The organism is Acuticoccus kalidii, assembly GCF_021556395.1.
GTDB classification, from domain to species: domain Bacteria; phylum Pseudomonadota; class Alphaproteobacteria; order Rhizobiales; family Amorphaceae; genus Acuticoccus; species Acuticoccus kalidii.
This window is the reverse complement of sequence record NZ_JAKGCS010000015.1, coordinates 400,080-488,385: the sequence shown is the minus strand read 5'-3', so window position 1 is coordinate 488,385 and position 88,306 is coordinate 400,080. Positions and strand designations below refer to the sequence as shown.

Annotated in this window: 80 protein-coding genes and 2 pseudogenes (1 of these 82 running past the window's edge); 35 read left to right on the top strand and 47 right to left on the bottom strand. The window is 67.8% G+C overall.

Annotation, left to right across the window (positions count from 1 at the left end):
• The 6 genes and pseudogenes from L1787_RS10240 to L1787_RS10215 form a co-directional block, all read right to left on the bottom strand.
• A pseudogene (locus L1787_RS10240) lies at nt 1-95 on the bottom strand (pirin family protein); the annotation flags it as partial.
• A 37-nt stretch (nt 96-132) separates the two neighbouring features.
• Nucleotides 133-1,896, bottom strand: coding sequence for a monovalent cation:proton antiporter-2 (CPA2) family protein (locus L1787_RS10235; RefSeq protein ID WP_235708705.1), 1,764 nt, complete (start codon nt 1,894-1,896; stop codon nt 133-135).
• Complete coding sequence (locus L1787_RS10230) at nt 1,896-2,966, bottom strand: LLM class flavin-dependent oxidoreductase (protein WP_235708704.1); 1,071 nt, start codon at nt 2,964-2,966, stop codon at nt 1,896-1,898. The genes L1787_RS10235 and L1787_RS10230 overlap by 1 nt, the downstream gene beginning before the upstream one ends.
• A 23-nt stretch (nt 2,967-2,989) precedes the next feature.
• Nucleotides 2,990-5,194: a xanthine dehydrogenase family protein molybdopterin-binding subunit gene (locus L1787_RS10225; protein WP_369415081.1), complete on the bottom strand. Its 2,205-nt coding sequence runs from the start codon at nt 5,192-5,194 to the stop codon at nt 2,990-2,992.
• On the bottom strand, nt 5,187-6,209 hold the full coding sequence (locus tag L1787_RS10220) for an FAD binding domain-containing protein (protein ID WP_235708703.1): 1,023 nt from the start codon (nt 6,207-6,209) through the stop codon (nt 5,187-5,189). The genes L1787_RS10225 and L1787_RS10220 overlap by 8 nt, the downstream gene beginning before the upstream one ends.
• Before the next feature lies 1 nt (nt 6,210).
• Nucleotides 6,211-6,831, bottom strand: coding sequence for a (2Fe-2S)-binding protein (locus L1787_RS10215; protein WP_439648271.1), 621 nt, complete (start codon nt 6,829-6,831; stop codon nt 6,211-6,213).
• Nucleotides 6,832-7,672: 841 nt separating this feature from the next.
• On the opposite strand from L1787_RS10215, the gene L1787_RS10210 reads away from it, so the two are divergent.
• Nucleotides 7,673-8,323 (top strand): L,D-transpeptidase, encoded by a 651-nt coding sequence (locus tag L1787_RS10210; RefSeq protein ID WP_439648275.1) that lies wholly within the window; start codon nt 7,673-7,675, stop codon nt 8,321-8,323.
• Nucleotides 8,324-8,410: 87 nt separating this feature from the next.
• Here L1787_RS10210 and secD read toward each other — a convergent pair whose 3' ends face one another.
• A complete protein-coding gene (gene secD, locus L1787_RS10205; protein ID WP_235708701.1) occupies nt 8,411-10,933 on the bottom strand; it encodes a protein translocase subunit SecD in 2,523 nt (840 codons plus the stop codon).
• A 78-nt stretch (nt 10,934-11,011) separates the two neighbouring features.
• Complete coding sequence (locus L1787_RS10200) at nt 11,012-11,338, bottom strand: hypothetical protein (RefSeq protein WP_235708700.1); 327 nt, start codon at nt 11,336-11,338, stop codon at nt 11,012-11,014.
• A gap of 306 nt (nt 11,339-11,644) precedes the next feature.
• Between L1787_RS10200 and L1787_RS10195 the strand changes: the two genes are divergently transcribed.
• Both L1787_RS10195 and L1787_RS10190 read left to right on the top strand, forming a co-directional pair.
• Nucleotides 11,645-12,244: a TetR/AcrR family transcriptional regulator gene (locus L1787_RS10195; RefSeq protein ID WP_235708699.1), complete on the top strand. Its 600-nt coding sequence runs from the start codon at nt 11,645-11,647 to the stop codon at nt 12,242-12,244.
• A 98-nt stretch (nt 12,245-12,342) separates the two neighbouring features.
• Nucleotides 12,343-13,563: an MFS transporter gene (locus L1787_RS10190; RefSeq protein WP_235708698.1), complete on the top strand. Its 1,221-nt coding sequence runs from the start codon at nt 12,343-12,345 to the stop codon at nt 13,561-13,563.
• Between the two features lie 224 nt (nt 13,564-13,787).
• Here the strand turns inward: L1787_RS10190 and L1787_RS10185 are convergent, their stop codons facing one another.
• From L1787_RS10185 to L1787_RS10155, 7 genes are all read right to left on the bottom strand, one after another.
• Nucleotides 13,788-14,753, bottom strand: coding sequence for a D-2-hydroxyacid dehydrogenase (locus L1787_RS10185; RefSeq protein WP_235708697.1), 966 nt, complete (start codon nt 14,751-14,753; stop codon nt 13,788-13,790).
• Nucleotides 14,750-15,814 (bottom strand): Ldh family oxidoreductase, encoded by a 1,065-nt coding sequence (locus tag L1787_RS10180; RefSeq protein ID WP_235708696.1) that lies wholly within the window; start codon nt 15,812-15,814, stop codon nt 14,750-14,752. Before L1787_RS10180 ends, L1787_RS10185 begins: the two co-directional genes overlap by 4 nt.
• Complete coding sequence (locus L1787_RS10175; protein ID WP_235708695.1) at nt 15,811-16,704, bottom strand: NAD(P)-dependent oxidoreductase; 894 nt, start codon at nt 16,702-16,704, stop codon at nt 15,811-15,813. The genes L1787_RS10180 and L1787_RS10175 overlap by 4 nt, the downstream gene beginning before the upstream one ends.
• The gene (locus L1787_RS10170) at nt 16,697-18,226 is read right to left on the bottom strand and encodes a tripartite tricarboxylate transporter permease (protein ID WP_235708694.1); all 1,530 of its coding nucleotides are present in this window, start codon (nt 18,224-18,226) and stop codon (nt 16,697-16,699) included. Before L1787_RS10170 ends, L1787_RS10175 begins: the two co-directional genes overlap by 8 nt.
• Before the next feature lie 35 nt (nt 18,227-18,261).
• The gene (locus L1787_RS10165; RefSeq protein WP_235708693.1) at nt 18,262-18,717 is read right to left on the bottom strand and encodes a tripartite tricarboxylate transporter TctB family protein; all 456 of its coding nucleotides are present in this window, start codon (nt 18,715-18,717) and stop codon (nt 18,262-18,264) included.
• The gene (locus L1787_RS10160; protein WP_235708692.1) at nt 18,714-19,706 is read right to left on the bottom strand and encodes a Bug family tripartite tricarboxylate transporter substrate binding protein; all 993 of its coding nucleotides are present in this window, start codon (nt 19,704-19,706) and stop codon (nt 18,714-18,716) included. Before L1787_RS10160 ends, L1787_RS10165 begins: the two co-directional genes overlap by 4 nt.
• Before the next feature lie 102 nt (nt 19,707-19,808).
• A complete protein-coding gene (locus L1787_RS10155; protein ID WP_235708691.1) occupies nt 19,809-20,495 on the bottom strand; it encodes an RraA family protein in 687 nt (228 codons plus the stop codon).
• 100 nt (nt 20,496-20,595) lie between these two features.
• Here L1787_RS10155 and L1787_RS10150 point away from each other — a divergent pair, with 100 nt between their 5' ends.
• The gene (locus L1787_RS10150; RefSeq protein ID WP_235708690.1) at nt 20,596-21,498 is read left to right on the top strand and encodes a LysR family transcriptional regulator; all 903 of its coding nucleotides are present in this window, start codon (nt 20,596-20,598) and stop codon (nt 21,496-21,498) included.
• Nucleotides 21,499-21,572: 74 nt separating this feature from the next.
• Here the strand turns inward: L1787_RS10150 and L1787_RS10145 are convergent, their stop codons facing one another.
• From L1787_RS10145 to L1787_RS10120, 6 genes are all read right to left on the bottom strand, one after another.
• The gene (locus L1787_RS10145; RefSeq protein WP_235708689.1) at nt 21,573-22,523 is read right to left on the bottom strand and encodes a threonine ammonia-lyase; all 951 of its coding nucleotides are present in this window, start codon (nt 22,521-22,523) and stop codon (nt 21,573-21,575) included.
• A complete protein-coding gene (locus L1787_RS10140; RefSeq protein WP_235708688.1) occupies nt 22,520-23,536 on the bottom strand; it encodes a succinylglutamate desuccinylase/aspartoacylase family protein in 1,017 nt (338 codons plus the stop codon). The genes L1787_RS10145 and L1787_RS10140 overlap by 4 nt, the downstream gene beginning before the upstream one ends.
• A gap of 127 nt (nt 23,537-23,663) precedes the next feature.
• Nucleotides 23,664-24,449, bottom strand: a complete 786-nt coding sequence (locus L1787_RS10135; protein WP_235708687.1) for a transporter substrate-binding domain-containing protein — start codon at nt 24,447-24,449, stop codon at nt 23,664-23,666.
• A 24-nt stretch (nt 24,450-24,473) separates the two neighbouring features.
• Nucleotides 24,474-25,205, bottom strand: coding sequence for an amino acid ABC transporter ATP-binding protein (locus L1787_RS10130; protein ID WP_235708686.1), 732 nt, complete (start codon nt 25,203-25,205; stop codon nt 24,474-24,476).
• A complete protein-coding gene (locus tag L1787_RS10125) occupies nt 25,192-25,842 on the bottom strand; it encodes an amino acid ABC transporter permease (protein ID WP_235708685.1) in 651 nt (216 codons plus the stop codon). The genes L1787_RS10130 and L1787_RS10125 overlap by 14 nt, the downstream gene beginning before the upstream one ends.
• Nucleotides 25,839-26,510 (bottom strand): amino acid ABC transporter permease, encoded by a 672-nt coding sequence (locus L1787_RS10120; RefSeq protein ID WP_235708684.1) that lies wholly within the window; start codon nt 26,508-26,510, stop codon nt 25,839-25,841. The genes L1787_RS10125 and L1787_RS10120 overlap by 4 nt, the downstream gene beginning before the upstream one ends.
• A 125-nt stretch (nt 26,511-26,635) precedes the next feature.
• On the opposite strand from L1787_RS10120, the gene L1787_RS10115 reads away from it, so the two are divergent.
• Complete coding sequence (locus L1787_RS10115) at nt 26,636-27,439, top strand: IclR family transcriptional regulator (protein WP_235708683.1); 804 nt, start codon at nt 26,636-26,638, stop codon at nt 27,437-27,439.
• 56 nt (nt 27,440-27,495) lie between these two features.
• Here the strand turns inward: L1787_RS10115 and L1787_RS10110 are convergent, their stop codons facing one another.
• The 9 genes and pseudogenes from L1787_RS10110 to L1787_RS10070 all read right to left on the bottom strand — a co-directional run bounded on the left by L1787_RS10110 (nt 27,496) and on the right by L1787_RS10070 (nt 36,592).
• On the bottom strand, nt 27,496-27,750 hold the full coding sequence (locus tag L1787_RS10110; protein ID WP_235708682.1) for a GlsB/YeaQ/YmgE family stress response membrane protein: 255 nt from the start codon (nt 27,748-27,750) through the stop codon (nt 27,496-27,498).
• Nucleotides 27,751-27,934: 184 nt separating this feature from the next.
• Nucleotides 27,935-28,180, bottom strand: coding sequence for a hypothetical protein (locus tag L1787_RS10105; RefSeq protein ID WP_235708681.1), 246 nt, complete (start codon nt 28,178-28,180; stop codon nt 27,935-27,937).
• A 232-nt stretch (nt 28,181-28,412) separates the two neighbouring features.
• Nucleotides 28,413-29,198 carry an enoyl-ACP reductase FabI gene (fabI, locus tag L1787_RS10100; protein WP_235708680.1) on the bottom strand — a complete coding sequence of 262 codons (786 nt, stop codon included), beginning with the start codon at nt 29,196-29,198 and terminating at the stop codon, nt 28,413-28,415.
• 21 nt (nt 29,199-29,219) lie between these two features.
• Nucleotides 29,220-30,176, bottom strand: a pseudogene (locus L1787_RS10095) (phosphate acetyltransferase).
• A gap of 75 nt (nt 30,177-30,251) precedes the next feature.
• Nucleotides 30,252-32,411, bottom strand: a complete 2,160-nt coding sequence (locus tag L1787_RS10090) for a DUF3141 domain-containing protein (RefSeq protein WP_439648274.1) — start codon at nt 32,409-32,411, stop codon at nt 30,252-30,254.
• Between the two features lie 190 nt (nt 32,412-32,601).
• Nucleotides 32,602-33,069: a histidine kinase gene (locus L1787_RS10085; RefSeq protein WP_235708678.1), complete on the bottom strand. Its 468-nt coding sequence runs from the start codon at nt 33,067-33,069 to the stop codon at nt 32,602-32,604.
• A gap of 56 nt (nt 33,070-33,125) precedes the next feature.
• Entirely contained in the window at nt 33,126-34,358 is a 1,233-nt protein-coding gene (locus L1787_RS10080; RefSeq protein WP_235708677.1) for an HlyD family secretion protein, read from the bottom strand.
• A 30-nt stretch (nt 34,359-34,388) separates the two neighbouring features.
• The gene (locus L1787_RS10075) at nt 34,389-34,838 is read right to left on the bottom strand and encodes a hypothetical protein (protein ID WP_235708676.1); all 450 of its coding nucleotides are present in this window, start codon (nt 34,836-34,838) and stop codon (nt 34,389-34,391) included.
• A 134-nt stretch (nt 34,839-34,972) separates the two neighbouring features.
• The gene (locus L1787_RS10070; RefSeq protein WP_235708675.1) at nt 34,973-36,592 is read right to left on the bottom strand and encodes a hypothetical protein; all 1,620 of its coding nucleotides are present in this window, start codon (nt 36,590-36,592) and stop codon (nt 34,973-34,975) included.
• A 200-nt stretch (nt 36,593-36,792) separates the two neighbouring features.
• On the opposite strand from L1787_RS10070, the gene L1787_RS10065 reads away from it, so the two are divergent.
• From L1787_RS10065 to L1787_RS10020, 10 genes are all read left to right on the top strand, one after another.
• Nucleotides 36,793-37,053, top strand: a complete 261-nt coding sequence (locus L1787_RS10065) for a hypothetical protein (protein WP_235708674.1) — start codon at nt 36,793-36,795, stop codon at nt 37,051-37,053.
• A 105-nt stretch (nt 37,054-37,158) separates the two neighbouring features.
• Nucleotides 37,159-38,007 (top strand): polyphosphate kinase 2, encoded by an 849-nt coding sequence (ppk2, locus tag L1787_RS10060; RefSeq protein ID WP_235708673.1) that lies wholly within the window; start codon nt 37,159-37,161, stop codon nt 38,005-38,007.
• Between the two features lie 519 nt (nt 38,008-38,526).
• On the top strand, nt 38,527-38,949 hold the full coding sequence (rnk, locus tag L1787_RS10055) for a nucleoside diphosphate kinase regulator (protein ID WP_235708672.1): 423 nt from the start codon (nt 38,527-38,529) through the stop codon (nt 38,947-38,949).
• Between the two features lie 787 nt (nt 38,950-39,736).
• Complete coding sequence (locus L1787_RS10050) at nt 39,737-42,685, top strand: xanthine dehydrogenase family protein molybdopterin-binding subunit (protein ID WP_235708671.1); 2,949 nt, start codon at nt 39,737-39,739, stop codon at nt 42,683-42,685.
• Nucleotides 42,682-43,224 carry a (2Fe-2S)-binding protein gene (locus L1787_RS10045; RefSeq protein WP_235708670.1) on the top strand — a complete coding sequence of 181 codons (543 nt, stop codon included), beginning with the start codon at nt 42,682-42,684 and terminating at the stop codon, nt 43,222-43,224. The genes L1787_RS10050 and L1787_RS10045 overlap by 4 nt, the downstream gene beginning before the upstream one ends.
• A gap of 10 nt (nt 43,225-43,234) precedes the next feature.
• Entirely contained in the window at nt 43,235-44,524 is a 1,290-nt protein-coding gene (locus tag L1787_RS10040; RefSeq protein WP_235708669.1) for a c-type cytochrome, read from the top strand.
• A 134-nt stretch (nt 44,525-44,658) separates the two neighbouring features.
• Nucleotides 44,659-46,131 carry a cytochrome ubiquinol oxidase subunit I gene (locus L1787_RS10035; protein ID WP_235708668.1) on the top strand — a complete coding sequence of 491 codons (1,473 nt, stop codon included), beginning with the start codon at nt 44,659-44,661 and terminating at the stop codon, nt 46,129-46,131.
• Between the two features lie 4 nt (nt 46,132-46,135).
• Nucleotides 46,136-47,137 (top strand): cytochrome d ubiquinol oxidase subunit II, encoded by a 1,002-nt coding sequence (gene cydB / locus L1787_RS10030; protein WP_235708667.1) that lies wholly within the window; start codon nt 46,136-46,138, stop codon nt 47,135-47,137.
• Between the two features lie 121 nt (nt 47,138-47,258).
• Nucleotides 47,259-47,747: a hypothetical protein gene (locus L1787_RS10025; RefSeq protein WP_235708666.1), complete on the top strand. Its 489-nt coding sequence runs from the start codon at nt 47,259-47,261 to the stop codon at nt 47,745-47,747.
• Between the two features lie 55 nt (nt 47,748-47,802).
• Nucleotides 47,803-49,695 carry a KUP/HAK/KT family potassium transporter gene (locus L1787_RS10020; RefSeq protein WP_235708665.1) on the top strand — a complete coding sequence of 631 codons (1,893 nt, stop codon included), beginning with the start codon at nt 47,803-47,805 and terminating at the stop codon, nt 49,693-49,695.
• A 22-nt stretch (nt 49,696-49,717) separates the two neighbouring features.
• Here the strand turns inward: L1787_RS10020 and L1787_RS10015 are convergent, their stop codons facing one another.
• The 11 genes from L1787_RS10015 to L1787_RS09965 form a co-directional block, all read right to left on the bottom strand.
• Entirely contained in the window at nt 49,718-50,644 is a 927-nt protein-coding gene (locus L1787_RS10015) for an alpha/beta fold hydrolase (RefSeq protein ID WP_235708664.1), read from the bottom strand.
• A 101-nt stretch (nt 50,645-50,745) separates the two neighbouring features.
• Entirely contained in the window at nt 50,746-52,488 is a 1,743-nt protein-coding gene (locus L1787_RS10010; protein WP_235708663.1) for a VTT domain-containing protein, read from the bottom strand.
• Nucleotides 52,489-52,554: 66 nt separating this feature from the next.
• The gene (mgtA, locus tag L1787_RS10005) at nt 52,555-55,107 is read right to left on the bottom strand and encodes a magnesium-translocating P-type ATPase (RefSeq protein WP_235708662.1); all 2,553 of its coding nucleotides are present in this window, start codon (nt 55,105-55,107) and stop codon (nt 52,555-52,557) included.
• Nucleotides 55,104-56,237, bottom strand: a complete 1,134-nt coding sequence (locus L1787_RS10000; RefSeq protein WP_235708661.1) for an ABC transporter permease — start codon at nt 56,235-56,237, stop codon at nt 55,104-55,106. The genes mgtA and L1787_RS10000 overlap by 4 nt, the downstream gene beginning before the upstream one ends.
• Before the next feature lie 5 nt (nt 56,238-56,242).
• Nucleotides 56,243-57,379, bottom strand: coding sequence for an ABC transporter permease (locus tag L1787_RS09995; protein WP_235708660.1), 1,137 nt, complete (start codon nt 57,377-57,379; stop codon nt 56,243-56,245).
• Nucleotides 57,376-58,335: an ABC transporter ATP-binding protein gene (locus L1787_RS09990; protein WP_235708659.1), complete on the bottom strand. Its 960-nt coding sequence runs from the start codon at nt 58,333-58,335 to the stop codon at nt 57,376-57,378. The genes L1787_RS09995 and L1787_RS09990 overlap by 4 nt, the downstream gene beginning before the upstream one ends.
• Entirely contained in the window at nt 58,332-59,273 is a 942-nt protein-coding gene (locus L1787_RS09985; RefSeq protein ID WP_235708658.1) for an ABC transporter ATP-binding protein, read from the bottom strand. Before L1787_RS09985 ends, L1787_RS09990 begins: the two co-directional genes overlap by 4 nt.
• Nucleotides 59,270-60,268 carry an HlyD family secretion protein gene (locus tag L1787_RS09980; protein ID WP_235708657.1) on the bottom strand — a complete coding sequence of 333 codons (999 nt, stop codon included), beginning with the start codon at nt 60,266-60,268 and terminating at the stop codon, nt 59,270-59,272. The genes L1787_RS09985 and L1787_RS09980 overlap by 4 nt, the downstream gene beginning before the upstream one ends.
• A gap of 35 nt (nt 60,269-60,303) precedes the next feature.
• Nucleotides 60,304-60,936 (bottom strand): hypothetical protein, encoded by a 633-nt coding sequence (locus tag L1787_RS09975; RefSeq protein ID WP_235708656.1) that lies wholly within the window; start codon nt 60,934-60,936, stop codon nt 60,304-60,306.
• 112 nt (nt 60,937-61,048) lie between these two features.
• A complete protein-coding gene (locus L1787_RS09970) occupies nt 61,049-61,300 on the bottom strand; it encodes a DUF1344 domain-containing protein (protein ID WP_235708655.1) in 252 nt (83 codons plus the stop codon).
• Nucleotides 61,301-61,904: 604 nt separating this feature from the next.
• Nucleotides 61,905-62,600: an LbetaH domain-containing protein gene (locus L1787_RS09965; RefSeq protein ID WP_235708654.1), complete on the bottom strand. Its 696-nt coding sequence runs from the start codon at nt 62,598-62,600 to the stop codon at nt 61,905-61,907.
• A 173-nt stretch (nt 62,601-62,773) separates the two neighbouring features.
• Here L1787_RS09965 and L1787_RS09960 point away from each other — a divergent pair, with 173 nt between their 5' ends.
• Nucleotides 62,774-63,535, top strand: a complete 762-nt coding sequence (locus L1787_RS09960) for an aspartate dehydrogenase (protein WP_235708722.1) — start codon at nt 62,774-62,776, stop codon at nt 63,533-63,535.
• A 50-nt stretch (nt 63,536-63,585) separates the two neighbouring features.
• On the opposite strand, the gene L1787_RS09955 is transcribed toward L1787_RS09960, so the two are convergent.
• Nucleotides 63,586-64,218, bottom strand: coding sequence for an FMN-binding negative transcriptional regulator (locus L1787_RS09955; RefSeq protein WP_235708653.1), 633 nt, complete (start codon nt 64,216-64,218; stop codon nt 63,586-63,588).
• Nucleotides 64,219-64,363: 145 nt separating this feature from the next.
• Here L1787_RS09955 and L1787_RS09950 point away from each other — a divergent pair, with 145 nt between their 5' ends.
• The 3 genes from L1787_RS09950 (at nt 64,364) to L1787_RS09940 (ending at nt 66,887) form a co-directional block, all read left to right on the top strand.
• Entirely contained in the window at nt 64,364-64,624 is a 261-nt protein-coding gene (locus L1787_RS09950; protein ID WP_235708652.1) for a metal-sensing transcriptional repressor, read from the top strand.
• Nucleotides 64,625-64,739: 115 nt separating this feature from the next.
• On the top strand, nt 64,740-66,113 hold the full coding sequence (locus L1787_RS09945) for an MFS transporter (RefSeq protein ID WP_235708651.1): 1,374 nt from the start codon (nt 64,740-64,742) through the stop codon (nt 66,111-66,113).
• 240 nt (nt 66,114-66,353) lie between these two features.
• Nucleotides 66,354-66,887 (top strand): HdeD family acid-resistance protein, encoded by a 534-nt coding sequence (locus L1787_RS09940; RefSeq protein ID WP_235708650.1) that lies wholly within the window; start codon nt 66,354-66,356, stop codon nt 66,885-66,887.
• A gap of 27 nt (nt 66,888-66,914) precedes the next feature.
• Here the strand turns inward: L1787_RS09940 and L1787_RS09935 are convergent, their stop codons facing one another.
• Nucleotides 66,915-67,658 carry an SDR family oxidoreductase gene (locus L1787_RS09935; protein ID WP_235708649.1) on the bottom strand — a complete coding sequence of 248 codons (744 nt, stop codon included), beginning with the start codon at nt 67,656-67,658 and terminating at the stop codon, nt 66,915-66,917.
• A gap of 93 nt (nt 67,659-67,751) precedes the next feature.
• Between L1787_RS09935 and L1787_RS09930 the strand changes: the two genes are divergently transcribed.
• The 10 genes from L1787_RS09930 (at nt 67,752) to leuB (ending at nt 78,572) form a co-directional block, all read left to right on the top strand.
• On the top strand, nt 67,752-68,798 hold the full coding sequence (locus tag L1787_RS09930) for a TAXI family TRAP transporter solute-binding subunit (protein WP_235708648.1): 1,047 nt from the start codon (nt 67,752-67,754) through the stop codon (nt 68,796-68,798).
• A gap of 65 nt (nt 68,799-68,863) precedes the next feature.
• On the top strand, nt 68,864-70,789 hold the full coding sequence (locus tag L1787_RS09925) for a TRAP transporter permease (RefSeq protein WP_235708647.1): 1,926 nt from the start codon (nt 68,864-68,866) through the stop codon (nt 70,787-70,789).
• Nucleotides 70,790-70,801: 12 nt separating this feature from the next.
• Entirely contained in the window at nt 70,802-71,938 is a 1,137-nt protein-coding gene (locus tag L1787_RS09920) for a CaiB/BaiF CoA transferase family protein (RefSeq protein WP_235708646.1), read from the top strand.
• 8 nt (nt 71,939-71,946) lie between these two features.
• On the top strand, nt 71,947-73,131 hold the full coding sequence (locus L1787_RS09915; RefSeq protein WP_235708645.1) for a CaiB/BaiF CoA transferase family protein: 1,185 nt from the start codon (nt 71,947-71,949) through the stop codon (nt 73,129-73,131).
• Nucleotides 73,128-74,288 carry a thiolase family protein gene (locus L1787_RS09910; RefSeq protein WP_235708644.1) on the top strand — a complete coding sequence of 387 codons (1,161 nt, stop codon included), beginning with the start codon at nt 73,128-73,130 and terminating at the stop codon, nt 74,286-74,288. The genes L1787_RS09915 and L1787_RS09910 overlap by 4 nt, the downstream gene beginning before the upstream one ends.
• Nucleotides 74,289-74,708 (top strand): Zn-ribbon domain-containing OB-fold protein, encoded by a 420-nt coding sequence (locus tag L1787_RS09905; RefSeq protein ID WP_235708643.1) that lies wholly within the window; start codon nt 74,289-74,291, stop codon nt 74,706-74,708.
• A gap of 82 nt (nt 74,709-74,790) precedes the next feature.
• The gene (locus L1787_RS09900) at nt 74,791-75,450 is read left to right on the top strand and encodes a GntR family transcriptional regulator (RefSeq protein WP_235708642.1); all 660 of its coding nucleotides are present in this window, start codon (nt 74,791-74,793) and stop codon (nt 75,448-75,450) included.
• 10 nt (nt 75,451-75,460) lie between these two features.
• Nucleotides 75,461-76,867, top strand: coding sequence for a 3-isopropylmalate dehydratase large subunit (leuC, locus tag L1787_RS09895; RefSeq protein WP_235708641.1), 1,407 nt, complete (start codon nt 75,461-75,463; stop codon nt 76,865-76,867).
• Nucleotides 76,868-76,875: 8 nt separating this feature from the next.
• Nucleotides 76,876-77,493, top strand: a complete 618-nt coding sequence (gene leuD / locus L1787_RS09890; protein WP_235708640.1) for a 3-isopropylmalate dehydratase small subunit — start codon at nt 76,876-76,878, stop codon at nt 77,491-77,493.
• Nucleotides 77,490-78,572, top strand: coding sequence for a 3-isopropylmalate dehydrogenase (leuB, locus tag L1787_RS09885; protein ID WP_235708639.1), 1,083 nt, complete (start codon nt 77,490-77,492; stop codon nt 78,570-78,572). Before leuD ends, leuB begins: the two co-directional genes overlap by 4 nt.
• Nucleotides 78,573-78,654: 82 nt before the next feature.
• On the opposite strand, the gene L1787_RS09880 is transcribed toward leuB, so the two are convergent.
• Nucleotides 78,655-79,560, bottom strand: coding sequence for a LysR family transcriptional regulator (locus L1787_RS09880; RefSeq protein WP_235708638.1), 906 nt, complete (start codon nt 79,558-79,560; stop codon nt 78,655-78,657).
• Nucleotides 79,561-79,719: 159 nt separating this feature from the next.
• Here L1787_RS09880 and L1787_RS09875 point away from each other — a divergent pair, with 159 nt between their 5' ends.
• The 5 genes from L1787_RS09875 to L1787_RS09855 all read left to right on the top strand — a co-directional run bounded on the left by L1787_RS09875 (nt 79,720) and on the right by L1787_RS09855 (nt 83,747).
• A complete protein-coding gene (locus L1787_RS09875) occupies nt 79,720-80,697 on the top strand; it encodes a TRAP transporter substrate-binding protein (RefSeq protein WP_235708637.1) in 978 nt (325 codons plus the stop codon).
• Between the two features lie 133 nt (nt 80,698-80,830).
• Nucleotides 80,831-81,289: a TRAP transporter small permease gene (locus tag L1787_RS09870; protein WP_235708636.1), complete on the top strand. Its 459-nt coding sequence runs from the start codon at nt 80,831-80,833 to the stop codon at nt 81,287-81,289.
• Nucleotides 81,286-82,563 carry a TRAP transporter large permease gene (locus L1787_RS09865; RefSeq protein WP_235708635.1) on the top strand — a complete coding sequence of 426 codons (1,278 nt, stop codon included), beginning with the start codon at nt 81,286-81,288 and terminating at the stop codon, nt 82,561-82,563. The genes L1787_RS09870 and L1787_RS09865 overlap by 4 nt, the downstream gene beginning before the upstream one ends.
• A 180-nt stretch (nt 82,564-82,743) precedes the next feature.
• The gene (locus L1787_RS09860) at nt 82,744-83,142 is read left to right on the top strand and encodes a RidA family protein (protein WP_235708634.1); all 399 of its coding nucleotides are present in this window, start codon (nt 82,744-82,746) and stop codon (nt 83,140-83,142) included.
• A complete protein-coding gene (locus L1787_RS09855; protein ID WP_235708633.1) occupies nt 83,139-83,747 on the top strand; it encodes an HD domain-containing protein in 609 nt (202 codons plus the stop codon). The genes L1787_RS09860 and L1787_RS09855 overlap by 4 nt, the downstream gene beginning before the upstream one ends.
• A gap of 55 nt (nt 83,748-83,802) precedes the next feature.
• Here the strand turns inward: L1787_RS09855 and L1787_RS09850 are convergent, their stop codons facing one another.
• Nucleotides 83,803-84,903 (bottom strand): AbrB family transcriptional regulator, encoded by a 1,101-nt coding sequence (locus L1787_RS09850; RefSeq protein WP_235708632.1) that lies wholly within the window; start codon nt 84,901-84,903, stop codon nt 83,803-83,805.
• 398 nt (nt 84,904-85,301) lie between these two features.
• Here L1787_RS09850 and L1787_RS09845 point away from each other — a divergent pair, with 398 nt between their 5' ends.
• The gene (locus L1787_RS09845; protein ID WP_235708631.1) at nt 85,302-87,185 is read left to right on the top strand and encodes a hypothetical protein; all 1,884 of its coding nucleotides are present in this window, start codon (nt 85,302-85,304) and stop codon (nt 87,183-87,185) included.
• A gap of 18 nt (nt 87,186-87,203) precedes the next feature.
• On the opposite strand, the gene L1787_RS09840 is transcribed toward L1787_RS09845, so the two are convergent.
• Together L1787_RS09840 and L1787_RS09835 are read right to left on the bottom strand one after the other, a co-directional pair.
• A complete protein-coding gene (locus L1787_RS09840) occupies nt 87,204-87,905 on the bottom strand; it encodes a response regulator (RefSeq protein WP_235708630.1) in 702 nt (233 codons plus the stop codon).
• Nucleotides 87,898-88,306 carry the 3' end of an ATP-binding protein gene (locus L1787_RS09835; RefSeq protein WP_235708629.1) on the bottom strand. The gene runs 2,252 nt beyond the window's last position, so the window shows 409 of its 2,661 coding nt (coding positions 2,253-2,661); the start codon falls outside the window, past its right edge — the gene reads right to left on this strand; the stop codon is at nt 87,898-87,900. Before L1787_RS09835 ends, L1787_RS09840 begins: the two co-directional genes overlap by 8 nt.

Sequence of the window (88,306 nt, the reverse complement as noted above, 5' to 3'; positions counted from 1 at the left end):
CCGAGATCGCGCGCCCGCGGCACGATCAGCGTCTCGATCGCATCCGCACCCACCGCATCCGGGCAACCGGGCTCGATCCCTGGATTCCAGCTCATTCGCCTCTTCCTTTCGTCGGCCTGCCCGCGCGCGGCTCTAATGCGACGCCGCCGCGCCGCTGAGCGGTTCCGGGACGGGTTGAAGGTGCAGCCGATCCCGTCCGGACATGACGCTTCCCTGCACCTGTTCCGACAACCGCTCCGCGTCCCGCTGCCGGATATCCTCGCTGGCTTCCTCGACATCGACCTCGGCATAGCCGATGGCCCGCAGGCCCTGCGCCCCCATCAGATAGGCCGATTCCACCGTCTCGCGGATCTGATAGTCGACGCCGGCATGGATCAGTTCGAGGGCGTGGCCCCGATCATAACTGCGCACCAGGAGCTTCAATTGCGGAAACTCGTGCTTCGCCAGCTCCACGATCTGCACCGCGGCCTTCGGATCGTCGATGCAGACCATCATCGCATCGGCTTCGCCGGCGCCGGACTGGCGCAGCGCATCGAGACGGGTGCCGTCGCCGAAGAACACCTTGAACCCCCAGCGTGCCGCATCGCGGATCCGATCCGGGTCGTTGTCGATGACGGACAGCTCGACGCCCTTCGACAGCAGCAGCTGCGAGGCGATCTGGCCGAACCGGCCGAAGCCGATGACCAGAATGCGCCCCTTGAGACCCTCGGCGATGTCGACGCCGTCCATCGACGCCTCGCTCCGCAGAAGCCGATCCGCGGCGATCATGAGGAGCGGGGTCACGGCCATGGACAGGATGACGACGGTCGCGAAAAGGGCGTTCTCCCGCCCGTCGATCACGCCGCCCGAGGTCGCCGCCGCATATAGGACGAAGGCGAACTCACCGCCCTGCAGGAACATGGACGTGCGGTGCAGCGCCTGCCCGTTCGCGCTGCCGAACAGGCGTGCGACGACGTAGACCACGATGCCCTTCGCGACGGTGAACGCGGCCAGCATCGCGAGCAGCAGCGGCCATTCGGCGGCGACGATGGACAGATCGAGCGACATGCCGACGGCGAGGAAGAACAGCCCCATCAGGAGGCCGCGAAACGGCTCGACGTCGCTTTCGATCTGATGGCGATAGCTCGAGCTCGACAGCATCACCCCCGCGAGGAACGCACCCATCGCCATCGAGAGGCCGGCGGCGTCCATCAAGAGGGCGGCGCCGAGGACGACGAGCAGCGCGCCCGCCGTCAGGACTTCGCGCGTTCGCGCCCGCGCCAGCAGCGCGAAGAACGGATTGAGGCCCCAGCGCGACACCGCCAGCAGCGCGAGCAGGGCGCCGAGGGCCATCAGCGCCTCGGACCAACCCGACTGTCCGCTGGAGAGCGGCGACATGAAGGCGACGATCGCGAGAAGCGGCACGATCATCAAGTCCTCGAACAGGAGGATCGCCACCGACCGCTGCCCCTCGGCACTCGAAATCTCACCCCTGTCCTGCAGCACCGACATGATGACCGCGGTGGAGGAGAGGACGAAGCCCGCGCCGGCGACGAAGGCAACGGGCCAGGAAAAACCGAAGATCATTGCGCCCGTCACCGTGAGGGCGGCGATCGCGCCGGCGACCTGGACGAGGCCCAGCCCGAAAATCTGACCGCGCATCGCCCACAGCTTGGGTGGTCGCAATTCCAGTCCGATCACGAACAGGAACATCACCACCCCGAGCTCGGAGAAATGCAGGATCGCTTCGGCATCCGTGAACAGCCCGAACACCGATGGCCCGACGAGGACGCCGGCGGCGAAATAGCCGAGGACCGAGCCGAGCCCGAGTCGTCGGAACAACGGCACGGCGACAACGGCCGCCCCCATGAGGACGACTGCGGGTCCGATGGTCTGCCCCAGGCTCGCTCCAGCCATCAATTCGCCTTTCGTGCTCGTTCGGGATTGGATCTTTCGGTCTCGCCCGCGCAGATGATCGGGGCGACTTCGGTGCCGAGGAGTTCGATCGATCGCTTCATCGCCGCCGTTTCGAGAGAAGCGGTGCTCATCTGGAAGGTGATGCGCGAGAGGCCGCCGAGCGCCTCGTCGGCACGGCGCATCTTGGCCGCGACCGTCTCCGGCGCGCCGATCAGGAACGCGCCGTCGGGGCTTGCCATGACCTCGAATTGTGGGCGGTTCGGCGGCGCCCAGCCGCGTTCGCGGCCGACCGTCGCCGTGAGGTGCGCCCAGCCCGGATAAAACGCATCCTTCGCGGCCTTGTCGGTCTCGCCGACGAAGCCCATCGCATGGACGCCGACCTTGAGTTGCTCGGGCGGATGTCCGGCGCTCATTCCGGCCTCGCGATAGAGATCGACGAGGGGGCGGAAGCGCTCGAAACTGCCCCCGATGATCGCGACCATCAGCGGAAGGCCGAGCATCCCGGCGCGCGCGAAGGATTGCGGCGTGCCGCCGACGCCGAGCCAGACCGGCAATTTCGGCTGATGGGGGCGGGGATAGACGCCTTGGCCGGTGAGGGGCGGACGGAAGCGGCCGGTCCAGGTGATGTTCGTCGTCTCGCCGAGCTTCAGGAAGAGCTCGAGCTTTTCGGCGAAAAGCTCGTCATAGGCTCGCGTGTCGAGGCCGAACAGCGGAAAGGCCTCGCCGAACGAGCCCCGGCCGACGACGAGCTCGGCACGGCCCTTGGCGATCAGGTCGAGGGTGGCGAACTCCTGGAAGACGCGCACGGGGTCGGCGGCGCTCAGCACCGTCACGGCGCTCGTCAGACGGATCCGGCTCGTACGGGCCGCGGCGGCGGCGAGAATGATCGCGGGGGCGGAATCGAGGAACTCCGCGCGATGGTGTTCGCCGATGCCGAAAACGTCGAGCCCGACACGGTCCGCGACCTCGACCTCCTCGATGAGTTCGGCCATGCGGTCGGTCGGCGACGGCAGCTTGCCGGTCGCCGGATCCGGGAGGATGGCCGCGAAACTGTCGACGCCGATTTCCATGTGAGACCTTTGCAACATTGGGGTCAGATGTCTTCCAGAATGTGCTCGATGCGCAGCGGCAGATCCCGCAAGCGCTTGCCGATCGCGTGATGGACCGCGTTCGAGATGGCCGCCGCCGTTCCCACCGTTCCAATTTCGCCGACGCCTTTCACGCCCGCCGGGCTGACGAGGTCGTCCACCTCCGGGACCATGATGGCTTGCACGGTCCCGATATCGGCGTTCACCGGCAGGAGATAATCGGCGAGGTTCGCGTTGATATAGCCGGCGTTCCGCGGATCGATATCGGTGTGCTCCATGAGCGCGGAGCTGATGCCCCAGATCATGCCGCCGACGAGTTGGCCATGGGCGGTCCGCGGGTTGATGATGCGGCCCGCGGCGAAGGCTCCGACCGCGCGCGGCACCCGGATTTCGCGCGTGCGGGCATGGATGCGGACCTCGACGAACTGGGCGCCCAGCGCGAACTGCACCCGGTCTTCGAGGTGGATGCCGCCGGACGGAGCCGCCTGCCCGCGATGGAGCCGTCGCATCGTGTCGGGCGCCTCGCCATGGGCGCGCGTCTCGGCATATTCCTCCACCATCCCCGTACCGGACGCGACCATCGCCGCGACGACGTCGCCCTGCGATCCCTCGTCGAGACCGAGCCGCCGGCGGATGGCGTCACAGGCGGCCATGATCGCCGGCGCGACGCTCGTCGTGGATGAGGAGCCGCCCGCGACGATGGCCGGCGGCAGGTCGGTGTCGCCGAGCGAGACCGAGACGCGGTCCATCGGCACGCCGAGGCGCTCGGCCGCGACCTGCGCCATCATCGTGTACATGCCCTGGCCGAGCTCATGCCCCCCGCTGGCGACATGGACGCGCCCATCGGCATGAAGGCGGACGCGGGCGGAGGAGCTGGCCGCATAGGCCGGGTAGAAGGCCGCGGCACAGCCCCATCCGACGCGCCAGTCGCCGTCCCGCATCGAACCGGGCTCCGCGGTGCGGTCGGGCCAGCCGAACGCGGCGCCCGCGGCGTCGAAGCATTGCATCAGAGAGCGGCTCGTATAGGGCAGGCCACCCACGGGCTCGACATCGGTGTCGTTGATGCGTCGCAGCTCGACGGGATCGAGACCGGCCGCATAGGCCAACTCGTCGAGCGCCGTCTCCAACGCGAAGGCATAGGGCACCTCGGCCGGCCCCCGCATGAATCCGGGGGTGGAGCGATCGACCCGCGCGACGTTCACGCGGCTTTCGATATTGGGACAGGCGTAGAGCCTGACAGTCATCCCATTGCCGCCGAACGCGAGGAGATCGGCGCGGGAGGTAAGCTCCCACCCCTCGTGCCGGTGGGCGAGAAGCCGGCCCTCCTGGTCGGCCGCGAGCTGAACGTGATGGCGCGTTTCGGCGCGGTAGGCGGACAGAAAGAAGCCCTGCTCGCGCGTCGCGACCAGCTTCACCGGTCGGCCGACCCGGCGGGCGGCGAGAGCGACGAGGGCCGTACGCTGGGTGAGGAATCCCTTCGCTCCGAAGGCGCCGCCGACATAGGCATTCACCACCCGGATCCGCTCCGGATCGATGCCGAGCTGCTCGGCGAGGCCATACTTGATGTTGTTGAGATATTGGCCCGGCTCGTAGACCGTCAGCCGGTCGCCATCCCAGACGCATTGCGTCGCGAACAGCTCCATTGCGTTGTGATGCTGGACCGGCGTCGAATAATGGGCGTCGATCTTGAACGGTGCCGCCGCGAAAGCGCCGTCGAAATCGCCGACGCGCAGAGCGTGCTGCTCCAGTTCCGAATGTTCGGCGCCGCCGGAATCGAAACTCGATGCGGCTTCGGCCACGGCATAGGCGACATCGATCTTCTGGGCCGCCTCGCGCGCCGCCTCATAGCTGTCGGCCACGACGAGGGCGACCGGCTGGCCCCAATAGGCGACGTCGGCGGAGCCCAGCGGACGCACGGAGTCCGCCGCATATCCGCCGGTATAGAGGGACGGGGTCTGGCGGATCTGCCCGCCGACGGTCTCATGGGTCAGAATGTCGACGACACCGGGCACGGCGAGCGCCGCGGTCAGATCGAACGCCTCGATGCGGCCCCGTCCGATCTTGCTGGCGAGGAGGTAGGCGTGGGCGGTCCCCGCCAATCTCACGTCGCTCGCATAGGTCGCCGTGCCGTTGACCTTCTCGTGCGCCTCATAGCGCCGATAGGGGCGGCCCATGGTGCCGGTCGGTTGGGGAAAGAGCGGTTCAGTCACGACGGACCTCCATCGCCGCGGTCTCGAGCAGCGCCCGCACGATGGCGGAGCGGCCGAGCGGGATCTTGAACGCGTTGTGGGTGTGGGAGACGGCGGAGGCGAAGGCGAGCTCCGCCGCGTCGGCCGCGGCCGCCTCGTCGAGGGATCGGCCGCGCAGCATGGTCTCGGCGTCATAGGCGCGCCAGGGGACGGTCGCCACGCCGCCCAAGGCGATGCGGACATCCCGCACGGTGTCACCTACGAGATCGAGCGCCACCGCGACGGAGGCGACGGCAAATTCGTAGGACTGCCGGTCGCGGATCTTCAGATAGCGCGAGCGCCGGGCCCACGGGCCGCCGTCCACGACGAACTCGGTGATGACCTCACCCGGCCGCAACGTGGTCTCGGCGTCGGGCGTGTCGCCGGGCTCCCGGTGCAGGGAGGCGAACGGGACCGACCGCGTGCCCTCGGCGCCGACGAGGATGACCGTCGCGTCGAGGGCCATCAACGCCTGCGCGAAGTCGCCGGGATAGGACGCGATGCAATGATCGCTCACGCCGAGGACCGCATGTTGACGATTGACGCCGTCGCGGGCAGCGCATCCGCTGCCGGGCGCGCGCTTGTTGCAGGCCGTCCACGCCGGATCCCCGTAGTAGGCGCAGCGCGTCCGTTGCAGGACGTTCCCGCCGAGACTGGCCATATTGCGAAGCTGCGCGCTGGCGGCCAGCGACAGGCTCTCTGCGATCACGGGAAAGCCGCCGATGACGGCGGGATGATCGGCGACGGCCGCCATCTTCGCGAAGGCGCCGAGCCTCAGGGTCGATCCGTCGAGCGTGATGGCGGAAAAGGCCGGCGCGATCGCGTTGAGGTCGACGACGCGATCCGGCTGCTCGACGTTCAGCTTCATCAGGTCGACGAGCGTCGTGCCGCCGGCGATATAGGCCGTCCGCGCGGCGGCGTCGCGGGAGCGCGCTTCCCGCTCGGCCATCACCATCTCGGCGAGTGATGCGGGGCGGATATATTGGAAAGGCTGCATGTTACCCACCCATCCGGCGGCTTGCGTCCGAAATGGCGGCCACGATGTTCGGATAGGCGGCGCATCGGCAGATGTTGCCGCTCATATATTCGCGGATCTCGTCGGCGCTGCCGGCATGTCCTTCGCGCACGCAGCCGACGGCGGACAGAATTTGCCCCGGCGTGCAATAGCCGCATTGGAAGGCGTCATGATCGATGAAGGCCTGCTTCATCGGGTGGAGTTCGTCGCCGGCGCCCTCCAGCCCCTCGATCGTGACGATGTCGCGCCCTTGCGCGGCGACGGCGAGCGTCAGGCACGACAGTTCCCGCCGCCCGTCGACCAGCACGGTGCATGCGCCGCACTGCCCATGGTCGCAGCCCTTCTTCGCGCCGGTGAGGCCGATCTCCTCGCGCAGCGCGTCGAGGAGCGTAACCCGGACATCGAGATCGAGCCGGTGGGTGCGCCCGTTCACGTCGAGCTGGACGGTGACCGGCTCCCGGACGGCCTGTGCCGCGGGCTGGTCCGCCGCCTCGGCCTCACCCCCTCGAACCATCAAAGGCGCGGCGCCGGTGACGACCGATCCGATCAGGAAGCGTCGTCGGCTCTCGGACGGTGGCGCGTTCGTGTCGTGGGTATCGGTCATGGGAGGTCCTTCCACTGAACCGGCGTTTCAGCAAACGCGGCGAAATGAAGTTCCGTCGATCGACGCGCCGGCAGCCTTCGATTCGGCGATCGGCAGCATCGTCGGGTGGGGGATGTCGAGGGATTGTCGGCGAAGGTCAGCTGGGCGGCAGCCACGCTCCGTGGGGCCTCACGTCGGGCGTTTGCCGAAACGCCCGCGATCGGCTCGAAATCGGGAAGGCGCGGCGCCGCACCGAGGCGAAGTGTGCCCGTATCCTCCGCCATGATCGCGGGGAGGATGCCCCGTTTGGAGATCGTCATTGCCGCTCTGCCCAATTTGCTGCAGCAACGCTCTCCGGCACACTGCTCTCGTGTCGTCGCCGGAAAGGTGGCTTGCCCGGGCCGTTCCAACCAGTCGGCGCATTTGGAACGCTCCGTCCCACCACGTGGACGCTGGCGGCCACACCGCTCTACGACGTCGACCCGGATCGGTGTGGCCATCGGCGAAAGACCTCGGCCGGATCATTCGATTATTTTGAAGATTTATACGTAATCGTGATGCGGTTTTGTTAGGAGATCGTCGAATTTAAGCGCGGAAACGGCCAAAGAGCGTGGATGCTTAAGCAATAATCATTCTAAGAATGTCTTGATGCGCTGTGAGCCGAAACGGCCTCTCGCGGTGGATTTATCGGATCCATCCGTGGAAAACCGCGCGTGTCCTTGACTCCGCCCGTGGTATCCGGCGCTCATTCCGATCGGTTATAGCGATCATCACCGTCCACCGTATCGACCTTTGGCAAGGCGATGCCGATTCTTGCCGTGATGCGGAACGGGAGACGGTGGCTTTGTTGAACAGGCGGACGATGGTGCTCGGCGTATCGGCGACCCTCGCGGGGTGTGTCGGCGAGCCAATGGGCGGACCCGCCCTCCAGACGCGGCGATTCGATCCCAGTCTCGTCGCCCATTACGGCCCCATCGACGATGAGCCGTTTCCGATTCCGGCCGTCGATCTCGCGACCGTGGAACCGCATGTCCTCCGCCGCGAGGTGCCCGATCCGACCGGGGAGAGGCCGGGCACGATCGTCGTCGATCCGACATCGCGGTTCGCCTTCCTCGTCATGGAAGACCGGCGCGCCCTTCGCTATGGCGTCGGGGTCGGGCGCGAGTCAGCGTTCAATTTCGTCGGCGAGGCGACGATCGCGCGCAAGGCGAAATGGCCGAGCTGGCGGCCCACTCCGGCGATGATCGCACGTGAGCCGGAGCGCTATGGCCCGCTCGCCGACGGGTTGCCCGGCGGCTTGGGGAACCCGCTCGGCCCCCGGGCGCTCTATTTCTATCGAAACGGCCGCGACACCTACTATCGGCTTCACGGTACGGTGGAGCCGCAGACCATCGGAACGACCGTCTCGTCCGGCTGCGTCCGCCTCTTCAATCAGGACATTATCGATCTCTATCGGCGCGTTCCGGTCGGAACGCGCGTCGTCGTCCTGCCGATCGGGCAGAGCCTCGTCTAGCCCGGCCCCGCCGCTCCGGCCTTTCGGATGGCGCGTTGCGGGCGGGTGGGCCGGCCGAACGGGTCGGCCGGCCCGGTGCTATCGTGGTCAGGTTGCCGCGGGCGCGTCGATGGCAGCCGGCTCGCGCACGGCGGCGCGCCTGCTGCGCCAGTCGCCCAGGAAGAGCAGAATCGGCGCGGCGATGAACACCGAGGACGACGCCGCGATGATGATCCCGAAGGCCATCGGCACGGCGAAGCTCTCCACCGCGCTGCCGCCCCAGATCGCCATCGGCAAGATCGCGAGGAAGGTGGTGATCGAGGTGTAGAGGCTCCGGGACAGCGTCTCGTTGATCGACAGGTCGATCAGGTCGCGCAGCGGCATCGTCTTGTAGCGCCGCATATTCTCGCGCATCCGGTCGTAGACGACCACCTTGTCGTTCACCGAGTAGCCGATCAGCGTCAGCAGTGCGGCGATGGCGGTGAGGTTGAAGTCGAGGCCGGTGAGGGCGAAGAAGCCCACCGTCTTCGTCACGTCGAGCATCAGCGTCACGATGGCGCCGACGGCGAACGGCCACTCGAAGCGGATCCAGATATAGACGAGCATCGCAAGGCTCGCGAGGACGACGGCGAGGACGCCGGCCGTCGCAAGCTCACCGGAGACCTTCGGCCCCACGACTTCCGTCCGAACGACCGTCGCCGACGGGTCGACTTCGGCGACCGCCGCCCGGATGCGGGTGGTGGCGGCGGTCTGCGCCTCTTCGCCGCCCGGCTGGCGCTCGACGCGGACGAGCATGTGGGACCGGTCGCCGAATTCCTGGAGCGCCACGTCGCCGAGGCCGAGCCCTTCGAGCGTGCCGCGGAAGGTGGACAGATCCGCCGGCCCGTCCGTCGCCACTTCCATCTGAATGCCGCCACGGAAATCGACGCCATAATTGAGGCCGGGCGAGATAAAGAGGCCGATCGAGGCCAGCGACAGCAAGGCGGACAGGCCGATGCCGAAAAAGCGCGCCCGCATGAAGCGGATGTGCGTTCCGTCCGGCACGAGCCGCATCGGCAGAAGCGGCTTGATCTCGAGCCGCTTCAGCTTCAGCCGCCGGACGATCGCGACCATCGAGATCCGCACGATCGCGACCGCCGTGAACATCGATATGGCGATGCCGAGCCCCATGGTGATCGCAAAGCCGCGCACCGGACCGCTGCCGAACCAGAAGAGCAGGACCGTTGCGATGAGGGTCGTGACGTTGCTGTCGACGATCGTCGCATAGGCGCGGCTGAACCCTGCGTCGAGCGCGGCGAGGGCGCTGCGGCCCTTGCGCGTCTCTTCCCGTATTCGCTCGTTGATGAGGACGTTGGCGTCGACCGCCAGTCCGATGCCGAGGACGATGCCGGCGATGCCGGGCAGGGTGAGCGTCGCACCGAGGAGGGTGAGGCCGGCGAAGGTCAGCGCGATATTGAGGCCGAGCGCGAGATTGGCGAGCAGCCCCCACGGCCCGTAGAGGAGCAGCATGAAGCCGACGACGAGCGCGAACCCGATCAGCCCGGTCACGACGCCCATGCGGATGGCGTCGGAGCCGAGATCGGCGCCCACGGTGCGCTCTTCGATCACGGTGAGTTTCGCGGGCAATGCGCCGGCGCGCAGGAGCGCGGCAAGGTCGGCCGCACTCTCGACCGTGAAACTGCCCGAGATCTGGCCCGATCCGCCCGTGATCGGCTCGCGGATGACCGGCGCGGAGAGCACCTTGCCGTCGAGGACGATGGCGAAGGGATGGCCGACATTCCGGTTGGTGATCTCGGCGAAACGGCTTGCGCCGGCCCTGTCGAAGCGGAAGTTGACGACCGGCTCGTTGGTGCGCTGGTCGAAGCCGGCGCGCGCGTCGCGCAGCCGGTCGCCGGAGAGCTCCACCTGGTCCATCACCGGGTAGGTTTGGCCGGCCTCGTCGTGGAGAAGGCTGACGCCGGGGGACGGAACGCCGCCGGTCCAGGTGCCGTCGAGCATGTGGAACGAGAGCTTGGCCGTCGAGCCGAGCAGCTCGCGGATCCGCGCCGGATCCTGCACGCCGGGGAGCTGCACGAGGATCCGATCGAGGCCGACGCGCTGGATCGTCGGCTCGGCGACGCCGACCTGGTCGATCCGTTGGCGGATGATCTCGAGGCTCTGCTCCGCCGCCGCGTTCATGCGCTCGGCGAGGCCAGCGTCGGTGGGGGTCAGCGTGACGGTCGTGCCGCTGCCGCCGAAGGCAAGGTCGGACGCGCCCGAGATGCCGACCGTGCCGACGAGCCCGTCGAGCGCCGCGAGGGCCGCCTCGCGCTGGTCTGCACCGGCGAGGCGGACGGTGACGTCATCGGCCGTGCGTTGGATGGAAACGCCGCGGAGCCCGGCGCCGCGCAGTGCGGATCGGGCATCACCGGCGAGGGTTTCGAGGCGTTCCTTGACGAGCGCCGCGCGGTCCACTTCGAGGACCAGATGAGAGCCGCCGCGCAGATCGAGCCCGAGCGCGACACGCGCATGAGGCAACCAGGACGGCAGGCGGTCGAGTGTGGTTTGGGGGATGATGTTCGGCAGTGCAATCAGCACGCCAAGCGCCACGATGACCACGTAGGTGGCCACGAGCCAGGGGGAGGTTCGCATATAAATGTCCGTGCATGCGCCGGCATCGCCGCTCGAAAGAGGGGCTCGTGCGGGCGCGCCATGATCCGGGTGGAACGATCAGGTTGCTGCGGACGGGGGAGCTCGGGGCCGATGCGCCTGACGGTGCTCGGCGGTGCGCACTGGCGGGGCGCGCGGGGCATTGGCCCTCAACGCGCGGGAGGTCGGGCGAGGAATGTCGCCGATATCGGGCTTGAGGGCGTGGGGGCCGGAGAGGAGCGGTGTGCGCGGGTCGGCCTTTTCGGCCGCGAGGGCGAGGCGCGCCTCGCTCCGGTTGGTGAAGAGACGCTGCGTCTCGGCCTCGGCCTGAAGGGCGGGCTGGCCATGCGCCAATGGCAGCAGCGGAGCCGGCGAGCCGAGGGCCACACCGAGATAGACGAGAGCCATCCCGAGCACCGTCGTGACCGCGCGGACATACGCGTGGCCGCCGGCGCAAGGCCGGTTTCCGACGGAACTGTTATGAACCCATGCGTGACGCATGGGCCCATATTATCAGGTCGGGATCGCGCGTGTCGTCAATTTATTCGCGCAAGACGCGAGGCGGGCAATCCCGCCTCGGCGGCGTCGAGGGCCGAGGCGCCCGCCCTCCGCGAGGGGATCCGTGCCGGGTTCGGCGCGACCTTACGAAAGGGCGTGCGCCGGGCGGCGTGGCTGGGATAGCTTCGGGCGGCTGGTCAACGAGACGGTGTGCGCATGGAACAGACGACCCGGTCCAAGATCATCGGCGCGGCGGACGCTCTGTTTTACGAGCATGGGCTGCGCAGTGTGAGCGTCGATGCGATCGCCGAGCGCGCCGGCGTCACGAAGCGGACGCTCTATTATCATTTCGAAAGCAAGGACGCGTTGATCGCCGCCTATCTCGCGGCGCGCGATCGGCCCACGGTAGAGCGTTATCGTGATTGGCTGGGGGACGACGGCCGGCCGCTGCCTGATCGCATCGTGGCGATGTTCGCGGCCTTGGCCTCGTTCGCCGAGCGGCCCAAATGGCGCGGTTGCGGTTTCACCCGTGCCGCGGTCGAGCTCGCCGGTCAGCCCGGCCACCCCGCGGTCGTGATGGCGGCAGATCACAAGGCCCGGTTCGAGAACTGGCTCGCCGGCGAACTGGCGAACGGCGGCGTCGCCGACGCGGCGGCGGTCGGGCGTCAGGTGATGATCCTGCTCGAAGGGGCAATCGCGCTCATGCTCGTCCATCGCGACACTTCGTATGCCGTGGCGGCGGGGGAGGCGGCCGCGGCGCTGGTATCGTCCGCCTTGCCCGAAACCTCGACCCGCGCCGTGGAGGCCGTGTCATAAAGCGGGCCGGCGGGCCTCGCGCCATGTATACCGACTAGTGAGTTTCCCCCGTTCGGCCCGTCTTTATCGTGACGGCGTTTCGGATGCGGAGGACGCCCTTGTCGGACCCCAGTGCCAAGCCGTGGACATCGGCTTTGATCCTGTCGCTTGTCGCGGCGGGGATCATCCTTTCCCTTTCCATGGGGCTGCGGCAGAGCCTCGGCCTGTTCGTCGAGCCGATGGTGCGTGACACCGGCGTCACGGTCGCGACCTTCGGGCTTGCGATGGCGGTGCAAAATCTCGCCTGGGGTGTCGGCCAGCCGTTCATGGGCGCCGTCTGCGATCGGTTCGGCGGCCGCCTCGTCGTGGTGAGCGCCGCCGCGCTCTATGCCGCCGGGCTCTGTCTCACCGCGACGGGCGGCACGTTCGCGCTCTATTTCGGCGGCGGCCTCCTGATCGGCCTCGCGGTCGCGGGGACGTCGCACGGGGTGCTCGTCGGCATCGTGTCCCGTCTTGCCTCGCCCACGGTCCGGGCGACGGCGATCGCCATTCTCGCCTCCGTCGGCTCGCTCGGCACGTTCGTCATCGCGCCGGTGGCGCAGGCGATGATCGGTGGCTGGTCCTGGCAGACGGCGCTGACGGTGCTCGCTTTTCTCGCCGCCTCGATGGCGGTGGTGACGCTGTTGTTCCGGCGCGGCTCGTCCCCGGCGCATCAGGCCGCGTCTGCGCAACGGGTCGACGCCCGCGGCGCGATCGCCGAGGCGCTCGCGAACCGGACCTTCGTCATCACCACGATCGCGTTCTTCGCCTGCGGCTTCCAGCTCATCTTCATCGCGACCCATCTGCCGAACTTCATCGGCATTTGCGGATTGCCGCCATCGGTCGGCGCCCAGGCGATCGCCCTGATCGGGATCTGCAACGCCGTCGGCACGATGGTCGCCGGGTATCTGTGCCAGCGTTGGGGCAATCGGAACGTGCTCGCGCTGATTTACCTGCTGCGAACCGCGGCGATCGCGATCTTCTTCGTGTTGCCGGTGAGCGTCGGGACGACGCTGGTGTTCGCCGCCGCCATGGGATTCTTGTGGCTGAGCGTCGTTCCGCCGGTGAGCGGACTCATCAACAGCCTGTTCGGTCCGACCAATTTCGGAACGCTGTTCGGCATCATGTTCTTCAGCCACCAGATCGGCGCCTTTCTCGGCGCGTGGCTCGGCGGCCTCAGCTACGAGTGGAGCGGGACCTATTCGATCGGATGGATGAGCCTCATCTTCGTCGGAACGCTGGCCGCGGCGCTCCAGCTCACCGCCGATGGCGGCGAGAGCCCGCGCCTTCAGCCTTCATAGCGGGCGGGTCTCGCGGCGAAGTTCGTCGATCAGCGGATGCGAATGCCGCGTCCGCGCAGCGTCCGCACCGCCGTCTCCAGGAGCTTCAACCGAAGACGAGGAGGGCCATGCGCGGCGGCGTGATCACGCCGCCGTTCGGGGCCGTCCTCGTCGACCTGGCGCGTATCCCCGGCCGGCCGTTCGCGACGATCGTGCGGTGGAGGGCCGGGGCCGACCGTCCCGGCTCAGGTGACGGCGTTCATCCTCTCACCGCGGCCGAAGCGCTCGATGATCTCCGTCACCTGATCGGCGACGGACTGGACCGCTTCGCGGCTCGCCCAGGCGACGTGCGGGGTGAGGATCACGTCGTCGCGTGTCGCGAGGCGCCGCATCACATGATCGGCGCCCGGCGGCTCGGTGGTGACGACGTCGAAGCCCGCGCCGGAGATCCGCCCGTTCTCCAGCGCCCGTTCGAGGGCCGCCTCGTCGACCAGCCCACCGCGGGCCGTGTTGACGAGGAGCGGGCGCCGCTCCATCAGCGCAAATTCGGCATCCGAGATCATGTGCCGCGTCGCCGGGATCAGCGGACAGTGGAGCGTGATCACGTCCGACACCCGCATCACCTCCTCGAACGGGGTGTAGAGCGGGCCCATGCCCTCGACGCCTTTATAGGCGCTGAAGAGGATCTTCATGCCGAACGCTTCGCCGAGCTTGGCGACCGAGCGGCCGAGCGATCCGTCGCCGACGATGCCGAGGGTCGATCCGGACAGGTCGGCGATCGGATAATCGAAATAGCAGAACTGGTCCGCCTCCTCCCAGCGCCCCGCGATCACGGATGCGCGGTAGGGAACGAGGCTGCGCCGCAGCGCGAGAATCAGCGCGAAGGTGTGCTCCGGCACCGTATTGACCGCGTACTCGCGCACGTTGGCGACGGTCACGCCCGCGGCGCGACAGGCGGCGAGGTCGATCTTGTCGTATCCCGTCGCGGCGACCGCGATGAGCTTGAGGTTGGGCGCGGCGGCGAGCTCGTCCGGGCCGATCGCGACCTTGTTGAGGATGACGATATCGGCCTCGGCGATACGGTCCGCCACCTCTCCCGGCTCGGTTCGGTCGTAGACCGTCAGCGTGTGGGGGACATCGGGCGGACGGAGCTCCGTCTCGACGGAGAGCGTATCGCGGTCGAGAAAGACGATGGAGAGCGGGGTGGTCATGCGACATCTCGCACGGCATCGAGCGCGGGGGCGCCCACCGTCTTCGCGATGGCGTCGAGATCGGCGACCACGTTCGCAGGCAAGCCGATGCCGGCTTCCCCACCGCGCGCTGCGCGCATCGTTTCGATTTCTCCGGGCATCAGCACCGCCTCGTGTCCGCTCGCGAGCGCGCTCGCCTTGAGCTCGCCGACGAGCGCCGCCACGCGCTCGGCATGGGCGGCGCCCGCCGCGCCGCGTGCGGCGTCGATGACAAGGAAGAAGTGACCATTGTCCTGAGTCAACTCGAAGTCCTTGTAGAGATTGCCCATCGATCCGGCGAAGCGGCCGCCGGCGAGAACGCCCGCAAGCACCTCCACCATAATCGCGAGCGCCGAGCCCTTGGGGCCGGACATCGGCAGGACGACGCCCTTTTCCGCGGCGACGCCGTCGGTGGTGGGCCGTCCGTCCCGGTCGAGCGCCCAGCCCTCGGGGATGGTCTCGCCGCGCTTTGCCGCCTCGACGATCTTGCCGCGCGCCACCACGGACGTCGCCATGTCGAGGAGGACCGGCGAATCGCCCATGACCGGGGTGCCGAAGGTGATGGGATTGGTCCCGATCACCGGATCGCGTCCACCGAAGACCGCCATCGAGGGCGGCGCGTTGGTCATCGCGATGGCGATGCAGTCCGCCGCGACGGCGCGCTCCACATAATACGAGCCGGGACCGTTATGGTTCGAGGCGCGGATCGAGGCGGCGGCGACGCCTTGCGTCTTGGCCGTGGCGATGGCCGCATCCATCGCCTTGAGGGAGACGACCGGGCCGGGACCATTGTCGCCGTCGACCGCCAGGAAAGAGGGCGCGGTGCGGGTGATCTTCACCTCAGGTCGCGCGTTGACGACGCCGCGATGAAGCCGCTCGGCATAGATCGGAATGCGGGTGAGGCCATGCGAAGCGTGGCCGCGCAGATCCGCGTGGATCAGGCAATCGGTGACGGTCGCCGCATCTTCGGTCGAAAGGCCGGCGGCGGTGAAGACGCCATTGGAGAAGGCGCGGAGCGTTTCGACGGGGAAGGTCTCGCTCACGCGGCATCCTCCTGGGGCTCGCCGTTCATCAGGTCGTAGAGGAGGCCGAGGGCGGCGCTGTCGAGCTTGGCGAAGCCGGCATTGCAGGCGGCGGTCATCATCTGGTGGGCGAGGTTGGTGGCCGGTTGGGTCCGGTGCTCGTGCGAGCCGACGGCGGCGGCGATGCCGAGATCCTTGCGCATCAGCTCGGCGCGGAAGCCGCCCTCGAGCGCCTTGTCGACATAGCGCTTGGCGTGCATCTCGAGCACGCCGGAACGGGCGGCGCCGGTGGACAGAACCTCGCGCATCACGTGCGGGTCGACGCCTGCGCTGCGGGCAAGCGCCACCGCCTCGCACGCGCCCATCAGGTTCACGGCGACCATGAGCTGATTGCACGCCTTCAGCGCCTGACCCGCGCCGAGCGGGCCGACATGGTGGATCGCCTTGCCCATCGCCTCGAGTGCGGGCCGCGCGCGGGCGACGTCGCCGTCGGCGCCGCCGACCATGATCGTGAGTGTGCCGTCATTGGCGCCCTTCGCGCCGCCGGAAACGGGGGCGTCGATCATCGCGCCGCCGCCGGCCTCGATCACGGCGGCGATCTCGCGCGCCTCGAACGGGGCGATGGTGGAGCAGTCGATCACGAGCCCGTCCCAGGGCGCGGCGGCGAGCCCGTTCTCGCCCGCGACGACGGCCGTCAGCGCGTCCGCATCAGGAACGCAGGTGACGATGATATTCGCCGCCGCGGCGACCTCGCGCGGCGTGGCGACCACGGTCGCCCCCGCGGCGCGAAAGGCCTCGGCCTTCTCCGGCGAGGAGGTGGTGACGACGAGGGGGAGGCCGGCGGCGGCGATGTTTTTCGCCATCCCGGCGCCCATCACGCCGAGGCCGATGAAGCCGATAGAGTCAGCCATGGTTGGTGCCTTCAGAGGACAGAGAGGACGCTGGCGTCTTGCGGCGCGACAGGTCGCGGCGCAGCGCCAGCACGAAGAAGACCGCGACGAGCGCCGCGAGGGTCAGCGTCACCGGATTGGTGAGGAACGGCATGAACGAGCCTTCCGAGCGCGTCAGCGCCTGGCGCAGCGCCTCCTCGAACGGTCGGGTGATGATGAAGGTGATGAGGAGCGGCGCCACCGGCACGCCCGTCCGGTTGAAGACGAAGCCGAGAAGGCCGGCGCCGAACATCACCCACACGTCGACGATGTTGTTGCGTGCGACATAGGCCCCGGCGATGCAGACGAGCGCGACGCACGGCATCAGGTAGATTTTCGGGATGCGCAGCGTCATCGCCAACGGACGCACGGCGATGAAGCCGATGATCGCCATCAGCAGCGTCGAGAACAGCAGCGTCAGATAGATCGTGTAGACGATGCCGGGATTCATCACGAAGATCAGCGGACCGGGCGTCACGCCCTGGAGGACGAGCGCCCCGAGGAGAATCGCCGTCACCGCGTCGCCGGGAATGCCGAGGGCGAGCGTCGGGATGAAGGTCGCGCCGACGACGGCGTTGTTGGCGCTCTCGGACGCCGCGACGCCGCGCAGGTCGCCCTTGCCGAAGCGGCTCGAGTCGCGGGCGGAGCGCTTGGCGTCGCCGTAGGCGAGGAACGAGGCGATCGTCGCGCCGATGCCGGGCAGGATGCCGATGGCCGAGCCGACCGCCGAGGCACGCACCATCGGGAAGGCGATGAACTTCATGTCCTTGCCGGTGATGCGGTTGGCCTCGCGATCCTCGCCCGAGAGGCTCACCTTGCCGATGCGCTGGGAAAAGCCCCGCGACGCCTCCTCCAGGATCTCGGCGAGGGCGAAGAGGCCGACGAGCAGCGGCACGTAGGTGAGGCCGTCCATCAGCGCCGTCTGGCCGAAGGTGAAGCGCGGGGTGCCGAGCATCGGATCGGACCCGACAGTGGCGAGCACCATGCCGACGGCGGCCGAGAGGAGCCCCTTTGCGAGCGATGCGCCGGATAGGATGCCGATGACGAAGAAGGTGAAGAGCAGCAGCGATGCGATCTCGACCGGCCCGAAGCCGAGCGCGAAATTGGCGAGCTCCGGCGCGACCAGGATGAGGAGCACGACCGAGAACACGGCGCCATAGAGCGAGGCGATCAGCGAAATCCGCAACGCTTTGGTGGCGAGGCCCTGCTGGGCCATCGGAAAGCCGTCGAAAATGGTCGCGGCGGAGGCCGGCGTGCCGGGGGCGTTGAGTAGGATCGCCGAGACTGAGCCGCCGAAGATGCCCGACCCGTAAAGGCCGATCAGCAGGACGAGCGCTTGCGTGGTCGGCATGAAGATCGTGAGCGGGACCGCGAGCGCGACCGCGATGTTGACCGACAGCCCCGGGATCGCGCCGATGACGAGACCGATGGCGACGGACAGCACCAGGGTCAGCATCGTCGCCGGCTGTCCGAGGTCCACGAGTGCCTGGAAAAGAGGATCCATTCAGTGTCTCTCGAAGATGGACCGGAGGGGCCGCGTCAGAACAGCGCCGCGCCGGGGAGCGGCACGGGGAAGACCTTGCGCAGGATCTGGTCGATCACGACCGGCAAGACGATGGTCAGGATGAGTGCGACCCACCATTTCGCGCGGAACAGCGCGAACACCACGGCCAGAAAGAGGACCGAGGCGGGCAGGAAGCCGATCCGCGGCAGCAAGACGGCGGCGGCGGCGACGGCGGCGGCGAAAATGAGACCGCCGCCGAGCCCTTGGGTGAAGGGAACCTCCGGCGCCGTGCGCCGTCCCATCAGGAGCACGGCAACGGCGAAGATCGCCATCATCGTCCCGGCGAATGTGGGCAGGGCCGTCGGCCCCACCGTGTAGAAATCACCGCTCCCGAGCGCGCTCTGCGCCCGCCCGACCTCCGGAACGAGGACGCCGAGATAGACGGCGGCCCCGAGGAGGAGGACCGCGGCGAGAACGCGGTCCGCGGTCACTGGGCGGAGCTCTCGCTCTCGTCCGCGCCGCCTTCGAGGGCGGCGGCGATCGAGTTGGACATGTCGCTCATCGCCTTGTCGAACTCGGGGCCGGACAGGTAGCTCGGCGTGATGTTGGCGCGCGAGGCGAGGGTCGCGAAGGTCTCCGAGTCGATCGCCTGCTTGAAGCGAGACCGGAGATATTCGGTCGCCTCGTCCGGCGTGCCGGCCGGTGCGACGAGCCCCTTCATGTTCTCGACATTGACGTCATAGCCGAGCTCGCTGAGCGACGGCACGTCGGGGATCTGCTCGGCCCGGTCGGACGTGGTCGCGACTGCGTTGACCGTTCCGGCGGCGACCTGCGCGGCGGCGTCACCGGGGGTGATGATCGTCATGTCGACATGGCCGCCGAGAAGAGCCGCCAAGGCCGGCGATCCGCCCTGATAGGGGATGTGCTTCAGATCGATGCCGGCCTCGTTGGCGAACACGAGAAACGCCGAATGAAGGACGCCGGCCGGACCGGAGGATCCATAAGCGAGCTCACCCGGATTCTCTTTGGCGCGTTCCACGATCGCCTCGATCGAATCGAGCCCGGAGCCTTTCTTGGTGACGATCACCATGTGCTCGCGGTTGACGCGCAGCACGCCCTTGAGCTGGTCGAGCGAGTAATTCGTCTCGCGGTGGTTCGGCACCGAGGTCGATTCCGAGCCGCCGGCGACGAGAAGCGTATGCCCGTCGGGCTCGGCTTTGGCGACGAGCTCGGCCGCGAGGGTGCCCGACGCGCCGGGGCGGTTCACCACCACCAGCGGCACGGGGAAGAATTCCTGCGCGGACGAGGCGATCAGGCGGGCGGTCTGGTCCGTGCCGCCGCCCGGCGCGAAGCCGACGATGATCTGAATCGGCTTCGAGGGCTCCCATCCCGCGTCTTGCGCGGTGGCGGGCCCTGCGGTGGCGGCGAGGCTACAAGCCAGAGCGCCCAAGACGGCGCGCTTCGTCATCGCAATTGTCATCGATTGGTCCTCCCAAGTGTTTCAGCGTCTCGGCCCGTTTGACGGGGTGTTATCGAAGTCCGTCCGTCCGGTGGACGGGTCGCCGCACGGGTGCGGCGTCGCTCAGACGCCCTCGCAACCGCGCGTGCGCAAGAGCTCGTCGACCCAGGCCCGGTCCCAGCCGTCGCCGGCGATGGCGGCCTGGATCTTCGCTTCTTTCTCCACCTGTGCCTCGGACAGGGCGAGTGTCTCCTTTGCCGCAGTCCGGGGGATCGAGACGACGCCGTCCTGATCGCCGACGATGATGTCGCCCGGCTCGATCACCATTCCGTCGAGCGCGATCGGGACGCCGATCTCACCCGGGCCGTCTTTGTACGGCCCGCGATGGCTGACGCCCGCGCCGAAAATGGGGAACGTGTCGGCGGCGATGACGTCCATGTCGCGCACGGCGCCGTCCACCACGAAGCCGACCACACCGCGGCTGCGCGCGTGGGAGACGATGAGCTCACCGATCAACGCATTGGTGAGATCGCCGCCGGCCTCCACGACGATCACGTCGCCGGGCTCGGCCATGTCGGCGGCCTTGTGAATCATGAGATTGTCGCCAGGCCGCGTCTTCACCGTCAGCGCGGTGCCCGCGAGGCGGCCCGTGCCGCCTTGGAAGCTGTGCATCGGCCGCACCGTGGGGCCGGCGGCGACCATGCGGCCCAGATTGTCGCTGATGATCGCGGTCGGAATGGCGCCCAGCGCATCAACGAGCGCCTTGTCGCTGCGGGTGAAGCCCGTCACCACGCGAAATCCTAATGCCACCATATCCTCCCGTTTCATCTTTACGGGCATGTTGGTGGAGCTTAACGATGCTGTCCAATACGAGTTCGGTGTCGGAACGATAACGAGAAAGCATCGAAGGATGATCGAGACACGCCTCTTGCGGTCCTTCGCCACCGTCGCCGACGAGCTGCATTTCGGCGCAGCCGCGCGGCGGCTCAACATCGCTCAGCCCGCCTTGAGCCGGCAGATCCAGCAGCTCGAAGCACGGCTCGGCGTCACGCTTCTCGACCGCACGGCGCGACGCGTCAGCCTGACGGCGGCGGGGCGCGCCTTTCTTGCCCGCGCGCGCCGCGTTCTCGCCGACCTCGACGAGGCGGCCGCCGAGGCCCGGCGCGTCGCGGAGGGGCAGGAGGGCGCGATCCGGGTCGGGTTCATCCACTCCTCGACCTATGGCATTGCGCCGCAGATCATCCGGCACTTTCGCGAGCACTATCCGCTGGTGGTGCTCGATCTGCACGAAATGCCGATCGATCAGCAGCTCGCGGCGCTGCTCGACGGGACCATCGACGTCGGGATCTTGCGGCCGCCGCTCGCCGATCCGCGGCTCGCGACGCGGGTGCTCGCCGAGGAGCGCTTCGTCATCGCCCTGCCGCGGGGGCATCCGCTCGCCGAGCGCGAGCGCGTCACGTTGCGTGCGCTGGCCGGGGAGCGGTTTATCCTCTTTACGCAGGAGCGCAGCCCGCTCTTTTACGAGCGCATCCAGTCGATGTGTCAGGCCGCGGGTTTCACGCCCGACGTGCAGCAGCATGCGACGCAGATTCACACGATGGTCGGTCTCGTTGCCGCCGGGATCGGCATCGCGATCCTTCCCGAGGTGGCGCGCAATCTCCACCTGCCCGGCGTCGCCTTCTGCGCGATCGAGGAGAACCCGGCGGCGGTCGAGGTCGCGCTCGGCTGGCGCACGAGCGACACCAATCCGGCGCTGGCGGCATTTCTGGCCGTGACCGACGCGGAGAGCGTGGGGCGCGACAAGGAGGCGTAGGTGTCGGCGGCAGCGGTGAGGCCGCGCGCCCGGCGTTTTCGCGCCGGGTGCCGCCTCTGCGCCGAGCGTGGTCGCTAGCGCGGCGGCATGACCCCGTCGGGGCCCGCGCCGCAGACGATGGCGCAGATCTTGGCCCCGGCCGCGACCTCGATCCGGCCGCATTGCAAGGCGGCGAGCGCGGCGGCGCCGCTGAGGTCGGCGGCGAGGCCCATTTCGAACCACAGCCACTCCGCCGCGTCCTGCATCTCGGCGTCCGACACGAGGACGATCTCGTCGACATTCTGCGCGACGAGATCATAGATGCGGTCGTCTGTGCGGCTGCAGGCAAGGGTCGGAACGGCGGTCGTCACCCGATCGAGCGTGACCGTGTGGCCGGCCTCCAACGAGCGCTTCAGCGTCGGCGAGCCTTCCGCCTCGACCCCGATGATCCGCACATGCGGGGCGAGCGCCTTGATCGCGGTCGACGCGCCGGAGATCAGCCCGCCGCCGCCGATCGCGATGATCACGGTTTCGATCTCCGGTAACTGGTCGAGAAGCTCGAGCCCCACGGTGCCTTGCCCCGCGACCACGAGGGGATCGGCGAACGGGTGGAAATAAGCGGCGCCGGTCTTTTCGACAAAGTCGAGCGCCGCGGCGTTCGCCTCGTCCCAGACGGAGCCGACTATGACCGTCTCCGCCCCCCAGCGATGCAGCTTCTCGACCTTCGCCGGGGACACGTTCCCCGGCAGGAAGATGGTCGCCTGGACCCCGGCCATGTGGCCGGCGCGCGCGGTCGCGAGGCCGTGATTGCCGCCCGACGCGGCGACGATGCCGTTGGCGAGAATGTCCGGCGGCGTCGCGAGGAGCCTGTTGGTCGCGCCGCGGGCCTTGAAGGAGCCCGTCACCTGGAGGAGTTCGAGCTTCAATGTCAGCGCGGCCCCGTCGGCGACCGGCGTCTTGAGCTCGCTCGCCTCGATGACCGGGGTGCGGCGCACGCGCCCGCCGATCCGATCTTGCGCGGCGCGGATGTCGTCGATGCCGATCATGGCAGTTGGCCCTCATAGGGGGCGGCGATGACGAGGCAGCAATTGCCGCTCACGACGCGGCCCGGTTGGCGCCGGCCATAGAGGATGCCGTCCGCGGCATAATGGAGGATCTCGGGAGGCCGGGAGGGGTCGCCGAGATGATGCACCCGGCCCGCTTCCTGTCCGGCGCGGACCTCGGTGCCGAGCGGGTGGAAGCCCTCGAACACGCCGTTGGCGCTCGCGAAGACGTAGCCGGGCGGGCCCGGGATCGTCAGCACCGGGCGATCGGCGGCGGCGGGCTGATTTGGGCTCGCCTCCAGGATGCCGAGATGGGCGAGTACGTTGCGCGCGCCGCGCCGGCAAATCTTGAGCGCTTCGAGCGACACCGTTCCGCCGCCGCCCATTTCGGTGCCGACGGTCGTGAGGCCCGCCGCGACGGAGGCCGCTGTCGAGGTGCGCCGCTCGCCGAGATTGTCGACGACGACGGTGAGCGGTGCACCGAAGGCGAGGACGGCGGCGGCGTTGCGCTTGTGATGGTCCGGGTCGGCCGCCGGCTCGATGATCGCGCTCGGCAGGATGTCGAGCGAGGAGCCGCCCGAATGGAGGTCGAGGAAGGCGTCGCCGATCGGATAGATCACGTCGTTGACGAATGCCGACGTCTGCTGCGTGATCGTGCCGCCGGGATCGCCGGGATAGGTCCGGTTCATGTTGAGCCCGTCGACCGGCGATGTTCTGCGGCCGGCCTCGACAGCCGCGACGTTGATCGCCGGCAGGAGAATGACCCGCCCCTGGACCGCGCCGGGATCGAGCTCGCGCACCATCTCGCCGAGGACGATTGGTCCTTCGTACTCGTCGCCGTGATTGCCGCCCTGCAGGATCGCGGTCGGCCCCTCGCCATTCTTGATCACCGCCACGGGGATCCGTGTCGTCCCCCAGGCATCGTCGTGCGGCGAATGGGGGATGTGGATGAAGCCGGATTGCTTGCCGGGCTTGTCAAAGTCGACGGTGACGAACGCGGTGGACTTGCGGGCCATGATTGAGCTTCTTGCCGTGAGGGCGATTTGAGGATGGGAGAGGCGCCGGCCGGCGCCTCTCGTGGGAAGCGGCGCCGGGGCGCCGCTTCTCGGACGGAGCTGCGCCGGGGCGCCGCTCGGGAGCCGGTTACATGCTCGGGAAACGCTCCGGCAGCGGCTGGCCGAGCCATTCCTCGGTCATCTCCGACAGGCGGCCATTGTTGAGATTGTAGAAGACGAACGTGTCGACCCACCGCAGAAGGTCGGGATTGCCCTTCGGCACGCCGACATGGGTCGGCGAGTAGCGGAAGATCTCGATCGGGGCGAGCGCGTTGTCCGGATCGCGCTTCGACAGATCGTTGGCGATGATATTGGCCGTCGCCAACAGCTCCACCTGGCCGGAAAGATAGGCCGAGGCGGCCGTCGCGTCGTCGTCATAGCGCTGAATGTTGGCGTCGGGCGCGCGTTCGGTCAGCTCGATGTCCTGCGTCGTTCCGCGGGCGACGCCGATCGTCTGGTCGCCGAGATCGGCAAGGCTCGACAGCTCGGAGTCCTCCGGCCCGAACAGGCCGATGGAAAGCGCCGAATAGGGCGAGGAGAAGTCGATCTGCAGCGCCCGCTCCGGCGTCGCGCCCATCGCCGCGACGGTGAGGTCGATGCGGTTGGTGGCGAGATAGGAGATGCGGTTGGCGCTTGTGACGGTGGTGAGCTCAAGGTCGACGCCGAGCGCTTCGGCGATCAGCTTGGCGACTTCGATGTCGAGCCCGACCTGCTGGTTGCTCCCGTCGAGGAAGCCGAAGGGCGGCACGTCGGCCGGCACCCCGATGCGGACCGTTCCGGCGTCGAGGATATCCTGAAGATCGGCCTTCGCCGGTGCGGTGACCGCGAGAGAGACGAGCGCCGCGCAGGCGATCGTCGACAGGTGCTTCATCATTTCGTTCCCCTCCTTTGTTGGCCGTCAGTGAAGGACGGCATTCAAAAAGCTGGTCAGCTCCGGTGTGCGCGGCTGTTCCAGCGTCTCGCGCGCATCTCCCGCCTCATGGACCCGGCCGTGGTGCATGAAGACGACCCGGTTGCCGACCGTTTTGGCGAATTTCATTTCGTGGGTGACGAGCAGCATCGTCATGCCGTCGGCGGCCAGCGCTTCCAGCACGCGAAGCACTTCGCCGACGAGCTCGGGATCGAGCGCCGAGGTGATCTCGTCGAACAGCATCACCTTCGGCCCCATGGCGAGGGACCGGGCGATGGCGACGCGCTGTTGCTGGCCGCCGGACAGTTCGTCGGGATAGGCGTTGAGCTTGTCCGCGAGGCCGACCTTGGCGATCGTCTCCCGCGCGATGTCGCGGGCCTCCGCGAGCGGTGTCTTGCGGACCACCTTGAGGGCGAGCGTGACGTTCCGCTCCACCGACAGGTGCGGGAAGAGGTTGTAGCTCTGGAACACCATGCCGACGCGCTGGCGCAGATCGTTGAGGTCCGCCTTCGCCGTGGTGACTTCGGTCCCGTCGACGGTGATGCGCCCCTGCTGGACCGGCTCGAGGCCGTTGATACAGCGCAGCATCGTCGACTTGCCCGAGCCGGACCGCCCGATGATCGCGACGATCTCCCCCTCTTCGACCGAGAGATTGACGTCCGACAGAACCTCGAGATTGCCGAAGCGCTTGTGCACCCCGTCGAGCTCAACGAGCGACATGGATTCTCCCTTCAAGTCTCTGACTGGCGCGTGACAGGCTGAAGCAGATGACGAAGTAGATCGCCGCGACGGTGAGGTAGACCGCCATCGGGGCGAAGGTCGCATTGTTCAGCATCTGCCCGGCCCGGCTCAGCTCCACGAAGCCGATGACCGAGGCGAGCGAGGTGTTTTTGACGAGCTGGACGAGGAAACCGACGGTCGGCGGGATGTTGATCCGCACCGCTTGCGGAATGATGACGTACCGCAGCCGTTGCAGGTAGTTGAGGCCCAGCGCCGCCGACGATTCCCATTGTGTTTTCGGGACAGACTGCAAGCCGCCGCGCCAGATCTCGGCGAGATAGGCGCTCGCATAGATCGAGAAGGTGGTGACGGCCGCGGTCCACGCGCCGACATTCCAGCCGAACACGCTGAACCCGAAAAAGAAGATGAAGAGCTGGCCCAGGATCGGCGTACCCTGGACCAGGTTGATGTAGCCGATCGCCAGCCAATTCGCCGGTCGGAACGGCACGATCCGCAAGATCGCGACGACCAGCGCCACCGCACCGCCGATCGCCATCGCGGCGAGCGTCAGTAGGATCGTCCAGCGGGCCGCGAGCAGCAGGAAGAGGACGTCGTCGAAACCGAATTCGCGGATCATCGTGCGGGCCTCCTGACGAAGACGCACCAGTAGATCGCCGCGAAGACGCCGCGGAACAGCAGCGTCAGGCCGAGATAGATCAGCGTGATCGCCGTATAGACCTCGAACGAACGGAAGGTGCGGGAGTCGATGAAGGACGCCTGATGGAAGAGCTCGTTGGCGCCGATCGTGGAAACGATACTCGTCATCAACATGAGAAGGATGAATTGGCTCGTCAGTGCCGGATAGATCGCCTTCAGCGCCTGGAACAGCACGACGTGTCGGAACACCTGATAGCCGTTGAGCCCCAGCGCGTGGCCGGCCTCGATCTGACTCTTGCGGACCGATTCGATGCCGGCGCGGATGATTTCCGCGCTATAGGCGCCGAGATTGATCGAAAGCCCGATCAAAGCGGCCTCGTTGGCGGTGAAGCGGAGGCCGAGGCTCGGCAATCCGAAGAAGATGATAAAGAGTTGCACCAGCAGCGGGGTGTTGCGGATCGTCTCGACATAGACCGTCGCGATCGACCGGAGTGGACCGGGTCCACCCGTGCGCAACGCCGCGATCACGACGCCGATGACGAGGCCGATGAGGATCGTGGCAGCGGAGAGCTGCAGCGTCAGGAGGAGACCTTCGATGATCTCATCCCGATACGCCAGGAGCGAACTAAACCTGAAACTATAGTTCATGAACGCGGCGGCTCCGGTTGTCGTCACCCTGACCGAACCGCCAAGGCGCTTTATAGGAACACGAGAAATGCTATCGTCGTTTCAAATGTGACGTCAAGGCTCGTATATAAAACGAGATGTGTGTGATGGTGAATGACCAGACCAGCTACTCCGCCCCGGCTTTGGAAAAGGGGCTCGATATTTTGGAGCTCCTTGCCGCCGAGGGCACGGCGCTCACCACGCGGCACATCGGCGAGCGGCTCGGCCGCTCCAAGAACGAAATCTTCCGAATGGTCCATGTCCTCATCCGGCGCGGCTACATCGCGCGCGCGCCGGACGGCGAAGGGCTGACGCTCACCAACAAGCTCTTCGCGCTCGGAATGCAGACGGCGCGGATGCGCGACTTGATCGCCGTCGCCGGCCCCATCGTGGAGCGTCTCGCGGACGAGATCCGTCAGTCGGTCCACCTCGTCGTCGCCAACCGCGGCGAGACGGTCGTGATCGGGGCAGCGTCCGGCGGTTCGGAAATGACGTTCAGCTTGAAGCTCGGCTATCGCCGCCCGCTGGTCGACGCGCACTCCGGCCTGCTGCTGATCGCGTTTCAGCCGCCCGAAGCCGGCCGACGCATGATCGAGGAAAGCGTCGTGCTGATGCAGGAGAAGGTCGACAGAGCGGCGCTCGATGCCGAATTGGAGACGCTACGGCGCGACGGATCGATCGTCCGCGAGAGTCGGGACATTGTCGGCATCACCGACATCGCCGCGCCGATCGTGCTCGGCAACGGACAGGCGATCGCCTGCATCATCGTCGCCCATTTGAACCGGAAACAGACCGTCCCCGATTACGAAGCGGCGCGGGGAAAGCTGGTGGACGCGTGCTCGGAGATCGCGGCGCGGATGGAGGAGTATCGGCCGCCGGTTCATGCGGGGGCCGCGTCGCAGCGCGGCTGATGCGCGGACAGCCGGTCGAGGGCGGGCATTGGCTTGCCCGCCCCGTGTGCGGAACGTCAGTGCCCGCGGATCATCCGGGCGCCGCCGACGAGGATACAGGCGCCGATGACACCGGCGACGAGATAACCGACCCATCCGCCGAAGCTGACGCCGAGCAACCCGAACAGAAAGCTCGCCACCGCGGCACCGATGATGCCGAGAATGATATTCATGAAGATTCCGGTGTCGCTCTTCATCAGGGCCGAGGCGATCCAGCCTGCGAACCCACCGATGATGATCGCGGCAATCCAGCCGATTCCAGCGTCGTCCATCACTCGTTCCTCCTGATGCCAACGGATGTCGTCCGACGGGAGACGTTCACGCGTCTTGGCAACTTTTGCAAATGTCCGAAGCCGCATCCGTCACGGTTCACACCGCGACAGATGGGGCCCACGAAGGACGCACGACCACGGCGGTAAGTTCCCGGCAGGATGCCGATCGTTTCGCCCCGGCCGTTCATCGGCCCGGCCCCGACATGCGGGCGGTCCGGCAGATCAGCCGGATGATCGCGAGATTGACGCCGGGGGCGAGCGCCGTCGCGATCACTCGGACGGGATCGTCGAGCCGGTCGAGCATCCGGTTCCATGGCAGACCGAGCGGCACGAGATAGACCGCCGCGAGCGGGTCGCGCGGCTCGCCGAAGAGGCCGAACGTGCCGATCGCCAGCACGGCCAAGGCGAAGAGCCAGGCTAGCGCGAACAAGACCGTCGTGATCCGGCATATCCGCATGACGTCGCCTTTCGCACCCGAGTGTGTTGCAGGGTGCAGCGCCCACGTTAATCGTTGCCCTTATCGGAGACGCGCACGATGTCGTCTCCGCTTGCGTCGCACGCCCAAGATCCGATGCACGTCAATATGAGCACTGCGAAATCTTGATCGAAGGGTCAGTGAGCTTGCGGCGTGATCTGCGATACTTCAAGTGGACCTGCCGGCATCAGTCGATAATGTGATAGCCGCCATCGACATAGAGCACTTGGCCGGTGATGAGCTTCGCGGCGCGATGGGCGAGGAAGGCCGTCGCCGCGCCGACATCGTCGATCGACACCAGCGCGCGCCGGGGCGCCTTGGCGGCAGCCTTTGCGAGCAGCGCGTCGAATTCGGGGATGCCCGAGGCCGCGCGGGTCGCGAGCGGACCGGGCGAGATCGCGTGGACGCGGATGCCGCTCGGCCCCAGCTCGGCCGCCATATAGCGGACCGCGCTCTCGAGAGCCGCCTTGGCGATGCCCATGATGTTATAATTCTCGACCACCATCTGCGAGCCATAATAGGTCATCGTGAACAGCGTGCCGCCGTTCTTCATCAGGGGCTCGGCGAGGTGGCCCATGCGCATGAAGGACCACACGGACACCTCCATCGTCTTCAGGAAACCGTCGAGCGGGGCATCCGTCACCCGTCCGGCGAGCGTGTCGCGGGGCGAGAAGGCGATCGAGTGGATCACGAAGTCGAGCGCGCCCCATTCCTCGCCGATGCGCGCGAACACGGCCTCCATCTGCCCCGGCACGGCAACGTCGAGGGGCATCAGAATCGGGGCGGCGACGTCCTCGGCGAGAGGGGCGACATGCGGGCGGGCCTTGTCGTTCAGATAGGTCACGGCGAGCTCGGCGCCGAGCGCGCGAAAGGCTCGGGCGCAGCCCCATGCGATCGATTGATCGTTGGCGATGCCGACGACGAGGCCGCGATATCCGTCGAGGAGTTTCGCCTTGGTGTCGGGTAACGTCATACGGGCTCTCCTCCGCCCCGTTCAGGCCGCGATCGGGCTCGCCGACGCGCGCCGCGCCGCCGCGTAGAGGGACGCCACCGCGCACGAAGCGAGGCGGGTGCGCACCGTGTCGGCCCGCGAGGTCAGCACGATCGGCACCCGCGCGCCGAGCACGATGCCGGCGGCGTCGGCATGACTGAGAAAGGTGAGATTCTTCGCCAGCATGTTGCCGGCCTCGAGATCCGGGACCACCAGAATCTGTGCGTGTCCGGCGACCGGCGAGACAATGCCTTTGATACGCGCGGCGTCGGGATCGATCGCGTTGTCGAAGGCGAGGGGCCCGTCGAGCGTGCCGCCGGTGATCTGGCCCCGATCGGCCATCTTGCAGAGCGCGGCCGCATCCAACGTGGACGGGATCTTCGGCGTCACCGTCTCGACGGCGGACAGGATCGCGACGCGGGGCGCACCGAGCCCGACCGCGGTCCAGAGATCGATGGCGTTCTGAACGATGTCGCGCTTCGCTTCGAGGTCGGGGAAGATGTTGATCGCCGCATCGGTGATGAAGAGCGTGTCGGCATGACCGGGCACGTCCATCACGAAGACGTGGCTGATCCGCCGATGGGTGCGCAGCCCGGTGGCGGAGGCCGTCACCTCGCGCATCAACGTGTCGGTGTGGAGGCTTCATTTCATGAGAAGCTCGCCGCGTCCCTCGCGGATCAGGCGGACGGCGAGGGCGGCGGCGTCACTGTGCTCTGCGTCGACGATCTCGATGCCGGACAGGTCGAGGCCATGCGCGTCGGCGATCGATCGCATTCGATCACGCGGCCCGACGAGAGTCGGGGCGATCAGCCGGGCGCGCGCCGCTTCGAGCACGCCGCGCAACGCGGTCTCGTCGCCGGGGTCTGCGACGATCGTTGGAGCCGGGCTCTCCTGCTTCGCCCGTGCGATCAGGCGATCATATTTGGAGATGGTCGCGCCGTCGTTCACGCTCGCCGTCATGGCGGAAGCTCCCAGTTTCGTTGCGACGCCGATTTCGGAGCGCTGCGACGCCGATGATCCGGCGATGCGGCGCGCTCAGGCCTCTCCGTCAGGCCGGGTTGCCACGGCCTCGGCGAGGTCGGGGGCGGGCGGTGCTATCGGCCCGTCATGGGGCCCCGGGACGGGCATGTCGGACACGTGCGGTGTGGTGAAGAGGGCGGCGATCCTGTCGAAGCGGGCGGCGGCCTCTCCGGTCAGCGCGCCGGATGCGCCGAGGACGGAGGCGAGCCTGTCGAGCGCGCTGTTCCGCGCGGCGGTGTCGGCCGGCAGGAGCTGCGGAATAGCGGCGAGCGCGGCCTCCTCGTCGATCCACAGCATGTAGGATTGGTCTCGCACCATGGCCTTGAACGCGGCGAGGGACAGCGCGCGGGCATCCTCCCGCCCTTCGCGCAGACGCCGGATCGCCGCGAAGCCGCGTTCGTCGACGCGGCCGCGGGCCATGCCCACATAAACGAGCGCGCGCACCAGCGCCTCGGGCAGGCCGCCATCGCCCATGCCGGCCCGCAGTGCGGCGATCCGGTGCTCGATGAGGCGCGTATGGAGAAGGCTCCGCGCCGGCTTGCGCGGGCGCCGGTCGGAGTTCGCGTCGATTCCCAAAGCGGCCTGGAGCGCGGGCGATCCATAAAGGGCGCGAAACGTATCCTCCGCGGCGGTCTCCGCCATCACCCGGACCGAATCGAGCGTCGCCGCGATCTGGCGAGAGGCCTGATCCTGGAGGGAAAGCCACGGATTGTCCGCCGCGACGCGCCGGCGGCCCTTGCGGGTCGCGGCCGCCGCCTCCGCGACCCAGCCGAGCCACGGATTGGACGCGCCGAAGCTCTCATAACCGAGGCGCAAAGGGTGCAGACGGCGCATCGTCTCGGCGACGGCCGGGCCGATGCTCGCCCGGACGAATGGCTGCACGAACGCCCGATAGAAAGCGAGATTGATGTCCGACATGCGCGCAGCCGCCGCGAAGCGCCGCTCGTCGGCGAGATCGTTGCCGCCGAGCGCACGGATATCGTCGAGTGTGCGCGCCTCGCAGCGCATCGCCCAGTCGCCCGTCACGAGCTCGGGATGGTCGGCGACCGCCGCCCGCGGCTCGAACACGGCCTCGTAGAGGCCGGGCGGGAGCAGATCGATGAGGTCGATATTGGAGGCGAACTCGTCGTGCTCTTTGCGCGCGATCCCGGCCGAGACGAAGATGCCGAGATGACCGATCGTGTCGTGGATCGTGTAGACGATGGTCTGCCCGAAGGCGCGGATCTCGTCGACGCTGTTATAAAGGTCGAGGAGCCAGTCGAGCGCCTGTTGCGGCGGGGTGATGTTGTCCCCGCGCGAGCAGAACACGACGATGGGCGAGCGGATATTGCGCAGGTCCACCACCGTGTCGTCCAGGGTGATCCCGCCCGCGGTGAGCCTGTTGCCGATGAACAGCGCGTCGACGATGAACTGGATTTCCTCGGCATTGAGGCTGACATGGCCGCCCCACCACCGCTCGAAGCCGAGATAGCGCTCGGCCTCGGTGTCGACCTTGGCGTAAAGATTGTACGGCTTGGTCCAAAGGGTGTTGGCCGGGTTCTGGTTCTCGAAATTCTGGACGAGCCATGCGCCGTCGAAGACACCCGCGCCGAGATCGCTCGCGAGGGCGGTGAGCCAGCTTCCGCCGAGCAGGCCGCCGAGATAGCGCATCGGATACCGCCCCTTGACGCCGGCCCAATAAGACAGCGGCGCGCCGGCGACGATGATCGGGCCGAAGAGTTCGGGACGGACCGCCGCCAGCATCATCACCGCCCATCCGGCCTGGCAATTGCCGATGACGCACGGCCGGCCATCGGCCTCGGCATGGCGTCGGCCGACCTCCTCGAGGAAGGCGGCCTCGGCGAGGGCGACGTCCTCGATCGTCTGTCCCGGCACCGGATCAGGCAGGAAGCCGATGAAATAGCAGGGGTGTCCGGCCTTCATCGCGACGCCGATCTCGCTGTCGGCCTTGAAGCCGCCGATGCCGGGTCCGTGGCCCGCACGCGGATCGACCACCACGAACGGCCGTCGGGACGGGTCGAGCGTCGTGCCCTCGGGCGGTCGGATGCGCGCCAGTAGATAGTTGACCGGGCGCGGCAGGCTGCGCCCATCGAGAACGAGTTCCGCCGCATAGTCGAGCACATGGGGCACCGGCAGCGCGGCGTGCCGGCGATAGGCGTCGCTGCGGCGGCGCATCACGTCGAGGAACAGGACCGCGCGTTGCAAAGCATCCTGCTGGTACGCATGCCACGAGGACAGACCGGGGATCGCCGTCCCCTCCCTCGGCCTCGCGGGCCTCGTTTGCGTCACGTCCGTCACGCCTTGCAAGGTCGAGCCTCCCATATCCTGCCGGGCCCGCGTGGCGGGTGGCCGGTGAGGTGATCGCTCAGAACGTTTTCGGCTCCCAGTTGAGGAGGAAGCCGACATTGCCGGGCATGCCGCCCGGAAAGTCGACGATCATCGCCTTGAGGCGATAGCCCTTCGGCTGAAGGTTGGCCTTGAAGCCGTCATAGAGCTCGCGGGCTTTGCCCTGCAGGGTGTCCGGCCAGGCCGGGTCGAGATTGTTGATCGCGCGCCCGGCGTCGGTGCAGAGGGAGGAGGGGAAGGTGTAGACGAGCGCTTCATACTTGCCCTCGTTGACGGTGTTCGTGACGATCGTGCGGATCATGTCGCGCTCGCGATCGCTCACATGGTCGGACAGGAACTCGTTGGCGATCGCGTCGAGCCGCGCCTTCTCGGCTTCCTTCTCCTTCAGCCGCCGGTCGATCTCCTTCATCTGCCGGTCGAGGATCGCCATGCGGAGATCGTCCGCCGTCGGGATCGCGGGTTTGGTTGCGCTGTCTTCGCTCGTCATCTGTCGTCGTCTCCTTGCGTTGATGTCGGCGCGTCGATCGGGGCCGGCGCCGTCCGTCAATGGCCGCGCAGAACGAGGGTCTGCACCGGCATGAGGAGGGCCTGCAGGCGCAGGATCAGGGCGTGAACGATGCCCACCGTGTCGACCATGTGGAGGTAGAAGCGCCGCAGCGGTCCGAGGTCGTCGGACTGAAGCGCGTCGTGGTTGCTGGTGTAGGCGTTGGCGATGCAACTGCTGCCCGGCGGCAGGTGATCGAGCCCCCCGGCATAAAGCGGCTCCAGATAGACCGTGAGCGTGCCCGGCGCGCCGATCGCCCCGGTCTCGACGAGCTGCTCCGACGGACGGAGTGCGCCGGCCGCCACGACGTCCTGAACCTTGGTGACGACGAGGGGGATGACCGTGAACGGCACCGCCGTACACGCCGCCTCGGCGATCATACCGACGCGCATCACCTGTGCCTCGATCTGGCCGAAGCCGGCGATGATCGCGCGGCGCCCGGCATCGGAGGGAACGAGGATGCCGGCCGAGCGCATCATCGGATTGACGAGATCGCCGACGCGGAGTGTGAACTGCTCGACGGTGCCGTCGACGCCGGCGCGCACCACCGTCTTGTCGAGCGCGACCTCGGCTTCTGCGTGCTCGGCCTCTGCGCTCGCCCGCTGGGCGGGCAGGCTCGTCGACAGCTCGGTCTCGATCGCGCTCTTGTCCGCGATCGCGGCGGACAGCGTTCCCTGGCGACCGGCGAGCGCCTGTTCGAGACGCTGGATCTCGCGCTCGGCGACGGTCTGGGAATTGCGTCTGAAAAGCTCCCGCTTGGTCTCGAGCTCGTCGCGCACCTGATCGTAGGCGCTTTGCGCTTCGGCGATCCGCCCATCCGCGCCGGCGAGGTTCTGGCGCGCGAGCGCTGTCGCCGCATCGACCTCGGCGACCTTCCGCCGGGCGGTTTCGACGGCCGCTTCCTCCTTGCTGCTGTCGAGCTTGAAGATCGGATCGCCCGCGCGCACCGTGTCGCGCACGTCGACATAGACGTCGGAGACCCGGCCGATGGTCTCGGGCACCAGCGGGACGGTGCGGAAGAGAGAGACGGCGTTCTGCGTCGACGGGTGATAATAGAAAATCATCGTGACGAGCGTCAGCGTCAGCACCACGCAGGCGGTGATGCCCCATCTCAGCTCGAACCAGACCGAATAGAGCGTGATCTCTTGGCCGATCCGCTTGCCTTGAGCGTAGCGGCGGTAAAGGTAGTCGGGAAAGATCGTCAGCATCGAGCAGAGCAAGATTTCAAACATCGAAGCGTTTCCTGCGCGCCGTCGCGTGTCTCAAGCGGGGGTCGCCCGCGCGCCCGCCGGTTCGGACGTCACCATCGCCGGGGGCGCGGTCTCGGAAGTCGGGCGTGGGATCGCCGGCGCCGCGCCCGCGTGACCGGCCGCGATGGCCGCCATTCGCTCCAATGAGTCGGCGATCCGGGCGACGGGTGTGGCGAGGTCGGGGATCGGCACGAGTGCGAGGAGGAGCGCCGCGATCCAGAAGCCGGTCTGATGCGTCAGCAGCGCGATCAGCGCCAGAACGGCGACGACGTGGAATTGGACCATGTTCGACCGATGCGCCATCCGCTCCGGCAGCGCATGCAGCCGCAGATAAAGATTGCCCACGAGGAGGATCAGGACGACGAAGAACACGCCGACCGCGACGAACATCATGTCCGTCTGACCCGGCGGTGTGATGAAGGGCGGTAGATCGTGCGGCGCCAACGGATGAAGACTGGCCATCTTCCGTCTCTCTTCTGGGGTGAGGATGTCCGACCCCGCGATGGGCGCGAGGCGCCGCGGGGGAGAAGGGTAGCCGGCGCGCGCGGGGTCGCCAGCACGTGCGGGTGAGTTACGGGTGACGTTCGGGAGAGCGATCAGCCGCGGATCGGCCGCAACGTGGCGGTCCGGTGGGTCGCCCCCGGGCCGATTGGTAGGCCCGCGTCGGCGAGCGCGCTCAAGATGGCGGCCGCAAGGTCCGGGTCGACATTGCGCCTCGCGAGGTCGGCGGCAGCGTGTGCGCCATAGTCCGGGTCGATGGCCGCCACCGTGCGGAGCGCCGAATGCGCCTCGGGCTCGCGACCCAGCCGGACGGCGGAGGCGGCGACCATGAGAGCGCCATAGACGACGCCGCTCACGTCGACCTTGTGCGCTTCGGCGAGGGCCTCGGCGAAGCGCCCATGCGCGAAATGATAAAGGGCGAAGCCGATGCGGTAGCTCGACGGAAGGCCCGGATTGCGGGCATAGGCCGTCTCCAGCAGCGCGATCGCCTCGTCCCAATGCGCCATGACGGCATGTTGTTGTCCGAGGTCGGCGAGAATGGCGGTGTCGTTGGGATTGAGCGCCCGCGCCACCGCGAGCTCTTCAAAGCTGCCCGCGACGTCGCCGGCGAACCAGTAGGCGCGGGACAGGGCGTGGTGGCTGCGGCTGGCGTTCGGCGCGAGGTCGATGGCGCGGCGGGCGAGATCGAGGGCCCGCCGGGCGAGCTCGGCCCGCGCCGCATTCTGATCGCTGCCGAAGCGGAGCATGTCGGTGTGGATCTGCGACAGGCAGCCATAGAGTTCCGCGTTGTCCGGGTCTCGCTCGCGCGCCGCCTCGAGGGCGCGGCGCACCGTCTCCCTGAGGCTCCGGTCGAAGGTGCGGGCATAGCGGCGGAACAGCATGACGCTCGCCGCCGATGAGCCTGCGCTCACCGTCGCCGCGTCGACGTCCTGCGTTTGGGCGACGAAGATCGCGCCATAAGGCTGCGCGAGTGCGCGGACCACCGCGCTCGCCAGCTCGCCGAGAGCGCCCGCCCATCCGCCCGGATCGAGCGGGCACTCGAACACTTCACCCCAGAGGCAGCGGCCCGTCCGCACCTCGATCAACAGGACTTCCGCGCCGAAATGCGTCGCCGAGATGGTCGTCCCGCCGGTCAGCAGATAGTCGACCCGCGCCTCGCCCGGCTCGCTTTGGAGGACGGACGTGTCGGGGCCGAAGACCGCGAGCTCGGTGAATCGCGTCAGCCCGGCGATGACGTGGCGCGTGAAGCCGCGGGTGAGGTTGGGATAGAGCGATTGATCACCCTCCTCCTCGAAACCCGGAACGAGGATCGACGGTCCACGGCACTCGCGCGGAGGGCGGTTGTCGCTTCGAGGCGGGTCGGGCGCGGGTGCGTTGAGCGCGAATTCGGGAACGTAGCATCCTTTGGGAATCGAGATGATGACGGGATCGGCGCGCCCGGCGGTCAGATAATAGCGCTCCAGCATCCGGCGCAGGCGGCCGGCCTCGATCCGCACGATCGAATCGATCTGCGGGTCGAAGTCCGCGCCGCGCCCGAAAACGCAGGTGGCGATCGTGTACGCCTTGATGTGGTTCTGATGACCGCCGAGAGTTTCGGTAACGATGTATTCCAGAAAGCGGCGGTTGCGATTGGACGCTCCGAAGTCGGGCGATGCAACAATCCGAGCGAGTTGCTCTCGAACGGCCGTGGGGTCAGGGGTGCCGATGTCTTCCATGGTGGGCCCCGTGCATCGGTCTAATCTTACTACGGTCGCCCGCCCATGGGTAGATTCGGCGTTTCAATTCATGGCCGTCGCGATGCGATCTTGACCGTAACGTACTGGCGTCGGGCGCCGCGTGCGGGCGAGTGAGGCGTCGGTTCCGTTCGTTCGGTGCTTCGATGCCGCGATCTCCGTCGTGCGATCCTGCGACCATCATGAAGCGGTTTCCGCAGGATGCGGAGCGTATCGGCCGCCTGCTCCTCAGCCATCGAGAGTTTCGCAGCATCTGCGAGGACCATGCCGCCGCGGAGGCGACGCTCGCGCGCATCAGGGCGCGAGCCGATGCCGACCAGCGGCCCGAGATCGGCGAATACGGCGACATCATCCGCGAGCTCGAGGCCGAGCTCGAAGCCATCTTGCGGGCCGAGCGGGAGAAGGAGGAGGCCGACGCGGGGCCGCGGGAGGGGCCCGAATGACGATGCGACGACGTCCGCCGCCATGCCGCCGCGTCCCGAGCGCGGGCCGGGCGGGCGCACATCCCGTCATGCGCGGACCGTTTGGCGGCGAGGCAAGGGGAGGAGATGGTGGGGCAGAAACAGAAGCGCAAACGGCATAAAGCGCAGGCCGCCGAGGTCTATACGCCGGCGCCCTTGTCGAAGAAGGAGCGCAACAAGGCCTATGCGCGGGAGCTCGAACGCCTCCAGGTGGAGATCGCCTACCTGCAGGCCTGGGTGACGGCGACAGGGGCGCGGGTCGTCATCCTGTTCGAGGGGCGCGACGCGGCGGGCAAAGGCGGGATCATCAAGCGACTGGTCGAGCGCGTCAGTCCGCGCGTCTTCCGGGTCGTGGCGCTTCCGGCCCCGAGCGACCGGGAGAAGAGCCAGCTTTATTTCCAGCGATATATCGACCACTTTCCGGCTGCGGGCGAGGTCGTGATCTTCGATCGCTCCTGGTACACGCGGCCGAGCGTCGAGCGGGTGATGGGCTTCACGCCGGAAGATACGGTGAAGCGTTTCTTGGAAATCCTGCCGCCTCTCGAAGGCTTGCTGGTCGAAAGCGGGATCATTCTTCTCAAATACTTTCTCGATGTCAGCATGGACGAGCAGGAGCGGCGCTTTCAGCAGCGGATCGCGGATCCGCTGCGCCAGTGGAAGCTGAGCCCCATGGACCTCGAAAGCTACCGGCGCTGGTGGGACTACACGTTCGCCTATGACGCGATGATCGCGGCGACCGACACGCCGGTCGCGCCCTGGTGGATCGTCGATTCCGACGACAAGAAAGCCGCGCGCATCAACTGCATCACGCACCTTCTGAGCGCGATTCCCTATGAACGCGTCCCGTTCGACGTGCCGGAGCTCGGCAAGCGGCGCAAGCGTCCCGAGGGGGCGGTCGCCGCGACGCCGCGCCATCTCGTTCCGTCCGTCTTCTGAAGGCGGTGGGGGCGATTGACTTTTGCGGGGCGAGATCACACATCTCGCTCATCATGATCAGCCTCGCATCGTTGCATAGGGGCCTGCGCTGTGCAGGCGATTTCATCGCGGGCATTTAGCCCCGCCGGCCCGTGCCGTTCCGCCCGATTTTCGGGCTGACGACATGGCCGACCGAAGGTGTGTCTTCGGGTGCGGCGGGGCGGACATGGGCGGCGCGCCTCGCAATTCTCCTCGATATCGCAACGGGCCACGGGATCGCGGCGCCATCGACGTCGACGCCTGAAGCGCTGGCCGATCATCCATCAGATTTTGTCGAAGGGGCATGGGCGTCGCCGCGCGCGGCGAAGGCTTTGGTTTGAACCGAGCTCCATCGACGCGAAACGGTCGCGACGGGCGGCATTGCCGCCAACCCGTCGACGGACCGTCCGAAATCATCACGAAAATCTTTGACGAAATCGTCAAAACGCCAAGCAACATGGCCGTTGGGCCTGTTGGTATGAAGAGGAATTCACAATGGCGATGAACCAGAATACGGGCGGCTCGACCGCCCAGACGAACAGCCCGCACATCACGCTGACGGCCCGTGACTATGAGCAGCTCGCGGTGCTGGCGCGTGCCGCGGCGAACCGGATCCCGGACGTCTCTGCGATCCTCACCGAGGAGCTGGAGCGCGCCGACATCGTTGCCGACGGCCGTCCTGAACAAAATGTGTACATGGGCGCGACGGTCGTCTTCCAGGACGATACGGTGGGGAAGGTGCAGACCGTTTCGCTGGTCTATCCGGCCGAAGCCGATATCGCGCAGGGCAAGATCTCGATCCTCACCCCGATCGGGGCGGCGTTGATCGGCGTCCGCGTCGGCGACTCGATCACGTGGGAGACGCGCGCCGGAGCGGAGCGCCGTCTGACCGTGCTCGAGGTGCGGGAGCCGCGTGCCGACTGAAGCTGAACGACGTCCGTCGGCGTCGCCGACGAACCTCGATCGGCGGCGCCGAAGCCCGCCCGCCGCCGTGGCCTAAGCGATTGGCCAAATATCGATGTCGCGGCGTATGCGCGGCGACCCGTGCGCGGGGCGCTTCGGGCGCGAGGGGCGCATATCCCATTTGGGATATGTCTTATTAAGAAGAACTCACAGTAGTACTGAAATTTCGCTCGGAATTCCTGAGTTTGGGTGCGTCTTCCCAAGAAAGGTTCAATTCTTGCTTGACGGGCCTGTTCGAGCTGACATATTTCCAAAGTAACGTTGTTTCGGCTTTTGGGCATGGGGCGCGGGCTCGTTCCGTCGTGCATCGACCCAGCCAGACCTGTCTCGTTGGACGCGATCCGGCCACGGTCGGGCCTCTACGGCTCGTGCCGCGCGGGTTCGCGGCCCGATCGCCGGTCGCGGGGCAGGGTGAGACGCCGGCGAAGGGATTTCTCGGCGTGGGATGATGAGACTTGGCCAATTCTTCTGTTTTTCTACGTAAAGTTCACCCGTCCACCCCCACGCCAATGTTTGCGACGACAGGTGATGCGGTCGTTCGCGCGCCGGTCGACGCCCCATCTGACGCGCCCATCCCAGTAAAACCTCGCCGCGGAACCGACGCGGGACGTGTCGCGGGTGCCTCGCCGTGCGGGGCGACGTCGACCGCCGTTCGCCACGCATCCGCCGCGACGCGACACGCCGACGGGTGCGGCCCGCATTTCTACGAGTCGCCGAACACGTCGGCGAAAATTCTAAAGGCTCTGCAATGACCGACCGGCGCACCGAAATGCCGATTGTCCGGCCCGACGACGACCTGCCCAGGCGCACCGGCCTCTCGCGCCGTTCCTTCATCCGCCTCGGCGTCTTTTCGGGGATCGCCGTGACGCTGTCGCGCGTCGTCCCGGCCCAGGCGATCGAAGTCGATTCGACGAAGCCCGCCGGCGACTGGATGGGGCCGGACGGCCGTCCTCGCTATCGGTGGGACGCGATCAGCAAGGTCACCGGCGACAAGGTCTTCGCCCGTGATTTCCGTGCGCGCGACCTCGCCGGTTGGCCGCAGACCCAGGCGCACGCCTTCTTCGTGAAGGCAACGCGCGCGGATCGCGTGTTCGAAGACATCGACCTCTCCGCATTGGGCCCGGATCTCCAGCCGGACCGCGTCGTCCTGCACGAGGATCTCGCGAACGACCGCATCACCGTTCCGCAAAAGGTGATGGGGCACGGCTTTTACGGCTACGACTTCCTCACCCCGAAAGGGCAGACCCCGCGGATGCTCGGCCACCCGGTCGCGCTCCTCGTCTATAGCGACTTCGATCGGTTCGTCGCGGCGAAGCGGACGCTCGCCTTCAGGACCGACACCGTGCGCTATGGCGAGGACACCGGGCCGAAGCCGCCGGCGAATTACGGCGTCGATCGCTGGGTCCGCGTCGGCAGTGACGATCCGTTCGCCGAGCCGCTCTTCTCCGGCCTCAAAGACGGCCCGATCCGCGGCGGGTTCGACGGCAACACGCCCGTCTGGCCACCGACGCTGACCGAGCCGCTCGAGCCGCCCACCCAACGATTGCGCGACCGATCCGTGCCGCTGGAGCGTCCGCCCCGCAGCGCGGACGAGCAGCAGCGTCACGAGGAGGCCGGCATGGGCTATGCCGCCGACATCGCCGCTGAGATCGACGCGGCGAAGAGCGCGGCCGGCAAGCTGGTGCTGGAACGGTCGGGCTTCTCGCAGTCGATCGACCCGTCGGCGATGGAGCCGGACAACGGCAATGCCTGGTACGACGCTGAGACGCGGACCCTGCACATCCTCGCGGCCACCCAGTCGCCCTACGGCGTCGCGCAGGCGGCGGCCGAGATGGTCAAGGATTGCGCCTTCCCGGTCGATACGATCGATCTCTTGACGGGAACGACGGTCGGCTACGGCTCGAAGGACTATTCGATCTTCCCCCTCTACACCGTGATGGCCGCCTTCTATGGCGACGGTCTGCCGGTGCGGCTCGCGAACAACCGTTACGAGCAGTTCCAGATGGGGATGAAGCGCCACTCCTTCGACATCGACATCACCTTGGTCGCCGACCGCGAGAGCGGCCATTTCGAGATCCTCAAGGGCAGCTATGCCTGCAATGGCGGCGGCCGTGCGAATCTGTCGGTCGCCGTGTCGCACGAGGCCATTCGCGGCGCTCAGTCGATGTACTATTTCCCGAAATCCGACCTGACGGCGGTGGCCCTCGCGAGCCCGGCAGTCGAGGCGGGGTCGATGCGCGGCTTCGGTGCCCTCCAGGCGCAGACGATCCTGGAGCTGATGGTCGACGAGGCCGCCGAGGCGCTCGACATCGACGCGATCGAATTGCGCCGCAGGAACGCGCTCGCGGAAGGCTATGCCAACACGCAAGGCGGCCCTCAGGGCGGTGCGATGCGCAATGTGGACATGCTGGACCGTGCGGCGGCGCATCCGCTCTGGCGCGATCGGGCGGCGCGGAAGGCGGCTTACGAGGCCGCCAATCCCGGCCAGCGCTACGGCGTCGGCTACGCGCAGGTCAACAAGGTCTACGGCGCCGGCGGTGACGTCAGCGCGCTCGCATTGGAGTTCGAGCCGGACGGCCGTCTGGTGCTGCGCCATTGCTGCCAGGAGATCGGCACCGGCGCGACCACGGCCCAGCAGGTCATGATCTGGCAGGCGATCGGCAAGGCGCCCGACGCCGTCACCTTCGGCATCACCGACTTCCCCGAACTTCCCTTGACGACCGACGGTTCGGCTGCCGACGGGGTGAAGAACCCCTTCTGGACGCCGTCTTATCTGCCGGACATGAGCTCCTCGGCGAGCGTCTATTATCTCGGCTTCGCGACGCGGCAGGTCGGCCGGTTCCTGTTCGAGCACACTTTGTGGCCGGCGGCGCGGTCGATCTGGAGCCGCGGTGTCGGCGGCGGCGGTATCTCGCCATTGTGGGTCACGCTGGCGGATCTGCGGATCACCGAGGACGGCGTTGCCGGTGGCGGAATGCGGCCGATCCCGTTCGACGAGCTGGCTGCGGAGGCGCACCGCCTCGGCCTCATCACCGGCGTCGCAATGCACACTTATAGCCTGTGGCAATGGGCGACGGCCGAGTTCGACGTTCCGACCGTGGGCCCTGTCACGATCCCCGCCGACGCACTTTCGGTGCGCTATGGCAACGGCGCATCCGACGCGCTGAAGGCGCGGATGACGACCGGCGGCTATGACTTCATCAAGCGCTCGAGCGTCACCTACCCGCCGAACGGGCGCGGCAATGGTGATCCGATGACCAACGCCGCCTCCGGCTGTCTCGTCGCCGTCAGCGTGACGGAGGGCACGGGCGCCGTCGAGGTCGTGGGCCTCCACAGCCTTCTCGATGCCGGCCGGCCGATCGTTCCCGAACTCGTGTCCGGCCAACAGCAGGGCGGGCTCGCCATGGGCCTCGGCCACGCGCTGATGGAAGAGCTGCCCCTTTACGAAGACGGCCCCGGAGACGGGACATGGAACTTCAACCGCTACAAGCTGCCGCGTGCGGCGGACGTGGCGGTCTGGGCGCAGACGTCCGAATACCTCCCGCCGCTCGCGGACACCGATCCCCCGAAAGGCATCGCCGAGGCGGTGATGGTCCCCGTGATCGCCGCAACCGGCAACGCGATCGCCCACGCCACGGGCCAGCGTTTCTACGAACTGCCATTCACGTCCGATAAGATTGCGAAGGCCCTGCCATGAGCGAGTCGCTCCCTCTGTCGCTCACGATCAACGGTCGCGCGGTCGGCCCGGTGGACGTCCCGCTCGGGATGCCGATGATCGATTTCCTGCACGAGCATCTCAACCTGACCGGCACGCGGTTCGGCTGCGGGCAGGGGATCTGCCACGCCTGCACGGTCGTCATCGAGGCGGCCGACGGCACGACCAGCGAGAGCCGGACCTGCATTTTCGACGCCCATTATTTCAATGGAAAGTCGATCGTCACGATCGAGGGGCAGGCGCCCCGCGACGCCGACGGCAACGTCATCGAGCTGACGCCGGTGCAGAAGGCGTTCATCGACAATTTCGCCTTCCAATGCGGCTACTGCACGCCGGGTTTCGTCACCGGCGCGACCGTCTTCATGGACAGCCTGAAGCGCAAGCCCGTCCGCCGCGCCGATCTCGAGCAGGCGATCGAGGACGCGCTCAACGTCCACCTGTGCCGTTGCACGGGTTATGTCCGCTACTACGAAGCCATTCGAGACCTCGCGCTTGCCACGCCCGGCTACGTGATCGACTGAGGATATTGGTGTGCGCAAGATCATCCTCATCGTCCTCGCCATCATCATCCTTCCGTCGCTGGCGATCCTGTCCGGCGCATTTCGGACGACGCAGCTGTCGCCGGACATCTATCAGCCTTTGTCCGCGGAGCGGATGGAGGCGCTGAAGCCCCGCGGGCGCGAGCTCACCCTCGCCGGCGACTGTTTCGGCTGCCACTCCCTCGCCAAGGGGCCGATGGGCGCGGGCGGCCTGCCGATCGACACGCCGATGGGCACGATCTATTCGTCGAACATCACGCCCGATCCGACCTACGGGATCGGCCGCTATTCGCGCGCCGACTTCCACCGCGCGGTGCGTGAAGGCATCAACGCCAGCGACCGGAATCTCTATCCGGCGATGCCCTACGTCTACACCCAGATCACGACCCCGGAGGACGTGGACGCGATCTACTCGTACATCATGTCCATTCCGCCGGTCGCCAAAGAGGTGCCCGCCAACACCGGCGTGTTCCAGTTCCCGCTGCGCTCGTTCATGAACTTCTGGACCCTTCTCAACGTCCCCGCACGGCAGGCGCCCAACGAGCCGAGCCGTCCGCCCGCCTGGAATCGCGGCGCCTATCTCGTCGAGGGGCTCGGCCACTGCGGAAGCTGCCACACGCCGATGAACGTGATGATGGGGCCGGACTTCGCGCGGTCCTTGGACGGCGCGATCATCGACGGTCAGGAGGCGCCCTCGCTGAAGGCGGACGTGCTCGCCGCCCAAGGGTTCGACGTTGCGAGCCTGACCAACTTCCTCGCCACCGGCATTTCGCCTCAGGGCACATCCTTCGGACAGATGCACACGGTGACGCATTTCTCGACGAGCGCCATGGAGCGGTCCGACGTCGAGGCGATCGCGACCTATCTCATGACGTCGGCGGACGGCACGATTCCGGCGCCGGCCAACCCGCCCGACCCGCAGCCGGAGAGCTTCCAGCCGGCCGCCGATGGCAGCGATCCGGGCCGGGTCGTCTTCGTGGAGGCCTGCGCGGGCTGTCACGGCATGACGGGCGAGGGGATCCCGAACGTCGCCCCGCCGATGCGCGGCAATGCGACGATCACCCTGGCCAATCCGTTGAATCTGCTCTCGGTCATCGTCAACGGCGTGCCGGATCAGACGTTCGCCGGCAATCAGCGCATGTATGCGATGCCGCCCTTCGCGCACTCGCTGTCGGACGAACAGATCGCCGAGCTCGCCACCTGGATGCGGACCCAATGGGGCGGGCATTCCGAGCCCGTGGCCGTCGCCGAGGTCAACAAACTCCCCCGGCCGGTCGACTGATCTGCCGGATGGAGGGCCGGCCACCGGCCCTCCACCGTCTCGCGTCACCGATGCCGCATCATCGAGGCGCCCCGCCCCCGAGCGCGATGCTCCCGAACGACACGCCGGACCGCGCCGGCTACGGAGACTGATCGATGGATCTCGATCCCCTACTGCTCTCGCGAATCCAGTTCGCCTTCGTCATCACCTTTCACATCATCTTTCCGGCGTTCACGATCGGTCTCGCTGCCTGGCTCGCCGTCATCGAAGCCATGTCGATGGCGACGAAGAAGCCCATTTATCGACGCATCTTCGACTTCTGGCGCAAGATCTTCGCGGTCTCGTTCGGCATGGGCGTCGTCAGCGGGATCGTGATGGCCTTCCAGTTCGGCACGAACTGGAGCGTGCTCTCGGAGCGGACCGGCGCGATTCAAGGGCCGCTGCTCGGCTATGAGGCGTTCACGGCCTTCATCCTCGAGGCGACCTTCTTCGGCGTCCTGATGTTCGGCCGGACGCGCGTGCCGCCCGCATTCTACCTCCTGTCCTGCGTGATGGTCGCGTTCGGCACGACGCTGTCGTCGTTCTGGATCATGGCCAACAACAGTTGGATGCAGGTGCCCGTCGGCTACGAGATCATCGACGACAAGATCATCCCGGTCGACTGGGTCGCGATCATGGGCAGCTACGTGTTCCACATTCGCTGGGTCCACATGATCCTCGCCGCCTACCTCACAACGGCGACCGTCGTCGCGGCGACGGGCGCGTGGTATCTGCTGCGCGGCGTCTACGAGGCGGAAGGCCGGCTGCAATTGCGCTGGGGCCTTGCGCTGATGGCCGCCGTCATCCCGGTGCAGCTCCTGTTCGGGCACCTCAACGGCGAATATACCGAGAAGTACCAACCGGCGAAGTTCACGGCGATCGAGGGACGCTGGCAGACCGAGCAGCCCGCGCGGCTGATCCTCTTCGCCTGGCCCGATCCGCAGAACGAGCGCAATCTCTTCGAGATCGGCATACCGAAGCTCGGCAGCTTCTTCGATGACGGCACGCTCACCGCCGAGGAGCCGGGCATCGTGACCATCGCGCCGGAGGATCGGCCGCCGCTCGCGATCCCGTTCTTCGGCTTCCGCATCATGGTCGGCATGGGCGTCGTGATGCTGCTGATCGGCTGGGGCGGCGTCCTGCTGTGGGCGACGGGGCGGCTCTATCGGTCGACCTGGTTCCTCGTCGGCACGTTCCTGTCCTTTCCGACGGGGTTCGTGGCGGTCGTCGCGGGTTGGTACACGGCGGAGGTGGGGCGGCAGCCCTGGGTGGTCTACGGCTTGTTACGCACCGCCGACGCGCACACCCCATCGATCACCGGCTCTGAGGTGCTGACCTCGCTGCTCATCTACGCGGTGGTCTATGTCTGCGTCTTCTCCTTCGGCATCTACTATATTTACCACCTTTTGCGGGAAGGCCCCGAGGACGTGACGGTGGAGGACATCCCGAACGCGACCGGCAACAGGCCGCTCGCGGGCGCGGGCGATGCCGAGTCGGCCACCGGCAGCGGGGAGGACATCGCGCGCGCCGGCCCGGCCGGTGCCGCAGCCCAATCTTTCGTCGGCGCCGCCGGCCCCGCCAAGGAGTGATCCCGTGGACGCGACATCCCTTCCTGATTTCTGGGCGCTGCTGATCGCGTTTTCGATCATCGCCTATGTCGTGCTCGACGGCTTCGATCTCGGCGTCGGCACCCTGTTCGGCTTCACCCGCGACGAGACGGACCGGCGGACCCTCATGCACGCGATCGCCCCGGTCTGGGACGGCAACGAGACGTGGCTCGTCCTCGTGGGCGCCAGCCTCTTCGGAGCGTTCCCGATCGTCTATGCGATCTTCCTGCCGGCCTTCTATCTGCCGGTGGTCCTGCTCCTCATCGCGCTGGTGTTTCGCGGGGTCGCTTTCGAGTTTCGCTATCGCGCCAAGACGCTGCGCCCGATCTGGGATTTCGGCTTCTGTGCGGGGTCGATCCTGGTCGGATTCGTCCAGGGCGCGGCCATCGGCACGATGGCGCAGCAATTGACGGTGGTCGACGGGCAATATGCCGGCGGGGCGTTCGAGTGGCTCAACATCTTCCCGGTGCTGTGCGGGATCGGACTCGTCCTCACCTACACGCTGTTCGGGACGACGTGGGTCATCCTGAAGTGTGAGGGGCGGCTCCGCGAGCGGGCCTATGACCGGCTGAGCTGGCTGGTGCCGCTGGTGGTCTATTTCGTGGTGGTCGCGTTCCTCTTCTCCTTCAACCGGGACGCGCGCGTTTCGGCGCGGTGGCTCGGCAATCTGGAGCTGTTCGTCATTCCGTTCGTCGGCCTCGTGGCGGCGTGGATCCTCCTTCGGGCGGGCCGTCGCCGCACGGCCGACTGGGTTCCGTTCCTGTCGACGATCGTCTTCGTCGTGGCGAGCTATGTGATGCTGGTGGCGAGCTATTGGCCGTACATGATCCCGTTCACGCTCACGGTCGAGGAGGCGGCCGCACCGCACGAATCGCTGTCGTTCATGTTCTGGGGCGCTGGCCTGGTGATCTTCCCGATCATCTTGATCTACACGATCACGGTCTATCTCGTGTTCCGCGGCAAGGTCGTCACCTCGAACGAGACCTGAGCCCGGCTCGACAACCCCGCGGCGGTGCGCCCGCCGCGGGAACCACCGTGCGTTGATCTTCGTCAATGGCGCGGTGAATCCGGCATGTTCACTCCGGCGGTCGAAATCCACGCTGGAGAGAATGATGCGAGCCACTGTCGTCGTCAGCTTCGGTCAGATCGAACGCTCCCGGCCGCTCGAAGAGGAAATCGAGCGGCGCGTGCGGCGGATCGAGCAACTTTGCGGGCGCCTTCTCAGCCTACGCGCCTCCCTCGACGCGACGCACCGACGCCGATCGACCTCGCGCCGCTACATGGTTCGACTGGAGGCGCACCATCCGGCGCTGACCTTCATGGTCGGCCACGCGCCGCGCGACGACCTCGCCCACCGGAGCATCGAGGTCGTGCTCGGCGAGGCGTTCGACGCACTCGAGCATCAGATCAAGCGCTGGCGTTGGCGCCATTCGGAGGCGGTCGGCGCTCACGCCCACGCTCACGGCCAACCTCAAGCCAACGCTCACCCCAACGCGGCGTCGTTGTGCGCGCCGTCGGCCGCCGATCACCCGATCGCGGACCCTCGCACCGTCGATCCGACCGCAACGACAGAGGCGGCCGTGCAACCTCTCGTGTAGATTGCCGAGCGGGTCGCGACGCGGCCCGCAGGCAGCCGGGGCGGGGAGGGGGCCCGTGAACATCGAGAGATCCCAGGGCGTGCACATGATGGCCGCTGCCGGACCGATGCGCCGAGGCATCGCGCTCGCGGCGCTCGGTATCGTCTTCGGCGATATCGGGACGAGTCCGCTTTACGCTTTCCGCGAAACGGTCACGGCGGCCGGCGGGGCGACGGTGGTCGAGGTGATGGGATCGCTGTCGCTGATCGCCTGGGCGCTCGTGCTCTCGGTGTCGGTCAAATACGTCTCGATCCTGCTGCGCCTCGACAATGGCGGGGAGGGCGGCATCATCGCGCTCGCCGCCCTGCTCGATCTTCACCGTTCGCGCGGCGGTCGTCGTGCGGCGATGCTCAGCGTCGCCCTCGCCGGCGCCGCGATGCTATTCGGCGACGCGCTGATCACGCCGGCGATCTCGGTGCTCGCCGCGGTCGAGGGGCTCGAGATCGCGCTGCCGCGGCTCGATCCGCTCGTCCTTCCGATCGCGTGCGCCATCCTGATCACCCTTTTCGCCATCCAGGGGGCCGGGACCGAGGTGATCGGGCGCTGGTTCGGCCCGGTCATGCTGGTCTGGTTCGCCGCGATCGGCCTCCTCGGCGCGGCGGCGATCGTGGCGCGGCCCGAGGTTCTCGCCGCGCTCGATCCGCGCCACGCGGTCAGGCTCCTTGCCGCCGATCCACTGCGCGGGGCGACCATCGTCACCGCGGTCTTCCTCGCCGTCACCGGCGGGGAGGCGCTTTATGCGGACCTCGGCCAGTTCGGCCGGCGGGCGATCACGCGGGCCTGGTACGCAGTCGTGCTGCCGGGCCTTCTCCTCTGCTATTTCGGGCAGGGCGCGCTCGTCCTCGCGGAGCCCCATGCGCTCGACAACCCGTTTTATCGCCTCGTCCCGGACGCGCTGCGATTGCCGATGGTCGCGCTCGCGACGCTGGCGACGATCATCGCCTCGCAAGCGGTCATCTCCGGGATTTTCAGCCTGGCGCGTCAGGCGATGGAGCTTCATCTGCTCGTGCCGATGCGCGTGCGGCACACGAGCCGGATCAACGAGCACCATGTCTATCTGCCGGTCCTGAACGCCATGATCGGCACGGGGACGTTGCTCATCGCGGTGGGGTTCGGCTCGTCAGCGGCGCTCGCGGGCGCCTATGGCCTCTCGGTCGCCGGCGCGATGATCGCGACGACGATCCTCGCGATCGCGGAGATGCGACAGCGACATCGCCGGCGGGCGGCGCTCGTCGTCGCGCTCTTCCTGCCGCTGCTCGCGATCGACATCGTGTTCTTCGGATCGAGCCTCGGGAAGGTCGCGAACGGCGGCTGGTTGCCCTTGTCGCTGACGGCGTTGGCGCTCGCCATCATGCTGAGCTGGCATCTCGGCCGGGTGCGGCTCGTCGAAGTGGGTGGGACGACCGGCACCCCGATCGCCCGGCTCGCCCGGGAGATGGGCCGGCGCGAGACCAAGATCGCGATCCCGATCGTCGCCTTGATGCGGCCGGGCGAAGGGTCCGTCTCGTCGATCGATCAATTGCTGCGCGTCCTCGAGATCAATCCGGGGCGCGTCGTGATCGTCTCGCTCTGGGTCGGGTCGAAACCGCGTGTGCGGCAGGCGGACCGGGTCACAGTGGTCTGTCTCGACGAGCAGGTCTGCCGCATCGACCTCACGGTCGGCTATCTGCAACAGATCGACCTGCCCTCGCTCCTCGCGCCGGAGTTGGCGCGGCTCGGCATCGAGCCGGACGAGGCGGTCTATCTCGTCAGTCATGACCGGCTCGTGCCGCCGCCCCGCATCCGCAGTGTCGGCGACGTTTCGATCGTGCTCTTCGTCGTGCTGTTCCGTCTCGCCGAGCGGGCGACGGATCGATTCCGCCTGCCGCCGAAGCGCACGCTCGAGGTCGGGGTGATCAAGCAGCTTTGAGGCGGGAGTCGCCGCCGGCGCGTCAGGCGGCGTGCGCCTCGGCCAGCAATTCGGCGAGCGCGCTCTCGACGATCTCCGGCCGCAGGATATGGAGGAAATGGCCGGCCCGCTCCACCAGCACGAGGCGCTTGGCGATCGAGCCGGTCAGCCGTTCGAGGAGATAGGCCGCGTTCTCCGGTGGCACCAGCGTGTCGCGCGCGCCTTGCAGGATCGTCACCGGAGCGCGGATCCGGGCGAGGCGGTGTTCCAGCGATTTCAACTCGTCGCGCAGCGCGATCAGCTCGGCATTCGCATGGTTGAGCGCGCGGGGGAGAAGATTCGCGACGAGCCGCGTCGCACCGAGCCTCTGGAGGGGGTGGAGGCGTTCGCGCTCCGGGTCCGCCGCCGCACCCACGAGGAGGACGCCGGCGACCCTGTCCGGGTGATCGGCGGCCAGCCGCAGCGCGACGGGGCCGCCATAGGAGGAGCCGACGACCACCGCCGGCGCGCTTCGGCCGAGAAGGGCCGCGACGGCCTGCGCCTGGTCGGAGAGGCGGACGACCGGCCCGCCGGGGCCGCTTTCGCCGAATCCGGGCCGATCGAGCGCGATCCGCTCCTGTCCCTCCGGCGCGTTCGCAAGCAGCGGCGTCCAGTCCGAGGCCTCGCCGGGCGTGCCGTGGATGAAGACGACCCGCCGGCCGCCCGGATCGCCGGTCGACAACAGGCTGAGCGGCGGCACCCGATCGTCACCGGGACGCCGGGTGCGGCGCGGGGAGGTCCGTCCCCTCGCGCCGGGTGACAGGCCGAACCCGGTGGTCGCCTGGAATTGCTCGCGGACCGCGCGGCCGAACCGCACGACGGGACCGCCATCATGGCGGGCCGCGGTCGGCGGCAGCGTATCGGTAACGCCGCCGGCGGCTGCCGTGGTCCGGCCGGATGAGCCCGCAAGTCCGCCCGTCGCGGAAGGCATCGGGTCGTGTCTCCATGTGCCGTGAACAGGGTGGACGCCGTCCCGCATCCACGCATCCTTAGATAGGCCGTCCGCCGGATCGGCGGAAGCGCCTGCGTCATTCAGGACGAAGGCGGATAACGGCCGACGAGGCGGTTCTGATGCCGCGCCGCGCGCGCGATCGCCAGCGGCCCGGCCGGCCGCCAGCCCCGCGCGCGGTTCGCCGCACCGATCTCGAAGAGGAGCCGTTGATGGGCGAAGAGGCGGGCATAGACCCGGCGCAGCGGGGTTCCCGGATCCCAGACATTGATCGCCTCGGCCCCGGCGCCGTTGATCTCGATGATGCGGAAGTCTTCCGCCGCCTCCAGCCGTTCGAGCGAGGCGAAGCGGATATCGTAGCGGCCATAATAGAAATCCGGCATCGCGCGCGAGATGGCGTCGAAGCGGGCCGTGAGGGCCGGCGTGATGTGGTCGCTCGCATCGCGATAGTGGCCGCCGACGCGGATCGATCCGATAAAGGCGAGGCGAACGACCTCGCCGCGTGCCGGCACGCGGTCGAGCGTCTCGCGGGGAAGGCCGCCATGGGCGCCCTGCAGGCCGAAATGCGCGCCAGCCTTCCACGACGCGCGCCGATCCTCGAGGATGAGATCGCGAACCGGGCGCGTCCCGTCGCCGACGACGTGGGGGAAATAACGCAGCGTGAGGGACAGGACGATGCTGGTCGGTGCGCCGGGGCGGCGGGCGTAGAAGACGCCGGCTTCGCCGTCCCAGTCGACGAGCGCCTGCACCATCAGTGTCGCCTCCTCCGGGAAGGCGGCGACATAGGCGCGGAGCGCCTCCGCGTCGTCGATACGGCGCACCCCATAACCCTGCCAGCCGATGTCCGGCTTGGCGACGAGCGGGAATGCGAGCCCCGCCGCGTGCGCGAGGTCGACGGCCCGCTGCCCGTCCTCCGCCGCGTCCCCCTCCAAGCGACGCGTGAGCGAGGCATAGGGGGCGAGCCAGTGCCGCGCGTCACCGGACACCATGTCGAGATAGGCGGTCTTCGATTCGCCCCAGAGACCGCCGACCTCGATGCGCGGGTTTGCGATGGTCGGCAATGAGGCGCTGCGGAAGCGGAGCGAGAGCCAGATCCATTGCACCGCGAGGGGGGCGTAGAACATCAGGGTCGGGATGCGCTCGGCCGTCGCGATGGAGGCGACGCGGGCACGAAGAGGCGGCATCCCGCCGTGGCTGACGGTGTCGCCGAACGTTGCCCGGCCGCGGGCGACCAGTCCGCCGATCCCCGACCGGCCGACCCGCAGGAGAACGCCCCATGGCGGCGTCCGAAGCCATCCGAGCGACACCACGAGGAGGAGGATCGCCACGATCCACGACCAGTAGCCGATCCGCGACAGAACCCCGTCGCCGAACCGCGTCGCGAGCCAGAAGAACACGAGGAGATAGATCGCCGCTGTGGTGAACGAGATGGCGGCGAAGAACGCGAAGCGCACGCCCGAGAGCCCGCAACCGATATAGACCGGCGACATCAGCCCCGGCAGGAGCCGCGACACGATCATCGCCGGAACGGTATGGGCGCGCAGGAAGGCGCCGAGCCGTTCGATGCCGGGACGCGCGACGAGGTGCCGGACCCGGCCGCTCCGCCGCGCGAGACGACCGAGGCCGAAGAGGAGGCAGTCGCTCGCGACGATGCCGGCATAAAGGCTGACGAGCGCGAGCCAGGACGGCATCCGATGCTCGACGACGAGGAGGCTCCCGGTGACGATCGCCACCTCCTCGCGAACGAAGGGCATGGCAAAGAGGAGGGCGACCTCGGACAGCCGCGAGGTCGCGATTTCGAGCGGATGCCGGAAGAACTCGAACATGCGAAGCCCCTCGCCGCGTGCGCCGGCCCGCGCGGTGACGCGCGCGATGGGAGGCGCGTCCCGCGCTCAACGCATCATATCGGCAAACCACCATTTCGCCATTTCCGAAGCGGCGACATAGAGCGCCGTGACGGCGAGAAGTGACATGACCAGCGGCCACGGAAGCGGCACGAAGCCCATGAGATCGGCCCCCGGCAGATAGGGGATCGCAAGGGCGAAGGCGGCGACCGCAGCGGTCGAGGCCGACAGGAGGCGCCCAGGTTGGCTCGCCCATGCCGGTCGCCACGTGCGAATGACGTAGACGATGAGCAGCGCCGTCAGCGTCGATTCCACGAACCAGCCGGTGCGGAAGAGCGCCGCATCCGCCTCGAACGGGCCGAGCAACAGCCAGAAGGTCAGGACGTCGAACGCCGAGCTGACGAGGCCGAAGACGAGCATCACCCGTGTCACCTTCCCCATGTCCCACCGATGCGGCGCGGCGAGCACTTCGGGGTCCACCCGGTCGCTGGCGATCGCCATGCCGGGAAAGTCCGACAGGAAGTTGTTGAGGAGGATCTGCTTGACGAGCAGCGGCAGGAAGGGCAGCACCAGCGAGGCGAGGGCCATCGACACCATGTTGCCGAGATTGGCGCTGGTGGTGATCGAGATATATTTCAACGTGTTGCCGAACGTGCGGCGGCCTTCCGCGATGCCCTCCGCGAGGACGGCGAGGTCGGGCTGGAGGAGGACGAAATCGGCCGCCTCGCGCGCGACGTCCACCGCGCTATCGACCGAGATGCCGACGTCCGCCGCGTGAAGCGCGGGGGCGTCGTTGATGCCGTCCCCGAGATAGCCGACCACGTGGCCGCCTCGGCGCAAAGCGAGGATGATGCGCTCCTTCTGCGCCGGGTCGATCTCGGCGAAGACGTCGACGTCCTCGGCGACGCGCCAGAGCGCCTCCTCGCGCAGCGCGGCGAGGTCCCGCCCGGTCACGACACGGTGGACCGACAGGCCGACCGCCTCGGCGATGTGGCGGGCGACGAGGCGATTGTCGCCCGTGATCACCTTGGTGGCGACGCCCCGCGCGGCGAGGGCCGCGAGCGTCTCGCGTGCGCCCGTTTTCGGCGGATCGAGGAAGGTGAGAAAGCCTTCGAAGGTCATCATGGTCTCGTCGGTGCGATGGACGCGTGCCGCGGCGGGCAGCGGACGGCTCGCGACCCCGAGGACGCGCAGACCCGCCGCGCTACGGTCCGCGAACAGCGCCTCGATCGCGCCACGGCGCGCGGCGTCGATCGGGACGCATCCGTCCGCCGTGCGCAGCGTCGCGCAGACATCGAGGACTTCGCGCAGCGCGCCCTTCGTCAGCATCACCGTCTCATGGGTGCCGTCGGTCACCACCACGCTGAGCCGCCGCCGGGTGAAGTCGTAGGGCACTTCGTCGACCTTCTCATAACCGGAGATGTCGATACCGGCCGTCCGTCCGCGCTCGACCAGCGCGTCGTCGAGGGGGTTCGCGAGGCCGGCCTGAAGGCTCGCATTGAGGATGGCGAGCCGCAGAACCCGGTCCGAAGGCGCGCCGTCCGGGTCGAGCGCCGCCTCGACCGCCATGACCCCACGCGTCAGCGTTCCCGTCTTGTCGGTGCACAGGATCTCCATGGAGCCGAGATTCTCGATCGCGTCGAGCCGGCGCACGATGACCCCGCGCGCCGCCATCCGCCGCGCGCCGCTCGCGAGCGTCACGCTGACGACCGCCGGCAGCAGCTCCGGCGACATGCCGACCGCGAGGGCGATGGCGAAGAGGAGCGAATCGATCGGCGGCCGCTCCAGGAAGACGTTGGCCGCGAACACGACGAGGACCATCACCAGCATCACGCGGGTGAGGAGGTCGCCATAGCGCCGCAGCCCGCGGGCGAACTCGGTTTCCGGCGCGGCGAGCCGGAGACGGCCCGCGATGGCGGCATATTCGGTCGCTTCGCCGGTGGCGACGGCGAGAAAGCGCCCCGTGCCGGAGCGGACCGAGGTGCCGGTGAACACGGCGTCGGTCCGTTCCGCGAGCCCGGCGGTCGCCGCCACGGGACCGGGATATTTACGCGCCGCCTCCGGCTCGCCGGTGAGGGCCGACTGGATCACGAAGAGATCCGCCGCCTCGAGGATCAGCCCGTCGGCCGGCACGAGGCTTCCGGCCGAGAGGAGGACGACGTCGCCGGGCACGATCGCGCTGCTTGCGATCTCCGCGACGCGGCCGTCGCGCATGACGCTCGCCTTGAGGGCGAGACGGGCCTTCAGCCGCGCGACGGCGCGCGAGGCGCGGTGCTCCTGAACGAGGCCGAGAAGCGCGCTGCCGATCACGATGGTGAGGATGATTGCGGCGTCGATCCATTGGCGCAGGGCGCTCGACACCAGAGCGGCGCCGACGAGGACGAGCATCACCGGGTTCGCCACCTGGCGCAGCGCGAGGCCGAGGAGGCCGGTGCCGCTCCCCGGCCGCAGCGCGTTCGCCCCGGTCCGCGCGAGCCGCGCGGCGGCCTCGGTCGCGGTCAGTCCGTCCGGCCCGCTGCCGAGACGCGACATCGCGTCCTCGGCGGTGAGGGCCCACCATGCGGCGTCCGTCCCGGCCGCGTCGTGTGGCGCCGGCGTCATTCGAGCGCCTTTCGGAAGCGCAGGATGCTCGCCGTGAGGAGCACCGCCGCGATGGCGCCCATCGCGAGGAATTGCGGCCAGAGGACATCGAGACCGACGCCCTTGAGGAACGTGCCGCGGATCACCACCAGGAAATGGCGCAGCGGGTTCAGATAAGTGAGCCATTGCAGCACCTTCGGCATACTCGCGATCGGGAAGGCGAAGCCGGACAGCACGAAGATCGGGTTGAGCACGATGAAGTTGGTGGCGAAGGCCTGTTGCTGGGTCGTGCACGTCGTCGAGATCAACAGCCCGAGCGCGAGGGTGCTGAGGAGGAAAAGCAGCGTCCCCCCGGCGAGGACGAGCGGATTGCCGACGAACGGCACGCCGAACCAGAGCGTCCCCACCGCGACGACGAGCGCCACCTGGACGAACCCCACGACGAGGAAGGGCAGCGTCTTGCCGGCGATGAGTTCGGCCGGCCGGATCGGCGTCACCATGAGCTGCTCCAGCGTGCCCACCTCGCGCTCGCGCACCACCGCGAAGGCGGTGAGGTTGACGATCAGGACGAGCGTCACGGTGCCGATGACGCCGGGAATGAAGAACCAGCGATCGTTGAGGCCAGGATTGAACCAGGGCCGCTGTTCGAGCGTGACGGTCACCGGGCGCGCGGCCGCGGCGCCGCCGAGGCGGCCGGCGAAATCGTCCGCCTCGTCCTGCGAATAGCGGGCGACGATCGTGCCGATATAGCCGAGCGCGATCAGCGCCGAGTTGGAGTTGGTCCCGTCGACGATCACCTGGATCCGCGCGCCGTGCCCCGAGCGCAGATCGCGCGCGAACCCCGCGCGGATCACGAGGCCGACGGTCGCCAGGCCGGCGTTCGCGGCCGCCACGATGTCCGCCTCCTGCGTGGCGATGGCGACGACGTCGAGGCGTTGGCTCGCGGTGAAGCGGGCGACGAGGTCGCGGCTTTCCTGGCTGGCGTCGGTGTCGAGCACGATCGTGGAGACATGGGCGACGTCGAAGGTCGCCGCATAGCCGAACGCCAGCATCTGAAGGACCGGGATCAGGACGAGGCGGATCCGGCCGCTTTTGTCGCGCCAGAGCTCGATGAACTCCTTGACCATGATCGCGGTGATGCGGCCCAGCATGTCCGTCACCTGAGGCGCTTGCGGAAGGCGAGGGCGGCGAGCGCGAGCACCGCGGCGGCATAGACCGCGAGGAAGACGACCGGCAAAGCGAGCGCCGCGAGGCCGGAGCCTTTGAGGAACACCGCTTTGACGATCTCGACGTAATAGCGGGTGTAGACGAGGTAGGTGATCGCCTGCACCGCGGCCGGCATCTGGTCGATCGGGAAGATATAACCCGACAGGAGATTGGCCGGGAGGATCGTGGCGATCAGCGCGACCTGGCTCGCGCCGAGCTGGTCGCGGATCAGCGCCGAGACGAGATAACCGATCCCGATCACCACGAGGAGGAACAGCGTCGTCGTGACGAAGATCGTGCCGATGGTGCCACGGAACGGCACGGCGAACCAAAAGACGGCAAGGAGCAGGCAAAGCACCGAAACCGCCCAGCCGAGAACGAGATAAGGGGCGAGTTTGCCCACCATCAGCTCGGTCGCGGTGACCGGCGTCGAGATCAAGAGCTCCATCGTGCCGCGCTCCCACTCCCGCGCGATGGTGAGCGCGGTGAGCTGCGCGCCGACGAGTGCGAGGATCACCGCGACGAGGCCGGGAATGATGAAATTGCGGCTTTCGAGGTCTTCATTGAACCAGACGCGCGAATCGACCTCGACCGGGACGAAGAGGGAGGCCGTCTCACCCTGTCGCGCGCGCTCGGTCTCGCCGATCTCGGCCGAATAACGCGCGAGGACGTTGGCGGCATAGCCGTAGGCGATCGTCGCCGTGTTCGTGTCGGTCGCGTCGAGGATCGCCTGGACGGGCGCCGTTCCGTCGGCCGCGAGACGCTCGCTGAAATCGGGCGGGATCACCAGCGCGAGGACGCAAGCGCGCCGGTCGATCGCGTCGGTGAGCTCGGCATATTGGGAAAGCCTGCGGGTGACGGCGAAATAGGCGGAGGCCTCGAAGCGGGCGACGAGATCCTCGCTCGTCTGGCTTCGCTCCCGGTCGAAGACGCAGACCGGAACGTGTTTCAGATCGAGGGAGATGCCGTAACCGAGGAGGAACATCTGGAGGAACGGCATCAGCAGCGCGATCATCAGGCTGCGCGGATCGCGCACGATCTGCAGCACCTCCTTGCGCGCGATCGCGAGGAGGCGCTTCGCCCTCATGCCGCGCGGCCTCCCGTCCGGGTGTCGCTGGCGACGAGGTCGACGAAGACGTCTTCGAGCGACGGAGCGGTCGGCTCGATCCGGCCCGGCTCGACGCCCCGCTCCGCGAAGAGGGCTGCGAGATCGGCCGCGTCATAGTGCGGATCGGCCGCCGCAACGTGCAGCGTGCCGCCATAGACGGAGGCGCTCGCGATCCCCGCCGCGCCGGCGAGTGCGGCGAGGGCCGCGCCGAGGTCGGCCGGCTCGATCACGAAGAGGGGGCGGCCGCCGCCGGCGCGCTTCAATGCGCCGGGCGTGTCGACCGCGACGAGCCGGCCGTGATTGATCAGCGCCACGCGGTCGCAATATTCCGCCTCGTCCATATAGTGGGTCGAAACGAGGACGCTGACGCCATCCTCGGCGAGCGCATGGATGAGATCCCAGAAGCGCCGCCGCGCCATCGGCTCGACCCCCGAAGTCGGCTCGTCGAGGAAGAGGATGCGCGGGCGGTGGAGGATGGCGCAGCCGAGGGCGAGACGCTGCTGCCAGCCGCCCGACAGCGTCGCGACGCGTTGCCCCTCGCGCCCGCCGAGCCCGGCCATCTCCACGGCGTAACCGATCCGCTCGGCCCGCGCCCGTCGCCGCACGCCATAGATGCCGGCAAAAAAGGTCAGGTTTTCGAGAACCGTCAGGTCGCGATAGAGCGAAAATTTCTGCGACATGTAGCCGATCCGCGCCCGGACGCCCTCCGGGTCCGTCGCGACGTCGATGCCGGAGACGCGCACGTGCCCTTCCGTGGGCGCAAAGAGCCCGCACAGGATGCGGATGATCGTCGATTTGCCGGCTCCGTTGGGCCCGAGAAAGCCCATGATCTCGCCTGGCGCCACGGCGAAGCTCACATGATCAACCGCGACGAAGGCACCGAATCGCTTCACGAGCCCGTCGACGACGATCGCGTCCGGCTCCCCCGTGCTCATCGTGGGCTCGCGTCGGCGACCAGCGCCATGAACACGTCCTCGACGCCGGGCGCGATCGCGGCGATGTCGCCGACCGGCACGCTCCGCTCGGCGAGCGACGCCCGGATTTGCGGAATGCGGCGCGCCGGATCGTCCACCACCACATGGAGCCCGCCGCCGACGAGAAGCGCCCGGCCGACGCCCTCTTGCCCATCGAGGGCGGCGCGGGCCGCGCGGCCGCTCCCCGTCATGATCGCGAGGACGGCGCCCGGCATGCGGGCCTTGAGCGCCGCCGGCGTGTCGCAATGGAGGACGCGGCCGGCCGACAGAAGCGCGAGCCGGTCGCAGCGTTCCGCCTCGTCGAGATAGGCGGTGGAGAGGAGGATGGTCACGCCCTCAGCGCGCAGGCGATAGAGGATCGCCCAGAATTCGCGCCGCGAGACGGGATCGACGCCGGTGGTCGGCTCGTCGAGGAGGACGATGTCCGGGGTGTGGACGAGGGCGCAGGTGAGGCCGAGTTTCTGCTTCATGCCGCCCGACAGTTTGCCGGCGCGGAAGGCGCGAAACGCCGTCATTCCCGAGGCGGCGAGCAGACGGTCGGTCCGCTCCTCCCGCACGCGGCGCGGCACCTCGAAGAGGTCGGCATAGAAGCGGATATTCTCCGCGACGGTCAGCTCCTCGTAGAGGCCGAAACGTTGCGGCATATAACTGATGCGCGCCTTGACGGCCTCTGGCGCGGCGACGACGTCGGTGTCGGCGACGCGGATCGTTCCCGCGTCGGGCGGCAGGAGACCCGCGAGCATCCGCAAGGTCGTGGTCTTGCCGGCGCCGTCCGGGCCGACGAGGCCGAAAATCTCCCCCGGCGCGACCGCGAAGGCGAGCCCGTCCACGGCGACACGCTCGCCGAAACGCTTGACGACGCCGTCGAGGGCGACGACCGGAGGCGCGTCCGGGCTCATGGGGCGGCCGGGGGCAGCGCGTCGAGCCGCGCGTCGGCGGGCATGCCGGGCAGCAGCGCGTGGCTCGCGTTGGCGATGTCGATCCGCACGCGGTAGACGAGCGTGACGCGCTCGGCATGCGTTTCGACCGTCTTCGGCGTGAACTCGGCGACGGGCGAGATGAAGGCGACGCGTCCCGCATAGGTCGTGTTCGGGTAGGTGTCGGTGGTCACTGTGGCGGATTGGCCGAGGCGCACCTTCCCGATATCGGGCTCGTTGATGTAGGCCCGCAGCCAGACATGATCGAGATCGGCGATGGTGAGAACCGGCGTACCCGGCACCACGATCTCGCCGAGCTCGGCCTCGCGGACGGTGATCACCCCGTCGATCGGAGCGGTCAGCGTGGTGTAGCCGAGCGTGATCTGCGCGAGCTTCAATTGCTCTTCGGCGGTGGCGATGTTCGCCTCGGCAAGGTCCACCTGCCGGGAGGCGACCTCCCGCAGCGCGTCGTCCCGGTCGCGGGCGGCGGTGGCGACGAGGAGGGCGGCCTGGGTTCGGTCGCGTGCCTCGATGGTGCCGACGCCCTTTTCCATCAGCGTCTTCGCGCGGTCATATTCGGACTGGGCGAAGGCGAGGTTCGCGGTATCGCTCTCGACGAGCTTGGCGGCGGCGGCGAGGTCTTGCTGGGTGGCGGCGAGCTGGCGCCGTTGACCCTCGAGGGTCGCGGCGGCGATCGCGACCTGTTGGCGATAATCGGCGTCGTCGACCCGCGCGACCAGCGTGCCGGCCGTGACCGCCTGCCCCTCGTCGAACGGGAGTTCGGTGATCCGCGACTGCACGGTCTTGAAGCCGATCACGCTCTGATGCGCCTCGATATTGCCCGACAGGACGATCGTCGCCATACCGTCCGGGCGGCCGAGATAGCGCCGAAGAGCGTCACGCTCGTGGTAGGCGACTCCCGCAAGGGCGCCGAGCATCGCGAGGGCGAGCAAGACGATGCCACGATGCGCTCGCATGGGCGCGGCTCACGGTTCGCGACGCACGACAGGTCTCAATAGCGGCATACGGCGCCGTGATAATACGGGGTCCAATGGCACCGCGGATAAAGCGTGGCGGGCGGCACCGCGACGACGGGGTCGCGCCACACGCGGCGCGGTCCGACCCAGACCCACGGGTCGATCATCACCGTCACGCCCTCGTGGCTGTCCGGAAGTTTGCCCTCCAGGATCTTCACGTCGAAGACGATGTCGCCTTTGTCCATGCGCGGGGCCGACAGCTCCACCACGGCGGGCTCCTCGTCCGAACCCGACAGGACGACCATCGCGTTGGGCGCGTCCTTGCCGCCGGCCGGGGCGAGTTCGGCGAACATCGCGACGAAGGCGGGATTGTTCATTACGCCGAGGGTGGTTTCCCGACCCTCGGCGGCGATGATCGTCTCTCCGGCCGGGTCGGTGAGGCGCAGCGTCTTGCCGTCGAAGCGCATCTCTTCGGCTTGCGTGATGAACTGCATGGGGGTGGGCGCGCCGGGGGTCTGTGCGCCGGGAGTCTGTGCGGTTGTGGGGGGGGCTGCGGTCGCGGCTGCGGCGGTGGGGGTGGGCTTGGCCGCAGGCGGCGTGTCCTTCGCGAGCACCGGGCCCGACGCGACGGACGTGATGAGGATCGCAGCGATCAGGACGCTCTTCATGGCTATTCCTCCTCCGAAGACGTGCGAACGGAAATCGCGCGCGATCGACCCGACGACGCGCGAGAATGCGGGCGGGTGGCAGCTGTCCGCCCGTCCGCACCTGCGACTGCCGTTATTTCGCGACGGTCACGTGCTCGGCCTGGCGCACCTTGCCTTCCATGACGTAATCCACCTTGACCTTCTCACCGGCCTTGAGCGTCGTCATTTGGCCGCTCGGAAGGTGGTAGGTCATGCCGTTGTCGAGAGTGATCGTTCTCGCCGTCGTATCCATCGACTTGATGGTGCCCATCGCCGACTCGGCCGCGAGGGCGGGAGCGGCGGCCATGGCGGTCGCGATCAGAGCAGACAGTACGATCTTACGCATTGACATGTGTCCTTGCTTTGAACGTGGCACGAAGGTCGTGACACGGAAGAGGTGATCGGGCCGTCTGGCGGTCAGACGTGCCGCGAGCACCGGCAGGACGAAATCATCGCGTTCGCGCCGCTTGATTGACGGATGTCAACCGTCTTCGCTTCATTACGAAAGATATAGTTTATTTATTTGGACAATATACTTGAATGTCATCGTCGGATTTTCGATCTATCTGGTGCTTTTCTTTCCATTGAAAGGAGCGGCGCGACGGCGGAACGCGCTCTCGGCCCCGCGATCGCCTGCGCCTTGTCGGCGCGCCCTAAGGTCCAACTCTGACTTGCGTCGCAGGCGACGAACGGCCGTCTCGCGGCCGTTTCCGGTCGGGTCCGCCCGGCTCGGGGCAGGATCGCGGCCCGGACGGTCTCCCCATCACGGCGCCTCCGTCCAGCGAAGATTCGACACCGCTCGCGTGGCGGATCGTGAATGCTTCACCTTTATTGCGAAGAATATTTCTAATGTAATTCGTAAGTTTTGGAAGCTTATTTCGATTTTAGGTCCCGCTTATGAAGCAAAGATGATGTAATCGTTACGCGCGCAAAAAGCGGCGTGCGCCGCGTCAGCTTTGCCGGCCGGGCAGCGCGTTGCGGGCCGATGCGGGGCGGTGGCCGATCACGCAAGCGGGGTTGCCGGCCGCCACCTCGCGCGGCGCGAGCGACCGCATCACCACGGCACGCGCGCCGACCACGGCCCCCTCGGCCAGGCGGACGCCGGGGCCGATGAAGGCGTCCGCCGCGATCCAGACGTCGGCCTCCACCGCGATCGGGGCCGCGACGAGGTCGAATGTCGGCACGGTGTGATCATGCGAGGCGGTGCACAGGTGGGCGCCTTGGCTGACGATCGCGTTCGCCCCGATCTCGATCGGCGCGACGTTGTAGAGTCTCGCGCCCGGTCCCACCGTGGCGCCGGGGCCGAGGACGAGATTCCACGGCGCCCACACCTTCGCCGACGGATAGACCGCGGCGCGCGGCCCGATGCGCGCGCCGAAGCGGCGAAGCCAGAAACGCCGCCATCCGTGCAACGGGGGCGGCGTGGGGCGCACGAGGACGAGCGCCACCGTTTCCCAAAGCGCGCGCCGCAGCCGGTCGCGGTGCGATGGCGGCGCGCGTCGCGCCGGGGGCGTGTAAGGCGCGGGCGTATGCGTCTCCATATCGTCGCCCGCCTCCTCGCGCGGTCGCTCGCCGGGTGTCCGGTGCGCCATGGCGGCGCGTTCACCGCCATCTTTCCCCGGCATGGCGGGAGTGGCAATGCGCATCCTCGATGGGCTCCACCCGCCGCGCCCGCCTCGTCGGGCCGCAGGATCCGCCCGCGCGATCTGCTAGGGTCGCCGACGTCGAACAAATTGGGACGGAGAGGCGTGTGACGACGCATGGAATCGGAAGGCCGGAAACGGTGCGGGTGGCCGTCGCCGGTGTCGGGGCGGTCGGCATGGCGGTGATCGAGGCGCTCGATGCCGGGATACCCGGATGCGAGCTCGCCGCCGTCTCGATGCGCGACACCGCCAGCGCCGCCGAGCGCCTCGCGCATCTGTCGGCGCCGGTGCCCGTGGTGGAGGTAGCGGCGCTGGAGCCGCTCGCTGATATCGTGGTGGAATGCGCCCCCGCCGCGATTTTCGCGGCCATCGCCGAGCCCGTTTTGCGCGCCGGGAAAACGGTCGTGGCGCTCAGCGCCGGGGCGATCCTCAGCAATGAGCACCTCGTCGCGATCGCGCGCGAGAATGGCGGCCAGATCATCGTTCCGACCGGGGCGCTCCTCGGGCTCGATGCGGTGACGGCGGCCGCCGAAGGCGAAATCCACGCGGTGCGGATGGTCACGCGCAAGCCGCCCGCCGGCCTCGTCGGCGCGCCCTATCTCGTGGAGAACGGCATCGCGATCGAGGGGGCGCGCGAGCCGATCCGGGTCTTTCGCGGCACGCCGCGCGAGGCGGCGAAGGGCTTCCCCGCCAATCTCAACGTGGCGGTCGCGCTGTCGCTCGCCGGCATCGGACCGGACCGCACGACGCTCGAGATCTGGGCCGATCCGAGCGTCGAGCGCAATTGCCATGAGATCGAGGTCGAGGCCGACTCGGCCCGCTTCTCGATGCGGATCGAGAACATCCCGTCCGAAAACCCCAAGACCGGGCGCATCACCGCCCTTTCGGTGATCGCCTGCCTGCGCAAGCTCGGCGCGCCGATGCGGGTCGGCACCTGAGAGGGCGCGGCGACGCGATGTGACGCGGCGGCGCTCTGCCGCCGCGTCGATCAGACGGGCTCGATCGGGATGAGCGGGGCGACTGCCCGGTCGGACGGGTGCTCGCTCTGCGCGAGCCCCGCCGCCACGCCGGCGCGATCTGCCGGCACCCGGTTCTGGCTCATCTTCCGCTTGCCCTCGATGCGCGTCACCGTCATGCGCAGGCCGATGATGCCGCGAAGCTGCCCGGCGATGAACGGATCCGGCGCGTCGCCGACCGCCCAAGGCTCGGCCCGCTCGCCTTCTTGCAGCTCCGTGAGGCGGGTGACGACCGTGCGGAGCCGCTCGGGATCGTCGAAGAACTCGACCGGACCGTGGGCGTGGACGGCGACATAATTCCACGTCGGCACGACCTTCCCGCTTTCGGCCTTCGTCGCGTACCAGGATGGCGTGATGTAGGCGTCCGGCCCCATGAAGACGGCGACGGCCTCGCCGATCGGCGGGGTGTGGGCCTGCGGATTGGCCTTCGCGAGGTGGCCGTAGATCACGCCGTGCTCGCCCTCGCTCGCGTCGAGGAAGAGCGGCAGCGGCGTCACCAGCGGGCCGTCGGCGGTGGCCGTCACGAAATTCGCAAGGCGCGCCGCGCGGATCGTCTCGCGCAGACTGTCTCGATCGTCATCGCGAAAAGCGGGCGGCGTGTACATCGGATGCTCCTTCTGGCGCGCGAAACGGGCTTCGTGCGGGCCCGCCTCGGTTCAGCCTCCGATTGCCGATCGGGTCAAGCGCTCATTTGAACGGGCGGCGGTCCGGCGGCTTGTCATATCCCCCCCGGGGGGATACGATCCGCGCATGTCGACGCCCCACATCCATGCGAGTCATCCGGCGGTGATCGCGCGCCTCAAGCGGGCCGACGGCCACCTCCGCGCGGTGATCGAGATGATCGAGACGGCGCGGCCGTGCCTGGAGGTCGCCCAGCAGCTCCTCGCCGTCGAAAAGGCCATCGCGAACGCCAAGCGAACCTTGATTCACGACCATATGGACCATTGCCTCGACGACGATGGGGCGGAGGCGGACCGCGCCGAGTTGAAGGCGATCGCGCGCTATCTCTAGCGCGACCGCGACCCGGTCACGGCCATTCGGACGGCGCGACACCGCGTCGGAAGCGAGAAACGAGCACGCCGGCGTCCGACCGACTGCGGACGGATCGTGCTCCAAGGGGTGAGGCATGCTCTCGATCCTCGGCAACACGACCTATCGCCATCTGTTCGCGGCGCAGGTTCTGTCCCTCATCGGCACGGGGTTGACCACCGTCGCGCTCGGTCTCCTCGCCTACGATCTCGCCGAGGGTGACGCGGGGCAGGTGCTCGGCACGGCGCTCGCGCTCAAGATGGTCGCCTATGTCGGGATCGCGCCGATCGCCGGGGCACTCGCCGAGCGCGTTCCGCGGCGGATCTTCCTCGTGGCGCTCGATCTGGCGCGCGCGTCGATGGTGCTGCTCCTGCCGTTCGTCACGGCGACGTGGCAGGTCTATGTCCTCGTCTTCGCCTTTCAGGCGTGCTCGGCCGCGTTCACACCGACTTTCCAGGCGACGATCCCCGACATCCTGGAATCGGAGGCCGATTATACGCGCGCTCTGTCCCTCTCCCGCCTCGCTTACGACCTCGAATCGCTTGTCTCGCCGATGCTCGCCGGGGCGCTCCTCACGGTGATCAGCTTTCACTGGCTCTTCGTCGGCAACGCGCTCGGCTTTCTCGCCTCGGCGGCGCTGGTGGTGAGTGTCACGCTGCCGATGGTGCGCCAGTCGGTGGTGCGGCCGTTCCGGGAGCGCGTGACCCGCGGCGTCTGGATCTACCTGGCGACGCCGCGCCTGCGGGGGCTTCTCGCGCTGTCCTTCGCCGTGGCCTCGGCCGGGGCCATGGTCATCGTCAACACGGTCGTCCTCGTGAAGGAGGCGTTCGGCGGGAGCGACCGGGAGGTGGCGCTCGCCTTCGCCGCCTACGGTCTCGGCTCGATGATCGTCGCGCTGGCGCTGCCGCGGCTCGTCGCGCCGGACGAGGCGGGGGCGGCGCGGATCCCGGCGCGGACGGCGATGCTGTTCGGCGCGATGATTTTGCCGGCGGGCCTCGTCCTCGCCGGTCTGTCACCGAGTTTCGGGATGATGCTGGCGGTCTGGGCGCTGCTCGGCGCCGGGGCGTCGCTGGTCCAGACGCCGGCGGGGCTGCTCCTGCGCCGCTCCTCCCACGCGGAAGACCGGCCGGCCCTCTACGCGGCGCAGTTCGCGCTGAGCCATGCCTGTTGGCTCGCCGCCTATCCGGCGGCCGGGTGGCTCGGCGCCGCGATCGGCCTCGGACCGACATTCTTCGTGTTGGCCGTCGGGGCGGGGGTCGGCGCGGCGGCCGCCCTCGTGCTCTGGCCGCGGCACGACCCGGAGATCGTCGAGCACGAGCATTTGCCGATCGCCCACAGTCACGCGGTGGCGCGCGACGGCCATCACCGGGCGGACCCGGCCGCCGCCGGGTCGTTTCATCGCCACGCTCCGACCCGCCATGCGCACGCCTTCGTCATCGACGATCATCATCCGGTGTGGCCGCGCCGCTGAGCGCCGCCGCGCGGTCTCCGCGCCACGACCATCGCGCCGTTGATGGATGTCAAATCGGCGTTTCGGTTTTTCCCGATCGTTCCGAGGGCGACGTGCGGTCGGCGCGGCATCGCGCTCGATCGCAAGCTCCGGGCGACGTTGAGGCGGCCCGGTGCCGACATCGCATCCTGACGGACAGGTGGACCTTAATCGGAGCGCACGGCAATGTCACAGCAAACGGTATCCCGTTCCGCAGTCCCCATGGTGGAGAGCGCCGTTGCGGCGCACCGCACATGGTTCGTCACGCTGGGGCTCGTCCTCATCGTGTTGGGCGTGGTCGCGTTGATCTTTCCGTTCGTGACCACCATCGCGACGAAGATCTTCATCGGCTGGCTCTTCCTCGTCGGCGGCATCGTCCAGGTCGTCCACGCCTTCTCGACGCAGAAATGGAGCGCGTTCTTTCTCGATCTCCTCGTCGGCGTGCTCTACGTCCTCGCGGGTGTCTGGCTCGCCTTCTTTCCGCTGGCCGGCCTCATCACGCTGACGCTCTTCATCTGTGCGACGTTCATCGTCCAGGGCGTGTTGGAAGGCGCCATGGCGATCCGCCTGCGGCCGGTCGACGGGTGGGGGTGGCTGTTGGCGTCCGGCATCGTCTCGGTCGCGGCCGGGATCCTGATCGCGGCCCATCTGCCGAGCTCGGCGGCGTGGGCGATCGGCCTCCTCGTCGGGATCAACATGATCACGTCGGGATGGGCCTATTTCTTCCTCGGCCTCACGGCGGACAAGGCCGTTTGAGCCCGCGCTGGCGATCTCCGGCGCGCCTTAGCGCCCGCCGGACATCGTGAGGTTCGCGCCCACGCAATAGCTCGCCTCGTCCGACAACAGCCAGACGATGCCGGCGGCGATCTCCTCCGGCTGCGCGGCCCGGCCGATCGGAACCGTGTGCTCAATCGCCTCGAGGCGGCCGGGCGGGTTCATGTCGGTCCATGTCAGCCCCGGCGAGACGGTGTTCACGTTGATGCCCTCACCGGCGACCTCCTTGGCGAGGCCGAGGGTGAAGGCGTTCACCGCGCCCTTCGAGGCCGCATAATGAGTGCGCTGGCCCGATCCCCCGTTCATCCCGGCGACCGATGAGACGGTGACGATCCGCCCGCCGGCGCCGCCCGAGCGCGTCGACATGCGGCGGACCGCTTCGCGGGCGCAGATCATGAGCCCGAGCACGTTGGTCTCCAGCATCTGGCGCATTTCGGCGACCGGAAGGTCGGCAACGCGGCGGGCGGTGCCGTATGTGCCGGCATTCGCGACGAGGGCGTCGATCCGGCCATAGCGCTCGGCCACGGTGTCGAACATGGCGATGACGGCGGCCTCGTCGGCGGTGTCGGCGCGCACCTCGAACGCGTCGCCGCCATCGTCGCGGATCGCGGCGACCACGCGCTCGGCCGCCGCCGCGTCGGTGCGATAGTTGACGCATACGCGCCAGCCGCGTGCGGCCGCCCGCCGTGCGGTGGCCGCGCCGATCCCCCGCGATGCACCCGTCACCACGAGAACGCCGTTCGTTCGATCCATCACGAAACCCCTCTTGCTAACATTATATATTATACCTAATATCGAATCTCCACAAAGACGACCGCAGATTGAATTGCGGCGAGGGAGGAAACGATGCGTAGGATCCGAGGACTCGCGTTCGCGCTGTTGATGGGCACCTCGATCGCGGGGGCCAACGCGCAATCCGTCGAGCAGATGAAATCCGGCGACAACTGGGAGCTCGTGTTCGGCTCGGCCAGTGCGACCGGCACCTATTTCGCCGGCATGTCGGCGCTGGCGGCGATGATCAGCCAGGAAATGCCGAACGTCCGCGCCACCGCGACGGTCAGCCCCGGCTCGGCAATGGAAGTGTTCCCGCAGATGATGCGCGGCGAACGGGCCGGCGGCATGCACGTCAGCTACGACCTGCAGACCGGCTATGAGGGGACCGGCTCGTTCACCGGCCGAAAGATCCCTGTGCGGACATGGTTCTTCGCGCAGGAAGCCGCCTACAACGTCTTCGTTCTCGAACGGCACGGCATCACCTCGGTCGAGGGTCTGAAGGATTCCGGCCTCGCGATCGGCGGGCCGGTCGTGACCGTGTCGCCGGACCGGCCGGAGCGTTGGGACCAGGCGTTCGCCTTCCTCCACGCGCTCCTCGACGCCCACGGTGTCGACGCCTTCGAGGATATCGACGTGAAACCCTACAACACGTCCCAGTCGATCGAGCAGCTCGGCAACGGGACGATCGACGGGCTGTCCGCCAGCCGCGCGCTCGGCAGCGGCGCCGTCACCGAACTCTCCACCCGGCAGAACATCGTCCTCCTTCAGCCCGATCCCGAGAAGATCGAGGCGGTCGAAGCGGTCTTTCCCGTCTATGCGCAGGAATTTCCCAAGGACGCGTATCCGAACATCACCGTGCCGGAGCCGGGAGTCGCCTTCTTCCACGGCGTCTACGCGACGCTGCACGAAGATCTTCCCGACGACCTCGCCTACGACCTGACGAAGACCGTCTGGGAGAATATCGACATCCTGCGCAACGCGCACCCGGCGTTCCGGGTCGCCAAGTTGGAGGATGCCTTGAAGGGCGCAACGGTGCCGCCGCATCCGGGTGCGCTTCGCTACTACCTCGAGCACGACGTGCCTGGCGCGAAAGAGTGGGCCGAACGCATCGGCGACTGACCATCGAGCCGAGGCGCCATTCCGTGGCGCCTCCTTTCCGCCCGTTCTGCTGAGGAGTGTCGCCCATGCACGCGCCAGCGACAGCGCAGCCGTTACACCTGTTCGTTCAACGCATCGCCGTCGTGGTCATCGGCGCGGTGGTGCTCGGTACAGCGCTTTATTCCGCCTTTTTCGGTGCCTTCAACGCCTACGTCCACCGGCCGCTTTTCCTGTTCGCGGCGGTGGCGTGCGTCATTCTCGTCTATCCGTCCGGCATCTTTCGCGAGCGCTCGCGGGCCGAGACGATATTCAACGTCGCGGTCATCGCGCTGATGGCGGTCCCGACGATCTATCTGGCGACGCAGTGGGAGGACATGCTGTTCTTCTCCTATCTGTCGCCGAAAGAGCGATTCCTCGCCGTTCTCCTGGTGCTCTGCGTCTTCGAGGCGGCCCGCCGGACGACGGCACTGCCGCTCATCTTCGTCGTCACCGTCTTCGTCCTTTATGCGGTCTACGGCAACTACATCCCCGGTATCCTGAACCATGCGGGGGTGAGCTGGGAAAACGCGCTCAAGGTCACGGTGCTGGGCTTTGACGGGATATTCGGCACGCCGCTCGGCTTCGCGGCGGGGTTCGTCACCGTCTTCGTGTTCTTTACGGCGCTGCTCACCGTCTCCGGGGTCGGCAACTATCTCCTCAACCTCACCTTCGCGCTGTGCGGCAATGCGAGGGGCGGGCCGGGCAAGGTCTCCGTCGTCGGCAGCGCCCTCATGGGCATGGTGACGGGCAGCGGGATCACCAACGTCCTCACGACCGGGACGATCACCATTCCCCTGATGCGGCGCGCGGGCTACTCGCCGTCTTTTGCGGCCGGCGTCGAGGCCGTCGCCTCGACCGGCAGTCAGTTCGTGCCGCCGCTTCTCGGCGCGTCGGCGTTCCTGATGGCGGAGTACACCAACACGCCGTTCATCCTGATCGCGGCCTACTGCCTCGTTCCGGCGCTCCTTTATTATGGCAGCCTCTTCGCGCAGGTGCATTTCCGCTCCTGCCGCGTGCCGATCAAGTCGGAGGTTCCGCCGGACGAGGGCGAGGAGCGGCTGACGGTCGCCGGTAACGCGCTGCGCAGCCTTCTGCTCTTCGTGCCGATCGTGGTGCTGGTGACGCTCCTCGTCCTCAAATTCTCGATCGATTACGCGATCTCCGTCGCCTTCATCATCATGTTGATCGGGACGCAGCTCTATCCCCGGACCCGGTTGGCGACGATGCCGCGGGTCGAGGCGTTCGCCCGCGAATCGGCGTCGACCCTCGGCGCGATCGCGGTGGCGCTTGCCCTCGCCGGCATCGTCGTCGGGATGCTCCTCCTCACCGGGCTCGGTGCGCGGCTCGCGACGCTGATCACCGCCGTCGCCGGCGGCTCGATGTTCCTGACGCTCGTCATGTGTGCCGTCATCGCGATCATCGTCGGTATGGGCGTCGTGACGGTCGGGGCCTATGTCATCGTCGCGTCGCTGGTGGCGCCGGTGCTAATCGACTTCGGCATTCCCGTCGTCGTCGCGCACCTGTTCATCTTCTACTACGCGGTGCTGTCCGGCCTCTCGCCACCCGTGGCGGTCGTGATCTTCGCCGCCGCGGGGGTCGCGAAGGCGCCGGCGCTGCGCGTCGCCTGGATCGCGATGCGGCTCGGCTTCGTCGCCTGGCTGGTGCCGTTCATGTTCGCCTACTACCCGAACCTGATCGGCCTCAACGGCATCAACGGGACGTTCCTCCTCTATGTGAGCACCGCGCTCGTCGGCGTCGTCGCCTTCTCCGCGGCACTCGAAGGATGGGCGGTCACCCGGACGAGCCCCTTACAGCGCGTGCTCTTCGCCGTCGGCGGGGCCGCCTTGCTCTACCCCCACCTCATCCTCAGCGTCGGCGGCGCGGTGATCCTCGTGGTCGCCTACGCCCTCAATCTCGCCGACCACCGCAAATCCACGGTCCACTTCGGCGTGCAGCGCGCGGCCGAGACCTAAACCGGAGTGAACATGGCACAGACACGCCCCTATACCGGCGTCCGCATCCTCGACATGGCGCATGATTACGCACGCTACGCCACGCGGTTGTTTGCGGACCTCGGCGCGGAGGTGATCCGCGTCGAGCCGCCCGGCGGCCTCGCGGATCGGCACGAGAGCGGGCCGGGCGCGGCCGAGCGCTTCGCCTTCTTCAACGCCAGCAAGCGCAGCGTCGAGATCGACTTCGACGATGCGGCCGGACGGCGGGCCTTCGAGGCGCTGGCCCGCGATGCGTCCGTCATCCTGGTGGAGCGCGACGGGCCGATGTTCGACGCGCTCCACGAGCTCGTGACCCTCGCGCCGCAGGCGGTCATCACCGCGGTGTCGCCCTTCGGTCTCGGCGGGCCGCTGGCGGACGCACCCGCCACCGACCTCACCCTCCAGGCGGCGGGCGGCATGACGTGGATGTCCGGACGACCGGGTGAGCCGCCGCTTCGCCTGCCCGGCGGACAGGCGACGATGATGGCCTCCGTCTACACCGCCACCGTGACGGCGATCGCCCTCGTCGACGCGGAGGCCACCGGCCGCGGCCATGTGATCGACGTCGCGGTCAACGAATGCATCGCCCATTCGCTTCAGAACGCGATCCAGGTCTGGGATCTCGAACGGCGGATCTCGATGCGCGGCGGCGAAGGCACGCGCGACGCCACGGAGGACATCTTCCGCTGCCAAGACGGCATGGTGTTCCTCGCTTCGCCGCTCTCGCTGGGCACCTCGTGGAAATCCCTCGTCGCCATGCTGGCCGAAGAGGGCCACCCCTCGGCCGTCACCCTCTCCGAAGAGCGTTGGCAGGATCGCGCCTGGCGCACCACTAGCGAGGCGCGGCAGGCCTTTCGCGAGGCGTTCGAGGCGTTCACCGCCGGGCACACCAAGCAGCACCTCACCGAGCAGGCGATCGCCCGGCGGATCGTTCTCGGGCCGGTGAGCCGCATCGGTGAGCTCGTCGACGACGAGCAGCTCGCTTTCCGCGACTTCTTCCAGACCCTCGCCCGCCCGGACGGTGAGGCGGCCCGCTTTCCGGGCCCGCCCTATCGCTTCTCGGGGGACCATTGGCACGTCTCGCCCGCGCCGGCGCTCGGCGAGGCGAACGCGGCCCACGGCAACGCATGATGGACACGATGGACTATCTGAAAGGCATTCGCTTCGCAGACTTCACCTGGGCCGGCGCCGGCCCGTTCTCGACCAAGCTGTTCTCCGATTTCGGTGCCGAGATCATCAAGGTCGAGAGCGCGACGCGGCTCGATCCCGTCCGCGCCGGCGGGCCGTTCAAGGACGGCAAGCCGGGCGTCAACCGGAGCGGCTATTTCGCCTCCCGCAACACCGGCAAGCGCAGCCTGTCGCTCGACCTGAAGTCGGAGGAGGGGCACGCCACCGCGCTCGAGCTGATCGCCCGTTCGGATGTCGTGACCAGCAATTTCGGTCCCGGCGCGATGGAGCGCCTCGGCCTCGGTTATGACGCCTGCCGGGCGGTCGCGCCGAACATCATCTATCTGCAGATGCCGATGTACGGGGCCGAGGGGCCGCGGGCGAACCTTCTCGGCGTCGGCATGACGATCAGCGCCGTGTCCGGCTTCATCTGGCACACCGCTTATAAGCCGGGCGACCCCATCGGGCCGGGCACCCATTATCCCGACCACGCGGCGAACTGCTATCACGCCGCCTTCGCCGTGCTCGCCGCGCTGCGGCAGCGGCGGCAGACGGGCGAGGGCACGCGGATCGAGCTCGCACAGGTGGAATCGACGATCAACTTCCACGGCCCGACCTTCGTCGAATGGGCCTGGAGCGGCGAGGAGCCGGCGCAGATCGGCAACCGTTCGCCCTCCGCCTGTCCGCACAATGTGTTCCCGAGCGACGGCGAGGATGCGTGGATCGCGATCGCCGTCGAGAGCGACGCGGCGTGGCGGACGCTCGCCGGCATTCTGGGTGGCGCCGCCACTGACGAGAGCCTCGCCACGTCGTCCGCGCGCCTTGCCCGGATCGACGAGGTCGAGCGCATGGTCGCGGCATGGACCGCCGCGCGCGGCGCCGAGGACGCGGCCGAGACCCTGCGCGCCGCCGGCGTGCCGGCCGCCGCGGTCGCCCATGCCCGCAGACTGATCGAAGAGGATCCACAGCTTGCCGCCCGCCACTATTGGCAGAGCATCGAGCATCCCGAACTCGGGTCCACGATCTACAACTCGCCCCCCTACACGGTGGACGGCGAGCGAGTCGCGCTGAAGCGCCCGCCGCTGCTCGGCGAGCACAATGACGCGATCCTCGCCGAGTTGCGCGGAGCGAATCCCACCTGGAGAGCGTCGGAATGAGCCGGACGAATCGGAAAGCGGCGGTCGTCGGCGTCGGCCACACCGACTGGGTCGGCGACTGGGCGCGCGTCCGCGCCGGCGAAAACCCGACCGACATCAACGGTTATGCGGCCTTCGCCTTCATCGATGCGCTGAAGGACGCCGGCCTCAAGCGCGACGATATCGACGGTCTGATCTGCGGACCCTGGAACCCTTATGAGCGGATGGGCGAGCTTCTGAAGCTCAATGTCCGCTGGGGCGACAACGCGGACGCCGTGCTCGCGGTCCTTTCCGCCGTGCAGGCGATCGAGACCGGGATGGCGGAGGTCGTCGCCCTCGTCTACGGCAACGATCAGCGTTCCGTCGGCACCCAATATGGCGGTCCGCAGGCGATGGGCGGCGACGCCTTCCTCTCTTACGTCTATCACGCGCCGTGGGGGCTCACCTCGCAAGGCGCGCTCTACGCGCTGATGTTCCAGCGTTTCCGCGCCCTTTACGGCTTCGAGGAGAGCGATCTCGGCCATGTCGCCGTGGCGCAGCGCGCGTCGGCGCAGCACAATCCCAACGCGATCATGCAGGGTCGGCCGATCTCGCTCGAGGACTATCTCGGCTCGCGCTATATCTGCGAGCCGCTGCATCTCTTCGACTATTGCCTGATCAACGATGGCGGCGTCGCGCTGATCATCGCCGAGGCGGAGCGGGCGCGCGCGATCACCGACCGCCCCGTCTATATCGATGCCGTCGGCCGCTACGACCTCAACGAGAATGCCACGACATTGGAGCCCCGGCTGACCGAATTCTATCGGCCGGCGCAGCAGAAGGTGGCCGAACAGGTCTTCAACCGGGCCGGGATCGGCCCGGACGATGTCGACGTGTTCCAGGTCTATGACAGCTTCTCGGTCCACGTGCCGCTGGCGCTCGAAGGGTACGGCTATTGCCCGGTCGGCGGCGCCGGGAAATTCCTGCGCGAATCCGGCATCGGCCTCGACGGCAAATTGCCGACCAACACGTCCGGCGGGCACCTGTCCGAGACGTACATGCAGGGCTGGAACCATCAGGTCGAAGCCGTGCGCCAGCTTCGCGGCGGATGCGGGAGCCGGCAGGTCGAGGGGGCCCGCTACGTCCACTATTCCTCCGACGTCGCGGGCAAGGCGATGTCGATCATCTACGGAAATTGAATGGCGATGACGAGCGAGACGAGCCAAACCATTCCGAACCGCGTCCTCGGGCTCTACGACAAGCCGTTCTGGCAGCTCCTCGCGGAGACCCGTGCGTTGCACCTTCAGCGCTGCGGGTCATGCGGCGCGTTCCGCTATCCGCCGGGCCCGGTGTGCCACGAGTGCCTGTCGCCGGACTATGCGTGGACGGCCGTCTCGGGCGGCGGGTCGATCATGTCCTGGGTGATCTTCCACCGGCAGTATCTCGACCTTTATCCGGCCCCCTACAACGTCGTCGCCGTCCGGCTCGACGAGGGGCCGATCATCATCTCGAACCTCACCGGCGCCGAGCCGGAGGGCTCGTGGATCGATCGCCGTGTCGAGATGGTGCCCGTGCCGATCGGCGCGGAGATCCTGCCGCGCTTCGCGTTGGTCCGATGAGCGAAGCGGCGGCCCGCACCGCGCCATTGCCGGGGGGTGATCCGTCCGCTATCGGCAGCGCTTTCACACGCGGAGCGGGTAGATGATCAAGTCGGTTGAGGAGAGGAGCGTCGGCCTCAAGGTCCAGCGAATCCAGGATCAGATCGCGGATATGATCCGGGAGCGGATCATCGTCGGGGAATATGATCGCGGGCAGCGCTTGAAGCAGATGGAGGTCGCCAAGGAGTTCGGCGTCTCGGCGACTCCGGTGCGCGAGGCCTTCGGCATCCTCGAGGCCGAGGGCTATCTCCTCGGATCGTCCCACAAAGGGGCGATGGTGCCGAAGCTCGACAAGACGCAGGTCGTCGAGATCCGCGACCTCCGCCTCCTCCTCGAGCGTGAGTTGACCCGCCACGCGCTCGCCCATCTCGATGACGCGACGCTGGCGGCCGCGCGCGACGTCCACGAGCGATGCGCTGAGGCCATCGCCAGCGGCGACCGGATCGGTGTCCGCCGGCTGAATTACCGCTTTCACTTCAACTTCTACCAGATCGCCAAGCGGCCGCAGACGCTCGAATTCGTCCGCGTCCTCTGGGCCAAATATCCCTTCCACGACCTCGACGCGATCGAGCAGCGCCAAAGCCGGATGCAGCAGGAGCACGAGAATTTTCTCACGTGCGTCGAAAGCGGCGACCGCGAGGCGGCTCTCGAAGCGATGCAGCAGCACATCACGAAAGGCTGGCACGAGGTCTTCGACGACTGAAGGAATCAGGATGAGATCGCGAACGCTCTACGAGAAGATATTCGACGCCCATGTCGTGACCGAACTCGGTGACGATCGCGCTCTGCTCTTCGTGGACCGCCACCTGGTGCACGAGGGTGTCGCAACGTATGCCCGCACGCGCCTCGCGGAGAAGAAGCGGCCGGTGCGTCGGCCCGATCTCACCCTCGGCGTCGCCGATCATACGGTGCCGACCGCCGACCGCAGCGGCGCGATCGATTATGCCGACGACGATGCCCGCGCCATGGTCGAGGATATCGAGGCGTTCGGCGCGGAGGCGGGCTTCGAGGTCTTCTCGGTGCGCGATCGCCGGCAGGGGATCGTCCATGTCGTCGGGCCGGAGCAAGGCTTCGTGCTGCCGGGCGCCCTCGTCGTCTGCGGGGACAGCCACACCTCCACGCATGGCGCGTTCGGCGCGTATGCGTTCGGCATCGGGATCAGCGATGTCGAGCACGTCCTCGCCACCCAGACCATCGTCCAGCGCCGCCTGAAATCGATGCGCGTGCGCGTCGATGGCCGCCTGCCCGCCGGGACGACGGCGAAGGATCTCGTTCTCACGGTGCTCTCCCGCATCGGCGTCGCCGGTGGGACGGGCCACGTTATCGAATATGCCGGCGAGGCGATCGAGGCGCTGTCGATGGAAGGGCGCATGACGCTCTGCAACATGTCCATCGAGGCCGGGGCTGGGGCCGGTATGATCGCCCCGGACGAGACAACATTCGCCTATCTGAAAGGCCGCAGGCTCGCCCCCTCCGGCGCGGCATGGGATGCGGCGCTGGCCTTCTGGACGACCCTCCGAAGCGACCCCGACGCGACGTTCGACACCGACATCGCGATCGATGCGGCGGACGTCGTGCCGACGGTCACCTGGGGCACCGATCCGGGGCAGTCGCTGCCGGTCGACGGTGTGCTGCCCGACCCCGCCGCGGCGGCCCCTGAGGCGGCGGCCGGCATCGCCGCCGCGCTCTCTTATATGGGCCTTTCCCCCGGCGAGCGGATCGCCACCGTTCCGGTCGACCGCGTGTTCATCGGATCGTGCACCAACGGCCGGCTCGAGGACCTGCGTCTCGCCGCGAGCGTGGTGCGGGGCCGCCGGGTCGCGCAGGGCGTCGAGGCTTGGGTGGTGCCGGGGTCGGGCCTCGTGAAGGCGGCGGCCGAGGCCGAGGGGCTCGATACGGTCTTCCGCGAGGCGGGCTTTGCGTGGCGGGAGGCCGGCTGCTCGATGTGCCTTGCGATGAACGGCGAGGCGCTGAAGCCCGGAGAGCGCTGCGCCTCCACCTCGAACCGCAATTTCGAGGGACGCCAGGGCGAGGGCGGCCGCACCCACCTGATGGCGCCCGCCATGGCCGCCGCGGCCGCGATCGCCGGCCGCATCACCGACGTGCGCGACTATCTGTGAGGCAACCCATGACATGGCCCTTCAAAGGGATCGCCGCGGCCTTCCCCCGCAGCGATCTCAACACCGACGTCATCTATCCGCAGTCCTTTCTCCGGCGGACCGACATCGCGTCGATGGACCGCCACCTCTTCCACAGTCTGCGCTTCCGCGCCGACGGGTCGGCGGAACCGGATTTCGTCCTCAACCGCGATCCCTGGACCGGCGCGAGCATCCTGATCGCCGGCCGCAATGTCGGCTGCGGATCGTCACGCGAGCATGCGGTGTGGGCGTTGAAGGCGTTCGGCATCCGCTGCGTCGTCTCCTCGCTCTTCGCCGACATCTTCAAAGCCAACTGCCTCAACAATGGAGTCGCGCCCGTGACCATAACGGAGACGGACCTCAACGCTTGCCTCGCGGCGGCGCATGATCCGACACGCTGTGTCTTTGTCGTCGACGTCGCCAATGCGGCGCTCGTCCACGACGATCTCGGATCGATCGCGTTCGATCTCGCCCCGGCCGACCGCCAGCGTATCCTCGAAGCGCGCGACTCGATCGACGGCACCCTCGAGCACGAGAGCGCGATCGCCGCGCATGAGCAGCGCTCGGCGGCGGCGATGCCGTGGCTGTCGCTCGGAGGTGCGTCGTGAGCGGCGGGCACGTCCTCGTCGTCCCGGGGGACGGCATCGGGCCGGAGGTCGTCGCCGTCGCGCGGCGTGTGCTCGACTGGTGCGTCGCCAAGGATCTCGTGGGGTTGACCTTCGAGGAGGCGGCCGTCGGCGGCGCCGCGATCGAGACGATCGGCCGTCCCATCGCCGACGAGACGGTGGCGCGCGCCAAGGCGTCGGACGCCGTGCTCTTCGGCAGTGTCGGCGGGCCGGGATGGGACGAAGGTCCGCCGGGCACCCGCGCCGGCGACGGGCTGTTCCGCCTGCGCCGCGAGCTTGGCCTCTTCGCCAATCTGCGGCCCATCCGGGTCTCCCCGGCGCTCGAACACCACACGAGCCTGAAGCCGGAGACGGTGCGCGGCGTCGATTTCGTCATCGTGCGCGAGCTGACCGGCGGCATCTATTTCGGCGAGCCGCGCGGCGTCGAGCCCGCGGAGGGCGGCGAGCGTGGCTTCAACACGATGACCTACACCTCCGCCGAGGTGCGCCGTGTCGCCAACAGCGCCTTCGCGCTCGCCCGCAAGCGCGGCGGGTGGCTCCATTCGGTCGACAAGTCGAACGTCCTCGAGGTGAGCGGGGTCTGGCGCCGGGCCGTCACCGCGCTCCATGCCGACACCCACGCCGACACGCCGCTCCACCACATCCTCGTCGACAATTGCTGTCTCCAGCTCATCCGCGATCCCTCGCAGTTCGACGTCCTCGTCATGAGCAACATGTTCGGCGATATCCTGTCCGACGGGGCGGGGGCGCTCACGGGCTCGCTCGGAATGCTCCCGTCGGCGTCACTCGGGGAGGGGACGCGCGGCCTCTACGAGCCGATCCACGGCACCGCGCCCGACATCGCCGGACAGGGGATCGCCAACCCGTGCGGCATGATCCTCAGCGCGGCGATGATGCTGGAACACTCGTTCGATCGCAAAGACCTCGCCGATCGGATCGTTGCCGCCGTCGACGACGTGCTCCTCGCGGGGACGTTCACCGCGGATCTCGCCGGCTCGGGCCCCGCCGTCTCGACGGATGCGTTCGGGGATGCCGTCATCGCCGCGCTCGAACGCGGCTGACGCGTGAGGCGGTCCGCGCCGGCGCTCGGAGCGCCGGGCCGGATCGCCACCGGCGCGCGGGCGGCGCTCCGTGCGCCGCGCCTCAGGTGACGTCGAGGAAGGCGGTCTCCTCGATCACCTCCCGCAAGAGCCGCTCCATCACGAAAATCGCGGCGTTTCGCGTCCGTCGCGGCGTGCCGAGAAAGATCTCCGGCGCCGCGAGATCGGGCGCGACGTCGAGGGCGACGAGCGTGCCACCCGCGAGTTCGTGCTGCACGAACGAATGCGGCAGCGCGCTGATCCCGAGGCCGGCGAGAACCAGCGAGCGCACGACCGACAGGCTGTCACAGGTGCAAAGACGCCGCGGGACGGTCTGATACTCGTCGAACCAATTCATCAGGAGCTGGAAGGACGGTGACGGCGAGGGGTTGGTGAAGATCCGCGTCTCGGCGAGGTCGGTCGGCTGATAGCGCGCGTGCGCGGGCAGGAGGCCCGGCGCCGACACCCAAAGGAGCCGATGCCGGCCCAGCGTCTTCAGATGGACGTTGGCCCGCGGCCTCGGCTGGGAGAGCACCGCGACATCGAGCGCCCCTTCGTCGAGACGCGCGCCGAGCACGGCGCTGTCAGCGATCGTCAATGCGACCTTGAGCGACGGATGCTCGTCCTCGAGCGCCTTCACGAGCGTCGGCAGGCCGACGATCGCGAAGCTGTCGGGCACACCGAGGCGGATTTGCCCCTTGAGATCACTGTCGCCGCTGAGCCGGCGGTCGAGATCCTCCATCAGGCTCAGGATCCGCTCGGCATAATCGAGCGCGGCCGCGCCGTCCTCGGTGAGCCGCATGGTCCGGCCACGCCGCTCGAACAGGGTGCATCCGAGCTCCGATTCCCAGGTCTTGATCCGGAACGAGATCGTCGGCTGGCTGACGTTCAACCGCTCCGCCGCGGCCCGAAAGCTGCCGAGACGGGCGATCCAATAGAGGGTGCGCAAATGGTCGGTATCGATGGCCATTGATCAATCAGCTCTATCAATTATCCGCCTTAATTAAATTAGACAGATCGGTGAAGCGCCAGCACAATTCCCATTCAGGCAAAGGACATCGTTGTTTCCCAAGGGCGCCCCGCTCGCGGGTGCAAGACCCAATAGGAGGTCGATTTGAATCGAATTCTCATGTCCCTAACCGCCGCGGGGAGCGTACTTCTCCTCGGTCTTTCTTCGGCGGATGCGCAGACGAAGCTTCGCGCGGCCAATATTCACGGCGCGACACAACCTTATACACTGGCGCTCGAGCGTTGGTCGGAGAACGTCGCGGCGGCGACGGATGGCGAGATCACCATCAGCGTGCATCCCTCCGGCTCGATCGTGTCGAACCAGCAGGATTCCTACAGCCAGGTGAAGCTCGGCACGGTCGACGCCACGATTTCGATCGCCGTCAAGGACGACGTTCCCGAGCTGCAATTGGCCGCCTTCCCCTACGCCTTCCGCAATTATGAAGACTGGCGGGCCTTCATGGACGGGCCGGAGATGGCCGCCTGGATGGAGGAGTTTCGCGAGAAGACCGGCATTCGGATTCTCGGCGTCCAGTATCTCGGCGCGCGGCACTTCACGGCCAACAAAGCCGTCCTGTCGCCCGACGATCTCGACGGGATGAAGATCCGGGCGGTCGAGCTGCCGATCTTCCTCGAAACCATCCGCGGTCTCGGCGCGCTCGCGACGCCGGTGGCATTGCAGGAGGTTCTCGGCGGCCTCAAGACCGGCGTCATCGACGGGCAGGAAAACCCGATTCCGACGATCTACCAGCTCCGCTTCTTCGACGCTCAGGATCACATCATGCTGACCGGGCACCTGCTCGGCGGTGACTTCTGGATGATGAACGACGCGCGCTTCCAGTCCCTCACGCCCGAGCAGCAGGAGACGCTGCAGGAGGAGGCCCGCAAGGCGATCTTGTGGGGCGACGAATATCTCATCCAGCAGGAGACCGATCTTCTCGCCGAGCTGGAAGCCAATGGCATGACCGTCATCGGTGAGGATGACGGCCTCGACGTCGACGCCTTCGTCGAAAAGGTCCGCGCGAACGTTTGGCCGAAGCTCGAAAGCGAGATCGGCGCCGACGCCCTGGCCACCATCGAACCCGACACCGCACAATAATCGGCCGCCGCGCGGCCGGGGCGTCGGTTCGGCGTTCCGGCCGTCGGCCCTGGGCGGCGCGGCTCGCGGGCGATCAGATCTCGAAAGGTGACAGGGTGTGACTCTCGAACGATTGGAACGATGGGCGCGGCGGATGGACACCATCCGTGATGTGGTCTGTGGCCTCCTCCTGGCGGCCATCTTCATTCTTTTGAACGTGCAGATTCTGTTTCGCTACGTCCTCGACAATCCGTTGTCCTGGCCGGAGGAGATCGCCCGGACCTGTTTCGTCTGGGTCGCTTATGTCGGCGTCGCGAAGCTGGTGCGGGAGCGCGGCTTCTATGCGATCGACGTCTTCGTCGTGATGCTCCCGGCGCCGTTGCGGCATCTCCTCGCCATCGCCGTCGATCTGCTCACCCTCGGGATCTTCGCGCTGATCCTCTACGCCTCGTCTCCGGTGTTGAAGGCGAACGCCAACATCACCACGGCGATCGGGATGCCGGTCAACATTCTCTACGCCTCGCTGCCCGTCGCCGCGGTCCTGGTGGTGCTCTCGCTGATCGTCTCGCTGGTGACGACGGGCGCGCCCGAGACCGGGAAAGAGCCCACATGACCCTCGTTCTCGGAACCTTTCTCGTCGTCATCCTGCTCGGCGCCCCGATCGCGGTGGGCATGCTGACGGCATCGGTGGCCTATATCCTGATCGAGGGCGTTCCGCTCGCGATCCTCACCCAGCGCCTCACCCAGTCGCTCAACTCGTTTCCGCTGCTGGCGATCCCGCTCTTCCTCCTTGCCGGCCGCATCCTGAACGAGGCCGGCATCACCGAGCGGATCTTCCGCTTCGCCAACAATCTCGTCGGTTCGCTGCGCGGCGGTCTCGGCCACGTCAACGTGCTCGCGAGCATGATCTTCGCCGGCATGTCGGGCGTCGCGGTGGCCGATATTGGCGGGCTCGGGCAGGTCGAGGTCCGGGCGATGAACCGCGCCGGCTATCCGCGGCGCTTCACGGCGGGCATCACCGCCGCGTCGGCCATCATCGGCCCGGTGATTCCGCCGAGCATTCCGTTGATCCTCTATTCGGTGGCGGGCGAGACCTCGATGCTGGCGCTCTTCGCGGCGGGCATTATCCCGGGCATCCTCATCGCCGTGGTCCTGATGATCAGCGTCTACGTCTATGCCCGCGTAAAGGATCTGCCGGTCGAGACGCCGGTCGCCCCGAAGGAACTCGCGACGAGCTTCTTCGCCGCGCTGCCGGCCCTCTTCGCGCCGGTGCTCCTCATCGGCGGTATGCTGAGCGGCATCTTCAGCCCCACCGAGGCCGCCGCCGTCACCGTGCTCTACGCGCTGATCCTCGCGCTCGTCTTCTACCGGGACATCGGCATCAGGGATCTGCCGCGGCTGTTCCTCGACGTCGTGCCGATGGTCGCGAACCTCTCCTTCATCATCGCGTCGGGGATGCTGTTCGCCTGGGTGCTCGTCATCGAGCAGGTGCCGCTGACGATCGTGGAGTTCATGACCGGCTTCACCGGCAGCTCGTGGCTGCTTCTGACGATCATCGTGCCGGCCTTCCTGGTGATCGGCCTCTTCGTCGAAGCCTCGATCGTGTTCATCGTCGTCGCGCCGATGCTGCTGCCGACGGTCACCGCCGCGGGGATCGACGAGATCCACTTCGGCATCATCACCGTCATCGCGATGGGGATCGGCATGTTCACGCCGCCGATGGGCATCGCTCTCTTCATGCTGAAGGACCTGTGCGGGATCACGTTCAATGAGGCGGCGAAATCCGTGCTGCCGTTCCTCGCTGCGCTTTTGATGATCCTCGCGGTGATCACCTACGTGCCGGACATCTCCCTCTTCCTGCCACGGCAATTGGGGCTGACACACTAGAGGAGGCCGCGCGAGCGCACATGCGCGCCGCCTCCGCCTCCCGTTCTCCCACCCGGTTCGTGCCGCGGCGTTCGATACCGCCGAACGGCCGGACCAACCGACGGCGGACGCAGCGGCCCTTTGCGGCCGCTGGTCGGTCACGCCCGAAGACTTCATCTCAACGACAAGAAGGATCTTCCCATGACTGCGAAGCGTATCGAGGCCATCGAGACGAGCGGTGCGCCGATTCCGAACGTGCCGCTGGCGCAGGCGACCCGCTACGGGGACATCGTGTTCACCTCGGGCCAGGTGGCCAACGATCCGGTGACCGGCGAATTCGTGGGCTCGGGCATCGAAATCGAGACGCGGCGGGTGCTCGACAATCTGACCGCCGTTCTCGACGCGGCGGGCAGCTCGATCGATCGCGTGCTGAAGGCGACCGTCTTCCTCACCGACGTCGACGATTTCGCCGCCTTCAACAGCGTTTACGAGACCTATTTCCCGGACCGGCTGCCGGCCCGTTCGACCTTCGTCGTGAAGCTCGCCGGCCCCTTCAAGGTCGAGATCGAGCTGGTCGCGGCGGTGAAGGAGAACGCATGATGGCCTCGATGGACGAGCTGCGCGCCGGCGTGCGCCGGAGCCTTCCCGAAGTGGAGCTGATCACCGACACCGACCTTGGCGACAAGGTGGTCGAGGCGTGGGCGCTGTGCCTGTCGCAAAGCGAATTCACCTCGATCGACGAGATCATCGGCGCCGGCGGGCCGGACACCTCGCCTTTGCGCGGCGGCACACAGACCGACCACATTCGCGGCGTGACGCGCATGGCCCTCGGACTCGTCGATCAACTCGCCGAGGTGGTGGGCGATAGCGGGATCGATCGGGATCTGTTGATTGCGTGCGCGCTTTGCCACGATGTCGGCAAGCCGTTCGAGTTCAGCCACGCCAACCAGAAGCGCTGGCGCGACAATCCCGGCGCGAGCGGCTATCCGGCGATCCGCCACTCGGTCTATGGCGTCCACATCTGCCTGACCGTCGGGCTTCCCGAGGCGGTCGCGCACACCGCCGGGGCGCACTCCCGCGAGGGCGATTTCATCATGCGCAGCCTCGAGAACACGGTGGTCAACTACGCCGACCATGCGTTCTGGGCCATCCTGGAGCGTGCCGGCCGGCTGGAGCCGCTCGCCGACGGGCGCGTCGTGACCTGATCCGAGCGGCCCGGCCATCGCGCCCACCAAGGTGGCGACGGCCGGGCTCTTTCCATCAGGAGCCCGCCGAGCGGGTCCCATCGCATGAGGCGCCGCGCTCCAGATGGCGCGCCAGATAACCGAGCAGCGGCGGGGCGAGCAGCATCACGACGAGAAGCCGCGCCGTCTGCATCGCCATGACGAAGGTCACGTCGACATCGGACGCCGTCGCGATGATCGCGATGGAATCCGCGCCGCCGGGGCTCGTCGCCAGATAGGCGGTGAGAAGGTCGATCCCCGTCACGTTCGACAGGACGACCGCGAAGAGCGCGCACGTGAGGATCAGCGTCGCCGTGGCGAGGAGGATCGCCGGCAAGGCTTGGAGTGCGCGGGCGACGATGGCGCGCGAGAAGCGCAAGCCGATGCTCCACCCGATCGTCGCATAGGCGAGGGCGAGGAGCCATGGCGGCAGCGTCAGCGTCACGAGGCCGGTGTCGGCGAGAATGATCGCGATGCCCATCGGAAACAGGAGCTGGCCGGCTGGAAAGCGGACGGCCCTCGCGATCAACCCGCCGGCGAAGGCGATCGCCGCCGTCGCGGCGAAGCTGCCGAGCGGCACGGGCGCGAACCAATCGACCGACGCGGCGGCCGCCTCAACATTCGGCGGCAGCGCGAAATGCGCGACGACCGAGGCGGTCAGCACGACGCCGGCAACCCTCAAATATTGCATCAGCGCGACGATCCGAACATCGGCGCCGTTGGCCTCGGCGAGGAGGAGGGCGGCCGACGCCCCGCCGGGTGCGAGGCCCCAGAGCGCCGTCGTGCCCGGAAGCGTGCCGAAACGCATCTGCAACGCTCCGACCACCGCCGCCAGTCCGACGACCCCGCCGACCCCGGTGAGGAAGATGGGCCAATCCCGCGCCACGCCGACGAAGGTTTCGACCGGCATCGTCGTGGCGATGAGGCAGCCGATGAAGCTCTGGGCGGTGAGATAGAAGGAGCGCTTGACCTTCGGCGCGTCGCCGGTGAGCGCGACGAACACCCCCGCGAGCATCGGTCCGAGCAGAAACGCCGCCGGAAGCCCCACCCACTCGAAGAGGGCGACCAGCGCGACCGAGATGACGGCGAGGAGCAGGAGGCGGCCGAGACGGCGGCCGGCGGGCACGCTGTCCGTCATCGGAAGGGGATTCCCGTCGGGGAGGCGGGTCGGCGGTGGTGATCGGCGCGTCGGATCGCATGAGGGACGCCGCCGCAAGGCTTGCTCATCGGTTTTCCTTCGAGAGAACGCCCCGCAAACGGGGATGACCGGGCGGTCTCGTGGTTCATGGCGCGAAGGTCGGTCCGATCGCGGAGCATTGCCGGATCGACGGGACCGAGCGCGCCGTCGCAGTGTGGCCTCTCGCGCTTGTCCGCGCTTCTTCCCTCAGGTTGCATCCGCAAATCGTGATGGCGACGGGGCCGGCGCGGGGCGCGAAGGCGATCGCGGCGTCGCGAACGAAGACGATGAAAAGCAAATAGCCCGATCTTTGCCCGAATGCTAACATCGGCTCGACTTTTTTGCCCGAGGAGCCGATTTTGTCACTCCAAGTCTTACTCCTGAAATCGTTGCAGTTTCTTCATTGGGGCGCGTCGCTCGAAACCCGGCGGGGCACGTCGGACCATGACGTCATCGAGGGCTCGGGCCGAAACGAGCACGTCATCGGCGGTGACGGCCGCGACAAGATCAGTGGCGGGGCGGGCCACGATCTTCTGCGCGGCGGGAACGACGACGACCGCCTCATGGGCGGTGACGGCCATGACGGCCTGTTCGGCGGCGCCGGCCACGACACCGTCACCGGCGGCGACGGGCGCGACCGGATCTTCGGCGGCTCCGGCGACGACCGTCTCGGCGGCGAGGCGGGGCGCGATTTTCTTTCCGGCGGCAGCGGGCACGACTGGATCGAGGGCGGCGCTGCCCACGACACGCTGAAGGGCGGCAACGGCGACGACACGCTCGATGGCGGCCCCGGCGCGGACGTGCTCGTGGGCGGTCGCGGGGCCGATACGCACATCTTCCAAGGCGATTTCGGCAACGACAGGATCGTCGGTTTCGAGCCGGGCAAGGACAAGATCGTCATCAACGGCTCCAGCGCCGACAATCTCACCTTCACGCGGACGATCTTCGGGGTCCGCATCGACGTCGACCCCGCAGCCGTCTCTGACCCCGCCCCGCGCGGTGCCCCGGACACACTGCAATTCGCCATGCTCGACAGCGGCGCGGCACAGACGAACGACACTGCCGCGTCCGATCCGCTCGACGGCGTGTTGGATCTCGGTCCGGTCGGCCCCGCCGGCGGGTCGATCACCATCGTCGGCGCGACGTCGATCAACCAGGACGATATCCAATATACGCCGCCCCAATATCAGGGCCCTTATTCCCCCACGGTGACGACGGCGGAGGACAAGTTCGACGAAAATCCGTCGAACGACGATCTGTCCCTCCGCGAGGCGATCGACATCGCCAACAGCAACGCCAGCGCCAACGCCGGCATCACCTACTACATCACCTTCGACAGCGGCGTCTTTTCCGAGCCCACGACCATCCGTCTCGACCCGAGCCTCGGGACGCTCGAGATCGAAGGCAATGTCTATATCGAAGGGCCGACCGGCTCCGACGGCCGTCCGTTGGTGACCCTCACCGGCGACACCGCCGGCGACGACACCACGATGGAGGCCACCCTGACCCAGGGCGCCACCATCGACGGCGACACGCCCTATCCGGCGTCCGACTGGACGGAGACCATCACCGACGTCGCGACGAGCCAGCCGGCCGGCCTTCTCGACGACAACATCCCCGTCTTCCTCCTGGCGAATCAGAGCACGGCGCGGATCGACAATTTCGTCATCACCGGCGGATCGGCCGTCGTCGGATCGCCGGCCTCGCTCGAGGGCTATGGCGGCGGCATCACGGGCCTCGGCGCGACCCTCTCGCTCGCCAATGTGTTCATCGGCGGCAACTATGCCTCGAACGATGGCGGTGGTCTCTTCCTCGGCGACGGAACGCTGACGCTGACCGGCAGCGTCGGGATCGTCGCCAATCAGGCGGGCGCCAATGGTGGCGGCGTGGCGCTGATCGACACCGCCGGCGCGGCGACGCTCAACAGCGAGTACGGCTTCATGACCGCCAATTCCGCCGGAGTCGTCGGCGGCGCGCTCTACATGCAATCGGCCCAGGCGAACATCACCGATTGGAATTTCGTCGGCAATTCCAGCGCGGGCGAAGGCGGCGCGATCTTCGTCAACGACGACGCGACGAGCGCTTTGTCGATCGACGGCGTCTGGTTCGCCAACAACACCGCGAGCCTCGTCGGCGCCGTGTGGGACGGGCCGGACAATCTCAGCCAGAACGACCTACAGCTCATCAACAACACCCAGCCGGACATTTCCGGCCCCTATGCCGAAATGCCGGACGGCTTCTGAGGCGCGCCGCGCGGTGCGCTAGAGCCCGCTCTCGGGCCAGAGGAGGCGGTAGCCGATACCCGGCTCGGTGCGGATGAAACGCGGCTGCGCCGGGTCGTCGGCGAGCTTGGCGCGGAGCTGGCCGACATAGACGCGCAGATATTGCGTGTCGTTGACATGGGCCTCGCCCCAGATCGCCGTCAGGAGCTGGCGCTGGGTCAGCACCTTCCCCGCATGCCGGGCGAGCATGACGAGAAGGTCGAACTCCTTGCGTGTCAGCGCCACCGGCCGCCCCGCGAGGGTAACGGTCCGGGCCGCGATGTCGATCGTGAGGTCGCCGATATGGAGGACGGGCGCGGCCTCTGCGGTGCCCGCGCGGGCGCGCAGCAGAACGCGCAACCGGGCGAGCAGCTCCTGGATGCCGAACGGCTTGACGACATAATCGTCGGCGCCGGCATCGAGCGCGGCGACCTTCTCCGCCTCGTCCGCCCGGACCGACAGGATGAGGATCGGCCCGGCGAACCAGTCCCGCAGCCGCCGCACGACCTCGCGGCCGTCGAGGTCGGGCAGGCCGAGATCGAGGATGACGATCGCCGGCCGCTCGGTCGCCGCCTTGCCGAGCGCCTGTTCTCCGGTGCGCGCCTCGATGACGGTGTGGCCGGACGCGGTCAGGCTGATCCGCAGGAATTTTCGGATCGCGTCGTCATCGTCGACGACGAGGATTTTCGCGCCCTCAGCCATCGAACGGCTCCGGCGACAGGACGGGCATCGCCGGCTGCGGCAGGTTGATCTCGAAGCGCGCGCCGCCGCCATCGCGTTCGCCGACGGTCACGCGTCCCCCCATCGCCTCCACGAAGCCGCGCACGATCGCGAGCCCTAAGCCCGTTCCGGCGCTTTGCCGGTCGGCATTTTCGGCGCGCCAGAAGAGGTCGAACACACGGTCGCGCCGGTCGGGAGGCACGCCCGGCCCATGATCGCTGACGGCGAGCACGAGCCGGTTGCCCCGCCGTTCGGCGCTGACGGACACCGCCTCGCCGGGCGGCGAGAAGCGGGCCGCATTGTCGAGCAGGTTGACGAGGGCTTGCTCCAGCAGGGTCGGGTCTGCCTCCACCATCGCGACCTCGGGTGCGATCTGCACCGCG

Coding starts and splice junctions, on each gene's coding strand:
- L1787_RS10150 (WP_235708690.1), top strand. CDS start 20,596: ATGATCGAGACACGCCTCTTGCGGTCCTTCGCCACCGTCGCCGACGAG.
- fabI (WP_235708680.1), bottom strand. CDS start 29,198: ATGACGTTACCCGACACCAAGGCGAAACTCCTCGACGGATATCGCGGC.
- L1787_RS10135 (WP_235708687.1), bottom strand. CDS start 24,449: ATGATGAAGCACCTGTCGACGATCGCCTGCGCGGCGCTCGTCTCTCTC.
- L1787_RS09960 (WP_235708722.1), top strand. CDS start 62,774: ATGGCGGTGATCGAGGCGCTCGATGCCGGGATACCCGGATGCGAGCTC.
- L1787_RS10045 (WP_235708670.1), top strand. CDS start 42,682: ATGAGCGAGTCGCTCCCTCTGTCGCTCACGATCAACGGTCGCGCGGTC.
- L1787_RS09945 (WP_235708651.1), top strand. CDS start 64,740: ATGCTCTCGATCCTCGGCAACACGACCTATCGCCATCTGTTCGCGGCG.
- L1787_RS09935 (WP_235708649.1), bottom strand. CDS start 67,658: ATGGATCGAACGAACGGCGTTCTCGTGGTGACGGGTGCATCGCGGGGG.
- leuD (WP_235708640.1), top strand. CDS start 76,876: ATGACATGGCCCTTCAAAGGGATCGCCGCGGCCTTCCCCCGCAGCGAT.
- L1787_RS10075 (WP_235708676.1), bottom strand. CDS start 34,838: ATGGCCAGTCTTCATCCGTTGGCGCCGCACGATCTACCGCCCTTCATC.
- L1787_RS09995 (WP_235708660.1), bottom strand. CDS start 57,379: ATGAGGGCGAAGCGCCTCCTCGCGATCGCGCGCAAGGAGGTGCTGCAG.
- L1787_RS09965 (WP_235708654.1), bottom strand. CDS start 62,600: ATGCGCATTGCCACTCCCGCCATGCCGGGGAAAGATGGCGGTGAACGC.
- L1787_RS10185 (WP_235708697.1), bottom strand. CDS start 14,753: ATGACCACCCCGCTCTCCATCGTCTTTCTCGACCGCGATACGCTCTCC.
- L1787_RS10145 (WP_235708689.1), bottom strand. CDS start 22,523: ATGATCGGCATCGACGACATCCGCGCCGCGCAAGATCGGATCGGCGGG.
- L1787_RS10110 (WP_235708682.1), bottom strand. CDS start 27,750: ATGGACGACGCTGGAATCGGCTGGATTGCCGCGATCATCATCGGTGGG.
- L1787_RS10235 (WP_235708705.1), bottom strand. CDS start 1,896: ATGGCTGGAGCGAGCCTGGGGCAGACCATCGGACCCGCAGTCGTCCTC.
- secD (WP_235708701.1), bottom strand. CDS start 10,933: ATGCGAACCTCCCCCTGGCTCGTGGCCACCTACGTGGTCATCGTGGCG.
- rnk (WP_235708672.1), top strand. CDS start 38,527: ATGAACCAGAATACGGGCGGCTCGACCGCCCAGACGAACAGCCCGCAC.
- L1787_RS09865 (WP_235708635.1), top strand. CDS start 81,286: ATGACCCTCGTTCTCGGAACCTTTCTCGTCGTCATCCTGCTCGGCGCC.
- L1787_RS10070 (WP_235708675.1), bottom strand. CDS start 36,592: ATGGAAGACATCGGCACCCCTGACCCCACGGCCGTTCGAGAGCAACTC.
- L1787_RS09855 (WP_235708633.1), top strand. CDS start 83,139: ATGATGGCCTCGATGGACGAGCTGCGCGCCGGCGTGCGCCGGAGCCTT.
- L1787_RS09840 (WP_235708630.1), bottom strand. CDS start 87,905: ATGGCTGAGGGCGCGAAAATCCTCGTCGTCGACGATGACGACGCGATC.
- L1787_RS09980 (WP_235708657.1), bottom strand. CDS start 60,268: ATGCGAGCGCATCGTGGCATCGTCTTGCTCGCCCTCGCGATGCTCGGC.
- L1787_RS09920 (WP_235708646.1), top strand. CDS start 70,802: ATGGCACAGACACGCCCCTATACCGGCGTCCGCATCCTCGACATGGCG.
- mgtA (WP_235708662.1), bottom strand. CDS start 55,107: ATGACGCCGGCGCCACACGACGCGGCCGGGACGGACGCCGCATGGTGG.
- ppk2 (WP_235708673.1), top strand. CDS start 37,159: ATGGTGGGGCAGAAACAGAAGCGCAAACGGCATAAAGCGCAGGCCGCC.
- L1787_RS10220 (WP_235708703.1), bottom strand. CDS start 6,209: ATGCAGCCTTTCCAATATATCCGCCCCGCATCACTCGCCGAGATGGTG.
- L1787_RS10195 (WP_235708699.1), top strand. CDS start 11,645: ATGGAACAGACGACCCGGTCCAAGATCATCGGCGCGGCGGACGCTCTG.
- L1787_RS10090 (WP_439648274.1), bottom strand. CDS start 32,411: ATGCGCCGCCGCAGCGACGCCTATCGCCGGCACGCCGCGCTGCCGGTG.
- L1787_RS10130 (WP_235708686.1), bottom strand. CDS start 25,205: ATGTCGCTCGTTGAGCTCGACGGGGTGCACAAGCGCTTCGGCAATCTC.
- L1787_RS10065 (WP_235708674.1), top strand. CDS start 36,793: ATGAAGCGGTTTCCGCAGGATGCGGAGCGTATCGGCCGCCTGCTCCTC.
- L1787_RS09955 (WP_235708653.1), bottom strand. CDS start 64,218: ATGTACACGCCGCCCGCTTTTCGCGATGACGATCGAGACAGTCTGCGC.
- L1787_RS10160 (WP_235708692.1), bottom strand. CDS start 19,706: ATGACAATTGCGATGACGAAGCGCGCCGTCTTGGGCGCTCTGGCTTGT.
- L1787_RS09875 (WP_235708637.1), top strand. CDS start 79,720: ATGTCCCTAACCGCCGCGGGGAGCGTACTTCTCCTCGGTCTTTCTTCG.
- L1787_RS10085 (WP_235708678.1), bottom strand. CDS start 33,069: ATGACGAGCGAAGACAGCGCAACCAAACCCGCGATCCCGACGGCGGAC.
- L1787_RS09970 (WP_235708655.1), bottom strand. CDS start 61,300: ATGCGTAAGATCGTACTGTCTGCTCTGATCGCGACCGCCATGGCCGCC.
- L1787_RS10170 (WP_235708694.1), bottom strand. CDS start 18,226: ATGGATCCTCTTTTCCAGGCACTCGTGGACCTCGGACAGCCGGCGACG.
- L1787_RS09880 (WP_235708638.1), bottom strand. CDS start 79,560: ATGGCCATCGATACCGACCATTTGCGCACCCTCTATTGGATCGCCCGT.
- L1787_RS10125 (WP_235708685.1), bottom strand. CDS start 25,842: ATGATCCGCGAATTCGGTTTCGACGACGTCCTCTTCCTGCTGCTCGCG.
- L1787_RS09860 (WP_235708634.1), top strand. CDS start 82,744: ATGACTGCGAAGCGTATCGAGGCCATCGAGACGAGCGGTGCGCCGATT.
- L1787_RS10230 (WP_235708704.1), bottom strand. CDS start 2,966: ATGGAAATCGGCGTCGACAGTTTCGCGGCCATCCTCCCGGATCCGGCG.
- L1787_RS09900 (WP_235708642.1), top strand. CDS start 74,791: ATGATCAAGTCGGTTGAGGAGAGGAGCGTCGGCCTCAAGGTCCAGCGA.
- L1787_RS10025 (WP_235708666.1), top strand. CDS start 47,259: ATGATGCGAGCCACTGTCGTCGTCAGCTTCGGTCAGATCGAACGCTCC.
- L1787_RS10035 (WP_235708668.1), top strand. CDS start 44,659: ATGGATCTCGATCCCCTACTGCTCTCGCGAATCCAGTTCGCCTTCGTC.
- L1787_RS10015 (WP_235708664.1), bottom strand. CDS start 50,644: ATGCCTTCCGCGACGGGCGGACTTGCGGGCTCATCCGGCCGGACCACG.
- L1787_RS09950 (WP_235708652.1), top strand. CDS start 64,364: ATGTCGACGCCCCACATCCATGCGAGTCATCCGGCGGTGATCGCGCGC.
- L1787_RS10120 (WP_235708684.1), bottom strand. CDS start 26,510: ATGAACTATAGTTTCAGGTTTAGTTCGCTCCTGGCGTATCGGGATGAG.
- L1787_RS09990 (WP_235708659.1), bottom strand. CDS start 58,335: ATGAGCACGGGGGAGCCGGACGCGATCGTCGTCGACGGGCTCGTGAAG.
- L1787_RS09850 (WP_235708632.1), bottom strand. CDS start 84,903: ATGACGGACAGCGTGCCCGCCGGCCGCCGTCTCGGCCGCCTCCTGCTC.
- L1787_RS09905 (WP_235708643.1), top strand. CDS start 74,289: ATGGCGATGACGAGCGAGACGAGCCAAACCATTCCGAACCGCGTCCTC.
- L1787_RS09925 (WP_235708647.1), top strand. CDS start 68,864: ATGCACGCGCCAGCGACAGCGCAGCCGTTACACCTGTTCGTTCAACGC.
- L1787_RS10115 (WP_235708683.1), top strand. CDS start 26,636: ATGGTGAATGACCAGACCAGCTACTCCGCCCCGGCTTTGGAAAAGGGG.
- L1787_RS09985 (WP_235708658.1), bottom strand. CDS start 59,273: ATGAGCCCGGACGCGCCTCCGGTCGTCGCCCTCGACGGCGTCGTCAAG.
- L1787_RS10175 (WP_235708695.1), bottom strand. CDS start 16,704: ATGGCTGACTCTATCGGCTTCATCGGCCTCGGCGTGATGGGCGCCGGG.
- L1787_RS09930 (WP_235708648.1), top strand. CDS start 67,752: ATGCGTAGGATCCGAGGACTCGCGTTCGCGCTGTTGATGGGCACCTCG.
- L1787_RS10000 (WP_235708661.1), bottom strand. CDS start 56,237: ATGCTGGGCCGCATCACCGCGATCATGGTCAAGGAGTTCATCGAGCTC.
- L1787_RS10010 (WP_235708663.1), bottom strand. CDS start 52,488: ATGTTCGAGTTCTTCCGGCATCCGCTCGAAATCGCGACCTCGCGGCTG.
- L1787_RS10215 (WP_439648271.1), bottom strand. CDS start 6,831: ATGACCGATACCCACGACACGAACGCGCCACCGTCCGAGAGCCGACGA.
- L1787_RS10080 (WP_235708677.1), bottom strand. CDS start 34,358: ATGTTTGAAATCTTGCTCTGCTCGATGCTGACGATCTTTCCCGACTAC.
- L1787_RS09910 (WP_235708644.1), top strand. CDS start 73,128: ATGAGCCGGACGAATCGGAAAGCGGCGGTCGTCGGCGTCGGCCACACC.
- leuC (WP_235708641.1), top strand. CDS start 75,461: ATGAGATCGCGAACGCTCTACGAGAAGATATTCGACGCCCATGTCGTG.
- L1787_RS09870 (WP_235708636.1), top strand. CDS start 80,831: ATGGACACCATCCGTGATGTGGTCTGTGGCCTCCTCCTGGCGGCCATC.
- L1787_RS09915 (WP_235708645.1), top strand. CDS start 71,947: ATGGACTATCTGAAAGGCATTCGCTTCGCAGACTTCACCTGGGCCGGC.
- L1787_RS10200 (WP_235708700.1), bottom strand. CDS start 11,338: ATGGCTCTCGTCTATCTCGGTGTGGCCCTCGGCTCGCCGGCTCCGCTG.
- L1787_RS10140 (WP_235708688.1), bottom strand. CDS start 23,536: ATGGCCCGCAAGTCCACCGCGTTCGTCACCGTCGACTTTGACAAGCCC.
- L1787_RS09940 (WP_235708650.1), top strand. CDS start 66,354: ATGGTGGAGAGCGCCGTTGCGGCGCACCGCACATGGTTCGTCACGCTG.
- L1787_RS09975 (WP_235708656.1), bottom strand. CDS start 60,936: ATGAAGAGCGTCCTGATCGCTGCGATCCTCATCACGTCCGTCGCGTCG.
- L1787_RS10050 (WP_235708671.1), top strand. CDS start 39,737: ATGACCGACCGGCGCACCGAAATGCCGATTGTCCGGCCCGACGACGAC.
- L1787_RS10210 (WP_439648275.1), top strand. CDS start 7,673: ATGGTGCTCGGCGTATCGGCGACCCTCGCGGGGTGTGTCGGCGAGCCA.